At 65.2% G+C, this 111,944-nt stretch carries 110 protein-coding genes and 1 other RNA gene (1 of these 111 running past the window's edge); 59 read left to right on the forward strand and 52 right to left on the reverse strand.

Going from position 1 to position 111,944, the window contains the following annotated elements; all coding sequences use genetic code 11:
- From ENHY17A_RS04620 to gspN, 14 genes are all read left to right on the forward strand, one after another.
- Window positions 1–1,406 (forward strand): hypothetical protein (locus tag ENHY17A_RS04620; protein ID WP_159710493.1); only part of this gene is annotated, 1,406 nt, incomplete at its 5' end.
- Between the two features lie 95 nt (window positions 1,407–1,501).
- Window positions 1,502–4,195 (forward strand): TonB-dependent receptor domain-containing protein, encoded by a 2,694-nt coding sequence (locus ENHY17A_RS04625; protein WP_159710495.1) that lies wholly within the window; start codon window positions 1,502–1,504, stop codon window positions 4,193–4,195.
- Window positions 4,196–4,446: 251 nt separating this feature from the next.
- Window positions 4,447–5,256 (forward strand): type II secretion system protein N, encoded by an 810-nt coding sequence (locus ENHY17A_RS04630; RefSeq protein ID WP_159710497.1) that lies wholly within the window; start codon window positions 4,447–4,449, stop codon window positions 5,254–5,256.
- Window positions 5,253–7,370, forward strand: a complete 2,118-nt coding sequence (gspD, locus tag ENHY17A_RS04635) for a type II secretion system secretin GspD (RefSeq protein WP_159710499.1) — start codon at window positions 5,253–5,255, stop codon at window positions 7,368–7,370. Before ENHY17A_RS04630 ends, gspD begins: the two co-directional genes overlap by 4 nt.
- Window positions 7,367–9,001, forward strand: a complete 1,635-nt coding sequence (gene gspE, locus ENHY17A_RS04640; RefSeq protein ID WP_159710501.1) for a type II secretion system ATPase GspE — start codon at window positions 7,367–7,369, stop codon at window positions 8,999–9,001. The genes gspD and gspE overlap by 4 nt, the downstream gene beginning before the upstream one ends.
- Complete coding sequence (gene gspF / locus ENHY17A_RS04645; protein WP_159710503.1) at window positions 8,994–10,232, forward strand: type II secretion system inner membrane protein GspF; 1,239 nt, start codon at window positions 8,994–8,996, stop codon at window positions 10,230–10,232. The genes gspE and gspF overlap by 8 nt, the downstream gene beginning before the upstream one ends.
- An 8-nt stretch (window positions 10,233–10,240) precedes the next feature.
- Window positions 10,241–10,756 carry a type II secretion system major pseudopilin GspG gene (gspG, locus tag ENHY17A_RS04650; RefSeq protein ID WP_159710505.1) on the forward strand — a complete coding sequence of 172 codons (516 nt, stop codon included), beginning with the start codon at window positions 10,241–10,243 and terminating at the stop codon, window positions 10,754–10,756.
- Entirely contained in the window at window positions 10,731–11,186 is a 456-nt protein-coding gene (locus tag ENHY17A_RS04655; RefSeq protein ID WP_159710507.1) for a GspH/FimT family pseudopilin, read from the forward strand. Before gspG ends, ENHY17A_RS04655 begins: the two co-directional genes overlap by 26 nt.
- Window positions 11,173–11,556, forward strand: coding sequence for a type II secretion system minor pseudopilin GspI (gspI, locus tag ENHY17A_RS04660; RefSeq protein WP_159710509.1), 384 nt, complete (start codon window positions 11,173–11,175; stop codon window positions 11,554–11,556). The genes ENHY17A_RS04655 and gspI overlap by 14 nt, the downstream gene beginning before the upstream one ends.
- 143 nt (window positions 11,557–11,699) lie before the next feature.
- Window positions 11,700–12,317, forward strand: a complete 618-nt coding sequence (gspJ, locus tag ENHY17A_RS04665) for a type II secretion system minor pseudopilin GspJ (protein ID WP_159710511.1) — start codon at window positions 11,700–11,702, stop codon at window positions 12,315–12,317.
- Window positions 12,314–13,279 carry a type II secretion system minor pseudopilin GspK gene (gene gspK / locus ENHY17A_RS04670; protein WP_159710513.1) on the forward strand — a complete coding sequence of 322 codons (966 nt, stop codon included), beginning with the start codon at window positions 12,314–12,316 and terminating at the stop codon, window positions 13,277–13,279. The genes gspJ and gspK overlap by 4 nt, the downstream gene beginning before the upstream one ends.
- Complete coding sequence (gene gspL / locus ENHY17A_RS04675) at window positions 13,276–14,364, forward strand: type II secretion system protein GspL (RefSeq protein WP_159710515.1); 1,089 nt, start codon at window positions 13,276–13,278, stop codon at window positions 14,362–14,364. The genes gspK and gspL overlap by 4 nt, the downstream gene beginning before the upstream one ends.
- Window positions 14,361–14,837: a type II secretion system protein GspM gene (gene gspM, locus ENHY17A_RS04680; protein ID WP_159710517.1), complete on the forward strand. Its 477-nt coding sequence runs from the start codon at window positions 14,361–14,363 to the stop codon at window positions 14,835–14,837. Before gspL ends, gspM begins: the two co-directional genes overlap by 4 nt.
- Window positions 14,834–15,544, forward strand: a complete 711-nt coding sequence (gene gspN / locus ENHY17A_RS04685; protein WP_159710519.1) for a type II secretion system protein N — start codon at window positions 14,834–14,836, stop codon at window positions 15,542–15,544. Before gspM ends, gspN begins: the two co-directional genes overlap by 4 nt.
- 6 nt (window positions 15,545–15,550) lie before the next feature.
- On the opposite strand, the gene ENHY17A_RS04690 is transcribed toward gspN, so the two are convergent.
- Window positions 15,551–15,901 carry a hypothetical protein gene (locus tag ENHY17A_RS04690; protein ID WP_159710521.1) on the reverse strand — a complete coding sequence of 117 codons (351 nt, stop codon included), beginning with the start codon at window positions 15,899–15,901 and terminating at the stop codon, window positions 15,551–15,553.
- 106 nt (window positions 15,902–16,007) lie between these two features.
- Between ENHY17A_RS04690 and recF the strand changes: the two genes are divergently transcribed.
- Window positions 16,008–17,078 carry a DNA replication/repair protein RecF gene (gene recF, locus ENHY17A_RS04695; RefSeq protein WP_159710523.1) on the forward strand — a complete coding sequence of 357 codons (1,071 nt, stop codon included), beginning with the start codon at window positions 16,008–16,010 and terminating at the stop codon, window positions 17,076–17,078.
- 135 nt (window positions 17,079–17,213) lie between these two features.
- Window positions 17,214–18,824 carry a bifunctional GNAT family N-acetyltransferase/carbon-nitrogen hydrolase family protein gene (locus tag ENHY17A_RS04700; protein ID WP_159710525.1) on the forward strand — a complete coding sequence of 537 codons (1,611 nt, stop codon included), beginning with the start codon at window positions 17,214–17,216 and terminating at the stop codon, window positions 18,822–18,824.
- A 164-nt stretch (window positions 18,825–18,988) separates the two neighbouring features.
- On the opposite strand, the gene ENHY17A_RS04705 is transcribed toward ENHY17A_RS04700, so the two are convergent.
- Complete coding sequence (locus ENHY17A_RS04705) at window positions 18,989–19,981, reverse strand: alpha/beta fold hydrolase (protein ID WP_159710527.1); 993 nt, start codon at window positions 19,979–19,981, stop codon at window positions 18,989–18,991.
- Window positions 19,982–20,226: 245 nt separating this feature from the next.
- Here ENHY17A_RS04705 and ENHY17A_RS04710 point away from each other — a divergent pair, with 245 nt between their 5' ends.
- The 5 genes from ENHY17A_RS04710 to ENHY17A_RS04730 all read left to right on the forward strand — a co-directional run bounded on the left by ENHY17A_RS04710 (window position 20,227) and on the right by ENHY17A_RS04730 (window position 26,569).
- Window positions 20,227–21,582 (forward strand): DEAD/DEAH box helicase, encoded by a 1,356-nt coding sequence (locus ENHY17A_RS04710; protein ID WP_159710529.1) that lies wholly within the window; start codon window positions 20,227–20,229, stop codon window positions 21,580–21,582.
- 15 nt (window positions 21,583–21,597) lie between these two features.
- On the forward strand, window positions 21,598–22,563 hold the full coding sequence (gene truB / locus ENHY17A_RS04715; protein WP_159710531.1) for a tRNA pseudouridine(55) synthase TruB: 966 nt from the start codon (window positions 21,598–21,600) through the stop codon (window positions 22,561–22,563).
- Window positions 22,564–22,577: 14 nt separating this feature from the next.
- A complete protein-coding gene (rpsO, locus tag ENHY17A_RS04720) occupies window positions 22,578–22,847 on the forward strand; it encodes a 30S ribosomal protein S15 (RefSeq protein ID WP_159710533.1) in 270 nt (89 codons plus the stop codon).
- Window positions 22,848–23,063: 216 nt separating this feature from the next.
- Complete coding sequence (gene pnp / locus ENHY17A_RS04725; RefSeq protein WP_159710535.1) at window positions 23,064–25,409, forward strand: polyribonucleotide nucleotidyltransferase; 2,346 nt, start codon at window positions 23,064–23,066, stop codon at window positions 25,407–25,409.
- Window positions 25,410–25,552: 143 nt separating this feature from the next.
- Entirely contained in the window at window positions 25,553–26,569 is a 1,017-nt protein-coding gene (locus ENHY17A_RS04730; protein WP_159710537.1) for a sensor histidine kinase, read from the forward strand.
- 49 nt (window positions 26,570–26,618) lie between these two features.
- Here ENHY17A_RS04730 and ssrA read toward each other — a convergent pair.
- The 6 genes from ssrA to argH form a co-directional block, all read right to left on the reverse strand.
- Window positions 26,619–26,996: a transfer-messenger RNA gene (gene ssrA, locus ENHY17A_RS04735) on the reverse strand.
- 11 nt (window positions 26,997–27,007) lie between these two features.
- On the reverse strand, window positions 27,008–27,961 hold the full coding sequence (locus tag ENHY17A_RS04740; RefSeq protein ID WP_159710539.1) for a zinc transporter ZntB: 954 nt from the start codon (window positions 27,959–27,961) through the stop codon (window positions 27,008–27,010).
- Window positions 27,958–28,731, reverse strand: coding sequence for a precorrin-2 dehydrogenase/sirohydrochlorin ferrochelatase family protein (locus tag ENHY17A_RS04745; protein ID WP_159710541.1), 774 nt, complete (start codon window positions 28,729–28,731; stop codon window positions 27,958–27,960). Before ENHY17A_RS04745 ends, ENHY17A_RS04740 begins: the two co-directional genes overlap by 4 nt.
- Window positions 28,732–28,738: 7 nt before the next feature.
- On the reverse strand, window positions 28,739–30,016 hold the full coding sequence (gene lysA / locus ENHY17A_RS04750) for a diaminopimelate decarboxylase (RefSeq protein WP_159710543.1): 1,278 nt from the start codon (window positions 30,014–30,016) through the stop codon (window positions 28,739–28,741).
- Window positions 30,016–30,261 carry a lipoprotein gene (locus ENHY17A_RS04755; RefSeq protein ID WP_159710545.1) on the reverse strand — a complete coding sequence of 82 codons (246 nt, stop codon included), beginning with the start codon at window positions 30,259–30,261 and terminating at the stop codon, window positions 30,016–30,018. The genes lysA and ENHY17A_RS04755 overlap by 1 nt, the downstream gene beginning before the upstream one ends.
- Window positions 30,258–31,631 carry an argininosuccinate lyase gene (argH, locus tag ENHY17A_RS04760; RefSeq protein WP_159710547.1) on the reverse strand — a complete coding sequence of 458 codons (1,374 nt, stop codon included), beginning with the start codon at window positions 31,629–31,631 and terminating at the stop codon, window positions 30,258–30,260. The genes ENHY17A_RS04755 and argH overlap by 4 nt, the downstream gene beginning before the upstream one ends.
- Between argH and ENHY17A_RS04765 the strand changes: the two genes are divergently transcribed.
- Window positions 31,591–32,229 (forward strand): TlpA family protein disulfide reductase, encoded by a 639-nt coding sequence (locus tag ENHY17A_RS04765; RefSeq protein WP_236547750.1) that lies wholly within the window; start codon window positions 31,591–31,593, stop codon window positions 32,227–32,229. The two genes, argH and ENHY17A_RS04765, sit on opposite strands and share 41 nt — an antisense overlap.
- A complete protein-coding gene (locus ENHY17A_RS04770) occupies window positions 32,229–32,981 on the forward strand; it encodes a prepilin peptidase (protein ID WP_159710551.1) in 753 nt (250 codons plus the stop codon). Before ENHY17A_RS04765 ends, ENHY17A_RS04770 begins: the two co-directional genes overlap by 1 nt.
- Before the next feature lie 219 nt (window positions 32,982–33,200).
- On the opposite strand, the gene ENHY17A_RS04775 is transcribed toward ENHY17A_RS04770, so the two are convergent.
- Entirely contained in the window at window positions 33,201–33,986 is a 786-nt protein-coding gene (locus ENHY17A_RS04775) for a Coq4 family protein (protein ID WP_328799127.1), read from the reverse strand.
- Window positions 33,987–34,094: 108 nt separating this feature from the next.
- On the opposite strand from ENHY17A_RS04775, the gene ENHY17A_RS04780 reads away from it, so the two are divergent.
- The gene (locus ENHY17A_RS04780; protein WP_159710555.1) at window positions 34,095–35,069 is read left to right on the forward strand and encodes a trypsin-like serine peptidase; all 975 of its coding nucleotides are present in this window, start codon (window positions 34,095–34,097) and stop codon (window positions 35,067–35,069) included.
- Here the strand turns inward: ENHY17A_RS04780 and dnaN are convergent, their stop codons facing one another.
- Both dnaN and ENHY17A_RS04790 read right to left on the reverse strand, forming a co-directional pair.
- The gene (gene dnaN, locus ENHY17A_RS04785; protein WP_159710557.1) at window positions 35,070–36,182 is read right to left on the reverse strand and encodes a DNA polymerase III subunit beta; all 1,113 of its coding nucleotides are present in this window, start codon (window positions 36,180–36,182) and stop codon (window positions 35,070–35,072) included.
- A gap of 185 nt (window positions 36,183–36,367) precedes the next feature.
- Window positions 36,368–37,027: an outer membrane protein gene (locus ENHY17A_RS04790; protein WP_159710559.1), complete on the reverse strand. Its 660-nt coding sequence runs from the start codon at window positions 37,025–37,027 to the stop codon at window positions 36,368–36,370.
- A 150-nt stretch (window positions 37,028–37,177) separates the two neighbouring features.
- Between ENHY17A_RS04790 and ENHY17A_RS04795 the strand changes: the two genes are divergently transcribed.
- The 6 genes from ENHY17A_RS04795 (at window position 37,178) to ENHY17A_RS04820 (ending at window position 42,057) form a co-directional block, all read left to right on the forward strand.
- A complete protein-coding gene (locus ENHY17A_RS04795) occupies window positions 37,178–37,831 on the forward strand; it encodes a histidine phosphatase family protein (protein WP_159714144.1) in 654 nt (217 codons plus the stop codon).
- Window positions 37,831–38,316: a hypothetical protein gene (locus ENHY17A_RS04800; protein WP_159714146.1), complete on the forward strand. Its 486-nt coding sequence runs from the start codon at window positions 37,831–37,833 to the stop codon at window positions 38,314–38,316. The genes ENHY17A_RS04795 and ENHY17A_RS04800 overlap by 1 nt, the downstream gene beginning before the upstream one ends.
- A gap of 33 nt (window positions 38,317–38,349) precedes the next feature.
- The gene (rlmN, locus tag ENHY17A_RS04805) at window positions 38,350–39,558 is read left to right on the forward strand and encodes a 23S rRNA (adenine(2503)-C(2))-methyltransferase RlmN (RefSeq protein WP_236547751.1); all 1,209 of its coding nucleotides are present in this window, start codon (window positions 38,350–38,352) and stop codon (window positions 39,556–39,558) included.
- A 174-nt stretch (window positions 39,559–39,732) separates the two neighbouring features.
- A complete protein-coding gene (locus ENHY17A_RS04810; RefSeq protein ID WP_159710561.1) occupies window positions 39,733–40,491 on the forward strand; it encodes a sulfite exporter TauE/SafE family protein in 759 nt (252 codons plus the stop codon).
- A gap of 34 nt (window positions 40,492–40,525) precedes the next feature.
- Window positions 40,526–41,308 (forward strand): cytochrome b/b6 domain-containing protein, encoded by a 783-nt coding sequence (locus tag ENHY17A_RS04815; RefSeq protein ID WP_236547752.1) that lies wholly within the window; start codon window positions 40,526–40,528, stop codon window positions 41,306–41,308.
- Entirely contained in the window at window positions 41,305–42,057 is a 753-nt protein-coding gene (locus ENHY17A_RS04820) for a molybdopterin-dependent oxidoreductase (RefSeq protein ID WP_159710563.1), read from the forward strand. Before ENHY17A_RS04815 ends, ENHY17A_RS04820 begins: the two co-directional genes overlap by 4 nt.
- Here the strand turns inward: ENHY17A_RS04820 and ENHY17A_RS04825 are convergent.
- On the reverse strand, window positions 42,054–42,473 hold the full coding sequence (locus ENHY17A_RS04825; protein ID WP_159710565.1) for a DUF1801 domain-containing protein: 420 nt from the start codon (window positions 42,471–42,473) through the stop codon (window positions 42,054–42,056). The genes ENHY17A_RS04820 and ENHY17A_RS04825 overlap by 4 nt on opposite strands.
- 202 nt (window positions 42,474–42,675) lie before the next feature.
- Between ENHY17A_RS04825 and ENHY17A_RS04830 the strand changes: the two genes are divergently transcribed.
- Window positions 42,676–43,896 (forward strand): argininosuccinate synthase, encoded by a 1,221-nt coding sequence (locus tag ENHY17A_RS04830; protein ID WP_159710567.1) that lies wholly within the window; start codon window positions 42,676–42,678, stop codon window positions 43,894–43,896.
- Between the two features lie 77 nt (window positions 43,897–43,973).
- Window positions 43,974–44,564: a class I SAM-dependent methyltransferase gene (locus ENHY17A_RS04835; RefSeq protein WP_159710569.1), complete on the forward strand. Its 591-nt coding sequence runs from the start codon at window positions 43,974–43,976 to the stop codon at window positions 44,562–44,564.
- A 60-nt stretch (window positions 44,565–44,624) separates the two neighbouring features.
- Here the strand turns inward: ENHY17A_RS04835 and ENHY17A_RS04840 are convergent, their stop codons facing one another.
- The gene (locus ENHY17A_RS04840; protein ID WP_236547753.1) at window positions 44,625–45,806 is read right to left on the reverse strand and encodes a glycosyltransferase family 2 protein; all 1,182 of its coding nucleotides are present in this window, start codon (window positions 45,804–45,806) and stop codon (window positions 44,625–44,627) included.
- 134 nt (window positions 45,807–45,940) lie between these two features.
- Here ENHY17A_RS04840 and ENHY17A_RS04845 point away from each other — a divergent pair, with 134 nt between their 5' ends.
- On the forward strand, window positions 45,941–47,713 hold the full coding sequence (locus ENHY17A_RS04845) for a hypothetical protein (protein WP_159710573.1): 1,773 nt from the start codon (window positions 45,941–45,943) through the stop codon (window positions 47,711–47,713).
- A 90-nt stretch (window positions 47,714–47,803) separates the two neighbouring features.
- Window positions 47,804–49,306 carry a hypothetical protein gene (locus ENHY17A_RS04850; protein ID WP_236548019.1) on the forward strand — a complete coding sequence of 501 codons (1,503 nt, stop codon included), beginning with the start codon at window positions 47,804–47,806 and terminating at the stop codon, window positions 49,304–49,306.
- Here ENHY17A_RS04850 and ENHY17A_RS04855 read toward each other — a convergent pair.
- The 19 genes from ENHY17A_RS04855 to ENHY17A_RS04945 all read right to left on the reverse strand — a co-directional run bounded on the left by ENHY17A_RS04855 (window position 49,284) and on the right by ENHY17A_RS04945 (window position 65,868).
- A complete protein-coding gene (locus tag ENHY17A_RS04855) occupies window positions 49,284–49,817 on the reverse strand; it encodes an NADPH-dependent FMN reductase (protein ID WP_159710577.1) in 534 nt (177 codons plus the stop codon). The genes ENHY17A_RS04850 and ENHY17A_RS04855 overlap by 23 nt on opposite strands.
- Before the next feature lie 133 nt (window positions 49,818–49,950).
- A complete protein-coding gene (fliS, locus tag ENHY17A_RS04860) occupies window positions 49,951–50,352 on the reverse strand; it encodes a flagellar export chaperone FliS (RefSeq protein WP_159710579.1) in 402 nt (133 codons plus the stop codon).
- 3 nt (window positions 50,353–50,355) lie between these two features.
- Window positions 50,356–51,777, reverse strand: a complete 1,422-nt coding sequence (fliD, locus tag ENHY17A_RS04865; RefSeq protein ID WP_159710581.1) for a flagellar filament capping protein FliD — start codon at window positions 51,775–51,777, stop codon at window positions 50,356–50,358.
- A gap of 45 nt (window positions 51,778–51,822) precedes the next feature.
- Window positions 51,823–52,959: an EscU/YscU/HrcU family type III secretion system export apparatus switch protein gene (locus ENHY17A_RS04870; RefSeq protein ID WP_159710583.1), complete on the reverse strand. Its 1,137-nt coding sequence runs from the start codon at window positions 52,957–52,959 to the stop codon at window positions 51,823–51,825.
- Complete coding sequence (gene fliR / locus ENHY17A_RS04875) at window positions 52,959–53,732, reverse strand: flagellar biosynthetic protein FliR (RefSeq protein WP_159710585.1); 774 nt, start codon at window positions 53,730–53,732, stop codon at window positions 52,959–52,961. Before fliR ends, ENHY17A_RS04870 begins: the two co-directional genes overlap by 1 nt.
- Before the next feature lie 119 nt (window positions 53,733–53,851).
- The gene (fliQ, locus tag ENHY17A_RS04880) at window positions 53,852–54,121 is read right to left on the reverse strand and encodes a flagellar biosynthesis protein FliQ (protein WP_159710587.1); all 270 of its coding nucleotides are present in this window, start codon (window positions 54,119–54,121) and stop codon (window positions 53,852–53,854) included.
- A gap of 225 nt (window positions 54,122–54,346) precedes the next feature.
- Window positions 54,347–55,255: a flagellar type III secretion system pore protein FliP gene (gene fliP, locus ENHY17A_RS04885; RefSeq protein WP_159710589.1), complete on the reverse strand. Its 909-nt coding sequence runs from the start codon at window positions 55,253–55,255 to the stop codon at window positions 54,347–54,349.
- Window positions 55,252–55,506 carry a flagellar biosynthetic protein FliO gene (locus tag ENHY17A_RS04890; protein ID WP_159710591.1) on the reverse strand — a complete coding sequence of 85 codons (255 nt, stop codon included), beginning with the start codon at window positions 55,504–55,506 and terminating at the stop codon, window positions 55,252–55,254. Before ENHY17A_RS04890 ends, fliP begins: the two co-directional genes overlap by 4 nt.
- A gap of 5 nt (window positions 55,507–55,511) precedes the next feature.
- The gene (gene fliN, locus ENHY17A_RS04895) at window positions 55,512–55,808 is read right to left on the reverse strand and encodes a flagellar motor switch protein FliN (RefSeq protein WP_159710593.1); all 297 of its coding nucleotides are present in this window, start codon (window positions 55,806–55,808) and stop codon (window positions 55,512–55,514) included.
- Window positions 55,805–56,761 carry a flagellar motor switch protein FliM gene (locus ENHY17A_RS04900; RefSeq protein ID WP_159710595.1) on the reverse strand — a complete coding sequence of 319 codons (957 nt, stop codon included), beginning with the start codon at window positions 56,759–56,761 and terminating at the stop codon, window positions 55,805–55,807. Before ENHY17A_RS04900 ends, fliN begins: the two co-directional genes overlap by 4 nt.
- 4 nt (window positions 56,762–56,765) lie before the next feature.
- Window positions 56,766–57,356, reverse strand: a complete 591-nt coding sequence (locus ENHY17A_RS04905) for a flagellar basal body-associated FliL family protein (RefSeq protein WP_159710597.1) — start codon at window positions 57,354–57,356, stop codon at window positions 56,766–56,768.
- Window positions 57,357–57,373: 17 nt separating this feature from the next.
- Window positions 57,374–58,930: a flagellar hook-length control protein FliK gene (locus ENHY17A_RS04910; RefSeq protein WP_159710599.1), complete on the reverse strand. Its 1,557-nt coding sequence runs from the start codon at window positions 58,928–58,930 to the stop codon at window positions 57,374–57,376.
- A gap of 31 nt (window positions 58,931–58,961) precedes the next feature.
- Complete coding sequence (locus tag ENHY17A_RS04915) at window positions 58,962–59,396, reverse strand: hypothetical protein (protein WP_159710601.1); 435 nt, start codon at window positions 59,394–59,396, stop codon at window positions 58,962–58,964.
- A 1-nt stretch (window position 59,397) separates the two neighbouring features.
- Entirely contained in the window at window positions 59,398–60,726 is a 1,329-nt protein-coding gene (locus ENHY17A_RS04920) for a FliI/YscN family ATPase (protein WP_159710603.1), read from the reverse strand.
- Window positions 60,727–60,729: 3 nt separating this feature from the next.
- Window positions 60,730–61,503: a FliH/SctL family protein gene (locus ENHY17A_RS04925; protein ID WP_236547755.1), complete on the reverse strand. Its 774-nt coding sequence runs from the start codon at window positions 61,501–61,503 to the stop codon at window positions 60,730–60,732.
- Complete coding sequence (fliG, locus tag ENHY17A_RS04930; RefSeq protein WP_159710605.1) at window positions 61,490–62,497, reverse strand: flagellar motor switch protein FliG; 1,008 nt, start codon at window positions 62,495–62,497, stop codon at window positions 61,490–61,492. Before fliG ends, ENHY17A_RS04925 begins: the two co-directional genes overlap by 14 nt.
- Window positions 62,494–64,206, reverse strand: a complete 1,713-nt coding sequence (fliF, locus tag ENHY17A_RS04935) for a flagellar basal-body MS-ring/collar protein FliF (protein ID WP_159710607.1) — start codon at window positions 64,204–64,206, stop codon at window positions 62,494–62,496. Before fliF ends, fliG begins: the two co-directional genes overlap by 4 nt.
- Before the next feature lies 1 nt (window position 64,207).
- Entirely contained in the window at window positions 64,208–64,597 is a 390-nt protein-coding gene (gene fliE, locus ENHY17A_RS04940; RefSeq protein WP_159710609.1) for a flagellar hook-basal body complex protein FliE, read from the reverse strand.
- Entirely contained in the window at window positions 64,594–65,868 is a 1,275-nt protein-coding gene (locus ENHY17A_RS04945) for a sigma-54 interaction domain-containing protein (RefSeq protein ID WP_159710611.1), read from the reverse strand. The genes fliE and ENHY17A_RS04945 overlap by 4 nt, the downstream gene beginning before the upstream one ends.
- Window positions 65,869–66,127: 259 nt before the next feature.
- Between ENHY17A_RS04945 and ENHY17A_RS04950 the strand changes: the two genes are divergently transcribed.
- A complete protein-coding gene (locus tag ENHY17A_RS04950) occupies window positions 66,128–66,943 on the forward strand; it encodes a flagellin N-terminal helical domain-containing protein (protein ID WP_159710613.1) in 816 nt (271 codons plus the stop codon).
- A 479-nt stretch (window positions 66,944–67,422) separates the two neighbouring features.
- On the opposite strand, the gene ENHY17A_RS04955 is transcribed toward ENHY17A_RS04950, so the two are convergent.
- From ENHY17A_RS04955 to ENHY17A_RS04990, 8 genes are all read right to left on the reverse strand, one after another.
- A complete protein-coding gene (locus tag ENHY17A_RS04955) occupies window positions 67,423–68,166 on the reverse strand; it encodes a FliA/WhiG family RNA polymerase sigma factor (protein WP_159710615.1) in 744 nt (247 codons plus the stop codon).
- Entirely contained in the window at window positions 68,163–70,244 is a 2,082-nt protein-coding gene (flhA, locus tag ENHY17A_RS04960; protein WP_159710617.1) for a flagellar biosynthesis protein FlhA, read from the reverse strand. The genes ENHY17A_RS04955 and flhA overlap by 4 nt, the downstream gene beginning before the upstream one ends.
- A gap of 4 nt (window positions 70,245–70,248) precedes the next feature.
- Window positions 70,249–71,139: a lytic transglycosylase domain-containing protein gene (locus tag ENHY17A_RS04965; RefSeq protein ID WP_159710619.1), complete on the reverse strand. Its 891-nt coding sequence runs from the start codon at window positions 71,137–71,139 to the stop codon at window positions 70,249–70,251.
- 79 nt (window positions 71,140–71,218) lie between these two features.
- Complete coding sequence (locus ENHY17A_RS04970) at window positions 71,219–71,536, reverse strand: flagellar protein FlgN (RefSeq protein ID WP_159710621.1); 318 nt, start codon at window positions 71,534–71,536, stop codon at window positions 71,219–71,221.
- Window positions 71,523–71,810: a flagellar biosynthesis anti-sigma factor FlgM gene (gene flgM, locus ENHY17A_RS04975; RefSeq protein WP_159710623.1), complete on the reverse strand. Its 288-nt coding sequence runs from the start codon at window positions 71,808–71,810 to the stop codon at window positions 71,523–71,525. Before flgM ends, ENHY17A_RS04970 begins: the two co-directional genes overlap by 14 nt.
- A 68-nt stretch (window positions 71,811–71,878) precedes the next feature.
- Entirely contained in the window at window positions 71,879–72,415 is a 537-nt protein-coding gene (locus ENHY17A_RS04980) for a flagella basal body P-ring formation protein FlgA (RefSeq protein ID WP_159710625.1), read from the reverse strand.
- Entirely contained in the window at window positions 72,412–72,993 is a 582-nt protein-coding gene (locus tag ENHY17A_RS04985; protein ID WP_159710627.1) for a flagellar motor protein MotB, read from the reverse strand. Before ENHY17A_RS04985 ends, ENHY17A_RS04980 begins: the two co-directional genes overlap by 4 nt.
- The gene (locus ENHY17A_RS04990; protein WP_159710629.1) at window positions 72,990–73,658 is read right to left on the reverse strand and encodes a motility protein A; all 669 of its coding nucleotides are present in this window, start codon (window positions 73,656–73,658) and stop codon (window positions 72,990–72,992) included. The genes ENHY17A_RS04985 and ENHY17A_RS04990 overlap by 4 nt, the downstream gene beginning before the upstream one ends.
- 359 nt (window positions 73,659–74,017) lie before the next feature.
- Here ENHY17A_RS04990 and flgB point away from each other — a divergent pair, with 359 nt between their 5' ends.
- The 13 genes from flgB to ENHY17A_RS05055 all read left to right on the forward strand — a co-directional run bounded on the left by flgB (window position 74,018) and on the right by ENHY17A_RS05055 (window position 84,711).
- Window positions 74,018–74,368 (forward strand): flagellar basal body rod protein FlgB, encoded by a 351-nt coding sequence (flgB, locus tag ENHY17A_RS04995; RefSeq protein ID WP_159710631.1) that lies wholly within the window; start codon window positions 74,018–74,020, stop codon window positions 74,366–74,368.
- A 2-nt stretch (window positions 74,369–74,370) separates the two neighbouring features.
- Entirely contained in the window at window positions 74,371–74,781 is a 411-nt protein-coding gene (gene flgC, locus ENHY17A_RS05000; protein ID WP_159710633.1) for a flagellar basal body rod protein FlgC, read from the forward strand.
- Window positions 74,781–75,461: a flagellar hook assembly protein FlgD gene (locus ENHY17A_RS05005; RefSeq protein ID WP_159710635.1), complete on the forward strand. Its 681-nt coding sequence runs from the start codon at window positions 74,781–74,783 to the stop codon at window positions 75,459–75,461. The genes flgC and ENHY17A_RS05005 overlap by 1 nt, the downstream gene beginning before the upstream one ends.
- Before the next feature lie 21 nt (window positions 75,462–75,482).
- Window positions 75,483–76,751 carry a flagellar hook protein FlgE gene (locus tag ENHY17A_RS05010; RefSeq protein ID WP_159710637.1) on the forward strand — a complete coding sequence of 423 codons (1,269 nt, stop codon included), beginning with the start codon at window positions 75,483–75,485 and terminating at the stop codon, window positions 76,749–76,751.
- Between the two features lie 26 nt (window positions 76,752–76,777).
- A complete protein-coding gene (flgF, locus tag ENHY17A_RS05015) occupies window positions 76,778–77,524 on the forward strand; it encodes a flagellar basal-body rod protein FlgF (RefSeq protein WP_159710639.1) in 747 nt (248 codons plus the stop codon).
- A 12-nt stretch (window positions 77,525–77,536) separates the two neighbouring features.
- On the forward strand, window positions 77,537–78,325 hold the full coding sequence (flgG, locus tag ENHY17A_RS05020) for a flagellar basal-body rod protein FlgG (protein WP_159710641.1): 789 nt from the start codon (window positions 77,537–77,539) through the stop codon (window positions 78,323–78,325).
- Between the two features lie 13 nt (window positions 78,326–78,338).
- A complete protein-coding gene (locus tag ENHY17A_RS05025; RefSeq protein WP_159710643.1) occupies window positions 78,339–79,031 on the forward strand; it encodes a flagellar basal body L-ring protein FlgH in 693 nt (230 codons plus the stop codon).
- Window positions 79,031–80,146 (forward strand): flagellar basal body P-ring protein FlgI, encoded by a 1,116-nt coding sequence (locus ENHY17A_RS05030; protein ID WP_236547756.1) that lies wholly within the window; start codon window positions 79,031–79,033, stop codon window positions 80,144–80,146. The genes ENHY17A_RS05025 and ENHY17A_RS05030 overlap by 1 nt, the downstream gene beginning before the upstream one ends.
- Window positions 80,146–80,523: a rod-binding protein gene (locus ENHY17A_RS05035; protein WP_236547757.1), complete on the forward strand. Its 378-nt coding sequence runs from the start codon at window positions 80,146–80,148 to the stop codon at window positions 80,521–80,523. The genes ENHY17A_RS05030 and ENHY17A_RS05035 overlap by 1 nt, the downstream gene beginning before the upstream one ends.
- The gene (flgK, locus tag ENHY17A_RS05040; protein WP_159710645.1) at window positions 80,520–81,866 is read left to right on the forward strand and encodes a flagellar hook-associated protein FlgK; all 1,347 of its coding nucleotides are present in this window, start codon (window positions 80,520–80,522) and stop codon (window positions 81,864–81,866) included. Before ENHY17A_RS05035 ends, flgK begins: the two co-directional genes overlap by 4 nt.
- Before the next feature lie 11 nt (window positions 81,867–81,877).
- Window positions 81,878–82,777: a flagellar hook-associated protein FlgL gene (flgL, locus tag ENHY17A_RS05045; RefSeq protein ID WP_159710647.1), complete on the forward strand. Its 900-nt coding sequence runs from the start codon at window positions 81,878–81,880 to the stop codon at window positions 82,775–82,777.
- Between the two features lie 137 nt (window positions 82,778–82,914).
- On the forward strand, window positions 82,915–83,778 hold the full coding sequence (motA, locus tag ENHY17A_RS05050; RefSeq protein WP_159710649.1) for a flagellar motor stator protein MotA: 864 nt from the start codon (window positions 82,915–82,917) through the stop codon (window positions 83,776–83,778).
- 3 nt (window positions 83,779–83,781) lie between these two features.
- Window positions 83,782–84,711 (forward strand): flagellar motor protein MotB, encoded by a 930-nt coding sequence (locus ENHY17A_RS05055; RefSeq protein WP_159710651.1) that lies wholly within the window; start codon window positions 83,782–83,784, stop codon window positions 84,709–84,711.
- Here the strand turns inward: ENHY17A_RS05055 and ENHY17A_RS05060 are convergent.
- The 7 genes from ENHY17A_RS05060 to ENHY17A_RS05090 all read right to left on the reverse strand — a co-directional run bounded on the left by ENHY17A_RS05060 (window position 84,695) and on the right by ENHY17A_RS05090 (window position 95,287).
- Entirely contained in the window at window positions 84,695–87,529 is a 2,835-nt protein-coding gene (locus tag ENHY17A_RS05060) for a Plug domain-containing protein (protein ID WP_236547758.1), read from the reverse strand. The two genes, ENHY17A_RS05055 and ENHY17A_RS05060, sit on opposite strands and share 17 nt — an antisense overlap.
- Before the next feature lie 142 nt (window positions 87,530–87,671).
- Window positions 87,672–88,226: an rRNA large subunit pseudouridine synthase E gene (locus ENHY17A_RS05065; protein ID WP_159710653.1), complete on the reverse strand. Its 555-nt coding sequence runs from the start codon at window positions 88,224–88,226 to the stop codon at window positions 87,672–87,674.
- Window positions 88,214–89,863 (reverse strand): NAD(P)/FAD-dependent oxidoreductase, encoded by a 1,650-nt coding sequence (locus tag ENHY17A_RS05070; protein ID WP_159710655.1) that lies wholly within the window; start codon window positions 89,861–89,863, stop codon window positions 88,214–88,216. Before ENHY17A_RS05070 ends, ENHY17A_RS05065 begins: the two co-directional genes overlap by 13 nt.
- Before the next feature lie 43 nt (window positions 89,864–89,906).
- Window positions 89,907–91,067, reverse strand: a complete 1,161-nt coding sequence (locus ENHY17A_RS05075) for an acyl-CoA dehydrogenase family protein (protein WP_159710657.1) — start codon at window positions 91,065–91,067, stop codon at window positions 89,907–89,909.
- Between the two features lie 166 nt (window positions 91,068–91,233).
- Window positions 91,234–92,325, reverse strand: a complete 1,092-nt coding sequence (locus tag ENHY17A_RS05080) for an ATP phosphoribosyltransferase regulatory subunit (protein WP_159710659.1) — start codon at window positions 92,323–92,325, stop codon at window positions 91,234–91,236.
- A gap of 129 nt (window positions 92,326–92,454) precedes the next feature.
- Window positions 92,455–94,032, reverse strand: coding sequence for a phosphoglycerate dehydrogenase (serA, locus tag ENHY17A_RS05085; protein WP_159710661.1), 1,578 nt, complete (start codon window positions 94,030–94,032; stop codon window positions 92,455–92,457).
- Window positions 94,033–94,156: 124 nt separating this feature from the next.
- The gene (locus ENHY17A_RS05090; RefSeq protein ID WP_159710663.1) at window positions 94,157–95,287 is read right to left on the reverse strand and encodes a phosphoserine transaminase; all 1,131 of its coding nucleotides are present in this window, start codon (window positions 95,285–95,287) and stop codon (window positions 94,157–94,159) included.
- Between the two features lie 249 nt (window positions 95,288–95,536).
- On the opposite strand from ENHY17A_RS05090, the gene ENHY17A_RS05095 reads away from it, so the two are divergent.
- Window positions 95,537–96,226, forward strand: coding sequence for an extensin family protein (locus tag ENHY17A_RS05095; RefSeq protein ID WP_159710665.1), 690 nt, complete (start codon window positions 95,537–95,539; stop codon window positions 96,224–96,226).
- Between the two features lie 195 nt (window positions 96,227–96,421).
- Window positions 96,422–97,285, forward strand: a complete 864-nt coding sequence (locus ENHY17A_RS05100) for an LOG family protein (RefSeq protein WP_159710667.1) — start codon at window positions 96,422–96,424, stop codon at window positions 97,283–97,285.
- Between the two features lie 84 nt (window positions 97,286–97,369).
- Here the strand turns inward: ENHY17A_RS05100 and ENHY17A_RS05105 are convergent, their stop codons facing one another.
- On the reverse strand, window positions 97,370–98,017 hold the full coding sequence (locus tag ENHY17A_RS05105) for a c-type cytochrome (RefSeq protein ID WP_159710669.1): 648 nt from the start codon (window positions 98,015–98,017) through the stop codon (window positions 97,370–97,372).
- A 116-nt stretch (window positions 98,018–98,133) separates the two neighbouring features.
- On the opposite strand from ENHY17A_RS05105, the gene ENHY17A_RS05110 reads away from it, so the two are divergent.
- The gene (locus ENHY17A_RS05110; protein ID WP_159710671.1) at window positions 98,134–99,030 is read left to right on the forward strand and encodes a prephenate dehydratase; all 897 of its coding nucleotides are present in this window, start codon (window positions 98,134–98,136) and stop codon (window positions 99,028–99,030) included.
- Between the two features lie 129 nt (window positions 99,031–99,159).
- Here ENHY17A_RS05110 and nudC read toward each other — a convergent pair whose 3' ends face one another.
- The 3 genes from nudC to mutY are packed head-to-tail and all read right to left on the reverse strand — an operon-like array spanning window position 99,160 to window position 102,391.
- Entirely contained in the window at window positions 99,160–100,029 is an 870-nt protein-coding gene (gene nudC, locus ENHY17A_RS05115; RefSeq protein ID WP_236548021.1) for an NAD(+) diphosphatase, read from the reverse strand.
- Between the two features lie 2 nt (window positions 100,030–100,031).
- Entirely contained in the window at window positions 100,032–101,336 is a 1,305-nt protein-coding gene (locus ENHY17A_RS05120; RefSeq protein WP_159710675.1) for a serine hydrolase domain-containing protein, read from the reverse strand.
- Entirely contained in the window at window positions 101,333–102,391 is a 1,059-nt protein-coding gene (mutY, locus tag ENHY17A_RS05125) for an A/G-specific adenine glycosylase (protein ID WP_236547759.1), read from the reverse strand. Before mutY ends, ENHY17A_RS05120 begins: the two co-directional genes overlap by 4 nt.
- Window positions 102,392–102,426: 35 nt before the next feature.
- Here mutY and ENHY17A_RS05130 point away from each other — a divergent pair, with 35 nt between their 5' ends.
- From ENHY17A_RS05130 to smc, 4 genes are read left to right on the forward strand one after another with little or no spacing between them, the layout of a single operon-like run.
- Complete coding sequence (locus ENHY17A_RS05130; RefSeq protein WP_159710677.1) at window positions 102,427–102,978, forward strand: DUF721 domain-containing protein; 552 nt, start codon at window positions 102,427–102,429, stop codon at window positions 102,976–102,978.
- Window positions 102,978–103,649: a thioredoxin domain-containing protein gene (locus ENHY17A_RS05135; RefSeq protein WP_159710679.1), complete on the forward strand. Its 672-nt coding sequence runs from the start codon at window positions 102,978–102,980 to the stop codon at window positions 103,647–103,649. Before ENHY17A_RS05130 ends, ENHY17A_RS05135 begins: the two co-directional genes overlap by 1 nt.
- Before the next feature lie 25 nt (window positions 103,650–103,674).
- On the forward strand, window positions 103,675–104,409 hold the full coding sequence (locus ENHY17A_RS05140; protein WP_159710681.1) for a thioredoxin domain-containing protein: 735 nt from the start codon (window positions 103,675–103,677) through the stop codon (window positions 104,407–104,409).
- Window positions 104,410–104,433: 24 nt separating this feature from the next.
- Window positions 104,434–107,838, forward strand: coding sequence for a chromosome segregation protein SMC (smc, locus tag ENHY17A_RS05145; RefSeq protein ID WP_159710683.1), 3,405 nt, complete (start codon window positions 104,434–104,436; stop codon window positions 107,836–107,838).
- A 123-nt stretch (window positions 107,839–107,961) separates the two neighbouring features.
- Here smc and ENHY17A_RS05150 read toward each other — a convergent pair whose 3' ends face one another.
- On the reverse strand, window positions 107,962–108,246 hold the full coding sequence (locus ENHY17A_RS05150) for a chorismate mutase (protein ID WP_159710685.1): 285 nt from the start codon (window positions 108,244–108,246) through the stop codon (window positions 107,962–107,964).
- 128 nt (window positions 108,247–108,374) lie between these two features.
- On the opposite strand from ENHY17A_RS05150, the gene ENHY17A_RS05155 reads away from it, so the two are divergent.
- The 4 genes in view from ENHY17A_RS05155 to hrpB are tightly spaced (at most 13 nt apart) and all read left to right on the forward strand, a layout consistent with a single transcriptional unit that may run on beyond the window.
- Window positions 108,375–109,388: a polyprenyl synthetase family protein gene (locus tag ENHY17A_RS05155; RefSeq protein WP_159710687.1), complete on the forward strand. Its 1,014-nt coding sequence runs from the start codon at window positions 108,375–108,377 to the stop codon at window positions 109,386–109,388.
- Window positions 109,389–109,580: a hypothetical protein gene (locus tag ENHY17A_RS05160; protein WP_159710689.1), complete on the forward strand. Its 192-nt coding sequence runs from the start codon at window positions 109,389–109,391 to the stop codon at window positions 109,578–109,580.
- A 13-nt stretch (window positions 109,581–109,593) separates the two neighbouring features.
- A complete protein-coding gene (locus ENHY17A_RS05165) occupies window positions 109,594–109,905 on the forward strand; it encodes a hypothetical protein (protein WP_159710691.1) in 312 nt (103 codons plus the stop codon).
- Window positions 109,892–111,944 carry the 5' portion of an ATP-dependent helicase HrpB gene (hrpB, locus tag ENHY17A_RS05170; RefSeq protein ID WP_159710693.1) on the forward strand. The gene runs 440 nt beyond the window's last position, so 2,053 of the gene's 2,493 nt are visible here — the first part of the coding sequence; it begins with the start codon at window positions 109,892–109,894; its stop codon lies off the right edge, out of view. Before ENHY17A_RS05165 ends, hrpB begins: the two co-directional genes overlap by 14 nt.

Consider the following 111,944-nt stretch of genomic DNA (forward strand, 5'->3'; position numbering starts at 1 on the left):
CGCCTGCACCGACCCCCGCGCCGACGCCGACCCCCACCCAGCCTGCGGCGAACTGCCCCAGCGGCTATACCGATCGCGGCGTTCTTGCCGGGCGGCGCAATTGCGAGATCAGCGGCCGTATCACGACCAACACCGCGCTCGCCAACCTGCCGGGGGTGATCTACTCGCTCGCCGGACGCGTCGATGTCGGCACCGACGTCGGTGGTGACGGCTCGGCCGCCGGTGGCCAGTCGGTCACGCTGACGGTCGATCCGGGCGTCGTGGTGTTCGCATCCTCGGGCCTCGACTTCCTGGTCGTCAACCGCGGGTCGCGGATCAATGCCGAAGGCACCGCAACGAACCCGATCATCTTCACCTCGCGCGCCAACGTCACCGGCACCGCGACCGATAGTTCGCAGGGTCAGTGGGGCGGGATCGTTCTGCTCGGCCGGGCACCGATTTCCGACTGCCTGTCGGGTGCGGTCGGCGGTGCCGCCAATTGCCAGCAGCAGGTCGAAGGCGCGACCAACGCGCTGTATGGCGGCGCGGTCGCCAACGACAATTCGGGCGTCTTCCGCTATGTCCAGATCCGCTATTCGGGATTCGAAATCGCGCCGGGTAACGAGCTTCAGGGCCTGACGCTGGGTGGCGTCGGGTCGGGTACGACGATCGACCATGTCCAGGTGCACAACAGCTCGGACGATGGCATCGAGATCTTCGGTGGTCGCGCCAACCTGAAAAACCTGATCATCACCGGCGCGGACGACGACGGTTACGACACCGATCTGGGTTATAAGGGCTTCACCCAATTTGTGATCGGCGTGCAGCGCGCCGGCGGCAATTCGGGCGACGCGATGATCGAGGTTGACTCGAACGGCAACGAAGATGCCCAGCCGCGTCAGAACACCCGTCTGGCCAACTTCACCTTCGTTCACCGCTCGACGCTGGCGGCATCGGTCAATGCGATGCTGATCCGCGGCGGATCGGATTACTCGCTGATCAACGGTGTCGTCACGTCGCCGCGTATCTGCCTCGACGTCGATGGCGCGGCGACCGTGCAAGCGGCCAATGCCGGGCTTGACGAACAGGGTCCCCCCGTCGTGCAGTCGACCGTCTTCAGCTGCACCGGCGGTGCGTTCAACGACGATGGCAACGTGTCGGTGGCGGCGATCCAGGCGTTCTTCAACGCAGGCGCGAACAACAATGCCAACTTCACCTCGACCCTGACCGATGTGTTCGTCAACGGGGCCAACGAGCGCGGGGTGACGCCGTTCAACGCTTCGACGCTCAGCTCGTTCTTCGTCAACACCAGCTATATCGGTGCGGTCCGTGACGCGCAGGACACCTGGTATCGCGGCTGGAGCTGCGACTCCTCGACGGCCAGCTTCGGGTCCAACGCGACCTGCATCGCGCTGCCGACCACCTAAGCCAGGACGATGACTTTGGGGGCGGCGGTGCGCAAATGCGCGCCGCCGCCCCTTCGTCCGATCAGACAGAATAGATTTCGGGGGTTCCAAGGGAAATGAAGACGATCGCATTCGTCAGCGCGCTCCTCGTCGGTAGCGCACTGGTTGCGCCCGCTGCACTGGCGCAAACCGCGCCGCAACCCCCGGTCGGATCGACACCGGTGGGTGCCGAGGATGCCGAAGCGGAAGACCCGCAACAGGAAGCCCCCGACGTGTCGGTCGCGGGCAGCGAAGGGACCGAGATCACGGTCACCGGCCGGTTTGTCCCCAACGTCGTGCGATCGACCCCGCAAATCGTGTCGCTGCTGTCGACCGAGGATATCGCGCGCACCGGGGACGGCGACATCGCCGGATCGCTGGAACGGGTGACCGGCCTGTCGGTGGTCGGCAACGGCTTCGTCTATGTCCGCGGGCTGGGCGATCGTTATTCGCTGGCGCTGCTCAACGGGTCGCCATTGCCGAGCCCCGAGCCGCTGAAGCGCGTCATTCCCCTCGACTTGTTCCCGACCAGCCTGGTGTCGTCGGTGCTGGTGCAGAAAAGCTATTCGGCCAGCTATCCCGGCGAATTCGGTGGCGGCGTCATCAACCTGACCACGACCGCGATTCCCGATGAACCCTTCTTCACCGTCGGCGGCAGCATTTCGGGGGACACCTTCACCACCGACAATGTCGGCTACACCTATTTCGGGTCGGATACCGATATCCTGGGCTATGACGATGGCGCGCGCGACATTGCGGGCGCGTTCGGCGATGCGTTCCGATCGGGCAATCTGATCACCGAGGGCGCCAATTTTTCGCGATCCGATATTCAGGACATCACCGCCAGCTTCACCAATTCGGCGACCTCGGTCGTTCAGCGCAACAAGTTCATCCCGCCCAATTTCGCTGCTGATTTCGCGGTCGGATCGTCGACCTATTGGGGCGATGTGCGCGTCGGCGCGATCGCGGCTGGCGGCTATTCGAACGGCTGGCAAACGCGTGAGGCGATTCAGCAGACCTCCGGCGGTTTCGCCAGCGGCGTGCTCAACCCCGATGTCGATTTCGTGTCGGTACGCACCGACAACCGCGTGGTCGTCAACGGATTGCTGGGTGCCGGGATCGAGTTCGGCGAACACCAGATCCGCCTGACCAACCTCTATATTCACGACACGCTGAAACAGGCGCGGATCGCCACCGGTGTGGATCGCGCCGGGATCGGCGAGACCCCGGTGCTGCGCCAGGACACCGCCTGGTACGAACGCGAACTGCGCAACACCCAGGCAGTCGGCGAATTCGAATTCGGCGATATCAGCATCGATCTGCGCGGGTCGAATGGCCGGTCGAAGCGCGATGCGCCCTATGAGCGGTCGTTCAGCTATATCTTCGATGCGAGCATCGGCGATTATGTCAACAATCTGCGTTCGGGCGGGCAGAATGCGCGTATCGCCTTCAGCGAACTGGACGAGACGGTCTGGTCGGGCGGCGTGGACGTCACTTGGAAACTGCCAACGTCGATCAATGCATCGCTCACCGCAGGCTATGCCTATGGCGACACAACGCGCACCGCGTTCCGCCGCGAATTCCGCTTCGTCCCCGATGGCGATCTACCACTGGCAGTCGCGCAGCAGCGCCCCGATTTCCTGTTGAGCGACTTCAACATCTATACCTATGGCATCGGCATCACCGAAACCTCGGGCCAGACCGGTGCCGCCGCCTATGAAGCGGGCTTGCGCACGCATGCGGGCTATATTCAGGCCGATGTCGAATTCGTCCCCGGCCTGTCGGCCAATTTCGGCGTGCGTTACGAAGACGGCGACCAGTTCGTCACGCCGCTCGACCTGTTCGGGGTCGGTGCCGGCGGGGTCAGCACGACGGCCATCCAGAACGACTATTGGCTGCCCGCTGCGACTATCACCTGGAACTTCGCGCCCGATATGCAACTGCGCGCCAACGCGTCGAAGACGATCGCGCGCCCGCAATTCCGCGAGCTGGCATTCCAAGTCTATCAGGACACCGAATCGGATCGCCAGTTCTTCGGCAATCCGTTCCTGACGGACAGCGAGTTGTTCAACGCCGAAGTCCGCTACGAATGGTATTTCGCACGCGACCAGCGATTCAGCCTGGCGGGTTTCTACAAGAAGATTGATCGCCCGATCGAGCAGTTCGCGTTCCTGACCGCAGGCACGCTTCAGACCAGTTTTGCCAACGCACCTTCGGCGGACCTTTATGGTGCCGAGGTCGAGGTGCAGAAATATGTCCCGCTCGACACGCTCGGCGGCTTCTTCCTGCCGCGCCGTTTGGTGCTGATCGGCAACTACACCTATTCCAAATCGGAAATTAAGGTCGGTGCCGACGATACGGTGATCTTCTCGACGGGTGGCGTGCTGCCCGCCGCGGATTTCTTCCGTTCGGGCGCGCCGCTGACCGGTCAGTCGGAGCATATCGCCAACGTCCAGATCGGGTTGGAGGATACCGAGCGGCTGTCGCAGCAGACGCTGATCCTCAACTACGCCAGCGACCGCGTCACCAATCGCGGCCCCGCGGGCACGCCGCAGCAGCCCGACATTATCGAGCGGCCCGGCCTGCGCCTCGATTTCGTCGCGCGACAGGGCGTGCAGTTGATGGGCAGCGAGATCGAGCTGAAGTTCGAGGCGCGCAACCTGACCGGCCAGAAATACGAAGAATTCCAGGACGCGGGCGATTCGCGGATCGACATCAACACCTATGATGTCGGCACGCGTTTCTCGGTCGGCGCTTCGGTTAAGTTCTAACCCCCCGCCTGCCGCGCCCGACCCCGAATGTGATGGGGCCGGGCGCGGTGCCTTTTGCGGCTGCGCCACCTGATCCGCTTGTTTTGAGCCAAGTCGAGAAACACCGGCTAAGCGTCAAGCTCACGTTTCTCGACTTCGCTCGAAACGAACGGATGGGAAGCGCTCATCCGTAACAAACCCGTCATCCAGCCGTCACCGTCCGGTCGCCGAATCGCCCTAGGGCGTTCGCATCGCAACAGGGGCGGGACTTCATGGTTCGGGATTTGGACGGGCTGATCGCACGGCTTCGCGCACTGCCGGTCCCACGCATTTATGGTACGATCGAGCTGGGCGCGATGGCGCTGGCAGCGACGTCGGGTGCGTATCTGATCTGGACGATGCTGACGCCGGTCGGTGCGTTCGGCGACTGGAAGGTCGCGGGCGCGCGCGACTTCGATCCTGCTGGCGACATGGCGGTGCTCTCGCGGTTCGATCCGTTCAATCGCGGCAGCGGCGGGGCTGCGACCAATGTCGTCACTGCGTTGCCGCTGAAGCTGTTCGGCATCAGCCTGAACACCGCATCCGGGCGGGGCTCCGCGATCATCGAGGTCGAGACGCTGCAATCGAGCTTTGCCGTCGGTGACGAGGTGATGGCGGGTGTCGTCCTGAAATCGGTCGCCTTCGATCATGTCGTGCTGACGCGCGGCGGAGTCGAGGAACTGCTTTATGTCGATCAATCCACGCCTGCAGAGACGGTAGCGCCCGAAGGTGCCGCGTCCCCCGCCGCTGCGGCAGCGCCGGGTGGCATGACGCTCGATGCGCTTGCGGCCTCGGTGCGGGCGACGCCGCGCGTCCAGAACGGACAGACCACCGGGCTGGTGCTGTCCGCCGCCGACCCCACCCAACTATCCGCCGCTGGCTTTCAGCCCGGCGACATCGTGACTCGCGTGAATGGAGAGAGTGTGACGTCGATCGAGGAATTGCTGGAGCGGGCGGCAACGCCGCGCGCCGACGGGGCCGCCATCTTCACCGTCGAACGCGCAGGCCAGGTCCAGACCGTGCGGATGCAGGTCGCGCGATGAAGCGCGCCGGATTGCTCCTTGCCGCCGCCGCACTCGCCTTTGCGACGCCGGTTGCCGCACAATTGACGCTGAACGTGCGCGATGCCGACATCCGTGCCTTCATTCAGGACGCCGCGCGCCAGACCGGGCGCACCTTCGTCATCGACCAGCGGGTGCAGGGCAAGGTGTCGGTCGTCACCGACCGGCCGCTGTCACGCAGCGAGTATTTCGAAGTGTTCCTCTCCACGCTGCGCGCCAACGGGCTGGTCGCGATTCCGACCACCGGTGGCGCGTATCGCATCCAGCCCGCCGATGGCGCGGCGACCCAGCCAAGCCGGGTGGGATCGCGCGGCGCGGCGCAGAACCAGTTCGTGACCGAGGTGTTTCGCCTGCGGTCGATCGATTCGGCATCGGCGCTGGAAACGCTGCGGCCTCTGGTGTCGCGCGAAGGATCGATCACCGCCAATCGCGGGGCCAATTCGATTGTCGTCGCCGATTTCGTCGACAATATCCGGCGTATCCGCACGCTGCTGAGCCAGATCGATACCGACAGTTCGTCGACGGTGCTGATCCCGCTCCAAAATGCCGGTGCGCGCGAGATCGCGACGTCGCTGACCGCGCTCGTCGGGTCGGGCGAAGGCGGGCGCGGCACCGCATCGATCGTCCCCATCGACAGCAGCAATTCGATCGCGCTGCGCGGCGACAAGGCGCTGGTATCCCGGCTGGCCGAAATGGCCCGCGACCTCGACCGCCGCGCCGAAAGCGGTGCCGAAGTGCGTGTCGTCTTCCTCGAATATGCCGATGCCGGGCAGTTGCTGCCGGTGTTGCAGACGCTAGTCGGACAACCCGCATCGGCCGCGGTCGATACGCTCGCCGCCAACCGGCCCGCGAGTGAGAATGGCGCAAGCGGCGCGGCACCGACTTCGGCTCCCGCGCCTAGCCAACCAAGTGGCCAGGGCAATACTGCCATGCAATCGGCGATCGGGCGCGGTCCGGTCGTCGTGACCCGCTTCGAAGGGGCAAACGCGATCATCATCGCGGGCTCGGCTCAGGCGCAGAAGATATTGGGCGAGGTCGTTCGCCAGCTCGATGTGCGGCGCGAACAGGTGCTGGTCGAGGCGATCATCGTCGAAATCTCCGATCTCGCCGCCAAGAACTTGGGCGTCCAATTCCTGCTCGCAGGGCGTCCGGGCAGCGGCATTCCGTTCGGCATCACCAATTATTCGAACAGCGGTCCCAATCTGACCGCGATCGCCGGCGCGGTCGCCGCGCGCGAGATCGATCAGACGACGACGATCATCAATGGCGAGACGGTGACGACCTCGACCGGGTCCGAGCTGTCCAATACGCTGCAACAGGCGGCTGCCGCGTCGCTGCTCGCGACCACCGGCGGGCTTGGCGGGATCGCCACCAATCTGGGTCGCGATGGCATCTTGGGCGCGATCGTCAATGCGGTGCAGTCCGACAGCAAATCGAACATATTGTCGACGCCGTGGCTCTACACGCTCGACAATCAGGAAGCGAAAATCCTGGTCGGGCAGGAAATTCCGATCTCGACCGGAGAGGCGCTGTCGGACAATTTCGACAATGCGTTTCGCACCATCCAGCGGCAGAATGTCGGCATCCAGCTGGAAGTCACGCCGCAGATCAATGCGGGCGGCGCGATCAAATTGTTCCTGCGCCAGGAAGTCAGCTCGATCGCGGGGCCGGTATCGAACAACTCCGCCGACCTGATCCTCAACAAGCGCGAGATCGAGACAACGATCACCGTCGATGATGGCGAGATCGTCGCGCTGGGCGGCCTGCTCGACGACAATGAGCGCCGCACGATCGAGAAGATTCCGCTGCTGGGCGACATTCCCGTTATCGGCGAGCTGTTCAAATCGCGCTCGCGCAGCCGCAACAAGACCAATTTGATGGTGTTCATCCGCCCGACCATCGTCCGTTCGGCGGCGGAAGCGCGGGCGATTGCCGAGCAGCGTTACGGCTATGCGCGGCGCGAGCAGTTGATCGACCGGCCCGACCGCGAACCGACGCTCGACGAACTGGTGCGCGATTATCTGGGAACGGTGCCGCCCGTGGTGACTCCGTTGCCCGGCGATCAAGTGATCCAGCCCGCGCCGGTGCAGCAATGACCGGACCGGAGGGAGACGCCATCGAGCCGCTGCCCTTGCCCGCGGCCCATGCGGCGGCAGTCGCGGCGGGCGCGCTGCCTGAGCGGATCGCCGACATTTCGCACGACAGCGCCGGCGCCGACGCCGCAGCGGGCGCGGCGGCGAACGAGCCGCTGCTGCTGGTCGCCATCCCCTATAACTTCGCGCGGACCTTCGGCACGGTGCTGGTCGATGCCGCCGACGGTCGGATTTCGGTCGCGTTGCGCGAGGGGGCCGATCCGCGTGCCTTGCTCGAAGTGCGCCGCGTCCTCGGGCGACCCTTCGATGTCGATATCGTCGCGGCACACGCGTTCGACCAATTGCTGTCCGACCGCTATTCGCGCGACGGTGGTGCGGCGGCGGAAGTCGCAGGAGCGCTGGCGATCGACAGCGAACTCGACATGCTGGCGAGCGACCTGCCGACCGCCGACGATCTGCTTGCCTCCGCCGACGACGCGCCCGCGATTCGGCTGGTCAACGGCATCATCGCCGACGCCGCGCGTCAGCAGGTCTCGGATATCCATATCGAACCCTATGAAAGCGGCCTGATCGTGCGTTTTCGCTTGGATGGCGTGCTGCGCGAGACGCTGCGGATGCCCGCGCATGTCGCCCCCGTGCTGGTCAACCGGATCAAAGTGATGGCGCGCCTCGATATCGCCGAGCGGCGGATTCCGCAGGACGGACGCATCAGCCTGTCGCTCGGCGGCAAATTGTTCGACGTGCGTGTGTCTACGCTGCCTGCGCGCGCGGGCGAGCGGGTGGTGCTGCGTATCCTCGACCGTGAAAATGCCGGGATCGACCTCGACGTGCTCGGCATGGACGAAGGCACAATGGCGGTGTTCCGCGAAGCGCTGGCCGAGCCCAATGGCGTGGTGCTGGTGACCGGACCGACGGGGTCGGGCAAGACCACGACGCTCTATGCCGCGCTGCGCCAGTTGAACGACGGCAAGCGCAACATCCTGACCGTCGAGGACCCGGTCGAATACGCCATCGACGGCGTCGGCCAGACGCAGGTCAATGCCAAGGTCGGCTTAAGCTTCGCCAACGGGCTGCGCGCGATCCTGCGTCAGGACCCGGACGTCGTGCTGGTCGGCGAAGTCCGCGACCGCGAGACGGCGGAGATCGCGGTTCAGGCGTCGCTGACCGGGCATCTGGTGCTGACCACGGTCCACACCAACGACGCGGTTGGCGCGATCACGCGGTTGCGCGACATGAAGGTCGAACCGTTCCTGCTTGCCTCCACGCTTCGCGCGGTGATCGCTCAGCGACTGGTGCGCAAATTGTGTCAGGAATGCAGGCGGCCGGTTCAGGCGACCGCGCTCGTCGCGTCACTGATGGGATTCGAGCCCGGCACCGTGGTGTACGAGCCCGATGGCTGTGCGGCGTGCAACGGCACCGGCTATCAGGGGCGGATCGGTGTGTACGAAGCGGTGAAGATCGACGACACGATCCGCCGCCTGATCAACGATGGCGGGGACGAGGCGATCATTGCGCGGCACGCCTTCGTCAACTCGCCGACCCTGGGCGGCGCGGCGCGGCGGATGGCGCGCGCGGGCCTGACCACGGCTGAAGAGGCGATCCGCATCACGCGGCGCAGCGGCGACGATGGCTGAGTATCGCTACGTCGCGATCGACACGGCGGGCCGCGAGAAACGCGGGTCGGTGTCGGCCGCCGACACGGCGGATGCGCGCGCGGCGTTGCTGCGCAAGAAGCTGCACGTCGTGTCGGTGTCTCAAGGAGCGGCGGTCGCGGAACAGCCGCGCGAGGCAGGGGCATCGTTATTCTCGCAACTGGGGCTCCGCCGCGAAAAGCTGTCGCACCGCGAACGCACGATGTTCACGCGCCAGCTTTCGACTCTGGTCGCGGTCAGCCCGCTAGAGGAAGCACTGCGCACCATTTCGCGCCAGACCGAAAACAAGCGCGCCGCCGCGGTGATCGAGCGCGTCCATGCAGGCGTTGTCGAAGGCGCACGGCTGGCCAGCGCGATGGCGCGCGAGGGCAAGAGTTTCGACCCGCTCTACCGCGCGATGATCGCAGGCGGCGAGGCGACCGGCGCCTTGCCCGACATCCTCGAACGACTGGCGGCATTGCAGGAACGCCAGGCCGAAGTACGCGGCAAATTGTTCGGGACGCTCGCCTATCCGGTGATCCTGGCGATCGTAGCACTTGGCGTGGTCGCCGCGCTGATGATCCTGGTGGTGCCAAAGGTCGTGTCGCAGTTCGACGATGTCGGCCAGCAATTGCCGCTTATCACCCGCATCGTCATTACGCTGTCCGACTTCATGGCAACCTGGTGGTGGGCGATCGCGATCGGCATCGCGATCGCCGTGCTCGGCTTTGCGCGGGCGTTGCGCGAGCCGGGGTTTCGGTTGCGCTTTGATGGCTGGCTGTTGCGGCTGCCGTTCGTCGGGCGAATGCTGCGCGACCTTCATGCAGCAAGAATGGCGCGAACGCTGGCGACGATGGTCGCGAGCCGTTTGCCGATCCTCGAAGGATTGGCGCTGACCGTGCCCACCATCCACAACCGCGCGCTGAAGACCGCAACGGAGAGCATCGTCGCCGAAGTGCGCGGCGGCGGAAGTCTTTCCGCAGCGCTCCGGCGGACCGCGATCTTTCCGCCCCTGCTCGTCTATATGGTCGCCAGTGGCGAAAGTGCGGGGCAGCTCGACCAGATGCTCGAGCGCGCAGCCTCAACGCTGGAGCGCGAGTTCGACACGGTCGCGACCGCGGCGATGGCAATGGTCGAACCCGGCATCATCGTTCTGATGGGCGGGGTGGTCGCGACCATCGTGCTGGCGATCCTGCTCCCGATCCTCGAACTCCAGAATCTTGCAAGCGTATGAGGCAGAAAATGCTCAAACTCCATATTCCGTCATTCCAGCGGAAGCTGGAATATCAAGCCATCGCTCCCGACGATGGAGATGCCTGCCTGCGCAGGCATGACGAGAAAGAATGCGAAGCTGGCTTCACGCCCCTGGAAGAGCGTTCCGCCGAACACGGCTTCACGCTGGTCGAACTGATGGTCGTCATCGTCATCCTCGGCCTGCTGACCACATTGGTCGTCATCAACGTCATGCCCAGCCAGGATCTGGCGATGCGCAAGAAGGCGGAGGCCGACATCGCGACGATCGGCCAGGCGCTGGAAATGTACCGCGTGTCGAACATGACCTATCCGACGGGCGCGCAGGGGCTGGCGGTGCTTGCCGGGCAGACGGGCACGATCCGCCGCCTGCCCGACGATCCCTGGGGACGGCCCTATCAATACGCAAATCCTGGCCCGAATGGCGGGGTGGACGTGTATTCGCTGGGGGCCGACGGCCAGCCCGGCGGCGAAGGCGAGAATGCCGATATCCGCCTCGCCCAATAACCCTGAAAACGGGTTTACGCTCGTCGAACTGATGGTCGTGCTGGTGCTGATCGGGCTGGCGGCAAGCGTCGTGATGCTCGCGGCGCGCGGCGACGATGCCGTAGCGGGCGACGAGGCCGCGCGGCTGGCGCTGCGCATCGCGGGCGCGCGCGACCGGGCGATCGTCGACGGGCGATCCACGCGGGTGGAATTCGTCGCCGATGGCTATCGCTTTGCTCAGCGCGGCGGCGGGGCATGGCAGCCGGTCGCCGATCGGGGATTGCGCGCGACGACCTTGCCGAGCGAGGTCGCCCTGGGCGCGAGCCGCGCGATGCTGGGGTTCGACAGCGGCGGCTTGCCCGATGCACCGGCGGACATCGTACTGCGTGCGGACGAGACGCGGGTGACGGTGCGCGTGGATGCGGCAGGGGGCATCGATGTCGTTCGTTGATCGCAACCGAGACGGCGAGCAGGGCTTTACCTTGGTCGAATTGTTGGTTGCGCTGGCTTTGTTCTCGATCGCCGGGCTGGCGTTGCTCAAGCTGCAGGGCGTTACGCTTGCCAGCACGTCCGAGATCGACCGGCAACTGGTGGCGAGCATCGTTGCGCAGAATATCGCGACCGACGCACTGACCGATGCGGCGCCGCCCGCCATCGGGGCGGCGTCGGGGGTGGAGCGCAACATGGGCGTCGATTGGTCCTGGCGGCGCGTGGTTTCGCGCACCACCGATCCGCGGATGCTGCGTGTCGATATCGCGGTGGTGCAGGACGGGCGGACGCTAGCCGGGACGACGGTCGTGCGGCTGGGTGCAGTCCGGTGATGATGTCTAACCACATCCGTTTGTCCCGAGTAGCCTTCGAGCTTGTCGAGAAGGCGTATCGAGGGAGGGGGCGTATCTCGATACGGGCTCTCGACAAGCTCGATCCCTACTCGACACAAACGGAGTGGTGCGGGCGGCGAAGCGTGACGCCCTCTGAACACGGCTTCGACTCTTCACTGCGCTCCGCCGAGCACGGCTTCACGCTGGTCGAAATGCTGGTCGCGCTCGTCATCTTCGGGCTGCTTGCGTCTGCGGGTACTGCGCTGCTGGTGTCCAGCGTCGATGCACAGGAGGTGGTCGCCACGCGGCTTGATCAGTCGGCGGGGTTGCGGCGCGTTCATGCGCTTGCCGCACAGGATATGAGCGCGGCGCTGGCCCGGCCAGCGCGGGGCGAAAGCGGTGACATCCCCGCGTTCGAGGCGCAGTCGGGCACCCGGTTGTTTGCTTTGACGCGCGGCGGTGTCGGCACCGGAATGGCGGAGAACCCGCAGCCCACCGTCCGTCGCGTCACCTGGCGGCTCGATGGCGGGCGGCTGACTCGCGCGGTGGCAAAGGGGAGCGATACGCGCGAAGAGGGTCAGCCCGTGTTGCTCGCCGACAAGATTGCTGCGGTTATGCTGCGCTATCGTTCCGAAGGAAACTGGCAGGATGCGTGGCGCGCCACCGACGCGCGGCAATTGCCGCAGGCGGTGGAAATCGCGATCACCTATACCGACCAGCGTACCGCATTGATCCGTCTGGCGATGGGGCCGGGCGCGTGACGCCGCGCCCCCGCGAAGAGGGCGTTGCGCTCCTCAGCGTATTGCTCATTATCGGGCTAATGGCGGTGGTGTCGGCGGCGATGCTCGACCGGATCGTCGTCGCGTCGCACCTGGCCGCCAATTCCGGGGTGCAGACGCGCGCGCAAGGCTATGCCCAGGCGGTCGAGACGATCGCGCGGGTGCGGATCGGCGACGCGATACAGGCAGGCGAGCTTCCGCCCGAGTGGCAGACGCGCCCGCTGGGCTTTCGTGTGCCCGAAGGCGCGGCCGTCGCTCGGCTGAGCGATGGCGGCAATTGCCTGAACGTCAATTCGGTGGTGCAGCAGGACCGGGTAACCGGCGCGACTGCGGCTTACCCCGAAGGAATTGAGCAGTTCGCCAACCTCGCTTCGCTGCTGGGCGTGCCACGCGTTCAGGGTGAGCGGATCGCGACGGCGGTGGCCGACTGGATCGACAGCGATTCCATTCCGATGGCGGGCGGTGCCGAGGATGGCGGCTATGCGGCGCAAGGAGCGCTCCCGCCCAACCGGCTGATCGACGATCCCAGCGAGATCGTTGGCGTTCAGGGGATGACCCCCGAAATCGCGACGCGGCTGTTGCCGTGGATGTGTGCGCTGCCGGTCGGCGGGCTGTCGCCGATCAACATCGACACGCTGTCGCCCGAACGCGCCGAATTGTTCGCGATGCTGGGGCGGCGGGGATTGAGCGTCGCGACCGCCCGCTCGATCCTCCGCGCACGACCGCCGCAGGGGTATCAGACCGTTCAGATCGTAAAACAGCTTCCTGCGCTTGCCGGAGTGGAGATGACCAGTGGTGCGTGGAGCCAGCTTCAGGTAACGCCGCGCTGGTTCGACTTGCAGATCAATGTCCAACTCGCCGGAGCCGAATTGAACCAGCAAATCCTGATCGACGGGCAGGACTCACCTGCGCGAATCGTCCGGCGGCGGCGGTTCGAACCATGAGCGATCTCCTGCTGGTCCTGTTCCCCGGCGCGCGCGGGGAAGCGCTTCCCTGGTCGCTCTGGCGTCACGGCGCGTTGCTGGCCGAGGGTGCGGGAAGCGACGTCGCCGATGCCGTCGCTGCGCTGGAGCCGCCGCCAAAGGTCGCGGCGATCGTGCCTGCCGCCGACGTTCCGCTTTATCGCATCGAATTGCCCGACCTTGCCCCCGCTCAGGCGCGCGCGGCGGCGCTGCTGATCGCGGCGGAAAATGCGGCGACGCCCGCGGATAGCTTGCACGTCGCGCTGGGTCCAAAAGCCGAAGACGGCGCGCGCATGGCGGCGGTGGTCGCCACGGCGCACATGGCGGCATGGGTCGCGCGTTGCCGCGCGGCGGGGTTCGACCTGCGCCACATCATTCCCGCCAGTGCCTTGCTGCCCGAGCCTTTGGACGGCTTCGTATCGGGTGAACTGGCGGGCGAAACGCTGCTCCGCGGCCGCGAGTGCGCGATGGTGGACGATGCTGCAACCCGGCTGATCGTGGGCGATGCCGCGGTCGAGCCGGTCGTGCTTCCATCGCTCGACCTGGCCGTCGCATCTTCCGCGGTCGATCTGGCGCAGGGGCTGTTCGCGCCGCGTCGGCGGGTGACGATCGACTGGAAACGGTTGCGGCGCGTCGGCCTGTTCACGGGCGCGGCGGCATTGCTGTGGGTTGCGGCAGGCATCGTCGATCTGGTCAAGCTCAACGCCGCGACCGACGCGCTGGAGGCGCGCGCGGTGGCAGTGGCGACGCCCTTATTGCCGGGCGAGACGATCCGCGAGCCGCTGGCACAACTGCGCGCCGCCAATGTCGCGCGCGGTGATGGCAGCGCCGAATTGCTGACGATGCTGGCGGCGGTGCAGCGCGCGCTGACCGATGTACCGGAAGTGGCGCTGACCGGCATCGGCTGGACCGGCGACGGCGCGCTGACCGCCAGCCTGCGCGCGCCCAGTCCGGAAGCGCTGGCGCAAGTGGTTAACGGATTGCGCGCGCAGGGCTTCGTCGTTCCCGACGCAGCGCCGCAAAGCGCCGTCGACGGCCAGCGCGCCGAACTGAGGATCAGCCGATGAGCGATGCGGTACGGCTGTGGTGGAAGGGGCGTAGCCTTCGCGAACAACGCCTGTTGATCGTCATGGCGGCGCTCGCCATCGTCGTGGTCGTCTGGCTGGGCATATTGCGACCTCTGTCGGATGCCCGGGCCGATGCACGCAAGCGGCATGGCGACACGCTCGTCGCGGTCGCGCAGATCGAGGCGGAAGCCGCGCGGCTACTGGCGCTACCCGAAGGAACACGTGCGACCGGCGCACCGATCGACATCGTGCGCGCGGAGGCCGATGCCATCGCGATCACGCCGTCGCTGGTCCAGCCCGACGGCAACGGCGTGCGCGTCGATATTCCGGTGATAGGCGGGCAAGCGCTGTTCACGCTGATCGATCGGCTGCGTATGCGCGGCCTGTCGATCGATACGCTCGCGGCGCGGCCAGAGGCGGGCGGATCGCTGGTGGTGACGATGCGGCTGCAACCGACGGGAGGGATCGCATGAAGTGGCGGATGACCATCCCACGCTGGGGGCTGCTCGTGCTCCTGGTGCTGGCGGCGCTGGTCGCCTTGTTTCCGATGCGGATCGCGTTGGACTGGATCGGGCTGGAGCGCGCCGGGCTGACCGCGCGCGAGGTGCGGGGCAGCGTGTGGAATGCAACGCTCAGCGAGGCGCAGTTTGGTGGCGCGGCATTGGGCGATGTCGATGCCAGCCTGTCGCCATTGCCGCTGATGTTGGGTCGCGCGCAGGTCAATCTGTCAAACCCCACGGGGCTGAACGGTCGGGTGACGGTCGCCCGCCGGTCGGTCGAGGCGGACATCGATCAGGCGTTGCTCGAAGGCTTTCCGGCGCTGGGCGCACTCGACATCGGTGCGCTGCGGCTGAGCGGTGTCGCGGTTAAATTCGTCGATGGCCAATGCGTCGAGGCGGGCGGCAATGTCAGCGCAGTGGTGACATTACCCTGGGCGCAAGGGGCGATCCCGCCGCTCGATGCGCGCATTCGGTGCGATGCAGGCGCGCTGCTACTCCCGCTGGCGAGCGCGGGTGGGGCCGAGCGGCTGGATATCCGTCTGTACGGCGACCGCCGGGTTCAGGCCCGTGCGGTGGTCAGCCGCGTGCCCGCGATGCTAATACCCCTGCTCGGCGCGGCTGGATTTCGCATGGCCGGCGATACGCTGGCGATCGAGCGGGAATGGGTGCTTGGCGAGTAGTTGGGCCTATTGCGCCAGCAAGGCACTCGCCTGCGCCTGACCCTGATCGCGAACCGCCCTGGCCTGGGCTTCGGCCTTTTCCTTCACCAGTTCGGCTTCCTGCTTCAGCGCATCGCTGCGAACTTTTGCCATTTGCGCGTCGTAACTGCCGCCGACACCGCTGGCGTTGACCATTTCGGCAGCTTGCGATTCGAGCGCTGCGGCCTGGTTGTCGGCTTCGGCTTCGATCTGGTCGGCCTGCGCTTCGGCCGCGTCCTTGATCCGGTCGGCTTCCTGTTCCTGCGGCGTCGGCTGCGCGCAGGCGGACAGCGTCAGGCCGAATGCCGCCAGCGCAGCAAGGGGAGCGAAACGGGACAAATCAGGTCTCCTTCGAAATCTAGCTAGCGCAACCCGCAAGTCCGGGGAAGGTTCATCGCATCCGCGCTTCGCTTCGCCGCACGCCTCGCCTACAGACACTCCACCGATGATCGCACGTCTGTCCCTTACCGATTTCCGCAACCATGCCGACAGCGTAATCGCTGCGCCGTCGGGCTTCGTCGTGCTGGCGGGCGATAATGGTGCGGGCAAGACCAATGTGCTGGAGGCGCTGTCGTTGCTCGCGCCGGGACGTGGCCTGCGCCGCGCGAGCCTGTCCGATATGGCGCGGCAGCGCGGTGGTGGTGGCTTTGGCGTCGCGGCTACGCTGGCCGACGGCGTGACGATCGGCACGGGGACGCTGGGCCAGGCACCGGAACGCCGCGTGGTGCGCGTGGATGGGGTCGCGACTCCCGCGACCGCGCTGGCCGAGCGATTGTCGGTGCTGTGGCTGACCCCGGCGATGGACCGGCTGTTCGTCGAGCCTGCAGGAGAACGGCGGCGGTTTCTGGACCGGCTGACGCTGGCGCTTGCCCCCGGCCATGCGCATCAAGCCGCGCGCTACGAAGCGGCGATGCGTCAGCGCAACCGGTTGCTGGGGGAGGGTGGCAGCGATGTCGATCCCGACTGGCTGGCGGCGCTGGAGGCGCGGATGGTTGAGCATGGCGCGGTGCTGGATGCCGAGCGTCGCGCGACGGTCGCGGCTTTGTCCGCGCGGCTTGCCGGTGTCGAGGACGACGCCTTTCCCCGTGCCGATCTGGCGATTGAGGGCTGGGAAGGGGCACCCGATCAGTTGCTGCGCGATCTAGCCGGCGGCCGCGCGCGCGATGCGGCGGCAGGGCGGACACTGGCGGGGCCGCATCGCATCGATCTGGCCGTCACGCACCGCGAGAAGGACCAGCCCGCCGCCCTCGCCTCGACCGGGGAGCAGAAGGCGTTGCTGCTCGGTATCCTGCTCGCGCACGCCGAACTGGTCGCCGATCGCACCGGACGCCCGCCGGTGTTGTTGCTCGACGAGGTGGCCGCGCATCTCGATCCGCTGCGCCGTCATGCGCTGTTCGACCGGTTGGCCGGGCGCGGACAGGTGTGGATGACCGGCACCGAGGCGCGGCTGTTCGACGGCGTGCCGGATGATGCGTTGCGGCTGGAAGTTTCGGGCGGAAGGATCGACCCGCGTTGATTTGCGTTGCTCGAACGAAATAACTTCCGTTCGCATTGAGCTTGTCGAAATGCTGTCCTTCTTGGGAACGAAGACAAAGGACAGTGCTTCGACAGGCTCAGCACGAACGAAATTTGAAATAGCTTAAGGAAATCCATGCCCCGCGCGACCCCTGCCAAACTCGATATCCGCGAAGCCCGGCCAAAGGACATCGCCGGCATCTTGAAGCTGATCGAGACGGTCTATCCCGGCTGGGACAGCTATACGACCGGCATGATCCGTGGCCAGATCAACAATTTCCCCGAAGGCCAGTTCGTTGCGGTCTATGAAGGCGAGATCGTCGGTTATTGCGCGTCGCTGCGCATCGACGAGGAACTGGCGCTGTCCGCGCATGACTGGGAATCGATCACCGGTAACGGCTTTGGCAGCCGCCACGATCCGACCGGCGACTGGCTCTACGGATACGAACTGGCGGTATCGAACAAGCAGCGCGGGCTTCGCATCGCGCGGCGGCTGTACGAAGCGCGGCGGACCTTGGTCGAGCGGCTGGAACTGAAGGGCGTCGCGTTTGGCGGACGGATGCCGAATTACCGGCGCAACGCTAAGAAGGTCGAAAGTGCCGAGGATTATATCGATCAGGTGCAGGAGGGTAAGCTCCGCGACCCGGTACTCAATTTCCAGATCGCGAACGGCTTCACCCCCATTGGGGTACTCCCCGGGTACCTGCCCGAAGACAAGGCATCGGGGTCGTTCGCCGCGCACATGGTGTGGCGCAACCCCTATGTCGATCCCGACGAGCGCCCCCAGCACCGCGTACCCCGCGACATCGAAAGCGTGCGGCTGGCGACGTGTCAGCTTCAGGCGCGGCCGGTGCAGGATTTCGACGAATTCATCCGCAACATCGAATATTTCGTCGATGTGGCGAGCGGCTATCGCAGCGATTTCGTGGTGTTTCCCGAACTGTTCACTTTGTCTTTGCTGTCTTTTGAGAAACGCGACCTGACCCCGATGGAGGCGATCGACAAATTGACCGAGCATCGCAAGCCTTTGGTCGATGCGCTGTCGAAGATGGCGCTGTCGTACAACATCAACATCGTCGCCGGATCGCACCCGACCCGCACCGACGACGGCGAAATTCAGAACGTCGCCTATGTCTGCCTGCGCGACGGATCGGTTCACGCGCAGGAGAAGATTCACCCAACCCCCAACGAAGCCTATTGGTGGAAGATCAAGGGCGGCGACAGCGTCGATGTGATCCAGACCGATATCGGGCCGATCGGGGTGCTGATCTGTTACGACAGCGAATTCCCCGAACTCGCGCGACGGCTGGTGGACGAAGGTGCGCGGATCATCTTTGTTCCGTTCTGCACCGACAATCGCCAGGGTTACATGCGGGTGCGCTATTGTGCTCAGGCGCGCGCGGTCGAGAATCAGTGCTTCGTCGTCATGTCGGGTAATGTCGGCAACCTGCCCGGCGTCGACAATATGGATATCCAATACGCTCAGTCGTGCATTCTGACGCCCTGCGACTTCCCCTTCGCGCGCGACGGGATCGCGGCGGAAGCGAGCGAGAATATCGAGACGCTGACGATCGCCGACGTCAACCTGGCCGACCTGACCTGGGCGCGGGCTGAGGGCACGGTGCGCAACCTGACCGATCGTCGTTTCGATCTCTACCGCATCGCCTGGTCGAAGAAACCGCGCGGGGGCAAGCCGCAGCAGCCGCATGGGCGGCCGATGGAGCAGAAAGGGCCGGGCGGGGGTTGAGTTTTGCGACCACGGTACTCTGCCCACTCGTCACCCCGGCCGGAGTGCCGGGGTCCACGGGGCGGCAAACCATCCGCTAGAGGCTCGCGTGTCTCGCAAGCGGCTTAGTGGACCCCGGAACAAGTCCGGGGTGACGCGGTGGGTGGGACCGGTGTCTCGCTGACTTATTTCGCGAGCGCCTCGAACAACGCGCGCTGAAACGTCGACGGGTCTTCGACCTGTGGCGAGTGGCCCAGCGTCGGTAGCGTCATCAGCGCCGCACCCGGAATGCGCGTCACCGCTACCTCCGCCGCTTGTGGCACCGTGCGGGGACTTGCCCCTTCCGGTGCGGAATTGCCGCGGAATGCGGTCTTGTCGGTTTCGCCGATGATCAGCGTCGTCGGCATTCGCAGTCCGGGCAGTTCGGCTGCGACCGGCTGGGTCTGGATCATGTCCGACAGACGCGCCTGTGCGGTGCGGATCGTTTGTCCGTCGGAACTCGCATATTGCCCGGCGAGCATCGCCACCCAGCGGTCATAGTCGGGTTTCCATTTGCCGTTGTAATAGACGCGCTGCTGATACCCCTTGATACTCGCCGCATTCGTTTTCGCTTCTTCTGCGAGCAACGTCCCGAGATCGGCATAGGGCACCCCCTCGGTCAGCGGATCGGTCAGGCCGAGCGGGTTGACCAGCACCAGATGCTCGACGCGTTCCGGCATCAGCAGTGCGAACCGGCTGGCGAGGATGCCGCCGGTCGAATGGCCGACCAGCGACACGCGCCCTACGCCTGCCTTGTCCAATAGCGCGGCGGTCAGCGCCGCCATCGCGTGGAAGCTGTATTGATAGCCGTCGGGCTTGGACGATTTGCAGAAGCCCACCTGATCGGGCGCGATCACGCGATACCCTTTCGCGGCCATGGCGCGGATCGTCTCTCCCCACGTCGCGGCGCAGAAATTCTTGCCGTGGAGCAGAACCGCGGTGCGACCATTCGCCCGCGCGGTCGGCGCGACGTCGAGATAGGCCATGCTAACGGTCGCGCCCTGCGACGCGGCTTCGAACCATTGCACCGGGTAAGGGTAATCGAAGCGTTCGAGGTTCGCACCGAGCGGGACCGTCTGTTGCGGGAGCGCGGGCGCGGCGGAAAGCGCCGTGGCGGTAAGGGCTAGAATGATCGACATACCCGGCCAACCCGTGGCCCCGCCGCGGGTTCCGCGGATCGTTCCGCGCCCGCACCATTGACATTCCGGATGATAGCGCCCACATGCCGCACCGCAGCGCGGCTTTTTGCAGCGTGATCGGACGGATGACCGTCCAGGCTCGCCATGCTGCTCACAGGCTTCCCAAGTCACGCGGGTCGTCATTTTTGACCCCGCTCTCGTCGCGCCCAGCGCACGGGAAGCCGTTCTGTTTTTCAAGGAATCCCATGACTTTTTCCAAACTCGGCCTGTCCAAGGCCGTTCTCGACGCGCTTGCGGCGAAGAACTACGACACCCCCACTCCGATCCAGCAGCAGGCGATCCCGACCTTGCTCGACGGCCAGGATCTGCTCGGCATCGCGCAGACCGGCACCGGCAAGACCGCGGCCTTCATGCTGCCGTCGATCGACAATCTCGTGAAAGCGAACGAGCGGCGCAAGCCGATGCGCTGCCGGATGCTGGTGCTTGCCCCCACGCGCGAACTGGCCAGCCAGATCGCCGATAGCGCGCGCGACTATGCCAAATTCACCAAGCTGACCGTTGCGACCGTGTTCGGCGGCGTGCCGATCGCGCGCAACCGCCGCGATACCTCGGCTGGGGTCGATATTCTCGTCGCCACGCCGGGCCGGTTGATGGACCTGATCGAACAGCGCTGCATGAGCCTGTCCGACGTCGAAATCCTGGTGTTGGACGAGGCCGACCAGATGCTCGACCTGGGCTTCATCCACACGCTCAAGAAGATCGTGACGATGCTGCCCCAATCGCGTCAGACGCTGTTCTTCTCGGCCACCATGCCGTCGTCGATCCGCGAGTTGGCCGACAAGTTCCTGACCGATCCGGCCGAAGTGCGCGTTGCGCCTGCATCGACCACCGCCGAGCGCGTCGATCAATTCGTGACCTTCATCAACCAGGCGGAAAAGCAGATTCTGCTGACGATGTTCTTTCAGAACAACAAGATCGACCGCGCGCTGGTATTTACCCGCACCAAGCATGGCGCCGACCGCGTCGTGAAGCTGCTGGCGTCGAACGGCATCGCGTCGAACGCGATCCACGGCAACAAGTCGCAGCCGCAGCGTGAAAAGGCGTTGGCCGAATTCCGTGCGGGCAAGGTGCCGATCATGGTCGCGACCGACATTGCGGCACGCGGGATCGACGTCTCGGGCGTCAGCCACGTCGTCAATTTCGAGCTGCCCAATGTGGCCGAACAATATGTCCACCGCATTGGCCGCACCGCGCGTGCGGGTGCCGACGGCATCGCCTTTGCGTTCTGCGCCGATGACGAGCGGCCCTATCTGAAGAGCATCGAAAAACTGACGCGTCAGAAGATCGACGTCGTGCCGCTGCCCGCCAATTTCCAGGCGGAAGCAGAGCGCGTAAAGTCGAGCCGCGTCGGCCCGATCCCGGCCGAACGTCCCGATCGCGGACCGCGTGGTGGTCGCCGTGAAGAACAGGGTCCGCGTCGTCCGCGCGCGACGCATTCGGCCAAGCCTGCCGGTCAGGGTCGCCCCGGTGGCGGTCGCGGGCGTGGCGGTCGTGGTCGCGGCGGCGGTGGCGGCGGCGGGCGCACGAGCGCGCAGGCCTAAGTCTTCGATCTGCCGATGCACGGCTGGATCATCCTCGACAAACCGCTTGGCCTGGGCTCGACGCAGGGCGTCAGCGCGGTCAAGCGGGCGTTGCGCGACGGGGGCTATCCCAAGCGCAAGGTCGGGCATGGCGGGACGCTCGACCCGCTGGCGACCGGCGTGCTGCCGATCGCGATCGGAGAGGCGACCAAGCTCGCCGGACGGATGCTCGACAGCGACAAGGTGTATGATTTCACCATTCGATTCGGCGAACAGACCGATACGCTGGATGCTGAGGGCAAGCTGATCGCGACCAGCGATGTGCGGCCTACCTTGGTCGCGGTCGAGGCGGTGTTGTCGCGGTTCACCGGTGCGATTTCGCAGGTGCCGCCTGCCTATTCGGCGCTGAAGGTCGATGGCGAGCGGGCTTATGACCTGGCGCGGGCGGGCGAGGATGTGGTGCTCGCGACGCGGGAGGTGACGGTTTACGCGCTTACGGTCCGTCACCCCGGACTGGTTCCGGGGTCCACCGCACCCCAAGCGGTTGCGCCCGTGGATAAGTGGACCCCGGAACCAGTCCGGGGTGACGAAGGGGTGTTGGAAGAAATCACCCTCACTGCGCATGTCTCCAAGGGCACCTATATCCGGTCCCTCGCGCGCGACATCGCGCTTGCGCTCGGCACGGTCGGATATGTCACCATGTTGCGGCGGACCAAGGCAGGGCCGTTCGACCTGTCATCCGCGATATCGCTGGACAAACTGGGCGAATCCGCTAAGGACCGCGCGCTTGAGGACATTCTCCTGCCGTTGAGGGCGGGGCTGGACGACATCCCGGCTCTACCCCTCTCCCCCGACCAGGCAGGGCTGCTCAGACAAGGGCGGGTCCTGGTCGGGATCGCTGCTGACGATGGCCAATATTTCGCGTGTACCGGGACCAACCCGATCGCGCTGGTAGAGGCCAGGGCCCATGAGGTTCGCGTCGTCCGCGGTTTCAACCTCTAATTGAAAGGATGACGATGTCGATCACTCAGGAGCGCAAGGAAGCGCTTGTTAAAGAACATGGTCGCGCCGCAGGCGATACCGGCAGCACCGAAGTTCAGGTCGCAATCCTGACCGAACGCATTCAGAACCTGACCGAGCATTTCAAGACCCACGCCAAGGACAACCATTCGCGTCGCGGTCTGTTGATGCTGGTCAACAAGCGTCGCAGCCTTCTCGACTTCCTCAAGAAGACCGAGAATGCGCGCTATACCGACCTCATCGCGAAGCTCGGGCTTCGCAAGTAACGCAATCGTTCGGCCCGCTTCGGCGGGCCGTTTACGTATTGCGTTATCCCGGCGGAGGCCGGGATCCAGGGTTACAAAGCGCAACGCGAATAACCCTAGGCTCCCGCCTATGCGGGAGCACATACGGGACGAGACAATTCGGTCGAGTCCCACGAGCCAATACTGGCTCCCTCATAGGCCCCCCGCGCATCGGGCGTGGGGAGTGAAGGAAATCAAATGTTCGACATCAAGAAAGTAGAACTCGAGCTGGGCGGCAAGACCCTCACGCTGGAGACGGGCCGTGTCGCCCGCCAGGCCGACGGCGCGGTGATCGCGACGCTCGGTGAAACCGTTGTCCTCTGCGCGGTCACCGCTGCGCGTTCGGTAAAGGAAGGCCAGGATTTCTTCCCGCTGACCGTTCACTATCAGGAAAAATACTCGGCAGCAGGCCGCATTCCCGGCGGCTTCTTCAAGCGCGAGCGCGGTGCGACCGAAAAGGAAACGCTGACCAGCCGCCTGATCGACCGTCCGCTCCGCCCGCTGTTCCCCGAAGGTTTCTACAACGAAATCAACGTCATCGCCCAGGTGCTGAGCTATGACGGAGAGAACGAGCCCGATATCGTCGCGATGATCGCGGCATCGGCCGCGCTCACCATTTCGGGCGTACCCTTCATGGGCCCGATCGGCGCAGCGCGCGTCGGTTACGAAAATGGCGAATATATCCTCAACCCGACGCTGGATCAGGTGAAGTCGGGCGAACTCGACTTGGTCGTCGCCGCCACCGGCGACGCGGTGATGATGGTCGAATCCGAAGCCAAGGAGCTGTCGGAAGAAATCATGCTCGGCGCCGTCATCTTCGCGCACGACGCGTCGAAGAAGATCGTCAACGCGATCATCGATCTCGCCGAAAAGGCTGCCAAGGATCCTTGGGAACTGGCCCCCGTTGCGGACAAGACCGCATCGATGGACAAGCTTCGCGGCATCATCGGCACCGACTTGGCGGCAGCGTACAAGCTGACCGACAAGCAGGCGCGCCAGAACGCGATCAACGATGCGCGGACCAAGGCTCGCGAATCGCTTGCGGACCTGAAGGAAAGCGACCCCGAGCAGTATCTCGGCACGTTGAAGCTGGTGAAGAAGCTCGAGGGCGAAATCGTCCGCACCGCGATCCTGAAGGAAGGCCGCCGTATCGATGGTCGCGACACCAAGACGGTGCGTCCGATCGAAGCGATGGTCCACTTCCTGCCGCGCGCCCATGGTTCGGCGCTGTTCACCCGTGGTGAAACCCAGGCGATCTGCACCACGACGCTTGGCACCAAGGACGCGGAACAGATGATCGACGGCCTGAACGGCCTGTCGTACGAACGCTTCCTGCTGCACTATAACTTCCCGCCCTATTCGGTCGGTGAAGTCGGGCGTTTCGGTGCGCCGGGTCGTCGCGAAGTCGGCCATGGCAAGCTCGCATGGCGCGCGCTGCACCCGGTGCTGCCGTCGATGGACGAGTTCCCGTACACGATCCGCGTTTTGTCGGACATCACCGAGTCGAACGGCTCGTCGTCGATGGCGACGGTTTGCGGCGGTTCGCTGTCGATGATGGACGCGGGCGTTCCACTGAAGCGTCCGGTGTCGGGCATCGCGATGGGCCTGATCCTCGAAGGCAAGGACTATGCGGTCATCTCCGACATTCTGGGTGATGAAGATCACCTCGGCGACATGGACTTCAAGGTCGCAGGCACGTCGGAAGGCATCACCACGATGCAGATGGACATCAAGATTGCGGGCATCACGCGCGAAATCTTTGAAGTCGCATTGAACCAGGCCAAGGAAGGCCGCGCGCACATCCTGGGCGAAATGGCCAAGGCGCTCGATTCGAACCGTACCGAATTGTCGGCGCACGCGCCGCGGATCGAGACGATGCAGATCGACAAGTCGAAGATCCGCGAAGTCATCGGCACCGGCGGCAAGGTGATCCGCGAAATCGTCGCGACCACCGGCGCCAAGGTCGACATCGACGATGAGGGTCTGATCAAGGTTTCGTCGTCGGACACCAGCCAGATCGAAGCCGCAATGGCCTGGATCCGCGGCATCGTCGAGGAAGCCGAAGTCGGCAAGGTCTATGACGGCAAGGTCGTCAACCTCGTCGATTTCGGTGCGTTCGTGAATTTCATGGGTGGCAAGGACGGCCTCGTCCACGTCTCCGAAATCAAGAACGAGCGCGTCGAAAAGGTCTCGGATGCGCTGAGCGAAGGCCAGGCCGTCAAGGTCAAGGTGCTTGAGATCGATCCGCGCGGCAAGGTTCGCCTGTCGATGCGCGTCGTCGATCAGGAAACCGGTGCCGAGCTGGAAGACACACGTCCGGCACGCGAACCGCGCGAGCCTCGCGGTGATCGTGGTCCACGCCGTGACGGTGGCGATCGCGGTGATCGTGGCCCGCGTCGCGATGGCGGCGATCGGGGCGATCGCGGTCCGCGTCGTGAAGGCGGCGGTGACCGTGGCCCACGCAGCGACCGTGCTCCGCGCCTTGAAAAGCGCGATGACGATGGCGGCGATATCGGCCTGCCGTCGTTCATCACCGAGAATTGATCGAACCGATCCGTTTTCGTGCGTTATTGGGAAAGGGGCCTGTTTTCAGGCCCCTTTTTCGTTACGCTGCTGATCCGGTCTATTGCGCGCCCTGGGGAATGCGCCAAAGACCGCCGATGGGGCATTGCTGACGCTGGAGACGAATGACCGAGGATGGGACCCAAGCGAGCCATTGGCTCGAACGCCTGCCGATCGCGCAAGGGAGACCCTTGGCCGCGTTCGCAGCGACGTGTGGGCTGATCGCGGGCGCCTATTTCCTTCGCGTGGCGGCGGCTCCGTGGCTGCCGCCCGGCTTTCCCTATGTGACGTTCTTCCCTGCGGTCATCATCGCGTCGTTCCTGTTCGGGGTTCGCATGGGGCTATTCGCAGGCGTCGCGTGCGGGCTGCTGGCCTGGTATTTCTTCATCCCGCCGGTCGGCAGTTTGCGGTTGGGATCGGGGGCGGTGGTCGCGCTCGGCTTTTACGTGCTGGTGATCGGTACCGACCTGATGATCATCCACTGGCTTCAGCGGACCAACAATCGGCTGGCCCACAGCCGCGAGATCAACCGCAAGCTCGCGCAGACCCGCGCCTTGTTGTTCGGCGAACTCCAGCACCGCGTGTCGAACAATCTTCAGGTGGCCGCCGGATTGCTGTCGCTATCCAAGCGGCGCGTTGCCGAGCCCGAAGGCAAGGCTGCGCTGGATGAGGCTTCGCGGCGGTTGGCATTGATTGGGCGGATCAGTCGCCAGCTCTATGACGCGGGCGGCGCAACGCGATCGATGCACGAGTTTCTGGAGCCGTTGTGCGCCGACGTGATCGACGCCAGCGGCCGCACCGACATCCGCTGCATCGTCAATGTCGCCGAGGATGCGCCCTTGTCATCCGACGCGGCGATCCCGCTGGCGCTGATCGTCGCGGAAGCGATGGCGAATGCGATCGAACACGGCTTTGCCGACCGCGACCACGGGCTGATCGAAGTCGAGCTGAGGCGCGAAGGGGAGGCAATGGTGCATGTGGAGGTCCGCGACGACGGCCACGGATTGCCCGCCGGGTTCGAGATCGAAGCGTCGAACAGTCTGGGCCTGCGCATCGCGATGATGCTCGCGGAGCAACTGAATGGCCGGTTTGAACTGTTGCCGGGCAAAGGCACGACGGCGCGGTTGTCGCTGCCGGTGTAACGATATCGCAAGTGGGGAGCTTCTGTTGCCCGGTGCTCCCCGTACCGCTGGAATCCGCTTCTGTTGCCCGGTGCGGCCCAACCGCGCTTTTGTAAGAATAACTTCAGGCCGTTAGGCCCTTAGTTACGCTGCAATCGCGAGTGCTTCGTTATCGTTGGCACTTGTGTAATGGGCCGTCACGGTGGTCCCATTCCGAGCAAAACATGGCGCTTTTCAACACACGTCGATCCTGGTTCGGCCCCATCAGCGCCGCTGAACCGATCGTCGACACGCATGTAGCGTGCCGCCGAGCGGCTCAGCTCCGGTGGTGGAGCCGCCGGGTACTGCCCCCGGGTCCGCTGTGCCTATTGTACGCCGCGATTTATCGCCATAGCCGGGCGAACCCGGCACGATCGATATAGGCGCTTTGATCGCTCCCGAAAAGGGGGGCGGTTCAGATCAGCGGAGCCAGTGCTGCCGGATGAAATAGGCGGCAATCGCACACGCCATGATGGCGCAGACCCCAACCACGCCCCAAAACGCCCACGGCTCCTGCGCATAGGGTATGCCCTCGACATTCATGCCGAGCAGACCGGTCAGGAAGGTGAGGGGCAGGAACACCATCGCCGCGATCGCGATCACCAGCGAACGCTGGTCGAGCTGTTCGGCGCGCAGGTCGGTCAGGGTTTCGTGTACCAGGGCGGCGCGCTCGCGAATCGCCTCCAGCTCCTCTGCCATGCGCGCAGCGCGGTCGGCGGCGCTGGCCAGGTGTAGCCGATCTTCTTCCGATAGCCACGCCGCGGGCAGGTTGGCGAGCTTCTCGAGCGCCTGACGTTGGGGCAGTACGAAGCGCCGATACCCGATCGCCTCTACGCGCACGCGGTTGACCGATCGGCGCAGTGCGAACGCCTGTGTCGCTTCGAGACTTTCTTCGCAATCGTCGAGCTGGTCGCCCAGATCGGCGACCATCGGATCGAGTTCGTCGGTGATTGCCAGTGCGATTTCGGTGACGAGATCGCCCGGATCGAGCACGCGGCCCGCGCGTACCGCGGCGCAGACGCGCTCGATCGCATCGAGTGGCTGGCGGGACACCGACCAGACCCGCCCGGCGGATACGAACATGCGGATCGAGGCAAGCGAATCGCCCGGCTGATCCGACCCGCTCGACAGGCCGCGCAGGTTGATGACCGCACCGTCGCTCGCGGCGTCGCAGCGCGGGCGGGTTTCGGTCGCGGTCAGCGCATCGACGATGAAGGGGGCGAGATCGGCACGTCCGGTCAGCCACGCACGCACTTCGGTTTCGCCGAGGCTGAGATGCGTCCAGACCAGCGCCCCGATAGCGGTCGGAGCGTCGTCGATCGCGATCGATTGCGCGACGCCATCGGCGGTGACCGCGAAGGCGAAACCGCTCACGCCGCGCGCTCCAGGTCGATCGACAGGCCGGAGGGAAGGGCAGCGGGCGGAGCGTCGCACGCAATGCGCGCGGCGTCGGCGCGCGCGCGGGCCAGGATGGCAGGCGGCATGTCGGGGCGATGGAACAGCGTGTCGGCAGCGGCGAGCGCGCGAGCCTCCCCTAACGTCAGGTCGTCGGGATCGTCGCTGCGCAGCCGAATGGTGACCAGCATGTCGGACGCTTCGCCCGCGCGGTCCGCAAGCCACGCCTCGACCCCGTCCACCGCATCCGCGCGAAGCGGATCGAGGATCGCACCTTCGGACAGTGCCGCGCCGAGCGCGCGGCGGCGGGCAGCACCGTCCGGCCAGCGCGTACGCATCGCCACCCGAGCATTTTGAAGCGCTGTTGCCAACGGCCCAAGCGATGCGGGGAGCAGCAACTCAAGCCGCTGGCGCACCGCGGCCGCCAGACCGGCGGACGCCCCCCCGGTCGAGATCGCGACCAGCAGCGGCGATCGATCGACGATCGCGGGCAGCGTGAAATCGCACAAGCCAGGGCGATCGACCGCGTTGACCAGCACGCCGCGCGTCCGCAGATCGGCAACGATCGATTCTGCTGCGGTATCGTCATCGGCGGTGACGATCGCCAATCGCGCGTCGGCATCGTCGAGCCCGACGACATGCCCGCCCGCGCGCTCGATCAGGATTCGCTTAGCGTCTGCCGCTTCGCCTTCGCCGACCAGAATGACGGGCTTGCCCGCCAGTCGAACGACGATGGGCAGGCCGTTCATCGGGCGATCAGTCCTGCAACCATTCGGGCACGCGTTCGGCAGCCATCAGGTCGTTCGACGGGATGCGGTCGGCGACGACGGCCCAGCGCTTGCCCGACACCAGCACTTCGGGGACGAGCCCGCGGCTATTGTAGCTCGACGCCATCGTTGCGCCGTACGCGCCTGCAGTACGGAAAATGGCGAGGTCGTCCTGCACCACCCGGTCGATATCGCGCCCGATCGCAAAGGTATCGCCGCTTTCGCATACCGGGCCGACGATATTCGCGGTCATCCGTCCGCCGCGGGGTTCGACCGCGTGGAAATCATGCCAGGCGTCGTAAAGGGCAGGGCGGGCCAAGTCGTTCATCGCCGCATCGACGATGACGAAGGGATCGCGGGCGCCGGGCTTTACGTACAGCACGCGCGTCATCAGCACGCCCGCATTGCCCGCGATGACGCGACCGGGTTCGAACATCAATGTGACGCCCCATCCGGCAGTCGCGCGCGCGACCATCGCGGCGTAATCGTCGGGCGTGGGAAGCTGCTCGCCCGCCTTGTAGGGCACCCCCAGCCCACCGCCGAGGTCGACATGGGTGATGGCATGGCCCGCCGCGCGCAGTTCCGCGACCAATTCGCCGATCCGTCCGAATGCGGCCTCCAGCGGAGACAGATTGGCGAGCTGGCTGCCGATATGCACCGCGACGCCGCGCATATCGAGGCCGGGTAGCGCGGCCAGCCGGTCGTAGATGCCCGGCGCGACGTCGATACCGACGCCGAATTTCGCCTCTGCCTGGCCAGTCGAAATCTTGGCATGGGTGCCCGCATCGACATTGGGATTGACGCGCAGGGTTGCGGGGATGCGTACGCCCTTTGCTGCGGCGAGTTCGGACAGGAGGCGTCCTTCGTCCTCCAGCTCGATATTGATCTGTCCGATGCCCGCTTCGATTGCGGCCTCCAGCTCCCAGCGCGCTTTGCCGACGCCGGAAAACACGATGTGTTCGGGGGCGATCCCGGCGGCCAATGCGCGGTTCATCTCACCCGCCGACACCACGTCCGCGCCGTAACCGCAATTGGCGAGCACGCGCAGCACGCCCAGATTGGGGTTGGACTTGATTGCAAAGGCGATGTGGATGGGCTTGCCCTCGCCGACGCCTGAATTCTCAAGCGCCTCGCGGAACACGCGTGCGTGACGCTCCAGCGTCGCCTGCGAATAGATATAGACCGGCGTGCCGACGCCCTCGGCAATGTCGGACACGGGGACGTCCTCGCAGTGGAGTACGCCATCCTTCGGGTTGAAATGATCCATCAGCGTGCACCCGGCGGGGGGAGGTCGAACGGATCGTCCTCCCGCTCTTGCGATTCGGTCAGGATTTCGTCGCTGCGGCCGGGACGGGTCTCTGGGGGCGGTTCGAGCAATTTATCGGGCGTGGGTGTTTCGCGCGCGCCGTACGGCGCAGGGGGCAGCGTCTTGCCCTCTTCGAGTTCGAGCGACCCGCGCGACCCGCAGGCGGTCAGCGCCAGTGCGGTTGCGACCAGTAATAACGGCTTCATGCCTCAATCTCCCTGGCGCGTGCCGCCGCAATCGCTTCGCGCACCCGTGCGGGCGCGGTGCCGCCGAAACTCATGCGGCTTGCGACCGACGCCGTCACGGTCAAAACGTCGTAAATGCCGGGCTCGATCCGCGTATCGATGGCTTTCAGGTCGTCGATCGAGAGATCGGAGAGTTTCGCACTGCGCGCGTCGGCCAGCGCGACTGCCCGGCCGGTGATGTGATGCGCCTCGCGGAACGGTACACCCGCTTCTCGGACCAGCCAGTCGGCGAGGTCGGTGGCGGTGGCGTGTCCGCTTTCGGCCAGCGCCAGCATCCGATCGGTGCGGAACGTCGCGCTTTCCACCATGCCGGTCATCGCCGCGATCGACAAAGCGAGCAGGTCGGCAGCCTCGAACACTGGCGGTTTGTCGTCCTGCATGTCCTTGGAATAGGCGAGCGGCAGGCCCTTCATCGTCACCATCAGCGCAGTCATGCAGCCCATGATCCTGCCCGAATGGCCGCGCACCAGCTCGGCGGCGTCGGGATTGCGCTTTTGCGGCATGATCGAGCTGCCGGTCGACCATTGGTCGGACAGCGCGACGAAGCCGAAGGGCTGCGACGCCCAGATCACGAATTCCTCGGCCAGACGGCTGAGGTGAAGCGCGCATTGGGTGGCGGAGGTCAGGAAATCGAGCGCGAAGTCGCGGTCGCTGACCCCGTCCAATGAATTGCGCGTCGGCTCGTCGAAGCCGAGTGCCTGCGCGGTCATTTGGCGGTCGATCGGAAAGCCGGTGCCCGCCAGCGCCGCCGATCCCAGCGGACAGAGGTTGAGCCGCGCGCGGGCATCGCGGAACCGCGCGATGTCGCGGGCGATCATCTCGAAATAGGCCATCAAATGATGACCGAGCGTCACCGGCTGCGCGCTTTGCAAATGGGTGAAGCCGGGCATCACCGCGTCGGCATGTTCCTCAGCCCGCACGAGTAGCGCGTCCTGCAACGCGGCAAGCGCCTCCAGCGTCTGGTCGGTCGCGTCGCGCACCCACAGGCGGAAATCGGTCGCGACCTGATCGTTGCGGCTACGCGCAGTGTGGAGGCGACCAGCGACCGATCCGATCTTGTCCGCCAGCCGCGCCTCGGTCTGCATATGGATGTCTTCAAGCGCCAGGTCTTCGGTGACGCCGTGCGCCTCGTAATCGGCCGCAACCGCGTCCAGACCGGCGTCGATCGTCGCGGCGTCTTCCGCGCTCAGGATACCGGTCTTGCCCAGCATCGCGACATGCGCTTTCGATCCGGCAATGTCCTGACGCCACATTCGCTTGTCGAACGGGATCGAGGCATTTATCTCGCGCATGACTGCCGATGGGCCTTCGGCGAAGCGCCCGCCCCACATGCTATTGGAGGTGCCGTTGCGCCCGGAAATCTCGCTTCTCCTGCCTGCCGTACTGCTGCTCGGCGCTTGCGATAGGCAATCGGCGGACAACGCACAAGCAAGCGCGAATGTCGCTGCCGAAACCGCCGCTACGCCGCCCGAGTTCAAGGCCGACAAGCTGGGCCAGGTCAGCCGCGACAATGAGGGCGAGGCGGCACCCGACACGCCGTTCACCGCCCCTGACGGCAGTGAGACGACGCTGGCTGCGTTCCGCGGCAAGCCGGTGCTGGTCAATCTGTGGGCGACCTGGTGCGCGCCGTGCGTCGCGGAGATGCCGACGCTCGACGCGCTGGCGGAACGCGAAGGCGAGCGCTTGCAGGTGCTGGTGATCAGCCAGGACATGGACGGCGCGGAAAAGGTCGCGCCTTTCTTTGAGAAAGCCGCCTTCAAACGGCTGCAGCCCTATCTGGAACCCGGCATGGCGCTGTCGGTCGGATACGGTGCGAACCTGCCGACGACGATCCTTTACGACGCTGAGGGTAAGGAAGTCTGGCGCGTGCTGGGCGATACCGATTGGACGGGCAAGCCCGCCGCCGACCTGATCGCCGAAGCGATCTGATGGGAGTCTCCCCGTGGCTGCCGCTGCTCGGCGCGGTCGCGGGCGCGATTATCGGCAGCTACCTCGCAACGCTAGCAATCCGCTGGCCGCTGGGGAAAAGCGCCAGTCGCGGGCGGTCGCGTTGCGACGCTTGCGGCATGAAGGTGGGCGCGGGGTCGCTGATCCCAGTGGTGTCGTGGCTCATGCAGCGTGGGCGATGCCGGGCGTGCGGCGCGCGGATCGATCCGATTCACCCGGCGATGGAAGTCTTCGCCGCGGCGGTCGGCGCGATCGCGCTCGTCGTCGTACCGCCCGCACAGGCGTTGGCCGGGATGGCGTTGGGCTGGGCGTTGTTGCTGTTGATTGCGCTGGATGCGCGCTATTTCTGGTTGCCCGATCGGCTGACGCTGCCGCTGATTGCGGGCGGTTGGGGAGCAGCGGTGCTGGGGCTTGGCACCGCACCGCTCGATTCGCTGATCGGCGCCGCGGCGGGATTCATCGGCCTGTGGTCGGTGGGCGAGGCGTATCGCCGGGTGCGCGGACGCACCGGGTTGGGCGGGGGTGATCCGAAGCTGTTGGCGGCGATTGGTGCTTGGTGCGGGTGGGTTCCGCTGCCGTTCGTTCTGCTGGGCGCCGCGGTGATGGGGTTGGCGATTGCGTTGTTGCGACGGGCGCGGGGGCAGGCGGTCGGCGCGACCGACCGGGTGGCGTTCGGGGCGCTCATGGCGTTGGCGGCATGGCCGATCTGGGTGATGATGATTGCGGCGCGCTAGAGCGGCGGTCTGGCAGACGCGCTGCTTGTCTATCCCCGTTAGTCCTGAGTAGCCATCGAGTAGCGCCGCAGGCGCGTATCGAGATGGCGTATCGAAGGACGGGTGGTCGGACGGGTGGTCGCCCGAAATGGTACTTCGATACGAGCCCTTGATACGCCCTGCGGGCTACTCGGTCTCTACTCAGCACGAACGGGTAGGGGAAAAGCCGCAAGGCTTGGGTTAGATTCCCGCCAAATTCTGCTCTCGCAACCTAGCCTGCGCCCGCTTGTAGGCGACTGGCTCGGCAATGTTCAACCGCTTGCGCGCAGCCTCCAGCGGTTCCGCCAGCAGCGTTTGGTAATCCTCGGCCGACAGCCATTTGGCGCGCTTGCCGTTGCGATAGCCTTCGATCACCGCTTTCAGGAACAGGCGTTCGCCGGTCACGCGCAGCGATTTGATCGCTGCGCCCGCGCCGATCGCGGCCCAGCCGAGCCCGCCGGTCTGGGCATAGCTGAACGCGACCAGGCACGCTTCGCCCAAATGCTCTTCGGCGGTATAGCCGGTCAGGACGTGCCAGATGTCGTGGATGTCGCGTTCGCGCCGCCCGAACCAGCTGACCGGGTGTTCCAGGTCGCGCCAACCGTCATTGTCGGTATAGCTGATGTCGGCAAGCCCATCGGCGGAAAAGCCGGTGCGGTCGAGGAAGGCGCGGTAATGCGCGCCGACCGAACCTTCGGGGAGCGAATCGATCCATTCGCGGTTGGAGAACAGCCGCGCCAATTCGGTGCGGTGGTAGGCCAGGCGGCCGCCTTCCGGCGTCTTGATCAGCTTCGCATAGTTGCGCTGGGCAGTGTCGCCGTTCAGCGCGCGCATGATGCGGAACACCTGCACCGTGTCATCGCCGTTCGCGAGCAGCTTGCGCAGTGCCGACCATGCCGCACCCCAGTCGCGCTTCATCGGGAGTGCGGTGTTGATCGGTTGCTGTTGGAGTGCCTGAGTCGCCATGGTCGAGCCTTTAACTGACATTGGTGTCAGTTATGGCAATGGTCGCCTATTATTGCAAGTTCGATGCGCCACTTGTCACCTTAGCCAGCTATCGACTACAGATGTAGTCGATTTGGAGGGAGTTTGCCGATGTGGATTGCGACCTGGCTCATGCTGGCCGACCCGACCGTCGTGACGGTCGAGCGCGTTCATTTCGCGAGCGAAACGCGCGAGAAAATTCGAGCGCGCGCGGGATCGATCGATGCAACACCGGTCCGACCCAGAGGCGAGCCGATCGCATTGCCAGACGCCCTCCCTTATCCCTTACCGCGCCGCAGCCGCTTTTCGACGCTCTACCGCGCGCGCGACCTGTTCGATGTGGCCGTTTTTCCGGCAACGGCGGTGACCAAGCTCCACCGGCTCGATGCCGACGGCAAGCGGACCGAACATGCTTGTACGGCGCAATTCGTCGGCCCGCGTCATTTGATCACCGCCGCGCACTGCATCGTCGACCTGTTCGACCGCACGCCCCATGCCGGGTTCGAGATCGCGGTCGGTTACGACAATGGCCGCGCGGCGATGGTCGCACCGGTGGTCGAGGCGTGGATCGACGATCAGCCCGGCCTGGCGACCGACCAGTCACTGGCGCTGGTCACGCCTGAGCGATGCAGCGATTTCGCACTGCTGGCGATCGCCGAACCGGTCGGCGAGCGGACCGGTTGGTTGGGGATGCGCGCAAGCGCGGATGCGGCGACCCCGCTGCATCGCTTTTCCTATCCGCACGTCCCCGGCCATCGCGCGCTTGAACGGACGATTGAGAAAATGCCTGAAGGTGCCCGCAAGGTGTTCGAGATCGAATTGGCGCGGTCGCGCACCGCCGAACCCGATTTCTCGCCCGACAATCTCTATTTTGAGTTCGGTCGCGCCGACCACGTTGCGTCCAGTCATCTGGCCGACACCAACGGCTATATCGCGCCCGGACGCAGCGGTGCGGCACTGGTCGATTCGACCGGCGCGGTGCAGGCGATCCTGTCGCGCGGTTACGATGGCACCAGCTATAGCTGCCGACTGACGCCGGAGTTGATCGGTGCCTTTGCCGCGATCATCGCGGGCAAAGACCCCTGATCACACCCGCATCGGCATCAGCACGTAGAGCGCGGGTGCCTTGTCGTTTTCGCGGATCAGCGTCGGGGCGGCGGCATCGGCCAGGTGGACCTCGACCAGATCGCCTTCGACCTGCCCTAATATGTCCATCAGATATTTGCTGTTGAAGCCGATTTCGAAGCCCTGGCTGGCATATTCGCCGGGGACTTCTTCGGCAGCGGTGCCGTTTTCGGGGCTGGTCACCGACAGCGTGATCTTGTCGCGGTCGAGCGCCATTTTGACCGCGCGCGTCTTTTCCGTCGCAATGGTCGATACGCGATCGACGCCGGCCATGAAGCTTTTCGGGTCGATCTTGAGGATCTTGTCGTTACCGGTCGGGATCACCCGCGAATAATCGGGGAAGGTGCCGTCGATCAGTTTGGAGGTGAGAATCGCGCGCCCCAGGTCGAAGCGGATCTTGGAGCCCGACATCGACACGCCGACCGATCCGTCGACTTCGTCGAGCAGCTTGCGCAGTTCGGCGATGCATTTGCGCGGAACGATGATGCTGGGCATTTCCTCGGCGCCGTCGGGGCGCGGCACGGTGACGCGCGCCAGGCGGTGGCCGTCGGTGGCGGCTGCTTTCAGGACTGGGGTGCCTTCGTCGGACACATGGAAGAAGATGCCGTTGAGATAATAACGGGTTTCTTCGGTCGAAATCGCGAAGCGCGTCTTGTCGATGATCGCCTTCAGCGTTTCCGACGGCAATTCGAACTGGGTCGGCAATTCGCCCTCGGCGATCACCGGGAAATCGTCGCGCGGCAGCGTGCCGAGCGAGAAGCGGGCGCGGCCTGCGACGATCGCCAATTTGCCTTCCGCGGCGGTCAGTTCGACCTGCGCGCCTTCGGGCAATTTGCGAACGATATCGAAGAGGGTATGCGCGGAAACCGTGGTCGCGCCGGGCTGATCGACAGCGGCTGCGACGGTTTCGTCGATCTGGAGGTCGAGATCGGTCGCCATCAGGCGAATGATGCCGTCGGCGGATGCGTCGATCATCACGTTCGACAGGATGGGGATGGTATTGCGCCGCTCGACCACCGACTGGACGTGGCTGAGCCCCTTGAGCAGGGTTGCGCGTTCGATCGTCGCCTTCATCATTTACCCCCGGGCCGCCGCCCTTATTTTGAAACCCACCGTGATTCGCGGTCGCGACGGCAAGCACTCTCGCCGAATTTATCCTTAGCGCGAAAAAGGGCCGGGGCAAGAAGCCCCGACCCTTCCCGGTCCAGATTCGAGTACCCGCCTACGCTACCGGGGCACCGTATCCGTACGTTGGTCGATCAGAAGCGGACGCCGACGCCCGCCATCACCTGATGACGATCGGTATCGATGTCGAATTGATCGGTGACGGTGCCATCACGGAATTCGAAATCGGCTTCGCGATAGTTCGAATAGCGATATTCGAGCTTGGCATAGGTGTTGGTGCCGATCGCGCGCTCGACGCCCGCGCCTGCGCGCCAGCCTTCAAGCTCGAAATTCTCGTCGATTTCGTTGGTGCCGTCACTGCCGAGCAGGTTCAGCCGCGCGTTGGTGTAGCCGCCCTTGGCATAGACCAGCGTCTCCGGCGTCGCGAGGACACCGACGCGACCACCGATATAGATGTCGCGACCGGTGCTGACTTCGCCGAACCCGAACGTGTTCGGATTGTTGCGCTCGGTTTCCACCTTGCCGGTCGAATCGGTCAGTTCCGCTTCGACACCGAGCACGAGCCCGTTGTTCATGGCGAAGTCGTAGCCGATTTCGCCGCCATAGACGAAGCCGTCCACGGTCTGGTCGATACCGTCGATATCCGCGTCCTCGGTGCTGCCGGGACGGATGCCGTCATAGCCGCCGAGCACGCCGATACGGGGACCGGTGAACGTCGGGTTCACGTCCTGCGCCAGGGCGGGCGTTGCAAAGGCCGACGAAGCGGCAAGTGCGACAATGAGTGCGTTACGCATAAAAAACTCCATTCCTCAAATCCCCGATCATGCCGGGAAGCGAGCTAAATGGTGCGGCGCGGCGAATGTTGCATGAACCTCAGATAAACAAGGATTTCCGTTGCTTTTGCGCCACAGGGGCTTGAAACGGAAGGGGTGGACGACAAGGCAATGGATGCGATGAATCGAGTGGCACGACGCAAGGGACGCGATTTCATCGCGCGGCACGGGGAGACGGTATTCAACGTCGTCAAACGGTTGCAAGGCACCCATCCGCACACGCCGCTGACCCGAGCGGGCTTTGCCCAGGCGGAGGAAATGGGACGGGCGTTGCGGGCAGAACTCGGGGCGAAACCGAAACTGGAATTATGGGCCTCGCCAACCGGGCGCGCGCTTCAGACGCTGGCGGTGATCGCCGAACATCTCGAACTCGACTGGCACGCCGCGCAGACCGACGAACGGCTGACCGAAATCGACATGGGCGATTGGGGCGGGCGTTATTATGCGGAGATTTCCGCAGAGGCGGGGGATTTCATCGACCGCGAGACCGGGCTGTTCGCGGTTCCGGCACCGCAGGGAGAGTTCTATGACGGCATCGCGGCGCGTGTTTCGGCCTGGGCCGACGACACAGACCGTGAGGGCGACCGGCTGGTGATCATGCACGGTATGTCGAGCCGGGTGCTGCGCGGCGTCCTGACGGGGGCCGACGTGCTGCCGAAATTTCGCGCACCGATCGCCGGTGGACTGCCCCAGGGAACGGTGGTCGCGATTCAAGACAGGGTGGAGCGCATCGTCCACCGCGGCACCGGACACGCCCCCGCATGATGCTCGCCGCGCTCCTGGTGCTGACGCAAACACAGGCTGCACCCGAACGCCCCGCCGGACGCGTGACCATCGGAATCCACCAAAGCTGGGGCGCATTCCGCGACGCTTCGCCACGCAAATGTTTCGCCATTGCTCGCCCCCCCGGCGCGGGCCAGCGCAACCCCGCCTTCGCCAGCATCGGCATCTGGCCCGGCAGCGCCGCCCGCCCGCAATTCCACGCCCGGTTGAGCCGCGCGAAGCGCGCCGACGCCCGCGTCACGCTGTCGATTGGTGAGCGCCGCTTCGCGCTGATCGCGGGTGCAACCGACGCCTGGGCACCCGATCCCGCCACCGACGCCGCGATCGTCGCGGCGATGCGCGGCCAGCGCAGCATGAGCGTCGAGAGCGTGGGTGCAAGCGGTCGTCCCTTCGCCGACACCTACGCGCTGGGCGGCGCCGCGACCGCCATCGACGCGGCGGTGCTGGGGTGCGCGCGCGCAACCTAGCGTTCGGGCAGATTTTCCCCTATATCGCGCGCCATGCAGACAGCTTCCGTCGTTCCCATGCCCATTCCGGGGCATATCGATCCCGTGCCCGTGCCGCGTGCCTTGGTGCCGCGCAGCGACGGGCGAATCGACCTGCTTGGCCTGTCCAAGATGGACCTGCGGATGGCGCTGGAGACGTCGCAGCTCGATCCCAAGCAGGCGAAGCTGCGTGCCAAGCAATTGTGGCACTGGATCTACAATCGCGGCGTCACCGAATTTTCGAAGATGACCGACATTTCGAAGACGATGCAGCCGTGGCTGGAGCAGCGCTTCGTGATTTCGCGGCCAGACGTGGTCGAGGCCCAGGTTTCGACCGACGGCACGCGCAAATGGCTGCTGCGGTCGGACGACGGGCAAGACTATGAAATGGTGTTCATCCCCGATGCCGATCGGGGGACGTTGTGCGTGTCTTCGCAAGTCGGCTGCACGCTTAATTGCCGTTTCTGCCACACCGGCACGATGCGGCTGGTCCGCAACCTGACGCCGGGCGAGATCGTGGGGCAGGTCATGCTCGCGCGCGATGCGCTGGGCGAATGGCCGAGCCAACCCGACGGGCGGATGCTGACCAACATCGTCATGATGGGGATGGGCGAGCCGCTCTATAATTTCGATTCGGTGCGCGATGGGTTGAAGATCATCATGGACGGCGATGGCATTGCCCTGTCCAAGCGGCGGATCACCCTTTCGACCAGCGGCGTGGTGCCGATGATGGCGCGTGCTGGCGCGGAGATCGGCGTCAACCTGGCGGTGTCGCTTCACGCGGTGACCAAGGAAGTGCGCGACGAGATCGTGCCGCTCAACCGCAAATACGGGATCGAGGAGCTGCTTCAGGCATGCGCCGATTATCCCGGCGCAAACAATGCGCGGCGGATCACGTTCGAATATGTGATGCTGAAGGACAAGAACGACAGCGACAACGATGCGCGCGAACTGGTTCGGCTGCTGCGGCATTACGATTTGCCCGCCAAGGTCAATCTGATCCCGTTCAATCCGTGGCCCGGCGCGCCCTATGAATGTTCCGAGCCTGGGCGAATCAAGGCGTTCTCGAAGATTATCTTCGAATCGGGCATTTCTGCCCCGACACGGACGCCCCGCGGGCGTGACATCGATGCGGCGTGCGGCCAGTTGAAGACGGCGTCGGAGAAGAAGTCGCGCGCGGAACTCGACAAGCTGGCGGAAGAGAAGCAGGCGGCGCTGGGCTAAGCCATCGTCCGTCACCCCGGACGCAGTGCCGGGGTCCACCAAGCCCCTTGTACGATTCTTGAGCTTCTGGCGACGTGCGTGCCGCCCGGTGGACCCCGGCACTACGGCCGGGGTGACGGTGGTGGAGAGGCAATCGCTCGACAACCTCCCGCGTATCCGCTCTAGCGACTGGCGATGCTTGATGCCGCCGCTCTCACGCTTGCTCTGGTCGCAGGGATCGCCGGGGGTGTGATGAACGCACTTGCGGGTGGGGGCACCTTTGCGACCTTGCCTGCGCTGCTGGCGCTGGGGCTGCCTGCCAATATCGCCAACGCCACGTCCAATGTCGCGCTGCTGCCGGGGGCGGCGGCTAGTGCATGGACGTTTCGGGACGAGTTGCGCCCAATCGCGAGGGTCGCGATTCCGCTGCTGGCGGCAATTACCTTTGCGGGCGGGCTGGTCGGGAGCTGGCTGCTGGTCGCGACGCCGTCGGATACGTTCGACCTCATCATCCCCTGGCTGGTGCTGTATGCCTTCGTCGTCCTGTTCATCGGCAAGCGCGGGGCGGCGTGGCTGGCGGCGCGCGTGACGATCGGGCGGCGCGCGCTGATGGCGGTGCAGTCGCTGCTGGGCGTTTATGGCGGATATTTCGGCGGGGGCGTCGGATTGATGACCACCGCGACGTACGGCCTGCTCGCGGGGATTTCGCCTCGCGAGATGTTCGCGGCGCGCACGCTGATGCTGGCGGTCGCCAATCTGGCGGCAGCGATCATATTCATCGCCTTTGCGATGGTCGATTGGCGGACCTGTGTGCCGATGCTGATCGGCGCGATCCTGGGCGGATGGGGCGGCGCGCATCTGGGCAAGCGTCTGGCGCCGGGGCCGGTGCGTATCTGGACCTTGCTCGTCACCGGCATCACGACGATCGTGTTTTTCGTTCGTGCTTATGGCTGAGCGCGGTTAGGCTGGCGTCAGCGAAGGAGGCCGCATGGCGGATGTAACCGAAACGGGCGACCAACCGAATGCGCCTGTCATGACCCCGCCCACCCGCATTTATCGCCACCGCCTCGCCACGCGCCTGTGGCACTGGATCAACGCGGTGTCAGTCATCGTGCTGCTGGGCAGCGGGTTGATGATCCTGAACGCCCATCCGCACCTTTATTGGGGCCAGTTCGGAGCGAATTTCGACGAGCCGTGGTTCAGCGTGTCGATGGTGTTTGCCGATGGTCGCGTGCCGGGCTGGCTGACGATCCCGAGCAATTACAGCCTGTCCGCCGGGCGGCGCTGGCATTTGTTCTTCGCTCTGATACTCGGCTTCGGCCTGCTCGGCTTCATGATCGCCAGCCTGATCAACCGCCATTTTAAACGTGACCTGACGGTGGCGCGCGAGGACGTGTCGCCCAAGCATCTGGCGCATGACGTGCGCGAGCATCTGGCGCTCAGGTTCCACGATCCCAAAAAGCCCGCGCGCTACAACAGCCTTCAGAAATGGAGCTATATCCTCGTCATCTTCGTGATGCTGCCGCTGGTCATCCTGACCGGGCTGACCATGTCGCCGGGGATGAATGCGGCGTGGCCGTGGCTACTCGACCTGTTTGGCGGGCGGCAATCGGCGCGCTCCATTCATTTCATCGTCGCCATGCTGCTCGCCGGGTTCATCGTCGTGCATCTGGCACTCGTCATCCTCGCGGGGGTTTGGAACGAGCTACGCTCGATGATTACCGGCTGGTGGCGCGTGCCCGAGCATCGGCCACTGGAGGACAAGCCATGATCCACCGTCGGACCCTGATTGCCGGGTTGGCGGCGAGCGCGGGCGGATTGCTCGCGGGCTGCGACCGGCTGAACGAAAGCCCGGGCTTTCGCGGGTTGTTGAGCAAGGGCGAGGACGCCAATCTTGCGCTGCAACGCCTGTTGATCGACCGCAATGCGCTGGCCCGCGAGTTTCGCCCCGACCAGATGTCGCCGATCTTTCGCGCCAATGGCACCAAGCGACCCGAAGGCGACGCCTATGCCGCCCAGGCCGCCGCCAATTTTGCCGACTGGCGCATCACCGTCGACGGGCTGGTCGCCAATCCGCTGTCGCTGTCGATGGACCAGGTCCGTGCAATGCCCGCCCGGTCGCAGATCACGCGCCACGATTGCGTCGAAGGGTGGAGCGCGATCGGCAAATGGACGGGGCCGCGCCTGTCGTTGATCCTGAACGCCGCGCGATTGCAGCCTGCGGCGAAGTACCTCGTCTTCCACTGTGCGGACACGCTGGGCGGGCGACCATACTATGAATCGATCGACCTGATCGACGCATTTCACCCCCAGACGATCATGGCCTGGGCGATGAATGACCGGGTGCTGGGCGTTCCTTACGGTGCGCCCGTGCGCCTGCGGGTTGAGCGGCAACTGGGCTACAAGCACGCCAAATATGTTCAGCGGATCGAAGCGGTGGCATCGCTCGACGGGCTGTACGGCGGCAAGGGCGGCTATTGGGAAGATGTCGCCGATTACGAATGGTATGCGGGGATCTAGCGCGGATAGCGCGCGTCGCTCGCCTTGAGCGAACCCAGAATCAGCGCCTCCAGCACATCCAGGTCGATATCAGACAGGCGCTTGACGTACAGGCACGATTTACCCGTGCGATGCTTGCCCAGCCGCGCCATCAGGTCTGCACGCTCGGGAAATTCGTCGGAGAGATAGAAGACCAGTTCGGTCTTGCGCGGCGAAAAGCCGATCCGCGGCATGTCGCCTTCGCGCCCGCTGTCATATCGGTAATGGCACGAACCGAAGCCGATGATCGACGGTCCCCACATGACCGCGCGCTCGCCCGACAGCCGCTCCATGATCGCGCAGACGAGCTTTGCGTCCTCGCTTCGTTCAAGCGGCTGGGCGGCGGCGATAAAGGCATCGACCGATGCGGTGCCAGGTTGGGTCTTGTTGTCGGCCATGGGGAGTCTCCATTAGCGTCATACCGCAGTCTGTGTGGGTGGGACACGTTTCTCGACTTCGCTCGAAACGAACGGAGGGGGAAACGCTGAAGAATCCCCCGTTCGCCTCCAGCGAAATCGAGAAACGCTGCCTCGCCATTGCACCCGAGCCTGCACCCGCATAGAGCGCGCCCCAAATCCCTGACCCGTTGGAGTCCCCGCCATGACCGATCAGATCAACAAGGTCGTCCTCGCCTATTCGGGCGGGCTCGACACCAGCGTCATCCTGAAATGGCTCCAGCAGAATTATAACTGCGAGGTCATCACCTTCACCGCCGATCTGGGGCAGGGCGAGGAGCTGGAGCCCGCGCGCGCCAAGGCCGAGATGATGGGGGTGAAGCCCGAGCACATCTATATCGACGATCTGCGCGAGGAATTCGTCCGCGATTTCGTCTTCCCGATGATGCGCGCCAATGCGCTGTACGAAGGGTTGTACCTGCTCGGTACCTCGATCGCACGGCCGCTGATTTCCAAGCGCCTGATCGAGATTGCGCGCGAAGTCGGTGCCGATGCGATTTCGCACGGCGCGACCGGCAAGGGCAACGACCAGGTCCGCTTCGAGCTATCGGCCTATGCGCTGGCGCCCGATATCAAGGTGATCGCGCCGTGGCGCGAATGGGATCTGACCAGCCGTACCGCGCTGATCGACTTTGCCGAGAAGAACCAGATTCCGGTGCCCAAGGACAAGCGGGGCGAGTCGCCGTTCTCCACCGATGCGAACCTGTTGCACACCTCGTCGGAAGGGAAGGTTCTAGAAGACCCATGGGATGAAGTTCCCGATTACGTCTATTCGCGCACGGTGAACCCCGAGGACGCGCCCGATACGCCCGAATATATCACTATGGACTTCGAAAAGGGCGACGGCATCGCGCTGAACGGCGAAGCGATGAGCCCCGCGACATTGCTGGCGGCACTCAACGAACTCGGGCGCAAGCACGGCATTGGGCGGCTCGATCTCGTCGAGAACCGCTTCGTCGGCATGAAATCACGCGGCATGTACGAAACGCCGGGCGGCACGATCTATGCGATGGCGCATCGGGGGATCGAATCGATCACGCTCGACCGTGGCGCGGCGCATTTGAAGGACGAACTCGCACCCCGCTATGCCGAGCTGATCTATAACGGCTTCTGGTTCGCGCCCGAACGCGAAATGCTCCAGGCCGCGATCGACCATAGCCAGGAAAAGGTCGCCGGCACCGTCCGGCTGAAGCTCTACAAGGGCGGGGTCTATGTCGTCGGCCGTAAGTCGCCCAACTCGCTCTATTCTGAGAAGGTCGTGACGTTCGAGGACGATCAGGGCGCTTACGACCAGCGCGATGCGGCAGGCTTTATCAAGCTGAACGCGCTGCGGTTGCGGCTGCTGGGACGGCGCGATCGCATCTAGGCGCGCGTTAACCATATCGCATTCTTTCGCGGCGATGGTCGGGCTTCTGATCGTCTATCTATGGGGAAAGCTGCGCAATGCTGGGCAAGGTTCACGGTAAGCTGGTGTTCGATCGCCGCATTCAGGTGCTGGCGCGTGAAATCGCGTCGCGGCTGCCCGAAAATGCGCGCGTGCTCGATGTCGGATGCGGCAGCGGCGATCTGGCGGTGCTCGTCATGCAATCGCGACCCGATGTCAGGATCGAAGGTATCGACGTGCTGGTACGGCCCGAAACGGCGATTCCGGTCACCCGATACGACGGGACGACCATCCCCCACGCCGATGGCAGTTTCGATGCCGCGATCATCGTGGACGTCCTCCACCATACCGACGATCCGCAGGCGGTCCTGGCCGAAGTCGCGCGCGTCGCGCGAGTCGTGGTGGTCAAGGATCACTTGCGCGACGGAGTCGCGGCCGGCGCGACGTTGCGATTCATGGATTGGGTGGGCAACGTCTCGCACGGCGTGCGGTTGCCCTATAACTATCTTTCGTCGCGCGAGTGGGCCGGAATTTACGGCGCTCTAGGTCTGGCGACCGATCGCTTCAGCAAACGGCTGGGGCTCTATCCGCGCCCGTTCGGCTGGCTCTTCGATCGAAGCCTGCATTTCGTGACGATTCTCAGTCGCTGATCATCCTAGAAAGGGGCCGCCGCCGGCAAGGCGGCGGCCCCTTTTTCATGTCCCGGCCTCTCAGCGTTGCCGGGGGTCGATCAGTCCGATCAGGAAGCTGGTGAACACGATCTGCAAACCCAGCACCGCAGCGGCCATCGACGGAATTGCGCCGCGCATCAGTGCGTAGGGGTTCATCGGACCGAATCCCGCGGATGCCCAATCGGCGACCAACCACGCAAGGCCCACGCAACCGGCTGCGAACAGGACGCCGCCCGTCTGGCAGCCGCGTTCGACCGTGAACAATTTGCGAAACCGCTCGGTCCCGCGCCCGGTTGGCCACATGCCGGCCACGATCCCGAATAGCCGTGCCAGGATGCCGAAACTCAGCAATTGCGCGCCGAGGAGCAGCGCCATCGCCGCAAACAGCATCGAGGTGATCGACAATTCGACGCCTGCCAGCGCGAAGCCGCCCGGTGCCAACACTGCCAGACCGATTGCTCCGCCGCCGCCGAGCGCAACCCCGGGATAATAGAATAGCCAGCGCGGTGCGTAGGTCAGCAGGAAGCGCAAGTGACGCCAACCGTCCCGCCAAGTGCGCAGATGCGGCGGGCGACTGCGCCCGTCCTTGGCCAGTGTTGTCGGTACTTCGCGAATATCCAGGCCATGGATCGCTGCCTTCACCACCATTTCGCTGGCAAATTCCATGCCCGGCGAATTGAGCTTCAGTGTTGCGATCGAATCGCGCCGGAATGCCCGAAGCCCGCAATGAAAGTCGCCAATCGGCGCGCCGAAAAACAGCTTGCCGGCATAGCTCAACACCGGATTTCCGAGATAGCGGTGAAGCAAGGGCATCGCGCCGCGGGCGATGCCGCCGCGAAACCGGTTGCCCATCACCAGATCGGCTCCCGACCGGAGCGTTTCGACGAACGGCATCAATCCCAGGAAGTCATAGCTGTCGTCCGCGTCGCCCATCGCGACGAACCGTCCGCGTGCGATCGCGATTCCTCCGATCAGCGCTGCCCCATATCCGCGTGCCTCGACCGCAACCAGGCGTGCGCCCAGCGCATTGGCGATTTGACGCGACCCGTCGGTCGATCCGTTGTCGGCGACGATGACTTCGCCCGACATGTCGTGAGTCGCCAGGAACGCCTGTGCCTTGCGAACGACGATCGCCAGGGTTTCGGCTTCGTTCAAACACGGGATAACGATCGAAAGCTCGATCTCGTCACGCGCCGGTTCGACGCGATGATCGACGCTCACGGATGAGTGATTTGGTTTGAATGCTGGTTTCAACATGGCTCCCCTTCTCGATCAGGGGGTAAAGGCCAGGACTGAAAGATCGGTTAACCATTGGTGGCTAAAGCGTTGCCCGTGCCCAATTGACGGATGCTGCAATGATCCATGTCGTCCCCCCTGTCAGCGCCATCCGTTCGGCATGGATTCGCGATGCACTGCTCGCACTCGTCGTCGCTGCGGCTTTGAGCGCCAGCTGGGCGGTGTCCGACTGGCAGGATCTGCGCTGGCTATCGCTTCCCGATACCGACGACATGATGCGTCTTGCGCAGGTGCGCGACTGGCTGGGCGGTCAGGCTTTTCACGATCTACGCCAATATCGGATCGCTCCGCCCGAAGGGTCGCCGATGCATTGGTCGCGACTGAACGATCTGGGGGTCGCTGCCCTGATCCTCGTCGGCGACCTGTTCGTCGATCGACCGGCGGCCGAATTGTTCGCGGTGATCGCTTACCCGCTGGTGCTGTTTTTCCTCTATCTGCTGCTGTCGGGGCGCATTGCCCGACTTATGTGGTCGCCGCGTGCCGCGCCCGCCGCGATCATTCTTGCGGCGATCGCGGCACCCGCGACGCAGCTATTTTCGCCCGGCCGGATCGACCATCACGCGCTACAGGTCATCACGGTGCAATGCGTCGCCCTGTATTTGCTGCACCGACCCCGCTTCCTAAGCGGGCTTGCGGTCGGCGTCGCTGCCGCCGCGAGTATGGGCGTCGGCCTGGAGACCGCACCGCAAATCGGGATGTTGATCGCGGTCGCGGGTCTGTTCTGGCTGATCGACGGTTCGCGCGAGCGCGCGCGACTCGCGGGCATCGGCGTCGGGTTTTTCGGTGCGACGGCGTTGCTGGTGCTGCTGATGCGACCGATTTACTGGTCGACGGCTTATTGCGATGGATTCACGCCGGCATCCTCGAGTGCGGCGCTGGCGATCGGGCTGGCCGCGATGGGCCTGGCGCTCGCCACACACCGACTGTCGACCGTCTGGCACCGCGGTCTGGCTGGCGCAGGGGTCGCCATCGCCCTGATCGCATTCGTCTTCATCGCTTATCCCACCTGCCTGCGTGGGCCATATGGAACGGTCAGTACGTTCCTGATCGAGAATTACATTCCAAACATCCGCGAAGCGAAGAGCGTGTTCGCGCTTCGACCCTGGCCATCGATCGTCGCCAATGGCGGTCTGATGATCGCGGCGGCGATCACCAGTCTGTGGGTCATGGTCCGCTTCCCCCGGCGGTGGCGCCGCTGGTCACCGATCGTGGCGGTTGTGCTGATTTCGGGGGCGATCACCTCGGTTCAGCTTCGCGGGATTTACATCGGCCTGCCGCTGTCGGCGGCATTGCTGGCGGGCCTTGTGACCGCGGCCCGCCGTGTTCGTCATTTCCGGTTGTTGGCGGTGTTGGCGGCCTGGATGGTGTCGGCAGGTATCGGCTACACATTGTTGGCGGGCTCGCTCGATCGCATCCGCTCCTCAGGCGCGGCGCGGGCGACGGTGGAGGTTCGCGGTTGCAAGCAGGGTTCGGCGTGGCGCGCCATCGACGGTTATCCCGCAGGCATCATGTTCACTTCGACCAACCATGCCGCGTATGTGGTGGGTGCCACCAGACATGCGACGGTCGGTGCAGGCTATCACCGCAACGATGTTGCCAATATGGACACCTATCGCTTTTTCCTGGGGCCGATCGAACAAGCGCCGACGATCGCGCGCCGCTGGGATGCCCGTTACGTTCTTTATTGCCCGAACGATTTTCGGGAGGCGGGGCTGACCAAGCGCTATCCCGACAGCATCGCGGGCATGCTGGGCCGGGGCATGACACCGCCCGGATTGGTGCGCCTGCCCTTGCGCGACACGCGCTTCCACCTCTATCGCATCACGCCTTAAGGGCATGCGGTAGGACGATCGTTGGTGAGCGAGAGGCTCGAGCGGCTTCACTGGTGGCAGACACGCTGGTTCGTGCTCGCGGCTGCGATCATGGCGGCGATCCCGCTCGTCTGGCCGCCAATCGCCCCGTTGGTCGATCTGCCGGGGCATATGGGGCGGTTCCGGGTTCAGCAATCGTTGGCCGACGTGCCGTGGCTGGGCGACTGGTTCACGTTTCAGTGGCAGTTGATCGGCAATCTGGGCGTCGACCTGCTGATCGTTGCGCTGGAGCCGATGTTCGGGGTCGAGCTCGCAACCAAGCTGATCATCCTCGCCATCCCCCCCTTGACCGCAATCGGGCTGCTGTGGATCGCGCGCGAGGTGCATGGGCGGATTCCGCCGACGGCGTTGTTCGCGCTGCCGCTCGTTTATGCCTATCCCTTTCACTTCGGTTTCGTGAACTTCGCGCTGTCGATGGCACTGGCGTTGAACGCGTTCGCGCTGTGGCTGCGGCTGGCGCGGCTGGGGCGCATCAAGTTACGCGCGATCGTGATGGTGCCGATCGCGTTCGTGATCTGGATCACCCACACCTTTGGCTGGGGGACGCTGGGCGTGCTCGCCTTTTCGGCCGAGCTGATCCGCCAGCATGATCGCGGCGAGAACTGGGTGATGGCGTGGGTTCGGGCGGGGGTGCATTGCCTCGTCCTTGCGCCCCCTGCGCTGCTGATGATCTTGTGGCGCACCGGCCATTCGTCGGGGCAAACGGCGGACTGGTTCAACGTGCGGGCCAAGGTGATGTGGTTGCTGATGGTGTTGCGCGACCGATGGGAGTTGTTCGACCTCGCCTCGGTCGCGGTGCTGTGGCTGGTGCTGATGAAGGGGGTGCGCGATCCTCGAATCGAATATTCGCGCAACCTGGCGATTTCGACGTTGTTCCTGATCGCCGTCTATATCCTGTTGCCGCGCATCGTGTTCGGGTCGGCCTATGCCGATATGCGGCTGGCACCCTATCTGTTCGCGTTCGCGCTGATTTCGCTCCGGCCCAGGGCGGGGCTGGGGATGCATCATGCGGGGATGATCGCGCTGGCCGGGCTTGCCTTCTTCCTGGTGCGGACGGGGGCGACGACGTGGAGCTTCCTGCTCTACGACCAGTCATACAAGCAGGAGCTGAAGGCGCTCGACGTTCTGCCGGTCGGAGCCCGCGTCGTCAGCTTCGTCGGAATGCCGTGCCGCAACCAATGGTACACCTCTCGCCTGCATCACATCCCGGCGATCGGACTGGTTCGAAACTATGCCTATAGCAACGACCAATGGTCGATGCTGGGGGGGCAGTTGCTGACGACGCGCTATGCCATTGCCCGTGGGTTCAGCCATGATCCGTCGCAGATCGTCACGCAGGAAAAATGTCGCGGCGAATATTGGCGTCCGATCGATCGGGCGCTGGAACTGACGCCGCGCCACGCGTTCGATTATGTCTGGCTGATCGATCCGCCGCGCTACGATCCGGTGCTGACTCGTGGCATGACGGCGGTGTGGCGCGACGGGAACAGCGCACTGTACCGCATCGACGACCGGACGCCGGGCGTTCGCATCACGCCTTCAGAAATCCCATGATCTGATCGACCATGATCGCCGCCTGGTCGGGCAGCGCATCGATGCAGGCGGCGTCGGCGCTGTTGACCGCGATGCCCAGCGGCGTCGGCCAGCCGCGCAGCGCATGGGTGACGGTGCGCAACGTGCCAAGCGTCGACATTGCCGCTTGCCAGCCGCCCGCGACGGCAACCAGACCGACCGGCATCCCGTCGAAATAGGTACGCGCATCGCGGCGAGTCAGCTCGACATGATCGAGCATCGTCTTGACCATCCCCGATAGCGTGCCGTGATAGCCGGGCGACCCGATCACCAGCGCATCGGCGGATCGCAGCGTGTCGAGAAATGCCGCCACATTGGCATCCGCACGCGCAGTTTCCGGCTCGTAATGCGGGAAAGCAATGGCCTCCCCGGTCAGCAGTGTCGTGCGTGCGCCGCGTGCCTGCGCCGCGTCGAGCACGGTCTGAAGCGCGCGAGCGGTCGAGGAAGTCGGGGAAAGCGTGCCGCCGATCGCGACGATGTGGGGCTGGGTCATCGCTCGTGGCGCTAGCGGAAAGCGGAGACTATTTCATCCGTTCGTTTCGAGCGAAGTCGAGAAACGTGGATTTGGCGCTACCGGTCACGTTTCTCGACTTTGCTGAAACGAACGGGAAGGGAAGCCGCAATCGTTACGCCATGCCGACCGAAGCCCAGGCCTCCGCGATTTCGGCGAGCATATCTGCGCTTTCGCGGAACGGTGCAGGATCGCTGCCGATCGATGCGTCGATCACGCGGGCGCGAACACCGCGATAGAGCGTGGACAGCGTCACCGCCACCTCACCGCCTTGTGTGAAATCCAGCCCCGATTCGAGCGCGAACAGAATTGCCGTCGCCTTGGTCACGCGCTCGCTTTTGAGGGGCTGATTGCCCTGTTCGGTGGCGATCGCGGCGGTGCGCAACGCGCGGATGAGTTCGTCGTAGAGCAGCGCGACCAGCTTGTGCGGCTCGGTCGTCGCGGTCTTTCCAGCCAGATCGATCTGGCGGTAGGTCTGATAGGGATCGGCGGCGAGCACCGTTGCGTAGCGGGTCATCGTTTAATTCCGCTGCGCATTCCAGACGTCGATCTGTTGCTCGAGGAAGCTTTGCGTCGATTTATACGCCGCGACCTTGGCGTCCATGCTGGCGAATTGCTGGGTCATGCGGGTGCGCATCGCCTCCGCCTGTTCCAGCGCCTTGGTCTGCTGGTCGGACAGGTCGCGCTGCTGGCGGGTATAGCGCGCCTCCGATCCGCCTAGTCCGGTTTGCGTGTTCACGCTTGCGCGCTGAATCTCACTTAACTTTGCCGGGATGCCGGTGGCGGCGTTGAACAGTTTTTCGACCGCTGCCGGATGCTCGGCCAGCGCGCGGTTCAGCACGGCGGCATCGACGCGCAGCGATCCGTCGCGGTTGGTGGCGACGCCGATCGCCGCCAGCGTGGTCGGTGCGCCGGGCGTGCCGCCGGTGTCGACCTGCGCGAGTGTGATCGCCGCAAGCGAACGCTTCATCGCCGATGCGGCGGGATCGCGCGACAGGGCACCCCCCAGCGGATTGGTTTCCTCGCGCAGCATGGTGGCCAGGTCGTTATAGGTGGCGACGAAATCCTCGACCACGGTGCGCAGGCCATCGGTGGGTGGTGCCGTGCCGACATTGACGATCGTGCCGGGGGCGGCAGTGGCGAGGTCGAGCCGAACGCCCGGAACCAGATTGGAAATCGTGTTGGATGCGCGCTGTACCGCGATTCCGTCGATCGCGACGATCGCGTCGCGCGCAGGCGTGCCGACGGTGGTGCCGGTTGCGCCGCGTCCGACCGCAAGTGCGGACAGTCCCGGCGCGGCGGAATCCTCCGCCACCGTCATTTCGAACGCGAGTGCTTCGCCGGTCGGACCCTTGAGCACCAACCGCGCGCCGTTAACGTCGGACAGGATGCTGGCGGTGACGCCGCTATTCTTGGCGTTGATCGCCGACACAATGCCGTCGAGGCTGGAATTGCTTGCGTCAATCGCCACGTCGATGGGCGTGCCCCCGCCTGCGGTGAACCCGCTCATCGCGCCGTTCGCGACGGTGGCGTTGCCGAAAGTAAAGGTCAGCGTGCCCTGTCCCACCGCAGCGGTGCGATCGGCGATCAGCCCGCTATACGCGACCTGGCCCTGGGCGAGTTGGCGCACCTCGATCGCGGTGCTGCTGGTAGGCGGGGTCGCGCCCGCGAGCAGCGACACGCCGAGGATCGACGCGTTGCTGCTGGTCGGCTGGGTCGAAAGCTGACCCGAACGCGCGATCGACGACAGCGCAGTCGAAAAGCCGGTGATCCCGTCCTTCAGTCGCGAAATCCCCGAAATCTGTGCGGTGAGCGTTTCGGATTTCTGTTCGAACTGCGCATTCTTGTTGGCGAAGCTCGCATCGACCAGTCCGTTGACCAACGCGGAAATATCGATGCCGGAACCGGTGCCCAGCGTCTTGGCGATCGACTCGACGGTCATGGAATTCCCCTTTGGCCCTGTAGAACGACCGATCGGGCCGAACATTTAGGCTTTTGCAGGCGTCGGCAGGCCGTTTTCGTCGAAACGTGCGCCCTCCGGCACCGATATGTCGGGCTGACGTCCGCCCGCGGCGACGTTGACCCCGAACACGAAGGCGAGAACGGTCGCGATCGCCATGTACAGGTCGTCGCGAATCTCCTGCCCCTCGCGGCTGGTGTAATAAACCGCACGGGCGAGCGTCGGATATTCGAGCGTCGGCACCGCCAGTTCGCCTGCCAGTTCGCGGATCGCAAGCGCGGTTGCGCCGCGACCCTTGGCGACCACCACCGGAATCTGGTCCTTACCTTGGTCGTAGCGCAGCGCGACCGCGAAATGGGTCGGGTTGGTCAGCACGACATGCGCTTCGCCGACCGAGGTCCGCATCGAGCGTTTCAAGATTTGGTGCTGGCGCTGGCGCATCGCCATCTTCGCCTCGGGCGAGCCTTCGGTCTGCTTGTGCTCGTCCTTCACTTCCTGCTTCGACATGCGCAATTTCTTGAGCAACTGGACGATCTGCACCGGCACGTCGATCCCGGCGATGAGCAGCAACCCGCCCGCCATGGTGAATACCAAAAAGTAGAAGGTCTTGCTCAGCTCGCCGACGGCGCGGCCGATGTCGGAGCGGACCAGGCTGAGCATCTGGGGTGCCGCGTCCCACAAAATCCACGCCCCGATCGCGAGCAGCAATACCGCCTTCAGCAGCGATTTGCCGAGTTCGATCCAGCCGTGCGATCCGAACATGCGTTTCAGGCCCGAGCCGGGATTGACCCGCGATCCCTTGGGCGCGAGCAATTTGGCGTTGAAGCGCAGCGCGCCCAGGCCCGCCTGGCTGATGATCGCGCCGAAAAACGTCAGCGCGAGCAGCGCCCCGAGCGAGGGCAGCATCTTGGCCCCCGCTTCGGCAAGCGGCCGGAAGGGTTGGAAATCCTCGACATCGCCGCGCCCGAACGAAAAGGAAGTGATCATCACTTCCTGCAACGCGCTCATCAGCGCCGGACCCATCATCACCAACCAGCCGCAACCGATCAGGATGATAAGTGCCGCTGCGAATTCGCGCGATTTTAGGAGCTGGCCTTCATCCCGCGACTTTTCCAGCTTTTTGGGGGTTGGGGCTTCTGTTTTTTCGCCTGCGGTCTCCGCCATCAGTCGAGCACCAGCACGCGGGTGGCGGTCAGCACTTCATCGATGATGACCAGCATATAATCGCCCATCGCGGGCAGCGCGATGACCAGCGCGATGACGCCCGCAAGCAGGCTGGCGGGCAGCCCGACTGCGAACAGGTTAAGCGAAGGCGCGGATCGCGACAACATGCCGACGATCAGGTTCAGGCAGAGCAGCATGAACCCGACTGGCAGCGCGAGCAGCAGCCCGGCGAGAAAGGCATAACCGCCGAACAGCGCGATGTTGCGCAGCCGCTCGGGCGCGAGCCACGCTTCGCCGGGGGGCAAGAGTTCATAGGAACGCACCACCAGATCGACGAGGATCAGATGCCCATCGACCGACAGAAACAGGAGCGTCATCAGCACCGACAGGAAATTGCCGAGCGCGGGCGACTGGCGACCGTTGAGGGGGTCCACCGCGGCGGCAAAGCCGATGCCCATCGACATGCCGATCGCCTCGGCGGCGATCAGCGGCGCGGCGAAGGCGATCTGGAGCACGAAGCCGAGCGCGAGGCCGACCAGTGCTTCGGCAGCGATCGACAGGAAGGTGGTAATCGCAAAGATTTCCGCAGGCGGCGTGATCGGCATGACGTTCATCGCCAGCACGCCGATCGCGCCCGACAGGATGATCCGCACCTGAACCGGTACACCGACCGCGCCGAAAATCGGGGCGGCGACGAACGCAGCGCCGACGCGGACCATGGTATAGATCAACGTCCAGAGCTGAGGCTCGATCGCAAGGCCGAAGCCGAACATGGCTGATCGCCTCTATTCACCCGTTCGTTTCGAGCGCAGTCGAGAAACGTGCCGCGGGCGCTGTGCCCGAAACGCGTTTTTCGACTTCGCTCGAAACAAACGGGAGGGTCGGCATCGCCTTAGCGCACCAGTTCCGGGATCATGTTGAAGATCTCGATCGTGAAATCGCCGATTAAGCCCAGGATCAGCCCGCCGAAGATGACGAGGCTGACACCGACGATCGCCAGTTTCGGCACGAACGACAGCGTCTGTTCGTTGATTGAAGTCGCCGCCTGCACCATGCCGAGCACGAGACCCGAGACGAGCGCGGGGATCAGGATCGGTGCCGATGCGAGCGCCAGAATCCAAAGTGCCTGGCGCGCGATGGTCAGGAAATAATCTGCGTCCATCGAACTAAACCTTCAAATCCGTTTGTCCCGAGTAGCCTTCGAGCCCTTCGACTGCCTGCCAAGGCAGGCGCTCAGGATGAACTTCGAGCCAAAGGCTCGAAGTCGAGAAGGCGTATCGAGGGAGGGTGGTCGCGGCACCGCTGTCTCGATAAGGGTTCTCGACAAGCTCGAACCCTACTCGACACCAACGGTTAGGCGGTTGGGGATAGGTTTGGGCCAGCATCCCTAAGTCGCGAAGCTGTTGGCAAGGCTGCCCATCGTCAGTGCCCAGCCGTCCACCAAGACGAACAGCAGCAGCTTGAACGGCAGCGATATGATCGTCGGCGACAACATCATCATGCCGAGCGACATGAGGACAGTGGCGACCACCAGATCGATGATGATGAAGGGCAGAAAGATCAGGAAGCCGATCTGGAACGCGGTCTTCAGCTCGCTGGTGATGAACGCGGGCAACAGCACCGAATAGGGCACGTCCTGCGGCGTCGCATAGGGACCGGTCTTGGCCAGCCCGGAGAACATCTCAATGTCCTTCTTGCGCGTCTGTTTCAGCATGAACGCGTGCATCTGTTCGCCGCCGCGCGAGATCATCTCGGTCGCGCCGATCTGGTTCTCCGCATAGGGCTGGATCGCGGTCGTGTTGATGGCATTCATCGTCGGCGCCATGATGAAGAAGCTGAGGAACAGCGACAGGCCGATCAGGACCTGATTGGGCGGGGTCTGTTGCAGGCCCAGCGCCTGACGCAGGATCGCCAGCACGATGATGATGCGCGTGAAGCTGGTCATCATCAGCAGAATGCTTGGCAGGATCGTCAGCAGGCCCATGATGATGAGCAGCTGGAGCGAAAGGCTGAGCGGTGCTTCGCCGCCGCCGAGGTCGCCCAATGCGCGGTCGATCGCGTCGCCGGTGCCGGGGGTTGCGGGTGCGGCAATTGGGGCTGGGGCGGGTGCGGCCTGCGCGAACGCGGGTTCGGCGAGGGTAACCGCGAGCAGCAGGGCAAGGAGCGTCACAATAACCCCTTTCACGTCACCCCAGCGAAAGCTGGGGTATCGACGAAAGGCGCGTGACCGAGCGCCGGGAAGGAGCCGCCTGATACCCCAGCTTTCGCTGGGGTGACGGAAGGTGGAGGGGCTCATGCGTCGCTCTTGTCGATCAGGGTGACGCCGCCGCGGCCGACCGAGACGAGCAGTTTCTTGCCCTCGAATTCGACCACCGCGAGGCGCGTGCCGGTCGAGATCATCATGGTCTCGCGCACTTTGAGCATCCGTTCGCCGGTGTTCCCCGGCATCCGCGATTCAAGCTTGCGCCACAGATAGAGGCACCCGATCAGCAGACCGCAGACGAGCGGCAGCAGCACGACCAGTTTCAGGATGTAGGACCACATCATGGCGGTTAGCGTCCGATGCGCTTGTCGGGGCTGACCAGTTCGGTCATCCGCACGCCGAAGCGTTCGCCGACGGTGACGACTTCGCCGCGCCCGATCAGCGTGCCGTTGACGAACACGTCGAGCAGTTCGTTGGCGTGGCGATCGAGTTCGATGACGCTCGATTCGCCCAGCGCCAGCAATTCGCGCAGCGTCAATTGCGTCGATCCGATCTCGACCGTCAGTTTGACGTCGACATCCTGAAGCAGCCGGAAATTGGCGGCGACGGCGCCGTCGACCGGGAAGGCGCTGGACATATCGTTCATTGGAAGTCCTCGGGTGAAATCTGTTCGATCGACGAAAGGCGGATGGCGGCGCGGCCGTTGGAGGTGCCGACCGTGCCCGCGCCCAGGCGGTTGGCGGCGACCATCACTTCGACCGATTGGGCGATGGTGATCGGGATCACGTCGCCTTCCTTCAATTCAAGCAGGCGGCCCAGCGAAATGCGCGGCTCCGCCAGCACCGATCGCACCGGAAAGCGCACGCCCATGACCGCGCGGGTCAGGCCATTGTGCCAAACGGGATCGCGCTCGGCGGTCTTGCCATGAACCTTGGCGTTCAGCGACGGCCCGTGCGGTTTGAGCGCATTGACCGGATAGAGGATATCGACCCAGGCAGGCTGGGCGCTGCCGGTGGCGATGCCGAAGCGGGTGACGATCACGGCGTCGTCGCCGTCGATCGCCGACAGCATCGCGGCGTTTGCCTCCACGCCGCTCGGCTCGAAAGACAGCCGTGCAACCGGCTCCCACGCGCTTTTCAGCAAGGCGGCGATCGACCCGGAAATTCGGCGAACGATGGTCTCGGCAGCCGGCGTGAACTCACCGGGCATCGGTGACGGCACATCGCCGTTTCCGCCGAAGAACAGATCGAGCAGTTCGAACACGAAATGTCCGTCGAGCACGATCAGCGCCTGACCCGAACCCGGCGAAATCTGAAGCGGTGCCCAGGCGGCAAGGCCGGGTCCGCGTTCGGCGAGATAATCGTTGAAGCGCTGAACCGACAAAGGCTCGGCCCAGCAGCGCCCGGCCTGTCGCGCAAGCGGTTCGAACCCGGTGCGCAGGTTGCGCGCGAGCCGGGCCGAGAGATGCTGAAGGGTGTGCAGATCACCAAATGGATTGAGCTTGGCCGATCCCAGCACTTCGGCATGGGCAGCCTTGCCCCCACGCGGACGTGCGCGGCGGTCGCTCAGCTCTTCCGTGGTTGATCCGTCGTTAACCATGGGCTCACTGAACAACGAAAGTGGTAAAGTAAACGTTACCGATCCCGCCAAAGCCTTCCTTCTCCTGGAGCGTATCGTTCATCGCTTTGGCGATGCGGCGTTGCAGCTGCTGCTTGCCTGCGCTCGAGAAAACCTGCTCTTCGGGGGTCTCGCCGATCTGCATCAGCACCGCCGATCGGACCGCGAGTTCGTGCGTTTTTAAATTTTCAATGACGGTCTTGTCGTACGGCGTGGAAATCGCGATCCCCATCTGGACGAAGTGGACGCTGTCGAGGAGATTCGAAGTGAACTCCTTTTCCATGACGTAATAGGTCGAGGCATACTGGCTGCCGCCTTCGCCCTTGGGAGTCGGCGTCGTGCCGCCCGCCGCGCCATCGACGGTCGCGCGTTCCTGCTGATCCTTGGGCACCAGTTGCGGCTCGGGCTTGGCCTCTGCCGCATGGGCAGCACCCCCGCCGAGCATTCCCGACGTGCCGACATAGACGCCCGCCCCCACGCCGCCGCCGATCAACAGCAACAGTGCGCCGCCGACCATCAGCAGCTTGCCAAACTTGCCCTTCTTCTTGGGGGCGGCTTCCGCCTTTTCGTCACTCATCTTACCGTTCCTCGCTCTCAAGCAATGCGTTCATCGGGGTTGCCGCCGGTCGTGGCGGAATCGGTTGTGCGACCGCGATTGGTCGTCGGTTGATCCTGGTCCTGCTGGCGCTGCGGCTGATGCTGGCCGGGTTGCCCGGCATCGCCCTGCCCAAGCTTCAGCCCGCGGGCCTCGGCCATGTCGGTCAGGCGCGGTGCGGCCTCTGCCAGCAAGGCCCGCGCGGCGCTGGTATCGGCGTTGATGCGGACGTCGATGGCTTCGCCTTCGCCGCTCAGCACGATTTCGATCCCGCCCAGCGCGTCGGGCGACAGGCGGATGCGGGTCGTCGTCGTTTCGCTGGCGCCTTCGGCATGGGCGTCGCGCATCACGTCGATCTGTTCGATCATCCCTTCGATCCAGTCGGTCGCCTGGGTGTCGATTGGGGTGGGATCGGCGACGTTGCTTGCGGCCTCGACCGGAGCCGACACGCCAATGCTTGCCGGATCGGTCACGGGAGCGATCGGTGTCGCACTCATGCGGGGGCGTTGCTCTGTGGGGATCAGGTCTGCCACGGTGACCGGCAGGGCGGAAACGGTCGTGGTCGTTGGAACAGCGAGTGCGATCGCGACTCGGCGCGGCGCCGCGCGATCGGACGGTGCACCGGCGGCGCGTTCGATGGGCACGAATTTGGCAGGCGTTGGTAGCGAAGCTTCGACCTTTACCGCCAGCGTGCGAGCAGCGGCAGGGTCGAGCAGCGTTTTGACGGTCGCGCCTTCTCGTGCCGATGCCGCGTTTGCTGGTGCCGATTGCAGTCGGGTCGCGACTGCTGGATTGGCTCGCATGGCGAAGGCAGCGACGGGTAGGGCGGCTTCGGACGGGATGAGGTTCGGCGTGACCGGTCTGGCGGGCTGCGCTGCGAGCGAGATATTGGCCGATGGAACGGTCATGCCAGCCTTTTCGGTGCGCAACGCCGATGCCGCATCGACGGACGCCGGCTGCGGAACCGGCGGAGCGATGGCGGGCAGGGGTGTCGCATCGGGCGCGATCGGCGCTGGTCGGGGCGTATCGGCGGCGGGGCGAGCGAAGGGCGCGCGCAAAATTGCCGCGGGTGCCAGCGATGGTACCGGGGCGTCCGTAGCGGGTCGCTTCGTAGTCGAATCCGGGTTGAGCGGCTTTGCCCCGGCAACATCGACCGTCTTGTCGGCGGTTATTTCCGGATTCAAGGATCGTGGCGACGCAGCACTCGTCGGCACGACCGGTTCTGACGCGTTCTCCAGCGTGGGCGCGCCGTCAATCCCGATATCGGGCGGCGTCGCCGAGCGCGCAGCGGGAACGAGTGGCATCACCGACAGCAAGAGTCCGATTTCCGCACCCAGTGCCTCGCCGGTCTCGGCCTCGATCTGGTCCTCCGGCAATGGACTGCCGTCGGCGGCAATCGCTTGCCGGGGAAGCGGCATTGAAAATGCGGATTGTCCCTCCGCCGCAAGATCGCCGAGTGCGAGCGCAAAGGCAGAGGTGTCACCGCCCGCCTTCGGCTTTTGCCCGAGCAATGCGCCCAATCCGGGCGCTGCCTTGGTATCGGATAACTGGATCATTCGGTCCCCACGTGAAATCTCGACTAGGAGATCAGCAAGGACCGTGCCGATTCTTGGAACGCAGCGGCGACGTGCTGTTTTCGAGCGCGCGGACGGCGGCAAGCGCAGCGTCGGCTTCGGCGCGGGCGATCAGTTTTTCGATCGCGCTCTGGTCGCGTTTCGCCTCGACCGTGCGCTCGCGGGCAAAGTCGAGCCCGCGATTGGCAGTGGCGATGCGCTGGTCGGCGGCGACGACCGACTGGTGCAGCCGGTCGCGATAATGCGCCGCCGCCATCAGGCTGGTCGCGCTTGCCGGGGCCGGCGAACGCGTCGGCGCGACATTGTCGGCCAATTGCAGGATTCGGGCTTTCAGATCGGCTTCGGCGCGGAGTTTATCGGCGGCCTGCACCTCGTCGGCACGCGTCAGGTCGAGTTGGAGCGATCGGACCCGCAGGATGCGGTCGAGTTTCTTCGCCGACCGCGCCACCTCATGCGTCTCCGAACACGCCGATCAACTCGGCGGTCGCATCGGCGAGATTCACCACCGCGTCGTAATCCTGGCGGACATATTCCATCACCGTCGGGTGACAGGCGATGGCCGCGTCGATCGCCGGGTCCGCGCCGGAGCGATAGGCACCCATCAGCACCAGATCGCGGTTTTCCTCATAGGTCGCCAAGTGACGGCGCAGCACGCGCGCGGCGGCGACATGATCGCGCGGCACGATGTCGTTCATCACCCGGCTGACCGACGGCCCCAGGTCGATCGCGGGATAGACGCCACGTTCGGCCAACGCACGGCTGAGCACGATATGCCCGTCAAGGATCGAGCGTGCCGAATCGACGACCGGATCGTTGCCGTCGTCGCCGTCGGCCAGCACGGTATAGATTGCGGTGATCGATCCGCCGGTGTGGACGTCGGTCCCGGCGCGTTCGATCAGGCTGGGCAGCATCGCGATGGCCGAGGGCGGATAGCCGCGCGCGGACGCCGGTTCACCCAGCGCCAGCCCGATTTCGCGGCCCGCATGCGCGACACGGGTCAGCGAATCCATGATGAGCAGGACTTTCTTGCCCTCCGCGCGGAAGCCCTCTGCAATGGCGGTGGCACGCAGCGCGCCGCGGATGCGGAGCACCGGCGAATGATTGGCGGGGACCGCGACGACGACCGAGCGTTTGCGCGCATCGCCTGCGATCTTGGTCTCAAGAAAATCGCTCACCTCGCGGCTACGCTCGCCGATCAAACCGACGACGACCACGTCCGCTTGCGCGGCGCGGACGATCATGCCGAGCAGCACCGATTTTCCGACGCCGGAGCCCGCCATGATGCCGACGCGCTGGCCCTGGCCGATGGTCAACAGCCCGTTGATCGCGCGGACGCCGACATCCATCGGTTCGCGCACGCGACCGCGGTCGAGCGGCGACTGAAGCTTGCCGGCCAGCGGCCACGAACCCGCGCCGCGAATGGGGCCAAGGCCATCGATGGGCTTGCCCGCGCCATCGACGACGCGGCCCAGCAAGGCGGCACCCACTTCGGCCTCGCCCGGCGCGCCGACGGGGCGGACGGGGGCATTGGGCAGGAGGGCAGCGGGGCCGCCCAGATTCATCATCAGCGTGCGCCCGGCGCGAAACCCAATCACTTCGGCCTCGACCTTTTGCGCGCCTTCGCCGATCGAACAGATCGTGCCGACCGGCAGCGAGAGGCCGACCGCCTCCATCAGCAAGCCGTCATAAGAGGCGAGTCGCCCAGCCACCTTTGGACGCGGCGCGAAGTCGCCCGAGCCGAGTGCTTCCAGATAATCGGACGTGAAGCGGTTCAACATGGCTTACTCGGACTTCGGGAGCGGCACGCGGTCGATCGCCGCGGCGAGCTGTTCGAGCCAGAGTTCGGGGCCGTCCTCGACGATGGTCGATGCCGATTCGATGACGAAGCTGCCGCGGGCGACCTTGGCGTCCCCGGCGGCGAACACCGTCTTGGGCAATCGACCCTCGACCAACGGCAGGTCGGCGGGGTTGAGGTGGAGCAATGCCGATTCGTTGGCTTCGGCGAGCAGGTCGGTCGCGGCTTCGATGCGTGCGGTCAACAGGTCGCCCGAAACCCCCGTCTCCCCGACAATGCGGGTGACGAGTGCGAGTACGGTCTGGCGCAACTGGCGCGCGAGCCGATCGCGGTCGAGATAGGTGCCGCCCGAAAGCCCCGCGATCATCGATTCGATCAGTAGCTTGTCACGCGCGACTTCCGCGCCGTTCTGGACCAGCCCGGACGCAAGCCCTTCGGCGAACCCGCGTTCATGCGCCTCTGTGACCGGATCAACGAAGCGGTCGTTGCCGCTCGCCAGGTCGGCGGCCAGCGGATCCCAGCCTTCGGTCGGGTTGGCGTCGCGATCGGCAGGGGAAAAATGTTTGGGGCCGGATGCTTCCTGCGCGGCAAAGCCCTTTGGCGGCTGCGCCGTAGGCGCACGCCCGGCCTTCACGCGGGCGCGTTCGCCCAGATCCGAGGCCGAGAATTCGGGGAGCGCCGAGAAGATGGAGGCGATGACGTCGTCCGAGGCATCGATACGGCTGGCAAAGCCCGGCGAAAAGCCATCAGACATAATCATCTTCTCCGCCGCCCATCATGATCGTCCCTTCCTTGGCCAGGTTGCGGGCGATCTGGATCACGGCCTTTTGCGATTCGAGCACTTCGGTCAGGCGCATTGGCCCGCGTTCTTCCATTTCGTCGCGGATGCCGTCGGCGGCGCGCGCCGACATGCAGCCGAGGAAACGGTTGCGCGCGGCCTCGTCCACGCCCTTCAGCGCACGGACCAGCGTATCGTTGTCGATGCTGCGGATGAGCGTCCCCAGATTCTTGTCGTCGAGGTCGAGCAGATTGTCGAAGACGAACATCGCCTCTTCGATCGCCTTGGCCACTTCGCGGTCGATCTTGGCGAGTTTGGGCATGACGCGCGTCTCGGTCGATTTGCGTGCGGCCGAAAGGATTTTCGCCGCATCGCGGGTGCCGCCGATCTGGAGGCCCGCGGGTGCGTGACGATCGCCGATGCGCTTCGACAGCACCTGTTTAAGCGTCTCGATCGCCTCGGGCGTGATCGGCCCCAATTTGGCGACGCGGTGCAGGATCTGCGGCTGCGACGCCTCGGGCAGGATTTCGAACACTTGGGCGGCGACGGCGGGATCGAGATTGGCGATCAATACCGCTGCGATCTGGGGATGTTCGTCCTCGATCAGCGAAGCGATCTCCGACGGTTCCAGCCAGTCGAGCAGGTCGATCGCGCACACCGCCTCGGGCGGCGTGATGCGCGCCAGCACGCTTTCGGCCTTTTCCTGGCCCAGCGCCTTGGTCATCATGCCGGTGATCTGCGGACGCGGATCGAAACCGATATCGGTGCGGTCGCGCGCGGCGGAGATGAAATTGTCGAGCACATCCTCGACTTCATGCTCTGCGACATCGGCGACGGTGAACATCGCTCGGCCCAGCTCGCGCACCTCGTCGGGCTCCAGCTTTTGCAGGATCGCGGCGGCTTCCTCTTCGCCGACCAGCATCATCAGCACCGCGGCGCGTTCGACGCCGCTATAGGTGCGCGGAATCACGTTCATTGCTTGTTTTCCGCCTGGATCATGTCGCGCACGGCCAAAGCGGCCCGCGTGGGATTGTCGCGCGTGAAGCCCTTCACCAGCCCGACGCGCTCGTCATAACTGCGGGCATTTTCCAGCATGTCGATGCTGACACCGGGGCGTTGCGGCTGGCCGTCTTCACCGACCGCACCCTGCGGTCCGCCGAGTGCGGCGACATTGTCACGGCCCAGCGCCGGGCGGCTGCCCGCATCCTCGCGTTTCTTCATCAGCGCCTTGGCGAGCGGGCGCACGCCCAGCAGCAGCACGAGCAGTGCGATGACCAGCGCAGTGACGTTGCGCACCACCATCGGCACCCAGCTCGCCTCATACCAGGACGGCTCGGTGCCGGTGGTCGCATCGGGCGAGAAGGGGCGGCTCATCACCGTGACATTGTCCTGACGCGCCTGGTCGAAACCGACGGCGGAGCGGACGAGCTGGGTGATCTGGTCGATTTCGGCCTTGGTCCGGGGACGCGCGCCTTCGGTTTCGCGCAACAGCACCGCGACGGACAGCCGCTTGATGTTGCCGGGCATGGCGCGGGTGACCGAGATTTCCTTGCCGACATCATAGGCGCGGGAGAATTCCTCGCTCGCCTTGGGAAGTGCGGCGGGCGCGGCTCCGGCGAGTGCAGGATCGGCATTGGGGTCGGCGGCCGGATCGGCAGCGGCATCGGGTGCCTCCAGCGTGCTGGCGGGCGGGACCGTGTTCGACAGTGCACCGGGGATGCCGCCGGGTGCCTGATTGGGCGATGCCGATGCCCAGCTGCCCTGTTCGGCGCGCACGACGGCGTTCGGATCGATCGTCTCGCGCGTGGCTTGGGTCTCGTCCAGATTGACGTCGGCCTGAACCTCTGCGGAGAAATTGCCGACACCGACCAGGGGCGTCAGCAGCTTGGCGAGCTGTTCGCGATATTTGTCCTCGATGCGCTGCTGGAACGCGATGCGTTCGTCGGTCGCGCTTTCGCCTTCGCCGCCGGGACCGGATTTATTGAGCAGTTCGCCCATCTGATCGACGATGGTCACCGAATCGGGCTTCATCCCCGGCACCGAAGAGGCGACGAGGTTGACGATCGATCGGACCTGCGCATCGGACAAGGCGCGTCCCGCCTCAAGCCGCACGATGACCGAGGCCGAGGGTGCCGCGGTATCGCGGACGAAGACCGAGCTTTCGGGGGTGGCGAGATGGACGCGCGCATCGGCGACGCTGTCGATTTCGGAAATCGAGCGCGCCAGTTCTGTCTCTCGCGCCTGGCGCAAACGCTCGCCCTCTACCGCGCGGCTGACGCCCATCGGCAACTGGTCGAGCAATGCGTAACCGCCGGGTGCCGCCTTGGGCAGATCCTGGCTGGCGAGCAACATCCGCGCCTTGTGATAATCGTCCTCGCCGACAGTCAGCGTGCCCGATCCGTCGATCGAATTGGCGATACCCGCCGTATCGAGTGATTGCGCGACCGCGGCCTTGTCGCCGTCGCTCAGATTGGCGAACAGGATGCGCTGGGGTGGCGACGAAAGCGCCATCCAGGCAATCGCCGCAACGCCGAGCAGCGCGACCATCAGGATCGCCGGCAGCGCGCGTTTGATCGCGGGTTGCGAGAACATCGCCTTTGCCTGCGCCATCGGATCGGAGAGCCGGTTGGCGGTCGGAGGAAGCGGTGCGCCACCTGCGGGCTGTGGGGTCAGAGCGTTTTCCATATTACACCGGCATGCTCATGATGTCCTTGTAGGCCGTCAGAAGCTTGTTCCGGACCTGCAGGGTGGCTTCGAATCCGACCGACGCCTGCTGGCGGGCCATCATCACTTTGGCGATGTCGATTTCCTCGCCGCGCTCGTAGCGCGCGGACATGTCGCTCGACTGCGCCTGGGCTTCGTTCACGCCCTTGACCGCGCTTGCCATCGTGTCGGCGAAGCTGACCGGTTTGGGCGCGCTGGTGGCAGGCGTGCCGAGCACGTCTGCTGGGGTCGCAGCGCCCGAGCTGGCGCGTTTCAGCGCCGAATTGCGTTCCAGGATCTCGGCGCGCATCGCCATGATCCGGTCGATGCTCATCGCACCGCCTGCGCCTGATGCGCCGCCGATCCCGCTCATGCGTTCACCACCTGGCTATGGGTCTGGACGATGTCCTCGCCCTGTTCGCGCGCCTTGGCGAGGCGATAGCGCAAGGTTCGCTCCGAGATGCCGAGGCGCTTTGCGGTCTCGATCCGGCTTCCTCCGCACGCGGCAAGCGTTTCTCGGATCGCGTGGAACTCGCTCATCTGGACGATGTTCGACAGCCGCTCGCCGGCGTCCGACACCGCGACCAGTTCGGGGCGGCGATGCTGGGTGGGCCTGTCGAAGATGATGTCGGCGAGCGTGATCATGTCGCCCCGTGCCAGCAACATGGCGCGCTGGATGACGTTTTCCAGCTCGCGGACATTGCCCGGCCAGTCGTGGCGCTGGAGCATCGACAACGCGTCAGCGTCAATCCACGGCAGGACGCGGCGGTCGCTGCCATGACGCACGATCATCGCGGCGGTCAGCGCGGCAATATCGCCGGCACGTTCGGCCAGCGACAGCGTGGACAGCGGGAATACGCTCAGCCGGTAGTAAAGATCGGCGCGGAAGCGGCCTTCGGCGACTTCGGTCTGGAGATCGCGGTTGGCGCAGGCGATGACGCGGACGTCGATCTTTTCAGGAAGCGTCCCGCCGATGGGCACGACTTCGCGTTCCTGCAATGCGCGCAGCAATTTGGCCTGAAGCCCGATCGGCATCTCGGCGATTTCGTCGAGCAGCAACGTGCCGCCATTCGCCGCGCGGAAGAAGCCCTGACCGCCCGACGATGCGCCGGTGAACGATCCCTTCTGGTGGCCGAACAGCATCGCTTCCAGCATGGTTTCCGGCAGCGCGGCGCAGTTGATGGCGATGAACGGGCCGTCGCGGCGTTCCGACTGCATGTGGATCGCGCGCGCCAGCACTTCCTTGCCGGTGCCGGTGGGGCCGTTGATGAGGACGGTGATGTCGGACGCCGCGACCCGTTCGGCCAGCGCGTTGAGCGCCAGGCTCTGCGGATCGGCCGCGACGGGGGCATAGGGCTGGCGGACCAGCGCACCAACGAAACCGGCGATCAGCTGGGCATCGTCTACGCCGCCGATCACGCGCGCCGGGGCGCCGTCGCCGAAGGGCAATATCTGGGGATCGCCATTACCGATCAGGACGGTGCGGGCCGGAACCGGCGTCGTTTCGCCGTCGAGCGCGAGGAACAGGTCGCCGGGCTGGGGCTTGGTGCCCTCGTTCCCTACCGCCATGCCTTGCGAACGGAGCGCGGATACCAACGCATAGTTGGTTGCGCGCACTGCCGCCGTCGGATGGATCGTCGCCATGTCATTCCCCCAATTCGATGGGCATGGAATGCACGATGATTGGTAAACGAGGCGTAAAGGACGAGCCGTTGCGCCGGTTTTTTACCTTGTAGTCGCGTAGGCGCGCGCAAATCCTTCGGAAATCCGGGCGCGCCGGATGGTCAAAAAAATTGCTTAAGGTCCGACGCAAGTGGCCGTTTCACAGTCTGACTACTCGGGCTCCCGCATTTGTTCAGGGGGGAACACCGGGAGGGTCGACCTAGTAGAACGGAGACAAATAATGACTGTTATCGGAACCAACATCGGATCGATGCGCGCTGCAAACGCATCGAAAGTCGCGAATATGTCGCTGCAAACCAGCATGGAGCGCCTGTCGACCGGCAAACGCATCAACTCGGCCAAGGACGACGCGGCTGGCCTCGCCATCGCATCGTCGATGACTTCGCAGATCAAGGGCATGAGCCAGGCGATCCGCAATTCGAACGACGGCATTTCGATGGCACAGACCGCCGAAGGCGCGCTGGGTGAAGTCACCAACATGCTGCAGCGTATCCGCGAACTCGCCGTTCAGTCGGCATCGGGCACGTACAGCGATGACGACCGCACCAATCTTCAGACCGAAGTCGGCGCGCTGACCGAACAGATCGGCGACATCCTGAGCACGACCGAATTCAACGGCAACGTGCTGTTCGACGGTTCGGCCGGCACCGCAGGCGTCGTGTCGATCCAGGTCGGCGCGAATGCATCGGAAACCGTCGATCTGAGCTTCACCGCGATCACCGACGCTACGACCGCAACCACGGTTGCGACCGCAGCCGATGCAACCACGGCGATCGGTACGGTCGATGGGTTCCTTGAGACGATCAACACGACGCGCGCCGAACTGGGTGCGGGCCAGAATCGTCTGCAGTCGGTGGTCAACAACCTGACTTCGAACGTGACCAACCTGTCCGACGCACGCAGCCGGATCGAAGACACCGATTTCTCGGTGGAAACGGCTTCGCTCGCCAAGGCACAGATCCTGAGCCAGGCATCGACCGCGATGCTTTCGCAGGCCAACCAGTCGCAACAGGGCGTCCTGTCGCTTCTGCGCTAAGACTACCGGGCCCGACCGCCTCCCCCCTATAAGGCGGGCGGGGCCGGCCCGGACCCCCGGATTTATCCGGGGACGGCAAACAGAACCCCGGTGGTCGGCGTATCGACCACCGGGGTTTTTTGCTGTCTCGGGAGGGGTTCGGACTGTTGAGTGCGATGCCAGCACGGCATCCCCTTCGTCACCCCGGACCTGTTCCGGGGTCCACCGGACGGCAGGCTATGCGGTCGAATGGCAGAGGCGGCACAAGCGGCTTGGTGGACCCCGGAACAAGTCCGGGGTGACGAGGTAGGGTTCGGTTGCTGGCCCGAGCCGCAATGTTGGCACGCGCTCAAGGCTTTGGCGTGGACCGTTAACGCCCCCCCATCGTCATTCCCGCGAAGGCAGTAATGCATCGTTCAGGACAGCGGTTATGGATTCCCGCCTTCGCGGGAATGACGTGTGTGGTGAGGTGTGTGCGACGGGAGCGAAACCTCTGCCCGTCACCCCAGGCGGCGTTGCAACGCCCGTTTCAGCCGGTCGTGCGCGGCCTTCTTGATCTGGCAGACGCGCGCGGAACCGACGCCCAGCACCTGGCCGATCTCTTCGAGGTTCAGTTCCTCGACATAATAAAGCTGGATGACCTGCGCCTCGCGCGTCGGCAGGTCGCCGATCGCCTCCACCAGCGTTTCGCGCAGCTCGCTATCGGCGAGCGCTTCGAACGCATCGGGAGAGTCGTCCATGAACCAGGGCGCATCGTCGGAATAAACGTCGTCGAGCGAGTCGAAGCGCACGGCTTCCGCGCCCGTATAATCAGTACGCAGCTTCTCCAGATCCACGCCCAGCCTTTCCGCGATTTCCGAATCCTCGGGCGCGCGGCCCAGCAATTGCGTCAGCGATGATACCGCCTGGCCATATGCCTTGCGCCTGCGCATTGCGCCGCGCGTCATTGTCGCCTGCCTGCGCAGTTCATCGATCATGCTGCCGCGGATGCGAGTGTTGAGATATTGGTCGAGCGTCACTTGCCCACGATCCTCGAAGCTGGTGCAGCCCTCGACCAGCGCGACCAGCCCGATCTGGATCAAATCCTCGACCTCGACGATCGAGCTCATCGCGCCGTGGACGTGCCAGGCGATGCGGCGCACCAGCGGCAAATGCTGGCGCACCAGCGCCTCGGTATCGCGCGGGCCTTGCGCAGGGGTGTAGGTCAGCGGTTCGCCGACGATGGGATGGCGCAGCGGCTTCATGCGGGGATCGCTTCGGGCGCGCCGATCACGGCGACGACCTCGACCGACTTGTCCTCGGGCACTTCGAAGAAGCTCATGACCGGCGTATCGGGCAGCACGGTTTTCACCAATTTGCGGATGGCGATGCGGATCGAGGGTTGGACGACCAGCACGAACGGCTTGGCCTCGCCGACCAAGGGCTGTGCGGCGCGTTGCAAGGCATCGACGATGCGGCGGCCCAGATCGGGTTCGATCGTGTGACGACGCGACGGGTCGGAACGGACCGCCTGACCCAGCAAAGCCTCGAGCTGGCCTTCTAGCGTCATCACCCTGAGCGGCTCGCGCACGCCGCACAGTTTCTGAATGATGAGGGGGCCGAGTTCGGGACGGATCGTCTCGACGATTTCGTCGGCGTCGAGCGTTTTCTGCGCCGCACCCGCAATGGCAGCGGCGATGCGGCGGAATTCCTTTAGCGGGATGTTCTCGGCGAGTAGCGCGCGCAGCACCTGGGTCAGAGTCGTCAGCGATACCGGCTGCGGGCAAAGCGAGGCGACCAGTTGCCCGGCGCGATCCTTCAATCCGTCGAGCAGCGATTGCACCTCGTCGGGGCCGAGCAGGTCAGCGGCGTTCTGAATCAGGAGCTGGTTCAGATGCGTCGCCATCACGGTGCCCGCATCGACCACCAGATAGCCCGCGGCGGTCGCGGCATCGGCATCGGCCGCCGAAATCCAGCGCGCGTCGAGGCCGAAGGTCGGGTCTTTCGCTTCCTTGCCGCGAATGGGCGCGACCGCCTGGCCGGTATCGAGCGCCAGCATCTCGTCGGGCGATGCCTGATCCTCGCCCACCACAACGCCGTTGATGACGATGCGGTAGGTGAAGGGGGCAAGATTGATGTCGTCGCGCACGCGCACCTGAGGCACGACGAAGCCCAACTCTTTCGACAATTGGCGACGGACGCCGGTGATGCGGCCCATCAGCGGCGCGCCTTTGCGCTCGTCGACCAGCGGCACCAGCCCATAACCGATGTCGAGCATCACCTGCATATTGTCGGTAACCTCGTCCCAGCCGATTTTCGACAGGTCGGCGGGCGGTGCGGCGGGTTCGGGGGGTGGCGGCAGTTGCGACACCTTGTACATGCGCCACGCCATGTATCCGGCACCGGCAGCGGCGGGCATGATGATCAGCGCGGGCATACCGGGCAGCAGGCCGAGCAGCACGAGGATGCCCGATACCGGTGCCCAGGTGCGATGCGAATTGAACTGGCCGCCGATCTGGCCCTGCAAATCCTTGGGCGACGAGACGCGCGTCACGATCGCGGCAGCGGCGATCGACAGCAGCAGCGCGGGGACCTGAGCGACCAGCGCGTCGCCGACCGACAGGTTGATATAGACTTCGGCGGCTTCCGACAGGCTCAGCCCATGGCTGATGGGTCCGATGATTAGGCCGCCGATGATGTTGATGAACAGGATCAACAGGCCCGCAATCGCATCGCCCTTCACGAATTTGGACGAACCGTCCATCGCGCCGTAGAAATCGGCTTCGGTGGCGACTTCGACGCGGCGCGCGCGCGCTTCGTCGGGAGTCATCAGCCCGGCATTGAGGTCGGCGTCGATTGCCATCTGCTTGCCGGGCAGCGCGTCCAGCGTGAAGCGCGCCGACACTTCGGACACGCGGCCCGCACCCTTGGTCACGACGATCATGTTGATGATGATCAGGATCGAGAAGACGAGCAGGCCGACGACGTAATCGCCGCCGATCAGGAAGCTGGCGAACGCCTCGATCACATGGCCCGCCGCATCCGGCCCTTCATGCCCCGATCCCAGCACCACGCGCGTCGAGGCGACGTTCAGACCCAGACGGAACAGGGTGACGAACAGCAGCACGGTCGGAAAGGCGGAGAAATCGAGCGGCTTTTGCGCGTTCAATGCGACCATCAGCACCGCGATCGACAGCATGATGTTGGTGATGAAGAATATGTCGAGCATGAATGCCGGAATCGGCACGACCATCAGCACGACCAGCAGCAGAATCGCCGCAGGCAGCGCGCCCGATCGGAACAATGGCCCGGCGCCGCCCTTGGCGCGATCGAGGAAGGTCATTCGGTCAGGCTCCGAGACGGGCAAGCATCAGGTAGGCGAGCCGCGCGGTTGCGGGCGTCGGGCGGAGCATCGATGCGCGGTTCAGCGCATCTGGGTTGGTCGGGGTGCAGGGGGTGCCCGGCGAACGCTGCGCGAACTGGTCGAGCGTCGAGGCCAGCCAGTCGCGGTCGCCCGCGTCGGTTTCGCTGCCCAGCACGACCTCGACCGCGTGGTCGAACTTCAACCCGCCAACCGAGGCGGGCATCCCGCCCGAGGCGAGGCCGGTCGCGCCCACCGCAGCCGCGCCGCGATCGAGCTTGTCGCCGAAGCGTTCGTAGATATCGGACAGCGAGCGCGGCTGGCCGTTGGAGGCATAGAAGATCGAACGATTGGCGCGCGCTGCGGCGGGGAACATACCCGCTGCCGAGCGATCGGGATTGTCCTGCATCGCCGACAGAAATTGCTTTGCACCGCCCAGGCCCAGGAAATGCGCCATGTAGAGATCGGTGCCGGTGGTGCCGCGGCCCAGCGATCCTTCGAGCGACGCCTTGTTATCGGCAGCGTGTTCGGCGGCCATCAAGGATGCGACCTGCGGATTGTTGCGCATGTCGAGGATGGCGCGGCGCGTGCCCGCGTCGGACACGGTGAAGCGGCCATTGCCGTTGGTCTGGATCGCGTCGGCGGCCCAGCCGATGCCGTGCTCCGCGCCGTGCTTCTTGACGACGCCCAGCCAGCTCTGATCGATGAACTGATACAGGCCGGTCGCGCTGGAGGTCGCGGCGCGCGCATTGGTGCGCATCCCGCTTTCGACCTGTGCCTGTCCCAGCAGATAGTTGAAATCGACGCCGGTCTTGCGGCTCGCGGTCGCGATCGCCGACTGGACGCCGGTTGCCGCTGCTACCCTGGTGACGCTCATGATTGTTTGCCGTGGCTATCCATATCGGACAGTGATCAGCAATTAGCGTGCCAGTTGATTGTTCAGCCGGTTGCCCGCGTCAGGCGTAAGCCCCGACACCCCCGCCGCGATAGATTTGCCCGGCTTCACCGGCAAGCATTTGCAGCCGACGGCGGACATTTGCCGCCATCAGGTTGACATAGATGCGCGCGGTTTCGTTCAACCGGTGCGCTTCCTCTGCCAGCGCCCGGATTTCGGGCGATTGCGGCGGTTGGTCGTCATTGGCGGCAAGCGTTTCGATGCCCGACAGCTTGGCGGCGGTCGCGGTCTCCAGCGCGACCACGTCATTCGCCTTCAACGCCGCGATTTCGGCGTGGAGGCAATCGATCACGCGAATGAGCGCATCACGCCGGGTCATTGGCCACCCATTCGGTTCTCGCGGCCAGCATGCGATCGGCAATCGCCGCCGCGTCGATCCGGTAAGTGCCGTCCGCGATCCCGCGCCGCAGCGCATCGACTCGCGACGCATCGACCGGTGGTTTGGCGGAAAGCTGGTGCGCGATCGTCTGCGCGGCCCTGTCCTCTATTTCGTGCGGGTGCTCCTGAGTGGTGGACCGAGCGGCCGAGGCGCGCGTCACCGAAGCGACGAAGCCGCTCGGTTTGACGGGCCTGGGGCCGATTGGATCCACCATCTTTGCTATCCTGCATGTCTGCGTTCCCCATGCAAAACGACCTCGATCAACGAAAGTTTAGGAAAAAATTAGTTTGCCCAGCCCGGCAACGTCGCCCGACCCGGCTCGATCGCGACCGCCTGGATCGGCGGTTTCGACGGATCGACGCGGACCATGAAGCGCGCGCCCGGTGCCGCATCGCCCATCGCGATGCCGTCGCGGGTGATCGAAAAGCCCGACGAGCCGGCGGCGACCGTTACCGGATCGCCGCGCTTGATGACGGGTTCGGCGCGGACGGGTGCGGCGGCCACGGTCATCGCCGCGGCCTGCTGCATCGCCGGTTTCGGTTCGGCCATGACCGGCACATAGATGCGCCAGACCGGCGTCATGCAGCGCACGACGACGGCATCCTGCGCCGCGCTGCGCCATTCGACCTGCGGCAAAGGACAGGCGGCCAGTTTCAGCCGCCGATCGACGGGGGTGCGGGCACCGCCCTCCAGCCCGATCGCCTGACCGGTGAACTGCGCCACCGCCATGTCGAGCGTTGCGGTATCCTGAAAACGCACTTGTGCGGCAGCGGGTGTGGCGGCCAGCATCAACGGCAGGCTCCATATCCAGCGGTTCATTGCATTCTCCTGTTGGTCGGTTCGGACGCATCCCCGGCAAAGCCGATCGCGATCAGCACGCGGCGTCCTTTGGGGGCGTCATCGCCCCCGGCGAATTCGATACGGTCGGGCGAGATCGCGCCCGATGCGACGAGCGCCACCGCCACCGCGCGGGCGCGGTCGGCGGCGAGCAGCGCGGCGCTGCGCGTAACGGGATCGACGTCGTTGGAAGTTCCATCCGTTCCTGCGGACAGGCGGACCTGCGTGCGCGGATCGGCAGCGGCTCCCCTGACCCAGCGGATGAGCGACGCCGCGTCCTGAGCGATTTCGGCGCTGCCGACGGCGAAGCCCTCGACGCTCCCCAGTTCCTGCGCCATTGCCGGTTCGGTTGCGGGCGGGGCATCGGATTCGGGCGTCGTCGCTTTGGATTCGACGCCAAAACCTTCGCGAATGCTGGCGCTGAGCGCGGCGGGGTCGAGATGTTGCGAGGCTTGAACGAACACGAAGAAACCGAGCAGCAAAAGGCCCAGATCGGCCAGCGTCATCAGCCATAGCGGACGGGCGGGCGCGTCTTGCATATCGAATGGCGTGATGGTCATGCCGCTTGCGCCGGTCTGCGCCAGCGCGGTGCTTCGCGGGTGGCGAGCGTTTCCAGCGGTGCGATCAGGCGGGCGCGCTCGATATATTCGGCGCGGGCGAGCGTTCGCAGCCGCGTCGAGATCGGCATCGCCACCAATGTCGCGAGCACCGCGCCATAAAGGGTGGTGAGCAAGGCAATCGCCATCGCGCCCCCGATCGCGGTCACGTCCTCCATCGTCAGGAACATGCGGACCAGGCCGACCAGCGTGCCGATCATCCCCATGGCGGGAGCAATCTCCGCGGCGGAAGCCCAGAAATCGGATGTTGCGCGGTGACGTTCGGCGCGGGCTAGCTGACGTTCGCCCAGGTGCGAGGCGACGGTCGCGCCGTCCTTACCATCGACGATGTCGGAGATGGCGGCAGCGACATCGGGGTCGGTGATGACCGACCGGTCGAGTGTCATCACCCCGTGCTTGGCCGCGATCCGCGACAGGGCTTCGATCTGGATAAGGAGCGGCGCAGCTTCGAACCGCTTGCGCCCCAGCGTTCTAAGCGCGGCCACTGCCCGCCCGACATCGCGGAGCGGCGTGCGCAGGATCAGCGCGAGCGCCGTCCCCCCGACAACGATGCCGAGCGCGAGCGGGTCGAGAAAGGGAGCGATAAACGCCTGAGCCGATTGGATCATGCGCAGGGATAAGCAAGGGTTGGGCCAAATGGGGGTTGGGTGCTCGCTTCTTCCACACACATGCCGACACCCCGGACTTGTTCCGGGATCCACCAAGCCGCTTGCGTGCGCAAAGAGGGTCGGCGATTCTGCCTGCCGCCCGGTGGACCCCGGAACAAGTCCGGGGTGACGAGGTGGTTTCGAGTGATCATCCCGATCCTCACCACCCGGCAACCCACCGGCAACCCCATTGCCGCCCCCGGCAACATCTTGCCGCCCTGCACCACCCCCTCACCCGAACCCACGCAAATCCGCCATTCTTTGCAAACTGGCACGGGCTTTGCTGAAAACACCCGTGCATTAATCGCGGGAGACTGCACATGGCCAACGACACGCTCTTCGGCGTCCACGGGACGGCGCTACAGCTGCGCTCGAAGCGGATGGGATTGCTGGCGTCGAACATCGCCAACGCATCGACCCCCGGTTACAAGGCGCAGGATCTGGACTTCGCGCAGGCGATTCGGACCGCAGGCAGTGCCGGCGGGATCGACCGGGCGATGGACGGCGCGACCAAATATCGCGTGCCGCTGCAACCTTCGATGGACGGCAACACGGTGGATTTGACCACCGAACAGACCGCCTTCGCCGAAAATGCCGTCGCCTATCAGACGACGCTTTCCTTCCTCAACTCGCGGATCAGCTCGATCACGCGCGCGCTGAAAGGCGAATGACGATGAGCAACCCGGTCAGCATCTTTCAGGTTTCGGGACGCGCCATGTCGGCGCAGCTCGCGCGGATGAACACCACTGCATCGAACCTCGCCAATGTCGGCCAGGTGTCGAGCACCGAAGCCGGCGCCTACCGCACGATGAAGCCGGTGTTCCGCACCAGCTTCGACGCGGCAAGCGGCATGGCCACGGTCGATGTCGAACGCATCGTCACCGCGGGCGAAGCACCGGTGAAGCGCTACGATCCCGGCCACCCGATGGCCAATGCCGACGGCAATGTCTTCGAAAGCGCGGTCGATGAAACCCGCGAAATGGTCGATATGATGGAGGCCGCCCGCACGTATCAGAACAATGTCGAAGTGATGCAGACGGCCAAGTCGCTGATCACCCAGACGCTCCAGTTGGGACGTGGATGATGGCGACGAGTTTCGACGCAGCGATCGGCAATCTGGGCATCGGTCGCACCGGCACGACGACGGGCAATTCGGCACTGGGTTCGCAGAATCTGGGGCAGAATGATTTCCTGAAGCTGCTAACCGCGCAGATGCAGAACCAGGATCCGTTCGATCCCGTGGACAACACCCAGATGGTTGCCCAGATGGCGCAATTCTCGTCGCTGGCGGGTATTACCGAGATGTCGTCGACGCTCAAAGCCATTGCCGACAAGCTGGGCGGATCGAGCATGTCGGACGCAGTCAGCTATGTCGGGCGCGCGGTGCTGGTCGAGGGATCGACCAACTATCCGATGACCAATGGCACGGTCGCAGGTGCGATCGAACTCGATGGCGACGCCGCCGACGTCGCGGTGACGATCACCGGGGCGAACGGCGCGGTGCTCAAGACCGTTTCGCTCGGCGCGCAAAAGGCCGGGATCATCGATTACGAATGGGACGGCACCACCGACAGCGGCGATCCCGCTGGCGACGGCCCCTTCACCATCAACGTCACTGCGGTTTCGGGGGCCAATACGGTTCCCGCCCGCAGCCTGATCTGGGCACCCGTCCAGTCGGTGGCGCTCGACGCCAGCGGCACGCCCACGCTGACCATCCCTGGCATCGGCCAGGTTCCCACCACCGCCGTCCGCAAGGTCGGCTGAGCTTTCAACGGAGTATAATCCATGTCTTTCTACACTTCGCTCAGCGGGCTTCGTTCGGCCCAGACCGACATGTCGGCAATCTCGCACAATCTGGCCAACGTCACGACCAGCGGCTTTAAAAAGAGCAAGGCCGAATTCGCCGACGTGATCGCGTCCAGCCTGGCCCAGTCGCCGACGATGATGATCGGTTCGGGCAGCGTGACCAAGGCGATCCGCCAGCAATTCTCGCAAGGCAATCTGAACCAGACCGGTTCGTCGCTAGACCTCGCAATCGCTGGTGACGGCTTCTTCGCGGTCAAGCCGAACCAGGACGGCAGCCAGGTCAATTTCACCCGCAACGGCAGCTTCATGGTCGATAACGACCGCTACGTGACCGATGCGCAGGGTGCCAAGGTTCAGGTGTTCCCGGTAGATGGTTCGGGCGCGGTGATCGCGACCGGGCTCGACCAGACGATCGCGCTTCGCCTGCCCGCGACCAGCGGTACGCCCGTCGCGACCGCGGCGACCGCGCTCAACGTCAATCTTTCGGCCAATGCGGCGGTCAAGACCGATCCGTTCGATCGGTTCGACCCGTCGACCTATAATCAGACGACGCAGACCACGATCTATGACTCCAGCGGTAACGCGCTGACGATGACGCAATATTTTGTCCGCACCCAGGCCGCAGGCACCGGCGTCCCGACCAGCGAATGGCAGGTCCACAGCTTCGTCGGCGATACTCAGCTCGGCACCGATGCGGCGAACCCACAGCCCATTACGGTGACGTTCGATGCCAATGGCGCGATGACCGCGCCCACCGGACCGACTCAGTTCGCAGCGGTCGGCCTGGGCGGATCGACGATCGAACAGGCGCTGTCGCTCGACCTGACCGGTTCGACCCAGCTCGCCCAGGCGTTCAACGTCAATGCGCGCAGCCAGGACGGTGCCGCGGTCGGCCAGCTTCAGGGCGTGACCGTCGACAATGACGGCACCGTGCGCGCCAGCTTTTCCAACGGTGAAAGCCAGGCGCTGGGCAAGATGGTTCTCGCCAATTTCCCCAATCCGTCGGGCTTGCGCCAGTTGGGCAATTCCAGCTGGGCCGCGACCGGCCAGGCAGGCGAAGTCGTGCTGGGTTCGCCCGGCGAAAAGGGTCTCGGCTCGCTGATGTCGTCGATGCTCGAAGGATCGAACGTCGACATGACCGAGGAACTGGTCGGCCTGATCGCCGCCCAACGCGCGTTCCAGGCCAATGCCAAGGCGCTCGATACGTCGAGCCAGCTTTCGCAGTCGATCCTGAACATCCGTACCTGATCGATTAGGCGGCGGGGGATTAGAAGATGGACAGACTGGTCTATACGGCGATGTCGGGGCTCAAGGCGCGGATGGCGAGCCAAGCGGCGATCGCCAACAACATCGCCAATGCGTCGACCACCGGCTTTCGCGCGGACCGTGTCAATTTCGAACGGATGATGCTGAAAGGCCAGCCGCTCGATACCCGCGCGCCCGCAACCGCAGAGGTGATCGACGCCGATCGTCGCGCAGGTGCGATCATGTCCACCGGCCGTCCACTCGACATCGCGGTGCAATCGGATTCGTGGATGGCCGTCCAGGCCACCGACGGGACCGAAGCCTATACCCGCCGGGGCGATCTGAACGTCGCCGCGTCCGGCGTGTTGGAGACCGGCGACGGTTTCCCGGTGATGGGGTCGGGGGGCCCCATCACCATCCCGCCGCATGAAAAGATCATGATCTCCGAAGACGGCACCGTGTCGATCGTCCCGCCAGGGGCGGCACCGGGCACCGATCCGCAGATCATCGACAAGATCAAACTGGCGTCCACCGAAGGGTCGGACACGGTCAAGGGCCTCGACAATCTGCTCCATGTACGCGGCGGCGGCGTGCTGCCCGGCGACATGGAAGCGCGGGTTCAGTCGGGGTCGCTGGAGCAATCCAACGTTAACCTGACACAGGCGTTGGTCGACATGATCGAGAACCAGCGCGGTTACGAAGTACAGGCGAACCTCCTCAAAGAGGCGCGTCAAATGGACGAAGGAGGCGCATCGCTGATGCGCCTGCCGGGTTAAGGAGAATAGGTCATGGGTAGTGCTGCAATGCACATCGCGCGCACCGGGCTCGACGCCCAGGACATGCGCATGCGGACGATTTCGAACAACCTGGCGAACGTCAACACGACGGGGTTCAAACGCAACCGCGCGTCGTTCGAAACGCTCGCCTATCAGGTGGTGACCGCGGCCGGCGCGCCGAGCACCAACGAGACGCGCTATGCGACCGGCCTGAATCTCGGCACCGGCGTCCGCGTCCAAGGGACGGCGACGATCAATACGCAAGGGTCGCTCAATACCACGGGCAACGCGCTGGACATGGCGCTCGACGGCGAGGGCTATTTTCAGGTCCAGCTTCCCGGTGGGCAGCTCGGCTATACGCGCGCCGGCAATTTCACCCGCTCGGCCGAAGGCATGATGGTGACCGCCGAGGGGTATCAGGTGATGCCCGGCATCACGATCCCCGAAGGCTCGACATCGGTGACGATCGGGTCGGACGGCACGGTATCGGCGATGGTCCCCGGCCAGACCGAAGCGGCAGAGATCGGCCAGATCCAGATCGCAACCTTTCCGAACGCCGCCGGGCTCCAGCCCACCGGCGACAATTTCCTGATCGAAACCGGCGCGTCCGGCGCGGCAGCGCTCGGCATCGCGGGCCTCGATGGCCGCGGCAATATCCGCCAGGGGATGCTAGAGGGATCGAACGTCAACGTCGTCGAGGAACTGGTCGACATGATTGAGACCCAGCGTGCGTACGAGGTCAATTCCAAGATGATCTCGGCCACCGACGAGATGCTCAAATATGTCAATCAGCAGCTCTAAGGGGGCCGGGTTCATGAAATTCGCCTCCGGCCTCGCCATCGGTGCGCTCGCGACGATCGCGTTCGCCGCGTCGGCCACGCCTGCGCACGCGCAATTGTTCGGCAAGAAAAAATCCAACGAGGATTTTTCCGTGACGATCGTGCCGGTTGCTCAGCCGGTCGCCGCGCCTGCCAATGGTTCGATCTTTCAGGCCGCACAGGGTTATGCCGCCTATCACGAAGGCACCCGCGCCCGCCGCGTCGGCGATCCGCTGACGATTGTGCTGGTGGAACGCATGGTCGCGTCGAAATCGGCGGGCTCCAATCTCGACAGCGGCGGCGGGTTCAGCCTGACCCCGCCCTCGACCGGCAACCTCGCTCAGTTCCTACCCAGCGACATCGCGATGAGCGGCAGGCGCGGTTTCGACGGCAACGGCACCGCCGGTCAGTCGAACGCATTGTCGGGCGAAGTCAGCGTGACCGTGGCGGAGGTTTTCCCCAACGGCACCATGCTGGTTCAGGGTCAGAAGCGCGTCACGCTCAACCGCGGCGACGAATTCGTCCAGATCAAAGGGATCATCCGCATCGCCGATATCGACGCGAACAACCGCGTCGCATCGACCCGCGTGGCCGATGCCCAGATCGCCTATACCGGCAAAGGCGACGTCGCCCGCGCCAGCCGTCAGGGGTGGCTCAGCCGCTTCTTCCAAGTCATCAGCCCGTTCTGATGGGGATCACCACCATGTTCCGCACATTGTTTTGCATCGCTGCCGTTCTGGGCGCGCTGGTCTCCAGCCCGGCTTCCGCGCAGCGGATCAAGGATCTGGGTCATTTCCAGGGCATCCGCACCAACCAGCTGACCGGATACGGCATCGTCGTCGGTCTGCCGGGCACTGGTGACGACAACCTCGAATACACCGTCCAGGCCGTGAAGGCCGCGACTTCGCGCTTCGGGCTGCAATTGCCGCCGGGCGTCAATCCGGGGCTCAAGAACGCCGCAGTGGTGATGATCACCGCCGAATTGCCGCCCTTCGCCAAGGCCGGGCAAAAGATCGACGTGACGATCGCCGCGCTGGGCAAGGCCAAGTCGCTTCGCGGCGGCAGCCTGATCCTGACGCCGCTGATCGGTGCCGACGGTCAGATCTATGCGATGTCGCAAGGCAGCCTCGCAGTCGGTGGATTGGGTGCCGAAGGTGCAGATGGATCGAAGGTCCAGGTCAACATCCCGACCAGCGGACGCATTCCCGAAGGGGCGACGGTCGAGCGCATGGTCGATACCGGCTTTGCGACCACCCCCTATCTGACGTTTAACCTGACCAAATCGGACTTCACCACCGCCCAGCGTGTCGCCGACGCGATCAACGGTCGCTTCGGTTCGGGCGTCGCGCGGATGGTCGATGGCGTGTCGGTCGCGATCAACGCGCCCCAAGGTAATGAAGCGCGCGTCGGCATGATGAGCATGGTCGAAAACATCGCGGTCGAGGCTGCCGAGGCGCCCGCTCGTGTCATCATCAATGCGCGCACCGGCACCGTCGTCATCAATCAGGCGGTGCGCGTCGCGCCCGCCGCGGTCAGCCACGGCAAGATGACGGTGCGGATCGACGAGAGCCAGCGCGTGTCGCAGCCCGCACCTTTCAGCCAGGGCCAGACCGCGGTCGAAGAACAATCGGCACTGACGGTCGAGGAAGAGCGCAACCCGATGTTCCTGCTGGAGCCCGGCCCGCGCCTCGCCGATGTGGTCAAGGCGGTGAACGCCATCGGCGCGAGCCCGGCCGATCTGGTGGCGATCCTCGAGGCGTTGAAGGAAGCCGGCGCGCTCAAGGCCGAATTGGTGATCCTGTGATGACCGGCGGCATGAACATTCCAGGGCTGAACCCCGCCGCCAGCCAGTCGTTGCGCCTCGACGGCGTGGCAGGCGACACGTCGCGACTTGCCAATGCTGACAATCTTAAAGCGGCAGGCGAGCGGTTCGAGGCGATCTTCGTCAACATGATGTTAACCTCGATGCGCAAGGCTTCGCTGGGAGAGGGATTGTTCGACACCAAAGCGGTCGAACAGTTTCGCGACATGCAGGATCAAAAGCTGGCGGAGACGATGGCAAGCAGCACACCGATCGGGATCGGCAAGGCGATGACCGACTTTTTGTCGAAGGCGCAGCCGACGCTGGTTTCGCCCGAGACGACTGGCGACAGCACGCCGGATAAAGCCGTCGACGGATGAGCAATCTGCTCTCCATCGGCGCCACGGGCGTTCGCGCGTATCAGACCGCACTGACCACGGTGTCGGAAAATATCGCCAATGCGGGCGCGGCAGGCTATTCGCGCCGCACCGCCACCGTCGGCGAAATCGTATCTTCCGCGTCCGCGAACGCGACGATGAGCGGCAGCCTGTCGGGATACGGCGTTCGCGTCACCGGCATCGATCGCCAGAGCGATGCGTTTCGCGTCGCCGAAACGCGCTTTACCGGTGCCGAACTGGCGCGCAGCAATGCCTCGGTCGAATGGCTCGAGCGAATCGAAAGCGCGCTGACCGGCTATGACATGCCTGGTCGCATGACCGGATTTTACGCCAGCGCCGCTACGCTGGCCGCCGATCCCGGATCGGGCGCCCCGCGCGCCGCGATGGTCGAGGCGGCGACCGCGCTGGCTTCGTCGATCCAGGGTACGCATTCGACGCTGACCGGGTCGATGGCCGACCTCGATGGAACGGTGCAGGCCAATGTCGGCCAGTTGAACGATCTGTCCCAGCAGGTTGCCAAGACCAATGTCGCGCTGGGCAGGGTCGGACCGGGTACGGCCGCCCAGGCTCAATTGTTCGACGAACGCGACCGGTTGCTCGGCGCGATGAGCCAGCTGACCGATATCGACGTACAGATCGACGATCGCGGTTTGGCAACGATTCGTGCGGGCGGTTCGACTGGCCCGGTGCTGGTCGAGCTTGCGGAGACCGGATTCGTTCGCGCCTCGCGGTCGGGCGGCGCATTGGGCTTTACGGTCGAGCGTGCGGGCAGTTTCGATACGATGCATCCGCGGGGCGGTGCCTTGTCCGGAATGGTCGAGGGCGCACAGCGTATCGGCGATGCGATCGATGCGCTGAACGTGATGGCGCGCGACCTGGCCGACGGCGTCAACGCGATTCAGGCGGGTGGCGACGATCTCGACGGCAATCCCGGCGCGGCGATGTTCGCGATGGGGGCAGATGCATCCGATTTCCGCATGGTGCTGACGGGGCCGCGCGCGATCGCCGCCGCCGCGCCGGGCGCGGGTGTCCGCGATAACGGCAATCTGGCTGCGCTGGAGAATTTTCGTCAGTCGAGCGCGCTCGAAGACCGGGCGACCGGGCTGGCTGTCGGCAACGCGACGACGCTGGCCGGACGCCGGTCGGTTGCGACGGCGCAAGCCGCTATCCACGATAACGCGGTCGGCGCGCGCGATACCGTGTCGGGCGTCAACCTCGATGAAGAGGCGGTCGACCTGATCCGTTTCCAGCAAGCCTATAACGCGTCGAGCCGGATCATTCAGGTCGCGCGCGAAACCTTCCAGTCGATTCTCGACGCGAGCTGAGGCCAGCGACCATGCGGATCACCACCAGCCAGATGTTCGACCGGTTGAACGGCCAAATGGGGTCGCTATCGGTCGGCGCGGATCGTATCCAGACCCAGATCAGCACCGGCAAGAAGCTGGTGAACCCGTCCGACGACGCGGTCGCCTATCTGCGGCTGACGGATTTGAAGCGCACCGGTGCCGATCACGAGGCCGCGGCCACCAATGCCAAGCTGGCCAACATGGTGCTGGCGCAGACCGACACGACCTTGTCGAGCGTCGAGAGCGAATTGCAGCGCGCGCAGGAACTGGCCATCGCCGCCTCCAACGGCACGATGAACGCCGACAACCGCGCCTCGACCGCAGAAGCGCTCGAATCGATCCTCGACCAGTTGTTCGTGCTGGCCAATACCCGCGATGCGCGCGACCAGCCGGTGTTCGGCGGTGCGACCGGCGATGTGGCCTATGTCCGCGATGCGGGCGGGGTGATTACCGCTGCCGGAACCGGCGAGCCTGCCGCGATCCCGCTCAGCGACGGTGCGACCGTGCGTGCGAGCGTGCCGGGAGCTGCGGTGTTCGGCGCGGGCGACGATCCCAGCGTCAACGACATGTTCGCGACGATTTCCGGCTTGGTGGCGGAGTTGCGCAGCGGCCAGCCCGCCAGCCAGGCGTCGATGGACGGTATCGCCGCTTCGCTCAGCAATGTCGGCGCGACACGCGCGTCGGTGGGCGCGCGAATGTTGCGCGTCGATATGGAAATGACCCGCCTCGACGATCTGGGGCTGGCACGCGAAGAGATGCGATCGGGCATCGAGGACACCGATATCGCGTCGGCGATCACCGAGCTGCAAAAGACTTTGACGATCCTTCAGGCGACGCAGGCGAGCTTCGGCAAGCTGACGAGCACGAACCTGTTCGATTATCTGCGCTAATCGCGCGCGCAGCGGTCTTCCAAAACAAAATATCCGGCTTGGTAACCATTTCTCGACGGATTGGCGGCTAACACGGGAACAAGGCGGTTCGCGTTCGCGACGGCCGGGGGTTTTCGTACAGGAGCTTGAGGCAGAACATGTTTCCCGCAATCGGCTTCGTCGTGCTGATCCTCATGGTGTTTGGCGGATTCGCCATTACCGGCGGTGCGCTTGGCCCCGTCATGAAGGCGCTTCCCGCAGAAATGATGATCATCGGTGGCGCCGCGGTCGGCGCGCTGATCATCGGCAATTCTGTGAAGGAACTGAAAGCGCTGGGCGGTGGCTTCAAGAAAGTTCTCAAAGGCCCGAAATACGTCAAACAGGATTATCTCGACACGATCTTTCTGGTGTCGAAGCTGATGAAACTGTTGCGCACCGACGGCCCGATCGCGCTGGAACCGCATGTCGAGGATCCCGCATCGTCGCCGATCTTCGCCGAATATCCCAAATTGCTGGCCGACCATACGCTCATCAATTTGATCGCCGACACGCTGCGACTGGTCGTGGTATCGTCGGGGACGCTCGACGTGCACGCGGTCGAAGAGGTGATGGATAACGCGATCAAGACGCACCACCACGAAGTCGAACAACCGCAATCCGCATTGCAGGGCCTGGCCGACGCATTGCCCGCCCTCGGCATCGTCGCGGCCGTGCTCGGGGTCGTGAAGACGATGGGATCGATCGACCAGCCGCCATCGGTGCTGGGCGGGATGATCGGGTCGGCGCTGGTCGGCACTTTTCTGGGCGTGCTGCTTGCCTACGGCCTCGTCGGCCCGCTCGCCGGCCGGCTGAAGCAGGTGATCGACGCCGATGCTGCGATCTATCATGTCGTGAAGCAGATCATCATCGCATCGCTGCACGGCCACCCGCAGCCGCTGGTGATCGAAGCCGCGCGTTCGGGAATCGCGCACGCGAACCAGCCCGGCTTTGCCGAAGTGTTCGACGGCCTGCGCGGGCGGTAAGAAGTGGCAGCCAGGGCTCCCCACGGCAACAATCAGCCGCCCAAGATCATCGTCAAGAAGATCTATATCGAAGGCCATGGCGGCCATCATGGCGGCGCGTGGAAAGTCGCCTATGCCGATTTTGTGACCGCGATGATGGCGTTCTTTCTGCTGATGTGGCTGATCGGCGCGACCAACGAGAAGCAGCGCAAGGCGCTGGCCGATTATTTCGCGCCGACTTTGGTCGAGCTGAAACAGAATTCGGCGGGATCGAACGGCCTGTTCGGTGGCGAATCGCTGATGGACAAGGATAGTTACCCGCACAAGGCAGCGCAGACCGGCACCCGCGCGCTGACCGTGCCGATGGGCGCGACCGGCGGCGACAATACCGGGAGCGGCGACCAAGGCCAGTTGAAGCGCCAGCGCTTTGCCGAGGACCAGCAAAATTTCAAACGGATGCGCGCCAAGATCCAGGCGCAGATCGCGTCGAACCCGCGGCTTTCGAAACTCGCCAAGCATGTGAAATTCGTTCAGACCCGCGAAGGCTTGCGCATCGATCTGATCGACAATGCCGATTATTCGATGTTCGCGCTGGGTACGACGCAGATGGTGGCGGACGCCGACGCGCTGGTCGGTCTGGTCGCCGAATCGATCGCAGGTGTTGGCAACGACATCATGATCCGCGGCCACACCGACAGCCTAGCTTACGGCAATCCGGCGGTGATGAACAACTGGATGCTGTCGAGCGGTCGCGCCGAAGCGACGCGGCGTCGGCTGGCCGAAGGCGGCGTGACCGAACCGCGGTTCAGCCGGATCGAAGGCGTGGCCGATCGCGAACCAATGATCGCGAACGACGCCAGCGACGCGCGCAACCGGCGCGTCGCGGTGACGCTGCTGTACCGCGAGGGTGAGAGCGAAGGGCGACGCCCCACGCGCCCTACGACCCGCGGCTGAACGCACCGCGTGCGGGGCGGCCCGGCGAAAACAGTTTGCGGAACGAAAGCCTTATGGTGCGCCCGACCGGATCGACATAGCCCGGCTGATAGCTGATCGGCACCACCCCATTGGCATCGGTCACCCGCTGCCGCACATCGAAGATGTTGTCGATGTTCAGGCTGACACGCGCGCCGCGCAGCCACGGCGCATTGTTCACGAGTTCGGGCCGCGCTCCCAGATCGATCGAGGTGCGTAGATCGATCGTGGTCAGGCTGGAGAAATCGAGCCGTTCGCCGCCACTAGCCCCGCCATCGACGAAGGTGCCGCTCCGCCAATTGGCGATCACATTGGCGCGCAGCCCGTCGCGGAACCAGCCGGTCCGCACGCGCACTTCGTGGCGCGCCTGACCGCCCGAATTGCCGGTGGCCGATCCGTTCAGGCGGTCGAGGATCGGTACACCCTGACGGATCGTCACCTGGTCCTTGAAGACGATGGTGTGGTTCAAGTTGAACTGGATGCGGCCCTGACCGCGACCGCCCCCAAAGCGTCCGCCGCCACCGCCACCGAAACGCCCGCCGCCGCCGCGTCGACCAAAGCCCTGACCGCCAGTGGAGGGCGTAGCGGGGGCATCCGCTTGCTGAGCCGGCGCATCGCCGGGTGGGGGTGGTGCAGTGCCCTCGGCAGGCGGCGGCGCTGCGCCGTCCTGGTCCTCGCCGCGTTGCCGCCGTCCTTCGCCGCGCGGCCGTTCGGGCAGGCGCGAGGCGATCGATTTTGAGAAATTGATTCCCCAACGCAGATCCTGACGCTCCGCCGATTCGAAATTGATCGGACGGTTGTCGAGCTGGATCAGTCGCCCGGTCGCGTCGCGGACGAAGCGATCGGGGAAGGCCGCCTCGATTTCCGCAGTCGCAGCCGGGAACGACGCAATCTGGTTGTCGATCCGGGTATCGGTGAAATTGGCGGTCAGCGTCAGATCGGTCTCGCTCAACGGGCGAAGCGTCAGTCCGGTCGAAAAGATGCGGCGGCTGTCCGCGGTCAGGTTGGGATTGCCTCCGTCCAGCCGGGTGATGTCCACCGTCTCTCCGCGCACGAAATCGAACACGCGGGCGTTGGGCGTCGCGATCAGCGGATTGCCGAGCTGACCGGGGGAGGGCGCGCCGTCCTCGTGCGTCATCGATACGATCAGCCGCACTTCGGTAATTGGCGACCAGCGCGCGCCGTAACCCAGCGTCGTCAGCGTACCGAAATCGGAGAGCTGTTCGACCTCTGCGTTCCCGTTGAGCGCGAAATCGCCGATCGACGTGCCGAGCCCCTCGTTACGATCGGTCAGCGGCAGTTCGATATTGCCCTGCACATTGCCGCGCGTGCGGCCGATGTCGTTGGTGGTCAGGATGCCCGACCGTACCGACCGACTGTCCTGGCCGAGCGTGTTCAGGCCCACCCGCACGCTGGTCGATACGCGCCCCGCGGGCAGATCGAACAACGATCCGTTGACCAGACCGACCACCGACGCATTGGTCGAGATCGACCGCGCGGTGTCGGTCAGCAGCGGCGAGCCGAGGCCTAGGCCCGGCGCGAACGGATTGACCGTCGGATCGCCCGCCAGCACCGCGTTCTGAATGTCGCCGCTCGCAAGACCGCGCTCGGTCTGCGAATTGGACAAGGTGCGCTGGTAATTGCCGGTCACGGTCCAGCGCCAACTGTCGGGCAGGTCGCCGTTCAGGCTGAACCCGGCCTCTGCCTCCAGCCCGTTCGACCGGCGTTCCAGCGGATCGACGCCGGCATAGCGGAACAACCGCGTATCGTTCGCGAATGGCGAGAAGGGATTGCTCGCGGGCAGCAGCAGCGAATAGCCGGGCAGGCCCAGCAGGGCGGTGCTTTCGGTCGCCTCGAGCCGCACCGTACCGGTCGCGGCGATATCGCCGAAGATCGTCCGCGAGACGACGGCATTGGCCGCCAGTCGCTGGCTGGCGGGGCTGAGCGTGCGAAAGCCGGTCGTGTCGGTCAGGTTGGCGAGCCCTGCGGTTGCGCCGAAATCGGCGAGGCTGGGTTGCGAATTGGGGACGCCCGCGATGGTTTCGGTGCCGAGCGCCGGGTCGATCGGCGCGCCGCCGATGCCGGTGACGTTGCCGTCCACGTCGAACGGCGAGCCGGATGTCGCGGCGATGATGTCGCGCTCGGATTCGAGCAGATTGGAATCACGTTCATATTCGATGTCGATATTCTCGCGACCCTGGCGGTTGATCCGGACAACCCCCAGTTCCGCCTCGACATTGCTCTTGCCGCCTGCGGTCGGGACCAGCCCTTCGAGTTCGGCGGTGTAGGAGCGGAAGCGCGGGCGCAGGACGAAGTTCACCACCCGCTGGTCGGCGCGGTAGCCATAGGTGAGCGCGACTTCTTCGGGCAGGATATCGACGCGCAGGATCGCTTCTGTCGGCAAGTCGCGGATTTCTGAAAAGCTGCCGATCCGCCGACCGTTGAGCAGGATTACGGGTCTGCCTTCGCCGCGGCCGCGCGACGATCCCGTCTGGGGTTCTAGTTCGACGAGCAGGTCGGCGATCGAGCTGACGCCGTACGCGCGGATGTCGGCAGGATTCAGCACCAGTTCGGGCGTGATGTCGCCATCGACCGAGCCGGGCGGGCGCGATCCGGTGACGACGATTTCTTCATATTCCTCTTCGTCGCCTGCGATCGTCGCGCCGGACTGCACAGCGTCCGCGTCCGTCGCCACATCCTGTTCATCCGGACTGGCCGAAGGAGGAGCTTCCTGTGCCATCAGCGCCATCGGCGAACTGGCGAGCAGGAGGAACAGCGCGAAGCCACGCATGGGTATCATTAAGGTATCCCGATCGTAAAACGGCCGATGCGCGATTCGAGCAGCGGTGCTATTGGAACCGCTACACGCAGTTTGTCGCAGAATTGTACCAATCTGTGGACGGTGGTCCCAGAATTTGTCAGATTTTTGAGGGAGTGCCGAATCAGTCGGCGCGGTGCCACATTCCCGGCGCGATCCCGTCCAGCGTCCAGTCACCGATCTGCCAGCGCACCAGCCGCAGCGTGGGAAGCCCGACCGCTGCCGTCATCCGCCGGACCTGGCGGTTGCGGCCCTCGGATATGGTCAGGCTCAGCCAGCAATCGGGGACGCTCTTGCGAAACCGTACCGGCGGATCGCGCGGCCAGAGGGGCGGGGTGTCGATCCGCTCGACCAGAGCGGGGCGGGTGGGGCCGTCCTTAAACAGCACACCCTGACGTAACCGGTCGAGCGCTGCGTCCCCGGCTTCACCCTCGACCTGCACCAGATAGGTTTTGGGCATCTTGAACCGCGGATCGGCGATGCGCGCCTGAAGCCGTCCGTCGTCGGTCAGCAGCAGCAGGCCTTCGCTGTCGCGGTCGAGCCGTCCGGCAGGATAAACACCGGGCAGGTCGATGAAATCGGACAGTGTCGCGCGCGGTGCGCCAGTGCCATCGCCGCTGCCATCGGTGAATTGCGACAGCACGCCATATGGCTTGTTGAACAGGATCAGGCGGGACACGGGCGCCCTCGCTGGCCGGACGCGGCGGCAAGGCTCAAGCCCACCGCTTCGGCAACCTTGATCCCGTCCACCGCCGCGGACAGGATGCCTCCCGCATAACCCGCGCCTTCGCCTGCCGGAAACAGGCCGATGGTGTTCAGGCTTTGAAAATCGTCGCCGCGGGTGAAGCGCACGGGGGACGAGGTGCGTGTCTCCACCCCCGTCATCACCACGTCGGGATGATCGTATCCGGGGATTTGTCGCCCGAACACCGGCAGCGCTTCGCGCATTGCCTTGACCGCGAAATCGGGCAGGCATTGCGCAAGGTCCGTCATGTGGACGCCGGGGCGGTAGGAAGGGGTGACGACGCCGAGGGTTTCGGACGGACGGCCTGCGAGGAAGTCGCCCAGCCGCTGTGCCGGTGCCTTGTAGCTCGATCCGCCTGCGACATAGGCAGCGGACTCCCAATGGCGTTGCAGCGCGATCCCCGCCAGCGGATCGCCGGGATAGTCGCGCGCCGGATCGATCGCGACCACCAGGCCGGAATTGGCGTTGCGCTCGTTGCGCGAATATTGGCTCATGCCGTTGGTGGCGACGCGGCCTTCCTCCGACGTGGCGGCGACCACCGTGCCGCCGGGGCACATGCAAAAGCTGTAGACCGTCCGACCGTTCTTGCAGTGGTGCGAGATGTGATATTCCGCCGCGCCCAGGATCGCATTGCCCGCATCCGCGCCGAACCGCGATTTGTCGATCCAGCTTTGCGGATGTTCGATGCGGACGCCGATCGAAAACGGCTTGGCCTCGACATGCACCCCCGCCGCATGAAGCATCGCGAACGTATCGCGCGCGCTATGCCCGATCGCCAGCACGACATGGTCGGCCTCAAGATAGTCGCCGGTGTGAAGGTGAAGCCCGCGCACGCGGCGCTCGCCGGTCGAATCGGTCGCGATGTCGATGCCGTCGACACGGGTCTGGAAACGATATTCGCCACCCAGCGCCTCGACCGTCGCGCGCATCGATTCGACCATCGTCACCAACCGAAAGGTGCCGATGTGCGGATGTGCCTCGGTCAGGATTTCGGGCGGGGCACCGGCTTTGACGAATTCGGTCAGCACCTTGCGGTCGAGATGGCGGGTGTCCTTGATCCGGCTGTAGAGCTTGCCATCGGAAAAGGTGCCCGCGCCGCCTTCGCCGAACTGCACGTTGGATTCGGGGTCGAGCACGCTGCGCCGCCACAGGCTCCAGGTGTCCTTGGTCCGCTCGCGCACCACCTTGCCGCGATCGAGGATGATCGGGCGAAACCCCATCTGCGCCAGGATCAGCCCGGCAAACAGGCCGCACGGCCCGGTGCCGATGACAACCGGGCGGCGGGTAGGCACGGCAGATGCCTGCGCAACGAAGCGATAGCGGGTATCGGGCGTCTGGGTGATGTTGCGGTCCTTGCGGAACCGCGCGAGCACGGCGGCTTCGTCCTTCACGTTTACATCGACCGAATAGACCAGGCGGATGTCGGTCTTGTCGCGCGCGTCGTGGGCGCGCCGCGCGACGACATGGCGGACCAGTTCGCGCGGGGTGATCCGCAAGCGCTTGCAAACCGCAGCCGCCAGCGCCTCTGGCGGATGGTGGAGCGGCAGGGTCAGTTCGGTCACGCGGAGCATCCGCGCGGCTCTAACGCGTGGCGAGGCGGCGCGCTACGCTCTCCTACAGGCTACGCGCGACGAGCAGCTTCATGATCTCGGTCGATCCGCCATAGATGCGCGACACCCGCGCGTTCCGGAAAATCCGCGCGATCGGATAATCGTTGATGTAGCCGTATCCGCCGTGAAGTTGCAGGCAGGCGTCCACCACTTCCCATTCGGTTTCCGACGCCCACATCTTGGCCATCGCCGATGTCGTGCCGTCGAGTTCGCCGCGCACCGCCTTGTCCACGCACTCGTTGATGAAGCTGCGCCCAACGCGCGCCTTTGCCTTCATTTCCGCCAGTTTGAATTGGGTGTTCTGGAAACTGATCAGCGGCTGGCCGAACGCCTTTCGTTCGCGGGTGTATTCGATGGTCACCTCGATCGCGCGCTCCATCGAATTCTGGCTGCCGAGCGCGATGATCATGCGTTCGCGCGGCAATTCGGCCATTAGCTGCGCGAAACCGCGACCTTCGATGCCGCCGAGCAGATTGTCGGCGGGGATGCGGACATCGTCGAAGAACAGCTCGGATGTGTCCTGTGCGTCGAGCCCGATCTTGTCGAGCTTGCGGCCCCGACGAAAGCCTGTGACCTTGTCCGCCTCGACCACCAGCAGCGAAATGCCCTTCGCGCCCTCCGCCGGATCGGTCTTGGCGACGACGACGATCAGTTCGGCGAGTTGGCCGTTGGAGATGAAGGTCTTCGACCCGTTGATGACATAGTCGTCGCCGTCGCGAATCGCGGTGGTGCGGATCGACTGGAGGTCGGAGCCCGCGCCGGGTTCGCTCATCGCGATGGCCGAAACCAGATCACCGTTCGACAGGCCGGGGAGCCAGCGATGCTTCTGCTCTTCGGTGCCGTGAAGCTGGATATAGGGGACGACGATGACGTTGTGCAGCGACAACGCAAAGCCGTCCAGCCCGGCGCGCTGGACTTCGTCGACCAGCACGACGTCGTGCCGGAAATCGCCGCCCTGACCGCCGTATTCGGTCGGGACGCTGACACCGAGAAAGCCCGCGTCGCCTGCTTCTTTCCAGAAGGCGCGTTCGACCTGGCCCGCTTCGCGCCAGGCCTCGACGCGTTCGGGCGGCGCGGCGCGTTCGAAGAAGCGGCGCGCGGAATCGGCGAGCATCTGCAGTTCGTCGTCGGCCATGAAGCTGGCTTGCGGAAAATCGAGCGCCATGGTGCATCCCCTCATGTCTTGTTTGGGGCATGGTGCATGGGGGTGAGGTTGGTTGCAAATGGAAACGGACTTCCACGCTCCGTCATCCCAGCGGAAGCTGGGATATCGTGCCGCGTGCGCGGCCTTGCTGCCTGATATCCCAGCTTTCGCTGGGATGACGGGATTTTCAGAGAGCGGTCGGTCCGTCCAGCTTCAGCGTGTGTGTGCAGGCCTGTGCAGCGGCACTGTCGCTGTCCTCAAGCGCCGCCACCGTGACCCAGCCTTCGCCACGCAACCGCGCGACCACCGCCGGGTCGCTGCCCAGCGGCACGAACAGCCGCCGTCGCTCGGCAGACACGATCCCTGCTTCCAACACCGGATCGACGTAGAGCGAGAAACCGACCGCCGCTTCCTCGCGCCCGTCGGCGACGACGTTATAGGTGCCGCCGCGCCCGATTTCCTCGCGCGCGCCATCGGCGAAAATCGAAAAGCCGAACCAGCTTTGGTATTCGAAGCCGTGGCGTTCGGTCGGGTCAAGCGTCAGCGTGGCGCGATCGCCAACCGCCTCGGCGATCGCGATCAGGGCATCGATGCGGGTGGCGAGCAATCCGTGCGTGTCGAACGCGCGCAGACGTTCGATCGCTTGGTCGAACGGACCCGCCGCGTCGATCAGCGGCAGGAAATCGGCGTCGATTTCTGCGACGCCGCCTGCATCCTTGGCATCGAGGCGATCGCGTAACGCCTCGACCGTAGCTGCGTCGCGGCGTTCCGCCAGCGTGTCGATCAGGTCGGGCAAGGTCAGGTCGATGGTCAGCGCGGCGCAGCCCGCGGCGTGCAGCGCCTCTACCGCCACGCCTACGGTTTCGCGCACTGCGGCGACCGAATCGAGGCCGATCAGCTCGCAGCCCATCTGGCGGCGCGTGCGTTCGGGGCGAAGTTCGGTCCCTGCGAGGAGCAGGACCGGCCCCGCATAGCTCAACCGCACCGGACGCGGGTGATGCGCCATGCGGGTGGCCGCGATGCGCCCGATCTGGCTGGTGATGTCGGGCCGGATCGCGAGCATGCGCCCCGACACCGGATCGACGAAGCGCACCGCGTGCGCAGCGCCGTCCGATTTCAGCCGACCGGTCAGCGTCTCCTCGAACTCGGCAAGCGGCGGATCGGCGCGTTCATAGCCATGCGCGAATGCCGCGCCCAACACCGCTTCCTCGAACCGCGCGGCGGCGTCGGCAAGCGGGGGGAGAAGGTCGTGAAAGCCCTTGGGGAGAAGTCCGGTCATGGGTGCGGCTCTAACCTCCACCTTCAGATCCACCAAATCCGTTCGCACTGAGCTTGTCGAAGTGCTGTCCTTCTTGGCACGAAGAAAGAAGGACAGTGCTTCGACAAGCTCAGCACGAACGGAGTGAGGTTAGAACCGCAATGCCATCGCCATGCGAACACCCGGCAGCGCGCGGACCTTGGCGACCAGTTCGTTGGAGACGGGGTCATCGACCGACAGCAGCAGCACCGCTTCGCCGCCCGCATCGCGGCGACCGAGGTGGAACGTGCCGATGTTCACGCCTTCCTCACCCAGCAGCGAGCCGATCCGGCCGATGAAGCCGGGCGCGTCCTCGTTGACGACATAGAGCATATTGCCCGCCAGATCGGCCTCGACCTTGATGCCGAACAATTCGACTAGGCGCGGGGCTTCGTTGCCGAACAATGTCCCCGCGACCGAGCGATCCCCGGCCTCGGTCTTGACCGTGACGCGCACCAGCGTGTGGTAATCGCCCTCGCGCTCGTGCCGGACTTCGCGCACGTCGAGGCCGCGTTCCTTGGCCAGATAGGGCGCGTTGACCATGTTCACCGTGTCCGAATGGACGCGCATAAGCCCCGCGAGCACTGCGCCGGTGATCGGTTTCTGGTTGAGTTCGGCGGCCGCGCCCTCGACCTCGATCGCGATCGATTTGAGCGCGCCGTGGGCGAGTTGTCCCACCAGCGAGCCGAGCTTTTCGGCAAGCGCCATATAGGGTTTCAACCGCGGCGCTTCCTCTGCCGACAGGCTGGGCATGTTGAGCGCGTTGGTGACGCCGCCCGACACCAGATAATCGGCCATCTGTTCGGCAACCTGAATCGCGACGTTGACCTGCGCTTCGCTGGTCGATGCGCCCAGATGCGGGGTGGAGACGAAATTGGGCGTGCCGAACAAGGGCGATTCCTTGGCCGGTTCGGTGACGAATACGTCGAGCGCCGCACCCGCGACATGGCCGCTGTCGAGCGCGTTCTTAAGTGCCGCCTCATCGATCAGGCCGCCGCGTGCGCAGTTGATGATCCGCACGCCCTTCTTGGTCTTGGCGAGATTTTCGGCGGACAGGATGTTGCGGGTGCTGTCGGTCAGCGGGGTGTGGAGCGTGATGAAGTCCGCACGGGCGAGCAATTGGTCCAGCTCGACCTTTTCCACGCCCATTTCGATCGCGCGTTCGGGCGTCAGGAAGGGATCGAACGCGATGACCTTCATGCGAAGCCCGCGCGCGCGGTCGGCGACGATCGAGCCGATATTGCCCGCGCCGATCAGGCCCAATGTCTTCGACGTCAGCTCGACGCCCATGAAGCGGTTCTTTTCCCACTTTCCCGCCTGGGTCGACGCATCGGCCTCGGGCAGTTGCCGGGCGAGCGCGAACATGAGGGCAATGGCGTGTTCGGCGGTGGTGATCGAATTGCCGAACGGGGTGTTCATGACGACCACGCCCTTGGCCGATGCTGCCGGGATGTCGACATTATCAACGCCGATCCCGGCGCGGCCGACGACCTTCAAATTGGTCGCGGCGTTGAGGATCGCCTGGGTCACCTTGGTCGAGGAGCGGATGGCGAGGCCATCATAATCGCCGATAATGGCTGCCAGTTCTTCCGGCGTCTTGCCGGTGATTTCGTCCACCTCGACTCCGCGTTCGCGGAAGATCTGGGCGGCCTTGGGGTCCATTTTGTCGCTGATAAGCACTTTGGGCATGGGATGGTCCTTTAATTCCACGTCGTCATCCCCGCGAAGGCGGGGATCCATACACGCTAACGCTGCGCTTTTTGACCGACGTTCGAGATTATGGATTCCCGCCTTCGCGGGAATGACGATGGGATTATTGACGGGCGCTCGAATAGGCCCAGTCGAGCCACGGGCCGAGCGCTTCGATATCGGCGGTATCGACGGTAGCGCCGCACCAGATGCGCAGGCCCGGCGGGGCGTCGCGATAGCCCGCCACGTCATAGGCGGCGTGTTCGGCCTCCAAGAGCGACGCCATCTTCTTGATGAGTGCCTCATCCGCGCCATCGACCGTCAGGCAGACGCTGGTTTTCGACCGAGTCGCTGGATCGGCGGCGAGATGCCCGAGCCAGTCGCGGTCTTCGACAATCTTGTCGAGTGCGGCGGCATTGGCGTCCGACCGCGCGATCAGCCCGTCGAGGCCACCCAGGGACTTCGCCCATTCGAGCGCGAAGATCGCATCCTCGACCGCCAGCATCGAAGGCGTGTTGATCGTCTCGCCCTTGAACACGCCTTCGGCCAGCTTGCCCTTGGATACCAGGCGGAAGACCTTGGGCAGCGGCCATGCAGGCGTGTAATTCTCCAGCCGTTCGACCGCGCGCGGGCCGAGGATCAGGACGCCGTGCCCACCTTCGCCGCCCAGCACCTTCTGCCACGAAAAGGTCGCTACATCGATTTTGTCCCAGGGAATGTCGTAAGCGAACACCGCGCTGGTCGTGTCGGCGAAGCTCAGCCCTTCGCGGGTTTCGGCGATCCAGTCGCCGTTTGGAACCCGCACGCCGCTGGTGGTGCCGTTCCAGGTGAAGAGCACGTCGCTCGACCAATCGACCGCGCCCAAATCGGGAAGCTGGCCGTAATCGGCACGGACGACGGTGGGATCGAGCTTCAACTGCTTGACCGCGTCGGTGACCCAGCCTTCGCCGAAGCTTTCCCACGCCAGCGTCGTGACGGGCTTCGCACCGAGCATCGTCCACATCGCCATTTCGAACGCGCCGGTGTCGGAACCGGGAACGATGCCGATGCGGTGCGTGTCGGGCAGGCGCAGCATCTCGCGCATCAGGTCGATCGCATACTGAAGGCGCACCTTGCCCAGCTTCGAGCGGTGCGAGCGTCCCATTACGGCGATGTCGAGTTTTTCAGGGGTCCAGCCGGGAGGCTTGGCGCAGGGTCCGGACGAAAAATGCGGACGCGTCGGTTTCGTGGCCGGCTTCGGCGGTAGATCAGTCATGTCAGTCTCTCCTCACAGAGAGCGCGCGCGGCGTTGGGACCGCGTGGCCCGCCGACGGCCCTAGCGATGTGGGGTGGGGTGTCAACCTTGCGGCGACCAGCGCGTTCCGTGCTCCGGCGAATGCGGCAGCGCTGGCGGCGATTGCGACACCTTTACCCAACGCTCCGGCTTTCGCCGGAGCACAAGTGGTCGCAACGCTGGCCGCAAAGGGTGGGCAAGCTGGAGTCGCCATGGCTATAGTCGCCACCGATGCGTATCGGTCGGTTGTCCGCAGCGGCGATGTTGCCGCTTCTTCTCGCTGCCTGTTTCGGCGGGGGCGACCGGGCACGCGACGTGCCCCCCAAGCGCATCGCCGAACGCTCATCGGGGCCGCGTACTTTGCCCAGCCGCCCGAGCGCGGAGACGCAGCAATGCTATACCGACCTTTCGCGGGCGAACGTGCGCTATTCGGCGCTGCCCGACCGCGATTTCGGCGGCGGGTGCCTGGTGATCGGCGCGGTGCAGCTGCTCGACATCGGCGTGCCGGTGACCGGCATCACCTCGATCCGCTGCCCGCTCGCGCGCAATTTCTCGGCTTGGGTCGAGCATGCAGTGCGCCCCGCCGCTCGCCAGATGCTGGGCAGCGAAGTCGTGCGGGTCGAGACGATGGGCACCTATAGCTGTCGCGGGATCGTCGGCGGCGGGACTGCGGCATCGGGGCGCTTGTCCGAACACGCCGGTGCCAACGCGATCGACGTGTCGGGTTTCGTGCTTGAGGACGGGCGGCGGATCACCATCCGCGGCGACTGGCGGACCAGCGACCCGGCAACCAAGCAGTTCCTGACCGTCATCCACCAATCGGCCTGCAAGCGGTTTCGCACCGTGCTCAGCCCCGAATATAATGCCGCGCATCACGACCATTTCCATTTCGACATGGGGCGCGGACCGTTCTGTCGGTGAGAAGCTGTTTGAAAATTCGAGAGAAAGCGAATTTTGAGCGGCACCGGCCCACTCCCCCACCCGACCACCCAGACGGTATTCTGATGGGTGGTCGGGTGGGGGAGTGGGCCGGTGCCGCCGGAATGCGATCCCCATCGCATTACCAAACCGACTCCAATCTATCGCGCGCAATAAAACTCCGCTAACCCCGGCGAAATGACCGAAACCAAAGTACCGAGCCGCGTCTTCGCCCGTGCGCAGGAAGATGCCGAAACCGCCCGTGCCCAGTCGCACACCCCGCAGACCGAACACCCCGCATACAAGCTGGCGTTCCAGGACATGGATTTCCTGCTGCGCGAGGATCTGCGTCCCGTCCGCTTCCAGCTTGAATTGCTGAAGCCGCAATTGCTGCTCGACGAAGCCAACATCGCATCCACGCTGGTGATGTACGGATCGGCGCGCATTCCCGAGCCGGAAAAGGCCGCGGCTTTGCTCGAACTCGCCGAGGACGACCAGTCGCGCAAGATCGCCGAGCGGCTGGTCGCCAAATCCAAATATTACGACGTCGCGCGCGAGCTGGCGCAGATTTCGAGCAAATTCCCTGTAGATGAGGACGGCAAGCGCCATTTCGTCGTGTGTTCGGGGGGCGGGCCGTCGATCATGGAGGCCGCCAATCGCGGCGCGCAGGACGTGGGCGCCGATTCGATCGGGCTGAACATCGTCCTGCCGCACGAACAGGCCCCCAACCCCTACGTCACGCCGTCACTCAGCATGCAGTTCCACTATTTCGCGCTGCGCAAGATGCACTTCCTGCTCCACGCGCGCGCGGTGGCGGTATTCCCCGGTGGGTTCGGCACGTTTGACGAGAGTTTCGAGCTGTTGACCCTGATCCAGACCGGCAAGATCGCGCGCATCCCGGTGCTGTTCTATGGCCGCGAATTCTGGGACCGCGTGGTCAGTTTCGAGGCGTTGTGCGAGGAGGGCGTGATTTCGCCTCGTGACTTGGACCTCATCACCTATTGCGAAACCGCCGAAGAGGGCTGGGACGCGATCAAGCGGTTTTACAGCGACGAATTCTGACCCATCCCCGCGTGCGGGGAAGCATAAAAAAGCCCCGGCAGCGCGAACTGCCGAGGCTTCTTCTATTTCGATCCGACTAGCGGTTTATTCGGCGGCGGTCGCATTCTCACCGGCGGTTTCGGTCGCATTGCCTTCGACCGCGTTATCCGCTTCCGCGTCGGTCGCATTGGCGGCGGCTTCTTCGCCTTCGGCCGGTTCCTCGGCACCCTCGACTGGCGGAGCGGGGAAGGGAAGGTTCGACCCCTGCGCATTCATATAGGCGATGACGTTGGCGCGTTCCTGCGGGTCCGACAGCCCGGCAAAGGTCATCTTGGTGCCCGGCGCATAGCGGCGCGGGCTGGCGAGCCAGTCGCTCATGCCCTGGAAATCCCAATTGCCTGGAATGCTCGTCAACGCGTCGGAATAGGCGAAGCCGGCGACATGGCCGTGCGGCTTGCCGAATGCGGCCCACAGGTTCGGGCCGATGCCGTTCGCCCCGCCCTGGGTGATCGTGTGACACGCGGCGCATTTGGCGAACGATGCCTGGCCTGCGGCGACATCGGCGCTGGCGAGCAGGGTCGCAATCGGAATTTCTTCCGCCGCGCCGCCTGCGGTTTCTACGCCTTCGATCGGATAGCCCATATTTTCGGGGCGTTCGGAATGGAAATACATGCCGCTGATGATCGAAAGCCCGAGTGCGGCGGTACACCCGGCCAAAGCCCAGCCCGCGATCGTGTTCGTCCGATTGTCCATGTGCGTCAGCAGCCCGCCGTTTTGCGAATAAAAGTCGTGCTCCTTTAGAGGGGCATATCGCCTATCGCAAGCCACGCTTGATCGCTTGCGCGCCCGCGACTAACGCCGCGACCACCATGCAGAGTTTCGCCGAACCCGCCCGCCCGATCGTCGCACGCATGACTGCCGCCGCGGCGTTGGAACCGGGACGTGCGGTCTCCTTTCAGGGCGCACCCGGCGCGAACAGTCATGTGGCGGCGGTCGAGGCGTTTCCCGAATGCCTGCCCCTGCCGTGCTTTTCCTTCACCGACGCGATCGATGCGGTGCGGGAGGGGCGCGCGGACTGCGCGATCATCCCGATCGAAAACTCGCTGCACGGGCGTGTGGCCGACATCCATTTCCTGCTGCCCGAATCGGGGCTGGTGATCACCGGCGAGCATTTTCTGGGCATCCGCCATGCGCTGATGGCGGTTGGCACGCGCGACCAGATCACCAGCGCGATGAGCCATGAACAGGCGCTCGGCCAATGCCGCCACTGGCTGCGCGAACACGGCATCGCGCCGGTGGTCTATCCCGATACCGCGGGTGCGGCGGCCGTGGTGGCGGAGAAGGCCGATCCGTCGGTCGCTGCGCTCGCCCCCCCGGCAGCAGCGGGGCTCTATGGGCTGAACCTGATCGAGGCGGACATTGCCGACGCCGATCACAACACCACGCGGTTCGTGGTGCTGGCGCGTCAGGCCCCGCCAGTCGAGGGGCCGGGGCCGGGGCCATGGATGACGACGTTCGTTTTCGAGGTGAAGAACATCCCCGCTGCGCTCTACAAGGCGCTGGGCGGTTTTGCGACCAACGGCGTCAACATGACCAAGCTGGAAAGCTATCAACAAGGCGGCAGTTTTGCCGCGACGCAATTCTATGCCGATATCGAGGGGCGTCCGAGCGACGCAAACGTCGATCGCGCGCTGGAGGAACTGGGGTTCCACACCAAATGGGTGCGGTTGCTGGGGACGTACGCCCAAGCGCGGGCGCGGGGTTAGCCACACCCCGCCGTCACCCCGGCCGAAGTGCCGGGGTCCACTCACCCGCTTGCGCTTTGCTTGATCCTTTCGCCTTAAGGTTTGCCGCCCGGTGGACCTCGGCACTTCGGCCGGAGTGACGGAAGTGGGTCAGTCGTTTCCCACCCATGCCGTAAGCAGGGTATGTGCGATCGCATAAGGCGGCGGTGCCAAAAACGGAGCCTCCGCATCTCCTGCTAACGCGGCGGCGCAATCGGCGCGGCTGACCCAGATCGCGTCCTCGATCTCGTTAATGTCGATGGTCAACGCATCGTCTTCGGCCTTGGCAACGCAGGCGATCATCAGCGACGATGCGAAGGGCCAGGGCTGGCTAGCGATATAGTCGACATCGCGCACGCGTACGCCGGTTTCCTCCCAGATTTCGCGCGCGACCGCTTCCTCCACCGATTCACCGACCTCGACGAAGCCCGCCAACGCCGAATAGCGGCCGGGTGGCCAGCCGGGACCGCGGCCCAGCAGTGCGCGGCCGTCATGCTCGGCGATCATGATGACGACGGGGTCGGTGCGCGGGAAATGTTCGGCGGCGCAATTGTCGCAAGCTCGCGCCCAGCCCGCGCGGATCATGCGCGTGGGGGTGCCGCATTCGGCGCAGAAGCGGTGGCGGACATGCCAGTCGACCACGCTGCGCGCCTGGGCATAGCGCGCGGCATCGCCTTCGCGCAGCAGGCCGAGCAGCTGCATGATCCGCGGCGACCGACCGCGCACCGGGCGCATGTCGGGGGTGACGCAGGTAAAATAGGGCCGCTCGCCCTCCAGCCCCAGCAGGATCGGCTCGGCATTGTCGGGCAGGTCGGCGAGCGTCGTCCAGATCAGCCCGCCCGCATCGTCCAGGCTGGGGTCGAGCGTGTCGAGCGTCAGCAATCGCCCGCGCCAGTCGCCCAGCATTCGCTCGATCGCAGCGGCATCGTTCCTGAACCGGTCGGCACGGTCGAGCCCGCCGCCGGTGAAGCCGGGACGCAAACTCACCGCGAATAGACCGCCTTCATCAGATCGGTGCGAAGCGGCCATTTCTCCGCCGGGAAATAATTGACATAGGCCGAGGCGCGCAGGCCGTTCTTGGGATCGACCCAGGCGATCGTCCCCGCAGCACCGCCCCAGCCATAGGTGCCCGCACCGGGACCGCCGGGGACATCGGCCAGCGTCACGAAGCCGCCCGCGCCGTAACCGCCTGCGGCATTCTGCGCGCCGGTACCGGGGATGCCGCCAAAGGTCACGCCTTGCGGCAGCAGGTTGGACATGGCCGTCCGCACCGTCTCCGCCTTCATCACCCGTTTGCCGCCCAGTTCGCCGCCATTCAGCAGCATGGCGAGGAACCGGTCATAATCACGCGCTGACATCACCAAGCCTGCGCCGCCATAGGGGAAACTGGGCGCGCGCGCATAAACCGACGCGCTGCCTGCGGGGTCGAGCGGAATGCGGTTGTCGCCTGCCCAGAAATAATTCGGCCCCAGCCGTCCGACCTCGCCCGCCGGGACTGCCCAATAAGTCGAGGTCATGCCGAGCGGACCGAACATGCGGCTTTGCAGGAATTGCTCGAACGACATGCCGCTCGCGACTTCGATGACGCGCGGCAAGAGGTCAAGGCCGATCGAATAGCTCCATTCGGTGCCCGGATCGGCGATCAGCGGGAGGGTGGCGAGGCGGTTGGCGAATTCCTCGAGGCTTTTCGGGCGCACGGTTGCGGCCTGGGCTTCGGTCTTGGGTTCGACTGCACCGGGGAGGATGCCGAGGCGCTCATATTCGGCCTTGAGCGGCCCCGTCGTGACGATCGAATAGCCGAGGCCGGCGGTATGCGTCAGCAGATGGCGGACGGTGATGGGTCGCGCGGCGGGGCGGCTTACCAGACTGTTTTCCGGATCGGTCAGGACCTTCATGTCCTTGAACGCCGGGATCAGCTCGTGGATCGGCTGGTCGAGCCGCAGCTTGCCATCCTCCACCAGCATCATCGCGGCCATGCCGGTGATCGGTTTGGTCATCGAATAGACGCGCCACAGGCTGTCGGCGTCCGCGGCTTCGCCATTGGCGGCATCGTCGATGCGTCCGGCGTGTGCGAAATGGGCGGGTTGGCCGCGCGTGCCGACCGCGAGCACGATCCCAGGCGCGCGGTTTTGCGCGACATAGCTTTGCGCAAGGGTATCGGTGGCCGTAGCGCGGGGGGCAGGGGCGGGGCGCGCGACTTGCGCTTCCAGCATCGGCGCAAAGACGAAGCCGGAGAGCGCGGTCCCGGCAAGGACGACGGCGATGGCGGCGCGTTTCAGGACGGTCATCGGTCGGTCTCTCCCAGATGCTGTATGGCCTTGGCGAACACGGTGGGCAGCCCTGCCGAATCGAGATCGGCGATCGGCCACCATTCGCCTTCGACCGAGGATTGCCCGTCCCATGTCCCGCGCACAAGCGCGCATCTGAGCGCGAAATGGGTGAAGACGTGGGTCACCTCGTCATCGATCGGCTGCCAGTCGGTGGCGAGGGGTGCATCGGCCAAGCCGGGCGGTGCATCGTTCCACGGACCCGTAGGAAAGGCGCGCATGCCCCCGAGCAATCCCTTATCCGGGCGGCGAACGAGCAGCACGCGATCGTCGTCATGCAGCAGAAAGATCGTGCCGAAGCGTTGCGGCTTGGCCTTTTTGGGCAGGCGGCGCGGATAGGTCGCAGGATCGTCCTGCGCGCGAGCCGCACAATCGGGTGCCAGCGGACAGAGCAAGCATTTGGGCGATTTCGGCGTGCAGATCCCCGACCCGAGATCCATCATCGCCTGCGCGAAATCGCCCGCGCGTGCGCCCGGTGTGATCGTATCGGTCAGGCGTTTGAGCTCGGGCCGGGCTGCGGGCAGTGGCGTCTCGACCGCGAACAGCCGCGACACCACCCGCTCGACATTCCCGTCCACCACCACTGCACGCTTGCCGAAAGCGATGCTGGCGATGGCGGCGGCGGTATAGGCACCGACCCCTGGTAGTTTGAGCAGTTCGGCCTCGCTTTCCGGCAACCGCCCGCCATGCTCCGACGCCACCACCCGCGCGCAGGCGAGCAGATTGCGCGCGCGGGCATAATAGCCGAGCCCTGCCCAGGCACCCATCACGTCCGCGTCTTCGGCAGCGGCGAACGCCTCGAAATCCGGCCAGCGCGCCGTGAACCGGTCGAAATAGGGAATGACGGTTGCGACCTGCGTCTGCTGGAGCATGATTTCCGACAGCCAGACGCGGTACGGATCGGCGGCGTTGGCACCGGGCGGGGCGCGCCACGGCAGGGTGCGGGCATTGGCATCGTACCAATCGAGCAACCTGCTCGCGATGCCTGCGCCTTCGGTTCGTACATTGTCTAGCACGGCTCGCCTATGGCATGGGTGGCGGCGATAGTGGAATGACCAGCGACGCTCCCCCGAAGAAACCGCGCAAATCGCGTGCGGAACCGGTTGCCGCAGAGCGGCCACGCGGCGGCGTGCGTGCGGTATCCGACTTGCTGCCCGATATCGGTGCGGCGGCGTTCCGGCGGTTCGGCTTCGTCCAAAGCTCGATCGTCAGCCGTTGGGCGGAGATCGTCGGCGATCGTTATGCCCGCGTCTCCACGCCCGAATCGATTCGCTTTCCTCACGGCCAGCGCGCCGACGGCGTGCTGACGCTGACCGTCGAGGGTGCCCACGGGACGATGATGCAGCACATCTCGCCCGAGATCATCGACCGCGTGAACCGCTTCTTCGGCTATACCGCAGTCGCCAAGGTGGCGTTTCGTCAGGGCGACGTCCGCCGCGATGCGCCGCGGGCAAAGAAAGCCGCCGAACCCGCCGCCGTTCCCGCCGATCTTGGCGATTCGCTGCGCGCGATCGTCGATCCCGAATTGAAGGCGGTGCTCGAGGCGCTGGCGATCGGCGTGTCGCAACCCCAATCCATCCCCAAGATCGGAAAAATCAACTGATGTCGCGTCTGGTTGCGTTGCTGAGCGTCGCGCTCGCTTTCTTGTTCCTGCCCCCCACCGCCGAGGCCCAGCGCGATTGGCGCAGCAGCGTCACGCGGACCAAGGCGGGTGACTATGTGATCGGCAATCCGGGCGCAAAGGTCGCGCTGACCGAATATATCAGCTTCACGTGCCCCGCCTGTCGCAACTTCGTCGAGCAATCGAGCCCGGCGTTGCGCGGCGATCTGGTCAAGCGCGGGGTGGTCCGGGTCGAAATTCGCAACATGACGCTGAACGGACTCGACATGGCAGCCGCGATGCTTGCGCGATGTGCGGGCCCGACCGGGTTCATACCGATGCACGATTTGATTTACACCAATCAGTCCGCCCTGATCGACCGCGCGGGTCGCATCCGCCCGGCGTTTCTGGCCGGATCGCCGACCGAACAGGCAAAGGTATTCGCGGCGCAAAGCGGCCTATCCGATCTCGCCAAATCGCGCGGGATGACCGATGCCTCGATCGATCAATGCCTGTCGAATCAGGCCGAACTCGACCGGCTGTCGGCGGCGACGCAAGCCGCCATGCCCCGCGTCCACGGCACGCCGGGGTTCGAGATCAACGGCCAGGTCGCGCACGACGTCCATAACTGGGCTGCGCTTCGGCCCCTGCTGGCCGCCGCCGGCGCCAAATAATCCAATTTCTTCGGGAGAATATTCGATGCGTACCCTGCTCATCACGGTTTCGGCTCTGGCACTTGCGGCGTGTGGCGGCGACAGCGACGGCAACGTCGTGACCGCGCCTGCCGGTTCGGTCGAAAATGTCGCTGCGCCTGCGGGCCAGAACTGGACCGAAGTGGTCGAGCGCACCCCCGAGGGCGGCTTCCGCATGGGCAACCCCGATGCGCCGCTCAAGCTGGTCGAATATGGTTCGCGGTCGTGCCCGGCCTGCGCCAATTTCTCCGAAACCGCGTCGGAGCCGCTCAAGCAGCAATATGTCGCGAGCGGCAAGGTGAGCTTCGAGTATCGCGATTTCATCCGCTCGCCGCTCGACATCTCGGCATCGTTGGTCGGCCAGTGTGGCGGGACGGCGGCGTTCTTTCCCATGCTTGAGGGGATGATGGCCGATCAGACGGCGGTGTTCGAACGGCTGGAGGCCGCAGGCGAAGGCTTGCAGGCACAGCTTCAGGGGATGCCCCCTGCGCAACAGGCAGGCGCGCTGGCCGATGCGCTCGGCTATGTCGAATTCGCCAAGGCGCGGGGTGTGCCCGAACCCCAGCTTCGCCAATGCCTGGCCGACACCAATGCCGCACAGGCGCTGGCCGACGGCACGCAGAGCGCGGCGCAGGAGTATAATCTGCCCGGCACACCCACCTTCCTGCTCAACGGCAAGGTCGTGCCCAACGCGGTCGCCTGGCCGCAGGTGGAACAGGCACTCAAGGCCGCAGGCGCCTAACGAGGGCGCCGGGGGGCGGGGGCGATGCGGATCAGGCGATTGCGGCTTTCGGGCTTCAAGAGCTTCGTCGATCCCGCCGACCTGCGGATCGAGCCGGGGCTGACGGGCGTCGTCGGCCCCAATGGCTGCGGCAAGTCCAATCTGCTCGAAGCGCTGCGCTGGGCGATGGGGGAGAATTCCGCCAAGTCCATGCGCGGTTCGGGCATGGAGGACGTGATCTTCGCTGGGACCGCAACCCGGCCGCAGCGTGAGTTCGCCGAAGTCTCTATTCTGGCCGATGGCGACGATGGCGACGAACTCGAAGTCGTCCGCCGGATCGAGCGGGGGGCGGGGTCGGCCTACCGCATCAACGGCCGCGATGTCCGCGCCAAGGACGTCGGGCTGGTCTTCGCCGATGCTGCCACCGGCGCGCATTCGCCCGCTCTGGTGAGCCAGGGCAAGATCGGCGCGGTGATCGCCGCCAAACCCGCCGAACGTCGGGCGATGCTGGAGGAAGCGGCGGGGATTGCCGGGCTGCACGTCCGCCGCAAGGATGCCGAACAACGCCTCCGCGCGACCGAAGCGAATTTGACGCGGCTGGGCGAGGTCATCGCCGATCAGGAAGCCCGCGCAGCGCAACTCAAACGTCAGGCGCGGCAGGCCGAACGCTATCGCATCCTGTCCGACCGCATCCGCGTCGCCGAGGCGCGAATGATCTATGCCCGATGGCGGGATGCGGCGGCGGCGGCGGATGTCGCCAAGCAGGAAGCCGAGGCGGCAGAGGCTCTGGTTGCCAGCCGTGCGGAGGCTCAGCGTGCGGCGGCGGCGAATAGCCACGATGCGACGGGGAAACTGGCCAAGGCGCGTGCGGCTGCGCTGGAGGCACGCGATGCCGCCAGCGAGGCGCTACGTCGGCTGGAGGCGCTGGAGGCCGAACAGTCGGCGACCGCGCGCCGCATCGATGAGGTCGCGGGTGCGCGCGAACGGCTCGACGCCGACCGCGCGCGTGAGGGCGATCTCGCGCGCGATGCTGCCGACGCGCTCAAACGGCTGGCGGAGGAGATAAAGACGCTGGAGGCGCGGGTCGCCGAGGCCGGGAGACGCGTGCCCGCTGCCGATGCCGCGCTTGCCGAGGCTGAGCGTGCATCCCGGGATGCCGAAGTCGCGCTGGCGCAGGCACTTGCGGATCAGGCGCGCGAGGCGGCGGACGCGCGAGTCGCCCAGGCGGCGGTCGCGGCGGCGCGTCAGCGGTTAGAACGTGCGTCTCGCGATGTCGCGCGCATCGACGCGGAGCGCGCCGGGCTGTCGGACGCTGTGCCGCTGGAGGCCGCTCGTGATACCGCACGCAAGGACCGGGCGCGCGCCGAACGCCAGATCGAATCGGCGCGCGCCGGGTTGACCCGTGCCGATGCTCAGGAGCGATCCGCGATCGACACGCAGGGCCGCGCGCAAAGCGCCCGCGCCGCCGCGCACGCCGAACTTGCGGCGCTCGACAGCGAAGCGGCGGCTTTGTCCAAGGCGATTCGCCCGTCGGGCCGCGACCGGTTGCTCGACCGGCTGCACGCCGAACCCGGTTACGAACGCGCGCTCGCCTCGGCCCTGGGCGACGACCTCGAAGCCGGGCTCGATCCCAGCGACGAGCGCCACTGGGCAGGCGCGTCGCCGCTTTCCGCCGATCCGCCCGCGCCGCATGGCACCACGCCGCTTGCTCGCATGGTCGAGGCACCGGATGCGTTGGCGCGGCGGCTGGCGCAGATTTTCGTGGCGGAGACCGATGACGGCCAGCCGCTTGCGGTCGGCCAGCGCCTCGTCACGCTGGCGGGGGTATTGCGACGCTGGGACGGCTATGTCGCACGTAGCGGCGGCGCGGCGGCGGCTGAGCGACTGGAGCGCGTCAACCGGCTCCGCGCGCTGGAAAAGGCGCGCCCGGCGCTGATTCGTGCGGTCGATGCCGCCGACGGTGATCTGACGCGCGTCGATGGCGACATATCAGAGGCGCGGCGCGCCGCCACAGATTGCAGGCGGTTGCTGGATGCCAGCGAATCCCTGTCGCGCGACGCCGCCCGCGCCGAGGACCGCGCCGTCGCCGCGCTCGAACGACTTGATGCGCAGGCACAGGATCTGGCGCAGCGTGCGACTCGCGCCGCGGTCGATCGCGACGATGCGGAGGGTGAAGTCGCGCGCGCCGATGCGACGCTGACCGCGCTCCCCCACGGCCGCGCCACGCGCGAACGGGTCGCGCAACTGACCAGCGGTGCGGAAGCGAAGCGCGGCGCGGTTGCCGCCGCGCGCGCCGAGCGTGCCGCCATCGATCAGGCGCTGACCGTTGATCGCGAGCGTCAGGCGAGCGCCACCGCCGACATCCGCAACTGGAAAGCGCGCGCGGGCGATGCCGCCAAACGGATCGCCGACATGGACAAGCGCGCCGTCGCGCTCGTCGAGGAAGCAGCGGTGCTGGCGACGAAGCCCGACAGCATTGCGCGCGCCCTCGACGCCGCGCGCAATGCTGCGGCGGAAGCGCGCACCGCGTCCGAAGCGGGGGTGACTGCCGAACGCGAGGCCGAGGCGGGGTTGCGTGCGCTGGAGGCCACCGGAGCCGCCGCCGCCGAATCGCTTGCCGAAGCGCGCGAACAACGCGCCGGGGCACTGGCGCGCGCCGAAAATCAGGAACTGCGCCGGGTGGAAATGGGGCGGCTGTCGGGCGAGCGCTTCGAATGCCCGCCGCCCTTGCTGCCAGAACGATTGGCGTTCGAAGCCGACAGCGTGCGCGAACCCGGCGCGGAGTCCGCCGAGCATGAACGGCTGAACGTCGAGCGCGAGCGGATCGGGCCGGTCAATCTGGTGGCCGAGGCCGAACTCGCCGAACTGGAAACCGGGGCGGCGACCAACATCTGCGAGCGCGACGAACTGGAAACCGCGATCCACCGGCTGCGCGGGTCGATCGGGACGCTGAACCGCGAAGGCCGTCAGCGCCTGCTCGCCGCGTTCGAGGCAGTGGACAAGCATTTCCAGCGGCTGTTCACGACCTTGTTCGGCGGGGGACAGGCGCATCTCGCCCTGGTCGATTCGGACGATCCGCTGGAGGCGGGACTTGAGATTATGGCTCAGCCGCCCGGCAAGCGGCTCCAGTCGCTTACGCTTTTGTCGGGTGGCGAGCAGGCGCTGACAGCGGTCGCTTTGATCTTTGGGCTGTTCCTGACCAACCCCGCGCCGATATGCGTGCTGGACGAAGTGGACGCGCCGCTTGACGACGCTAATGTCGAACGCTTCTGCGACCTGCTCGACGCGATGACGAGCGAGACCCAAACCCGCTACCTGATCGTCACCCACAACGCCGCGACGATGGCGCGGATGCACCGATTGTTCGGCGTGACGATGGTGGAGCGGGGGGTCAGCCGGTTGGTCTCGGTCGATCTGGGCGGGGCGGAAGGCTTGCTTGCGGCGGAGTAACCCTTGCCGTCACCCCGGCCGCAGTGCCGGGGTCCACCGAGCGGCATCCGATGCGCTGAATTCTTTAGCCACTTGAAAGCGGCTTATTGGACCCCGGCACAGCGGCCGGGGTGACGGAGTAGTTTAGGCGCCGTCGCGCGCCTGCTGATGATGCCGGATCACTTCGTCGATGATGAAGCGCAGGAATTTCTCGGAAAACTCAGGGTCCAGGTTCGCATCCCTCGCCAATGCCCGCAGCCGTTCGATCTGGCGTTCCTCGCGGCCCGGATCGGCGGGGGGCAGGCCGGTTTCCGCTTTGTAACGGCCGACCGCCTGGGTCACCTTGAACCGTTCCGCCAGCATGAAGACGAGCGCGGCATCGATATTGTCGATGCTTTGGCGGTAATGCTCCAGCCGGTCGTCGGTCATGCGCGTCCCCTTGGGTTCTGATCGAAGGATTGCGCGCCTTGTCGCCTTCCCTTTCCCCCGCGGCAACCCTGGTTTTCTTGAACCCGCCCTTGCCTTTGCTTGGCCCCTCCGCCACATCGCGCAGCGACATGACAGCCACGGTCCACCGTCTGGGCGCATCCTCCGCCCCATCGCTCGATCCGCTCGTCGGGCTGGTCGCGCACGACCTGAACCTCGTGAACAGCGTGATCCTGAACCGGATGCAGTCGGACATTCCGCTGATCCCGACGCTGGCCGGGCATTTGATCGCAGGCGGCGGCAAGCGGCTGCGCCCGATGCTGACGCTGGTGAGCGCGAAGCTGCTTGATTATGCGGGCACGCGGCATCACCGGCTGGCCGCGACGGTCGAATTCATCCACACCGCGACGCTCCTCCACGACGATGTCGTCGACGGATCGGACCTGCGCCGCGGAAAGCGAACCGCCAACGTGATTTGGGGCAATCCGGCAAGCGTATTGGTTGGCGATTTCCTGTTCAGCCGCAGCTTCGAGCTGATGGTCGAGGATGGCAGCCTGAAGGTGCTGAAAATCCTTTCCAATGCGTCCGCCGTGATTGCGGAAGGCGAGGTCAACCAGCTGACCGCCGCCCGGCGCACCGACACGTCCGAGGAACGCTATCTCGACATTATCGGCGCGAAGACCGCCGCTTTGTTCGCCGCCGCGTGCCGGATCGCCGCCGTCGTTGCCGAGCGGCCCGAGGCGGAGGAAGCCGCGCTCGACGCTTACGGCCGCAATCTGGGCATCGCGTTCCAGCTCGTCGACGACGCGATCGATTATGTGTCGGACGCAGGGACCATGGGCAAGGATGCGGGCGACGATTTCCGCGAGGGCAAGATGACGCTGCCCGTGATTCTGGCCTATGCCCGCGGCGATGCCGAGGCGCGCGCATTCTGGAAGGACGCGATCGAAGGACGCCGCTCGTCCGACGACGATCTGGCCGAGGCAACGCGCCGCGTTCAGGAAACCAACGCCGTCGCCGACACGCTGGCACGCGCGCGCCATTACGGCCAGCGCGCGATCGACGCGCTGGGTATTTTCCCCGATTCCGCCGCCAAGCGCGCGATGGTCGAGGCCGTCGAATTCGCAATTCACAGGGCTTATTAAATGCGCAACACCCCCCGCGTGACTACCGATGGCTATGACCAGATCGGACCGTTCCACCCGAAACTGGTATGGGGCGCGATCCTGCTGGTCGAAGTGGCGGTGGTCGTCGGGCTGGTGACCGGGTTTGTCTGGATCGGCGACAAGGTCGAGGACCAGATTGCGCCCGGCGGCACCGAATGGATCGACTTCTAAAGGGGGCAGTGTGGTGTTTGCGTATCTGATTGCCGCTTCCGCCTTCGTGCAAGTTGCCGGCGAGCGCCCGACGCTCGACCAAGCCCAACGGTGCTCGGCGATTGCGCATGTCGCCAGCATGGCCGATGCGGAGAATGAAGACCTGTTTCAGGCAGACCTGTATTGGTCGCTCGCCGCGACTGAGATCGCGCGTGATGCCGACGTCACCGACCGCGATTTCGCCGCCGCACAGGACCGTGCGCGCACTGCAGCGGCAAGCGGGGACAAGGCCGCGCTCGATGCCTGTCTGCGCGCCGTGCCCAGCTTGTTGAATGGCCGCGGCTGATCCAGCCGCCGGGCTGCCGATCGCGGCGGTCCTTCCCGATATCATCGCCGCGCTTCGCGATACGCCGAACCTCGTGCTCGTCGCGCCGCCAGGCGCGGGCAAAACCACGGCGGTCGCGCCCGCGCTGCTGCGTGAATCGTGGTGCTGCGGCGAAATTCTGTTGCTGTCGCCGCGTCGCCTGGCCGCGCGTGCCGCTGCCGAACGCATGGCGGAACTGGCGGGCGAGGCGGTGGGTCGGACCTACGGCTACGCCACCCGCATGGACAGCAAACGGTCGGTGGCGACGCGCGTCACCGTGTTGACCGAAGGCATCTTCATCAACCGCATCCAGGCCGACCCAGAACTGTCGGGGGTGTCCGCGGTGCTTTTCGACGAGGTCCACGAGCGCAGCCTCGACAGCGATTTTGCGCTGGCATTGGCGCTGGACGCGCAAGCGGGGTTGCGACCCGATTTGCGACTGGTGGCGATGTCGGCGACGCTCGACGGCGAGCGCTTTTCCGACCTGATGGACAGCGCACGCGTGATCGAGAGCCAAGGCCGAAGCCATCCGCTCGAACTTCGTCATGTCGGACGAAATGGCGAAGCGCGGATCGAGGACGAGATGGCGCGCGCCATCCGCCGAGCGCTGGCCGAGGATCAGGGCGGAATCCTTGCTTTCCTGCCCGGCGTTGCGGAGATCAGTCGCACGGCTGAACGGCTGGATGGACAGAGCGGCGACATCGCGTTGCACCTGCTTCACGGCGGTGCGGACCCCGCCGAACAGCGTCGCGCGATCCGCCCGGATACTGAGGGTCGGCGCAAGGTCGTGCTCGCCACCTCGATCGCCGAAAGCTCGCTGACCCTGGATGGCATCCGCATCGTCATCGATTCGGGGCTGGCGCGGCGTCCACGGTACGACCGCGCGGCGGGGATGACGCGGCTGGTGACCGAGCGCGTCAGCCGGGCGTCGGCCACTCAGCGCAGCGGTCGCGCGGCGCGGCAGGCGCCGGGCATCGCCTATCGATTGTGGGAGGAAGCCGCGACTGCCGGGCTGCCGCCCTTCGACCCGCCCGAAATCACCGAAGCCGATTTGTCCGCGCTGGTGCTGGCGAGCGCAATCTGGGGCGTCGCCGATCCGCGCGATCTGCGCTGGCTCGATCCGCCGAGCGAAGCAGCGGTGAGCGAAGCGCGGCGGCGGTTGCGCGCGCTGGACGCGATGGACGATGATGGTCGTCCGACCGAGCATGGGCGCATGATCGCGACATTGCCGATGCCGCCGCGTCTCGCCCATATGTTGGTGCGGGCGGGCGAACTCGGTATCGCCGACGCTGCGTCGGAGGTGGCCGTGCTGCTCGGCGAACGCGGGTTGGGCGGCAATGATCCCGATCTGGAAGCGCGCGCCCGGCGCTGGCGCGGCGAACGCGGCAAGCGCGCCGATGCCGGGCGGGCGCTGGCGCGGCGATGGGTGACCCTTGCCGCCGCGTCGCCGGGTGCGAGACCCCGACCGAGTGCCTCGCCGATCGCGGTGGCGCTGGCACTTGCCTTCCCGGACCGTATCGCGCGGCGGCGCGACGTGTCGGGAGAGCATTGGGCATCGGTCGGCGGACGCGGCTACCGCCTCGATCCGCTGTCGAGCCTTGCGCGCGAGGAATGGCTGGCGGTGGGCGAGGTACAGGGTGCGGCATCGGGTGCGCGAATATTGTCGGCGGCGGCGATCGACCTGCCGACTATCGAGGCACTGTACGGCGACCGGATCGAGCGCCGCACCGAAGTCATCTTCGATCCCGTAACCGGCAGCGTCGCCGCGACCAGCGAACGGCGGTTGGGCGCGCTGAAGCTGGGCGGCGGGCAGGATGCATCGGCATCGAAGGAAGCGATTGCAGCGGCGCTGGTCGAGGGGGTTCGCACCCATGGCCTGTCGCTATTGCCGTGGGACGAAAGCGCGCTGTCGCTGAGGGCACGCGCCGCCTTTGCCGCAGCGCACGGCGCGGAGGTGCCTGCGATCGACGATGCGGCGCTGATCGACCGGATTGACGAATGGCTGCCGTCGCTGGTCGAGG

The organism is Sphingomonas sp. AX6 (assembly GCF_902506605.1).
Taxonomy (GTDB): Bacteria; Pseudomonadota; Alphaproteobacteria; order Sphingomonadales; family Sphingomonadaceae; genus Sphingomonas.

What these genes read in the sequence shown, in the direction of transcription:
- ENHY17A_RS04625 (WP_159710495.1), top strand. Translation starts at nt 1,502, where the DNA reads ATGAAGACGATCGCATTCGTCAGCGCGCTCCTCGTCGGTAGCGCACTG.
- ENHY17A_RS04630 (WP_159710497.1), top strand. Translation starts at nt 4,447, where the DNA reads ATGGTTCGGGATTTGGACGGGCTGATCGCACGGCTTCGCGCACTGCCG.
- gspD (WP_159710499.1), top strand. Translation starts at nt 5,253, where the DNA reads ATGAAGCGCGCCGGATTGCTCCTTGCCGCCGCCGCACTCGCCTTTGCG.
- gspE (WP_159710501.1), top strand. Translation starts at nt 7,367, where the DNA reads ATGACCGGACCGGAGGGAGACGCCATCGAGCCGCTGCCCTTGCCCGCG.
- gspF (WP_159710503.1), top strand. Translation starts at nt 8,994, where the DNA reads ATGGCTGAGTATCGCTACGTCGCGATCGACACGGCGGGCCGCGAGAAA.
- gspG (WP_159710505.1), top strand. Translation starts at nt 10,241, where the DNA reads ATGCTCAAACTCCATATTCCGTCATTCCAGCGGAAGCTGGAATATCAA.
- ENHY17A_RS04655 (WP_159710507.1), top strand. Translation starts at nt 10,731, where the DNA reads ATGCCGATATCCGCCTCGCCCAATAACCCTGAAAACGGGTTTACGCTC.
- gspI (WP_159710509.1), top strand. Translation starts at nt 11,173, where the DNA reads ATGTCGTTCGTTGATCGCAACCGAGACGGCGAGCAGGGCTTTACCTTG.
- gspL (WP_159710515.1), top strand. Translation starts at nt 13,276, where the DNA reads ATGAGCGATCTCCTGCTGGTCCTGTTCCCCGGCGCGCGCGGGGAAGCG.
- gspM (WP_159710517.1), top strand. Translation starts at nt 14,361, where the DNA reads ATGAGCGATGCGGTACGGCTGTGGTGGAAGGGGCGTAGCCTTCGCGAA.
- gspN (WP_159710519.1), top strand. Translation starts at nt 14,834, where the DNA reads ATGAAGTGGCGGATGACCATCCCACGCTGGGGGCTGCTCGTGCTCCTG.
- recF (WP_159710523.1), top strand. Translation starts at nt 16,008, where the DNA reads ATGATCGCACGTCTGTCCCTTACCGATTTCCGCAACCATGCCGACAGC.
- ENHY17A_RS04700 (WP_159710525.1), top strand. Translation starts at nt 17,214, where the DNA reads ATGCCCCGCGCGACCCCTGCCAAACTCGATATCCGCGAAGCCCGGCCA.
- ENHY17A_RS04705 (WP_159710527.1), bottom strand. Translation starts at nt 19,981, where the DNA reads ATGTCGATCATTCTAGCCCTTACCGCCACGGCGCTTTCCGCCGCGCCC.
- ENHY17A_RS04710 (WP_159710529.1), top strand. Translation starts at nt 20,227, where the DNA reads ATGACTTTTTCCAAACTCGGCCTGTCCAAGGCCGTTCTCGACGCGCTT.
- truB (WP_159710531.1), top strand. Translation starts at nt 21,598, where the DNA reads ATGCACGGCTGGATCATCCTCGACAAACCGCTTGGCCTGGGCTCGACG.
- rpsO (WP_159710533.1), top strand. Translation starts at nt 22,578, where the DNA reads ATGTCGATCACTCAGGAGCGCAAGGAAGCGCTTGTTAAAGAACATGGT.
- pnp (WP_159710535.1), top strand. Translation starts at nt 23,064, where the DNA reads ATGTTCGACATCAAGAAAGTAGAACTCGAGCTGGGCGGCAAGACCCTC.
- ENHY17A_RS04730 (WP_159710537.1), top strand. Translation starts at nt 25,553, where the DNA reads ATGACCGAGGATGGGACCCAAGCGAGCCATTGGCTCGAACGCCTGCCG.
- ENHY17A_RS04745 (WP_159710541.1), bottom strand. Translation starts at nt 28,731, where the DNA reads ATGAACGGCCTGCCCATCGTCGTTCGACTGGCGGGCAAGCCCGTCATT.
- lysA (WP_159710543.1), bottom strand. Translation starts at nt 30,016, where the DNA reads ATGGATCATTTCAACCCGAAGGATGGCGTACTCCACTGCGAGGACGTC.
- ENHY17A_RS04755 (WP_159710545.1), bottom strand. Translation starts at nt 30,261, where the DNA reads ATGAAGCCGTTATTACTGGTCGCAACCGCACTGGCGCTGACCGCCTGC.
- ENHY17A_RS04765 (WP_236547750.1), top strand. Translation starts at nt 31,591, where the DNA reads ATGACTGCCGATGGGCCTTCGGCGAAGCGCCCGCCCCACATGCTATTG.
- argH (WP_159710547.1), bottom strand. Translation starts at nt 31,631, where the DNA reads ATGTGGGGCGGGCGCTTCGCCGAAGGCCCATCGGCAGTCATGCGCGAG.
- ENHY17A_RS04770 (WP_159710551.1), top strand. Translation starts at nt 32,229, where the DNA reads ATGGGAGTCTCCCCGTGGCTGCCGCTGCTCGGCGCGGTCGCGGGCGCG.
- ENHY17A_RS04775 (WP_328799127.1), bottom strand. Translation starts at nt 33,986, where the DNA reads ATGTCAGTTAAAGGCTCGACCATGGCGACTCAGGCACTCCAACAGCAA.
- ENHY17A_RS04780 (WP_159710555.1), top strand. Translation starts at nt 34,095, where the DNA reads ATGTGGATTGCGACCTGGCTCATGCTGGCCGACCCGACCGTCGTGACG.
- dnaN (WP_159710557.1), bottom strand. Translation starts at nt 36,182, where the DNA reads ATGAAGGCGACGATCGAACGCGCAACCCTGCTCAAGGGGCTCAGCCAC.
- ENHY17A_RS04790 (WP_159710559.1), bottom strand. Translation starts at nt 37,027, where the DNA reads ATGCGTAACGCACTCATTGTCGCACTTGCCGCTTCGTCGGCCTTTGCA.
- ENHY17A_RS04795 (WP_159714144.1), top strand. Translation starts at nt 37,178, where the DNA reads ATGGATGCGATGAATCGAGTGGCACGACGCAAGGGACGCGATTTCATC.
- ENHY17A_RS04800 (WP_159714146.1), top strand. Translation starts at nt 37,831, where the DNA reads ATGCTCGCCGCGCTCCTGGTGCTGACGCAAACACAGGCTGCACCCGAA.
- rlmN (WP_236547751.1), top strand. Translation starts at nt 38,350, where the DNA reads ATGCAGACAGCTTCCGTCGTTCCCATGCCCATTCCGGGGCATATCGAT.
- ENHY17A_RS04810 (WP_159710561.1), top strand. Translation starts at nt 39,733, where the DNA reads ATGCTTGATGCCGCCGCTCTCACGCTTGCTCTGGTCGCAGGGATCGCC.
- ENHY17A_RS04815 (WP_236547752.1), top strand. Translation starts at nt 40,526, where the DNA reads ATGGCGGATGTAACCGAAACGGGCGACCAACCGAATGCGCCTGTCATG.
- ENHY17A_RS04820 (WP_159710563.1), top strand. Translation starts at nt 41,305, where the DNA reads ATGATCCACCGTCGGACCCTGATTGCCGGGTTGGCGGCGAGCGCGGGC.
- ENHY17A_RS04825 (WP_159710565.1), bottom strand. Translation starts at nt 42,473, where the DNA reads ATGGCCGACAACAAGACCCAACCTGGCACCGCATCGGTCGATGCCTTT.
- ENHY17A_RS04830 (WP_159710567.1), top strand. Translation starts at nt 42,676, where the DNA reads ATGACCGATCAGATCAACAAGGTCGTCCTCGCCTATTCGGGCGGGCTC.
- ENHY17A_RS04835 (WP_159710569.1), top strand. Translation starts at nt 43,974, where the DNA reads ATGCTGGGCAAGGTTCACGGTAAGCTGGTGTTCGATCGCCGCATTCAG.
- ENHY17A_RS04845 (WP_159710573.1), top strand. Translation starts at nt 45,941, where the DNA reads ATGATCCATGTCGTCCCCCCTGTCAGCGCCATCCGTTCGGCATGGATT.
- ENHY17A_RS04850 (WP_236548019.1), top strand. Translation starts at nt 47,804, where the DNA reads ATGGCGGCGATCCCGCTCGTCTGGCCGCCAATCGCCCCGTTGGTCGAT.
- ENHY17A_RS04855 (WP_159710577.1), bottom strand. Translation starts at nt 49,817, where the DNA reads ATGACCCAGCCCCACATCGTCGCGATCGGCGGCACGCTTTCCCCGACT.
- fliS (WP_159710579.1), bottom strand. Translation starts at nt 50,352, where the DNA reads ATGACCCGCTACGCAACGGTGCTCGCCGCCGATCCCTATCAGACCTAC.
- fliD (WP_159710581.1), bottom strand. Translation starts at nt 51,777, where the DNA reads ATGACCGTCGAGTCGATCGCCAAGACGCTGGGCACCGGTTCCGGCATC.
- ENHY17A_RS04870 (WP_159710583.1), bottom strand. Translation starts at nt 52,959, where the DNA reads ATGGCGGAGACCGCAGGCGAAAAAACAGAAGCCCCAACCCCCAAAAAG.
- fliR (WP_159710585.1), bottom strand. Translation starts at nt 53,732, where the DNA reads ATGTTCGGCTTCGGCCTTGCGATCGAGCCTCAGCTCTGGACGTTGATC.
- fliQ (WP_159710587.1), bottom strand. Translation starts at nt 54,121, where the DNA reads ATGGACGCAGATTATTTCCTGACCATCGCGCGCCAGGCACTTTGGATT.
- fliP (WP_159710589.1), bottom strand. Translation starts at nt 55,255, where the DNA reads ATGAGCCCCTCCACCTTCCGTCACCCCAGCGAAAGCTGGGGTATCAGG.
- ENHY17A_RS04890 (WP_159710591.1), bottom strand. Translation starts at nt 55,506, where the DNA reads ATGATGTGGTCCTACATCCTGAAACTGGTCGTGCTGCTGCCGCTCGTC.
- fliN (WP_159710593.1), bottom strand. Translation starts at nt 55,808, where the DNA reads ATGAACGATATGTCCAGCGCCTTCCCGGTCGACGGCGCCGTCGCCGCC.
- ENHY17A_RS04900 (WP_159710595.1), bottom strand. Translation starts at nt 56,761, where the DNA reads ATGGTTAACGACGGATCAACCACGGAAGAGCTGAGCGACCGCCGCGCA.
- ENHY17A_RS04905 (WP_159710597.1), bottom strand. Translation starts at nt 57,356, where the DNA reads ATGAGTGACGAAAAGGCGGAAGCCGCCCCCAAGAAGAAGGGCAAGTTT.
- ENHY17A_RS04910 (WP_159710599.1), bottom strand. Translation starts at nt 58,930, where the DNA reads ATGATCCAGTTATCCGATACCAAGGCAGCGCCCGGATTGGGCGCATTG.
- ENHY17A_RS04920 (WP_159710603.1), bottom strand. Translation starts at nt 60,726, where the DNA reads ATGTTGAACCGCTTCACGTCCGATTATCTGGAAGCACTCGGCTCGGGC.
- ENHY17A_RS04925 (WP_236547755.1), bottom strand. Translation starts at nt 61,503, where the DNA reads ATGATTATGTCTGATGGCTTTTCGCCGGGCTTTGCCAGCCGTATCGAT.
- fliG (WP_159710605.1), bottom strand. Translation starts at nt 62,497, where the DNA reads ATGAACGTGATTCCGCGCACCTATAGCGGCGTCGAACGCGCCGCGGTG.
- fliF (WP_159710607.1), bottom strand. Translation starts at nt 64,206, where the DNA reads ATGGAAAACGCTCTGACCCCACAGCCCGCAGGTGGCGCACCGCTTCCT.
- fliE (WP_159710609.1), bottom strand. Translation starts at nt 64,597, where the DNA reads ATGAGCGGGATCGGCGGCGCATCAGGCGCAGGCGGTGCGATGAGCATC.
- ENHY17A_RS04945 (WP_159710611.1), bottom strand. Translation starts at nt 65,868, where the DNA reads ATGGCGACGATCCATCCGACGGCGGCAGTGCGCGCAACCAACTATGCG.
- ENHY17A_RS04950 (WP_159710613.1), top strand. Translation starts at nt 66,128, where the DNA reads ATGACTGTTATCGGAACCAACATCGGATCGATGCGCGCTGCAAACGCA.
- ENHY17A_RS04955 (WP_159710615.1), bottom strand. Translation starts at nt 68,166, where the DNA reads ATGAAGCCGCTGCGCCATCCCATCGTCGGCGAACCGCTGACCTACACC.
- flhA (WP_159710617.1), bottom strand. Translation starts at nt 70,244, where the DNA reads ATGACCTTCCTCGATCGCGCCAAGGGCGGCGCCGGGCCATTGTTCCGA.
- ENHY17A_RS04965 (WP_159710619.1), bottom strand. Translation starts at nt 71,139, where the DNA reads ATGAGCGTCACCAGGGTAGCAGCGGCAACCGGCGTCCAGTCGGCGATC.
- ENHY17A_RS04970 (WP_159710621.1), bottom strand. Translation starts at nt 71,536, where the DNA reads ATGACCCGGCGTGATGCGCTCATTCGCGTGATCGATTGCCTCCACGCC.
- flgM (WP_159710623.1), bottom strand. Translation starts at nt 71,810, where the DNA reads ATGGTGGATCCAATCGGCCCCAGGCCCGTCAAACCGAGCGGCTTCGTC.
- ENHY17A_RS04980 (WP_159710625.1), bottom strand. Translation starts at nt 72,415, where the DNA reads ATGAACCGCTGGATATGGAGCCTGCCGTTGATGCTGGCCGCCACACCC.
- ENHY17A_RS04985 (WP_159710627.1), bottom strand. Translation starts at nt 72,993, where the DNA reads ATGACCATCACGCCATTCGATATGCAAGACGCGCCCGCCCGTCCGCTA.
- ENHY17A_RS04990 (WP_159710629.1), bottom strand. Translation starts at nt 73,658, where the DNA reads ATGATCCAATCGGCTCAGGCGTTTATCGCTCCCTTTCTCGACCCGCTC.
- flgB (WP_159710631.1), top strand. Translation starts at nt 74,018, where the DNA reads ATGGCCAACGACACGCTCTTCGGCGTCCACGGGACGGCGCTACAGCTG.
- flgC (WP_159710633.1), top strand. Translation starts at nt 74,371, where the DNA reads ATGAGCAACCCGGTCAGCATCTTTCAGGTTTCGGGACGCGCCATGTCG.
- ENHY17A_RS05005 (WP_159710635.1), top strand. Translation starts at nt 74,781, where the DNA reads ATGGCGACGAGTTTCGACGCAGCGATCGGCAATCTGGGCATCGGTCGC.
- ENHY17A_RS05010 (WP_159710637.1), top strand. Translation starts at nt 75,483, where the DNA reads ATGTCTTTCTACACTTCGCTCAGCGGGCTTCGTTCGGCCCAGACCGAC.
- flgF (WP_159710639.1), top strand. Translation starts at nt 76,778, where the DNA reads ATGGACAGACTGGTCTATACGGCGATGTCGGGGCTCAAGGCGCGGATG.
- flgG (WP_159710641.1), top strand. Translation starts at nt 77,537, where the DNA reads ATGGGTAGTGCTGCAATGCACATCGCGCGCACCGGGCTCGACGCCCAG.
- ENHY17A_RS05025 (WP_159710643.1), top strand. Translation starts at nt 78,339, where the DNA reads ATGAAATTCGCCTCCGGCCTCGCCATCGGTGCGCTCGCGACGATCGCG.
- ENHY17A_RS05030 (WP_236547756.1), top strand. Translation starts at nt 79,031, where the DNA reads ATGGGGATCACCACCATGTTCCGCACATTGTTTTGCATCGCTGCCGTT.
- ENHY17A_RS05035 (WP_236547757.1), top strand. Translation starts at nt 80,146, where the DNA reads ATGACCGGCGGCATGAACATTCCAGGGCTGAACCCCGCCGCCAGCCAG.
- flgK (WP_159710645.1), top strand. Translation starts at nt 80,520, where the DNA reads ATGAGCAATCTGCTCTCCATCGGCGCCACGGGCGTTCGCGCGTATCAG.
- flgL (WP_159710647.1), top strand. Translation starts at nt 81,878, where the DNA reads ATGCGGATCACCACCAGCCAGATGTTCGACCGGTTGAACGGCCAAATG.
- motA (WP_159710649.1), top strand. Translation starts at nt 82,915, where the DNA reads ATGTTTCCCGCAATCGGCTTCGTCGTGCTGATCCTCATGGTGTTTGGC.
- ENHY17A_RS05060 (WP_236547758.1), bottom strand. Translation starts at nt 87,529, where the DNA reads ATGATACCCATGCGTGGCTTCGCGCTGTTCCTCCTGCTCGCCAGTTCG.
- ENHY17A_RS05070 (WP_159710655.1), bottom strand. Translation starts at nt 89,863, where the DNA reads ATGCTCCGCGTGACCGAACTGACCCTGCCGCTCCACCATCCGCCAGAG.
- ENHY17A_RS05075 (WP_159710657.1), bottom strand. Translation starts at nt 91,067, where the DNA reads ATGGCGCTCGATTTTCCGCAAGCCAGCTTCATGGCCGACGACGAACTG.
- ENHY17A_RS05080 (WP_159710659.1), bottom strand. Translation starts at nt 92,325, where the DNA reads ATGACCGGACTTCTCCCCAAGGGCTTTCACGACCTTCTCCCCCCGCTT.
- serA (WP_159710661.1), bottom strand. Translation starts at nt 94,032, where the DNA reads ATGCCCAAAGTGCTTATCAGCGACAAAATGGACCCCAAGGCCGCCCAG.
- ENHY17A_RS05090 (WP_159710663.1), bottom strand. Translation starts at nt 95,287, where the DNA reads ATGACTGATCTACCGCCGAAGCCGGCCACGAAACCGACGCGTCCGCAT.
- ENHY17A_RS05095 (WP_159710665.1), top strand. Translation starts at nt 95,537, where the DNA reads ATGCGTATCGGTCGGTTGTCCGCAGCGGCGATGTTGCCGCTTCTTCTC.
- ENHY17A_RS05100 (WP_159710667.1), top strand. Translation starts at nt 96,422, where the DNA reads ATGACCGAAACCAAAGTACCGAGCCGCGTCTTCGCCCGTGCGCAGGAA.
- ENHY17A_RS05105 (WP_159710669.1), bottom strand. Translation starts at nt 98,017, where the DNA reads ATGGACAATCGGACGAACACGATCGCGGGCTGGGCTTTGGCCGGGTGT.
- ENHY17A_RS05110 (WP_159710671.1), top strand. Translation starts at nt 98,134, where the DNA reads ATGCAGAGTTTCGCCGAACCCGCCCGCCCGATCGTCGCACGCATGACT.
- ENHY17A_RS05120 (WP_159710675.1), bottom strand. Translation starts at nt 101,336, where the DNA reads ATGACCGTCCTGAAACGCGCCGCCATCGCCGTCGTCCTTGCCGGGACC.
- ENHY17A_RS05130 (WP_159710677.1), top strand. Translation starts at nt 102,427, where the DNA reads ATGACCAGCGACGCTCCCCCGAAGAAACCGCGCAAATCGCGTGCGGAA.
- ENHY17A_RS05135 (WP_159710679.1), top strand. Translation starts at nt 102,978, where the DNA reads ATGTCGCGTCTGGTTGCGTTGCTGAGCGTCGCGCTCGCTTTCTTGTTC.
- ENHY17A_RS05140 (WP_159710681.1), top strand. Translation starts at nt 103,675, where the DNA reads ATGCGTACCCTGCTCATCACGGTTTCGGCTCTGGCACTTGCGGCGTGT.
- smc (WP_159710683.1), top strand. Translation starts at nt 104,434, where the DNA reads ATGCGGATCAGGCGATTGCGGCTTTCGGGCTTCAAGAGCTTCGTCGAT.
- ENHY17A_RS05150 (WP_159710685.1), bottom strand. Translation starts at nt 108,246, where the DNA reads ATGACCGACGACCGGCTGGAGCATTACCGCCAAAGCATCGACAATATC.
- ENHY17A_RS05155 (WP_159710687.1), top strand. Translation starts at nt 108,375, where the DNA reads ATGACAGCCACGGTCCACCGTCTGGGCGCATCCTCCGCCCCATCGCTC.
- ENHY17A_RS05160 (WP_159710689.1), top strand. Translation starts at nt 109,389, where the DNA reads ATGCGCAACACCCCCCGCGTGACTACCGATGGCTATGACCAGATCGGA.